The organism is Paenibacillus sp. P32E (assembly GCF_001909085.1).
Taxonomy (GTDB): Bacteria; Bacillota; Bacilli; order Paenibacillales; family Paenibacillaceae; genus Paenibacillus_AQ; species Paenibacillus_AQ helianthi.
Window position 1 is genome coordinate 1 of the sequence record NZ_LVYY01000008.1, and the last position, 115343, is coordinate 115343.

At 51.5% G+C, this 115343-nt stretch carries 96 protein-coding genes and 2 riboswitches (1 of these 98 running past the window's edge); of the genes, 20 read left to right on the plus strand and 76 right to left on the minus strand.

The window, feature by feature from the left end:
- Window positions 1-651: 651 nt before the first annotated feature.
- The 6 genes from A3848_RS08815 to A3848_RS08840 form a co-directional block, all read right to left on the minus strand.
- Window positions 652-2316 carry a PAS domain-containing sensor histidine kinase gene (locus A3848_RS08815; RefSeq protein WP_074084594.1) on the minus strand — a complete coding sequence of 555 codons (1665 nt, stop codon included), beginning with the start codon at window positions 2314-2316 and terminating at the stop codon, window positions 652-654.
- Between the two features lie 327 nt (window positions 2317-2643).
- On the minus strand, window positions 2644-3336 hold the full coding sequence (locus A3848_RS08820) for an ABC transporter permease (protein WP_074084595.1): 693 nt from the start codon (window positions 3334-3336) through the stop codon (window positions 2644-2646).
- Complete coding sequence (locus tag A3848_RS08825) at window positions 3329-4246, minus strand: ABC transporter ATP-binding protein (RefSeq protein ID WP_074084596.1); 918 nt, start codon at window positions 4244-4246, stop codon at window positions 3329-3331. The genes A3848_RS08820 and A3848_RS08825 overlap by 8 nt, the downstream gene beginning before the upstream one ends.
- Before the next feature lie 138 nt (window positions 4247-4384).
- Window positions 4385-5320 (minus strand): sensor histidine kinase, encoded by a 936-nt coding sequence (locus A3848_RS08830; RefSeq protein WP_074084597.1) that lies wholly within the window; start codon window positions 5318-5320, stop codon window positions 4385-4387.
- Window positions 5317-6045 (minus strand): response regulator transcription factor, encoded by a 729-nt coding sequence (locus A3848_RS08835; protein ID WP_074084598.1) that lies wholly within the window; start codon window positions 6043-6045, stop codon window positions 5317-5319. The genes A3848_RS08830 and A3848_RS08835 overlap by 4 nt, the downstream gene beginning before the upstream one ends.
- A 115-nt stretch (window positions 6046-6160) precedes the next feature.
- Window positions 6161-7075 carry a DUF4362 domain-containing protein gene (locus A3848_RS08840; protein ID WP_074084599.1) on the minus strand — a complete coding sequence of 305 codons (915 nt, stop codon included), beginning with the start codon at window positions 7073-7075 and terminating at the stop codon, window positions 6161-6163.
- A 623-nt stretch (window positions 7076-7698) separates the two neighbouring features.
- On the opposite strand from A3848_RS08840, the gene A3848_RS08845 reads away from it, so the two are divergent.
- Both A3848_RS08845 and A3848_RS08850 read left to right on the plus strand, forming a co-directional pair.
- Window positions 7699-9843, plus strand: a complete 2145-nt coding sequence (locus A3848_RS08845; protein ID WP_074084600.1) for an alpha-amylase family glycosyl hydrolase — start codon at window positions 7699-7701, stop codon at window positions 9841-9843.
- Window positions 9844-10229: 386 nt separating this feature from the next.
- A complete protein-coding gene (locus A3848_RS08850; protein WP_074084601.1) occupies window positions 10230-11624 on the plus strand; it encodes a SpoVR family protein in 1395 nt (464 codons plus the stop codon).
- A 143-nt stretch (window positions 11625-11767) separates the two neighbouring features.
- Here the strand turns inward: A3848_RS08850 and A3848_RS08855 are convergent, their stop codons facing one another.
- On the minus strand, window positions 11768-13270 hold the full coding sequence (locus tag A3848_RS08855; RefSeq protein ID WP_074084602.1) for an alpha/beta hydrolase family protein: 1503 nt from the start codon (window positions 13268-13270) through the stop codon (window positions 11768-11770).
- Window positions 13271-13564: 294 nt separating this feature from the next.
- Between A3848_RS08855 and A3848_RS08860 the strand changes: the two genes are divergently transcribed.
- The 4 genes from A3848_RS08860 (at window position 13565) to A3848_RS08875 (ending at window position 18123) form a co-directional block, all read left to right on the plus strand.
- Window positions 13565-14266: a response regulator transcription factor gene (locus A3848_RS08860; protein WP_074084603.1), complete on the plus strand. Its 702-nt coding sequence runs from the start codon at window positions 13565-13567 to the stop codon at window positions 14264-14266.
- A complete protein-coding gene (locus A3848_RS08865; protein WP_074084604.1) occupies window positions 14263-15258 on the plus strand; it encodes a sensor histidine kinase in 996 nt (331 codons plus the stop codon). The genes A3848_RS08860 and A3848_RS08865 overlap by 4 nt, the downstream gene beginning before the upstream one ends.
- 140 nt (window positions 15259-15398) lie before the next feature.
- Window positions 15399-16172 (plus strand): ABC transporter ATP-binding protein, encoded by a 774-nt coding sequence (locus tag A3848_RS08870; protein ID WP_074084729.1) that lies wholly within the window; start codon window positions 15399-15401, stop codon window positions 16170-16172.
- A 64-nt stretch (window positions 16173-16236) separates the two neighbouring features.
- Window positions 16237-18123, plus strand: coding sequence for an FtsX-like permease family protein (locus A3848_RS08875; protein ID WP_074084605.1), 1887 nt, complete (start codon window positions 16237-16239; stop codon window positions 18121-18123).
- Between the two features lie 314 nt (window positions 18124-18437).
- Here the strand turns inward: A3848_RS08875 and A3848_RS08880 are convergent, their stop codons facing one another.
- A complete protein-coding gene (locus tag A3848_RS08880) occupies window positions 18438-19367 on the minus strand; it encodes an AraC family transcriptional regulator (RefSeq protein WP_256702242.1) in 930 nt (309 codons plus the stop codon).
- A gap of 157 nt (window positions 19368-19524) precedes the next feature.
- On the opposite strand from A3848_RS08880, the gene A3848_RS08885 reads away from it, so the two are divergent.
- Window positions 19525-20010, plus strand: a complete 486-nt coding sequence (locus tag A3848_RS08885) for a DinB family protein (protein WP_083606734.1) — start codon at window positions 19525-19527, stop codon at window positions 20008-20010.
- Here the strand turns inward: A3848_RS08885 and A3848_RS08890 are convergent.
- From A3848_RS08890 to A3848_RS08900, 3 genes are read right to left on the minus strand one after another with little or no spacing between them, the layout of a single operon-like run.
- Window positions 20005-21120, minus strand: a complete 1116-nt coding sequence (locus A3848_RS08890) for a glycoside hydrolase family 88/105 protein (protein ID WP_074084606.1) — start codon at window positions 21118-21120, stop codon at window positions 20005-20007. The two genes, A3848_RS08885 and A3848_RS08890, sit on opposite strands and share 6 nt — an antisense overlap.
- Before the next feature lie 42 nt (window positions 21121-21162).
- Window positions 21163-22191, minus strand: coding sequence for an alpha/beta hydrolase family protein (locus A3848_RS08895; protein WP_074084607.1), 1029 nt, complete (start codon window positions 22189-22191; stop codon window positions 21163-21165).
- Between the two features lie 44 nt (window positions 22192-22235).
- Window positions 22236-23126 carry a pectinesterase family protein gene (locus tag A3848_RS08900; RefSeq protein ID WP_074084608.1) on the minus strand — a complete coding sequence of 297 codons (891 nt, stop codon included), beginning with the start codon at window positions 23124-23126 and terminating at the stop codon, window positions 22236-22238.
- 72 nt (window positions 23127-23198) lie between these two features.
- On the opposite strand from A3848_RS08900, the gene A3848_RS08905 reads away from it, so the two are divergent.
- Window positions 23199-24062 (plus strand): helix-turn-helix transcriptional regulator, encoded by an 864-nt coding sequence (locus tag A3848_RS08905; protein WP_074084609.1) that lies wholly within the window; start codon window positions 23199-23201, stop codon window positions 24060-24062.
- A gap of 32 nt (window positions 24063-24094) precedes the next feature.
- Here the strand turns inward: A3848_RS08905 and A3848_RS08910 are convergent, their stop codons facing one another.
- A complete protein-coding gene (locus A3848_RS08910; protein ID WP_074084610.1) occupies window positions 24095-25549 on the minus strand; it encodes a glycoside hydrolase family 28 protein in 1455 nt (484 codons plus the stop codon).
- 17 nt (window positions 25550-25566) lie between these two features.
- On the minus strand, window positions 25567-27132 hold the full coding sequence (locus tag A3848_RS08915) for a glycoside hydrolase family 43 protein (protein WP_074084611.1): 1566 nt from the start codon (window positions 27130-27132) through the stop codon (window positions 25567-25569).
- 211 nt (window positions 27133-27343) lie between these two features.
- Between A3848_RS08915 and A3848_RS08920 the strand changes: the two genes are divergently transcribed.
- The 4 genes from A3848_RS08920 (at window position 27344) to A3848_RS08935 (ending at window position 33427) form a co-directional block, all read left to right on the plus strand.
- Window positions 27344-29572 carry an AraC family transcriptional regulator gene (locus A3848_RS08920; protein WP_074084612.1) on the plus strand — a complete coding sequence of 743 codons (2229 nt, stop codon included), beginning with the start codon at window positions 27344-27346 and terminating at the stop codon, window positions 29570-29572.
- Window positions 29573-29865: 293 nt separating this feature from the next.
- On the plus strand, window positions 29866-30852 hold the full coding sequence (locus A3848_RS08925) for an ABC transporter permease (protein ID WP_083606735.1): 987 nt from the start codon (window positions 29866-29868) through the stop codon (window positions 30850-30852).
- Window positions 30853-30864: 12 nt separating this feature from the next.
- Window positions 30865-31749, plus strand: a complete 885-nt coding sequence (locus tag A3848_RS08930) for a carbohydrate ABC transporter permease (RefSeq protein WP_074084613.1) — start codon at window positions 30865-30867, stop codon at window positions 31747-31749.
- A 136-nt stretch (window positions 31750-31885) separates the two neighbouring features.
- Window positions 31886-33427 carry a DUF3502 domain-containing protein gene (locus A3848_RS08935; protein ID WP_074084614.1) on the plus strand — a complete coding sequence of 514 codons (1542 nt, stop codon included), beginning with the start codon at window positions 31886-31888 and terminating at the stop codon, window positions 33425-33427.
- 472 nt (window positions 33428-33899) lie between these two features.
- Here the strand turns inward: A3848_RS08935 and A3848_RS08940 are convergent, their stop codons facing one another.
- The gene (locus A3848_RS08940) at window positions 33900-34892 is read right to left on the minus strand and encodes a phosphotransferase enzyme family protein (RefSeq protein ID WP_074084615.1); all 993 of its coding nucleotides are present in this window, start codon (window positions 34890-34892) and stop codon (window positions 33900-33902) included.
- A gap of 34 nt (window positions 34893-34926) precedes the next feature.
- The gene (locus A3848_RS08945; protein WP_074084616.1) at window positions 34927-35628 is read right to left on the minus strand and encodes a Type 1 glutamine amidotransferase-like domain-containing protein; all 702 of its coding nucleotides are present in this window, start codon (window positions 35626-35628) and stop codon (window positions 34927-34929) included.
- Between the two features lie 539 nt (window positions 35629-36167).
- On the opposite strand from A3848_RS08945, the gene A3848_RS08950 reads away from it, so the two are divergent.
- A complete protein-coding gene (locus tag A3848_RS08950) occupies window positions 36168-36902 on the plus strand; it encodes a hypothetical protein (protein WP_074084617.1) in 735 nt (244 codons plus the stop codon).
- 257 nt (window positions 36903-37159) lie between these two features.
- Here the strand turns inward: A3848_RS08950 and A3848_RS08955 are convergent, their stop codons facing one another.
- Window positions 37160-39055, minus strand: a complete 1896-nt coding sequence (locus A3848_RS08955) for a PrkA family serine protein kinase (RefSeq protein ID WP_074084618.1) — start codon at window positions 39053-39055, stop codon at window positions 37160-37162.
- Between the two features lie 174 nt (window positions 39056-39229).
- On the opposite strand from A3848_RS08955, the gene A3848_RS08960 reads away from it, so the two are divergent.
- The gene (locus A3848_RS08960) at window positions 39230-40054 is read left to right on the plus strand and encodes a DUF2161 family putative PD-(D/E)XK-type phosphodiesterase (RefSeq protein ID WP_074084619.1); all 825 of its coding nucleotides are present in this window, start codon (window positions 39230-39232) and stop codon (window positions 40052-40054) included.
- Window positions 40055-40350: 296 nt separating this feature from the next.
- Here A3848_RS08960 and A3848_RS08965 read toward each other — a convergent pair whose 3' ends face one another.
- Entirely contained in the window at window positions 40351-41568 is a 1218-nt protein-coding gene (locus A3848_RS08965) for an aminotransferase-like domain-containing protein (RefSeq protein WP_074084620.1), read from the minus strand.
- A 68-nt stretch (window positions 41569-41636) separates the two neighbouring features.
- Window positions 41637-42293: a response regulator transcription factor gene (locus tag A3848_RS08970; protein WP_074084621.1), complete on the minus strand. Its 657-nt coding sequence runs from the start codon at window positions 42291-42293 to the stop codon at window positions 41637-41639.
- A 281-nt stretch (window positions 42294-42574) separates the two neighbouring features.
- Here A3848_RS08970 and A3848_RS08975 point away from each other — a divergent pair, with 281 nt between their 5' ends.
- Both A3848_RS08975 and A3848_RS08980 read left to right on the plus strand, forming a co-directional pair.
- Window positions 42575-42982, plus strand: coding sequence for a hypothetical protein (locus tag A3848_RS08975; protein ID WP_074084622.1), 408 nt, complete (start codon window positions 42575-42577; stop codon window positions 42980-42982).
- Window positions 42979-44046, plus strand: coding sequence for a phosphodiester glycosidase family protein (locus tag A3848_RS08980; RefSeq protein ID WP_074084623.1), 1068 nt, complete (start codon window positions 42979-42981; stop codon window positions 44044-44046). Before A3848_RS08975 ends, A3848_RS08980 begins: the two co-directional genes overlap by 4 nt.
- A 429-nt stretch (window positions 44047-44475) precedes the next feature.
- On the opposite strand, the gene A3848_RS08985 is transcribed toward A3848_RS08980, so the two are convergent.
- From A3848_RS08985 to A3848_RS09070, 20 genes are all read right to left on the minus strand, one after another.
- Window positions 44476-44730, minus strand: coding sequence for an AbrB/MazE/SpoVT family DNA-binding domain-containing protein (locus tag A3848_RS08985; RefSeq protein ID WP_025706451.1), 255 nt, complete (start codon window positions 44728-44730; stop codon window positions 44476-44478).
- A 123-nt stretch (window positions 44731-44853) separates the two neighbouring features.
- Window positions 44854-45318 (minus strand): tRNA (uridine(34)/cytosine(34)/5-carboxymethylaminomethyluridine(34)-2'-O)-methyltransferase TrmL, encoded by a 465-nt coding sequence (gene trmL, locus A3848_RS08990; RefSeq protein WP_074084624.1) that lies wholly within the window; start codon window positions 45316-45318, stop codon window positions 44854-44856.
- Between the two features lie 133 nt (window positions 45319-45451).
- A complete protein-coding gene (gene serC, locus A3848_RS08995) occupies window positions 45452-46543 on the minus strand; it encodes a 3-phosphoserine/phosphohydroxythreonine transaminase (protein WP_074084733.1) in 1092 nt (363 codons plus the stop codon).
- 105 nt (window positions 46544-46648) lie between these two features.
- Complete coding sequence (locus A3848_RS09000; RefSeq protein WP_074084625.1) at window positions 46649-47533, minus strand: hypothetical protein; 885 nt, start codon at window positions 47531-47533, stop codon at window positions 46649-46651.
- Between the two features lie 277 nt (window positions 47534-47810).
- Window positions 47811-50546: a GH36-type glycosyl hydrolase domain-containing protein gene (locus tag A3848_RS09005; RefSeq protein WP_074084626.1), complete on the minus strand. Its 2736-nt coding sequence runs from the start codon at window positions 50544-50546 to the stop codon at window positions 47811-47813.
- A 704-nt stretch (window positions 50547-51250) separates the two neighbouring features.
- Window positions 51251-51421: a hypothetical protein gene (locus A3848_RS32210; RefSeq protein WP_178381947.1), complete on the minus strand. Its 171-nt coding sequence runs from the start codon at window positions 51419-51421 to the stop codon at window positions 51251-51253.
- A 96-nt stretch (window positions 51422-51517) separates the two neighbouring features.
- Window positions 51518-52942: a type I glutamate--ammonia ligase gene (gene glnA, locus A3848_RS09010; protein ID WP_074084627.1), complete on the minus strand. Its 1425-nt coding sequence runs from the start codon at window positions 52940-52942 to the stop codon at window positions 51518-51520.
- Window positions 52943-53223: 281 nt separating this feature from the next.
- The gene (aroF, locus tag A3848_RS09015) at window positions 53224-54270 is read right to left on the minus strand and encodes a 3-deoxy-7-phosphoheptulonate synthase (protein ID WP_074084628.1); all 1047 of its coding nucleotides are present in this window, start codon (window positions 54268-54270) and stop codon (window positions 53224-53226) included.
- A 304-nt stretch (window positions 54271-54574) separates the two neighbouring features.
- Window positions 54575-55531, minus strand: coding sequence for a 4-hydroxy-3-methylbut-2-enyl diphosphate reductase (locus A3848_RS09020; protein ID WP_074084629.1), 957 nt, complete (start codon window positions 55529-55531; stop codon window positions 54575-54577).
- Window positions 55532-55590: 59 nt separating this feature from the next.
- Window positions 55591-57042: a sensor histidine kinase gene (locus tag A3848_RS09025; RefSeq protein WP_074084630.1), complete on the minus strand. Its 1452-nt coding sequence runs from the start codon at window positions 57040-57042 to the stop codon at window positions 55591-55593.
- A 1-nt stretch (window position 57043) separates the two neighbouring features.
- Window positions 57044-57730, minus strand: a complete 687-nt coding sequence (locus A3848_RS09030; protein ID WP_074084631.1) for a response regulator transcription factor — start codon at window positions 57728-57730, stop codon at window positions 57044-57046.
- 125 nt (window positions 57731-57855) lie between these two features.
- A complete protein-coding gene (locus tag A3848_RS09035; RefSeq protein WP_083612021.1) occupies window positions 57856-59553 on the minus strand; it encodes a S1C family serine protease in 1698 nt (565 codons plus the stop codon).
- A 440-nt stretch (window positions 59554-59993) separates the two neighbouring features.
- Complete coding sequence (locus A3848_RS09040) at window positions 59994-60647, minus strand: response regulator (protein ID WP_074084632.1); 654 nt, start codon at window positions 60645-60647, stop codon at window positions 59994-59996.
- 78 nt (window positions 60648-60725) lie between these two features.
- Complete coding sequence (locus tag A3848_RS09045; protein WP_074084633.1) at window positions 60726-61781, minus strand: HAMP domain-containing sensor histidine kinase; 1056 nt, start codon at window positions 61779-61781, stop codon at window positions 60726-60728.
- A gap of 2 nt (window positions 61782-61783) precedes the next feature.
- Window positions 61784-62863, minus strand: coding sequence for a cell wall-active antibiotics response protein LiaF (gene liaF / locus A3848_RS09050; RefSeq protein WP_074084634.1), 1080 nt, complete (start codon window positions 62861-62863; stop codon window positions 61784-61786).
- Window positions 62864-63121: 258 nt separating this feature from the next.
- Window positions 63122-63259, minus strand: coding sequence for a hypothetical protein (locus A3848_RS32215; protein ID WP_167374642.1), 138 nt, complete (start codon window positions 63257-63259; stop codon window positions 63122-63124).
- A gap of 166 nt (window positions 63260-63425) precedes the next feature.
- A complete protein-coding gene (locus tag A3848_RS31265; RefSeq protein ID WP_371916087.1) occupies window positions 63426-64001 on the minus strand; it encodes a 3D domain-containing protein in 576 nt (191 codons plus the stop codon).
- Between the two features lie 428 nt (window positions 64002-64429).
- On the minus strand, window positions 64430-66367 hold the full coding sequence (thrS, locus tag A3848_RS09060) for a threonine--tRNA ligase (protein WP_074084635.1): 1938 nt from the start codon (window positions 66365-66367) through the stop codon (window positions 64430-64432).
- A 530-nt stretch (window positions 66368-66897) separates the two neighbouring features.
- Window positions 66898-67068 carry a type II toxin-antitoxin system antitoxin gene (locus A3848_RS09065; protein ID WP_074084636.1) on the minus strand — a complete coding sequence of 57 codons (171 nt, stop codon included), beginning with the start codon at window positions 67066-67068 and terminating at the stop codon, window positions 66898-66900.
- Between the two features lie 12 nt (window positions 67069-67080).
- Complete coding sequence (locus tag A3848_RS09070) at window positions 67081-67923, minus strand: SPFH domain-containing protein (RefSeq protein WP_074084637.1); 843 nt, start codon at window positions 67921-67923, stop codon at window positions 67081-67083.
- A gap of 163 nt (window positions 67924-68086) precedes the next feature.
- Here A3848_RS09070 and A3848_RS09075 point away from each other — a divergent pair, with 163 nt between their 5' ends.
- Entirely contained in the window at window positions 68087-68269 is a 183-nt protein-coding gene (locus A3848_RS09075) for a transcriptional regulator (protein ID WP_074084638.1), read from the plus strand.
- Window positions 68270-68425: 156 nt separating this feature from the next.
- Here the strand turns inward: A3848_RS09075 and A3848_RS09080 are convergent, their stop codons facing one another.
- From A3848_RS09080 to metA, 4 genes are all read right to left on the minus strand, one after another.
- A complete protein-coding gene (locus tag A3848_RS09080) occupies window positions 68426-72754 on the minus strand; it encodes a bifunctional 2',3'-cyclic-nucleotide 2'-phosphodiesterase/3'-nucleotidase (RefSeq protein WP_074084639.1) in 4329 nt (1442 codons plus the stop codon).
- Between the two features lie 284 nt (window positions 72755-73038).
- Complete coding sequence (gene mqnC / locus A3848_RS09085; RefSeq protein WP_074084640.1) at window positions 73039-74175, minus strand: cyclic dehypoxanthinyl futalosine synthase; 1137 nt, start codon at window positions 74173-74175, stop codon at window positions 73039-73041.
- Between the two features lie 249 nt (window positions 74176-74424).
- Window positions 74425-75591 (minus strand): aminotransferase class I/II-fold pyridoxal phosphate-dependent enzyme, encoded by a 1167-nt coding sequence (locus tag A3848_RS09090; RefSeq protein ID WP_074084641.1) that lies wholly within the window; start codon window positions 75589-75591, stop codon window positions 74425-74427.
- A gap of 146 nt (window positions 75592-75737) precedes the next feature.
- Window positions 75738-76667 (minus strand): homoserine O-acetyltransferase MetA, encoded by a 930-nt coding sequence (gene metA, locus A3848_RS09095; protein WP_074084642.1) that lies wholly within the window; start codon window positions 76665-76667, stop codon window positions 75738-75740.
- A gap of 87 nt (window positions 76668-76754) precedes the next feature.
- A riboswitch (SAM riboswitch) is annotated at window positions 76755-76893 on the minus strand.
- A 427-nt stretch (window positions 76894-77320) separates the two neighbouring features.
- Here metA and corA point away from each other — a divergent pair.
- Window positions 77321-78256, plus strand: a complete 936-nt coding sequence (gene corA, locus A3848_RS09100) for a magnesium/cobalt transporter CorA (protein WP_074084643.1) — start codon at window positions 77321-77323, stop codon at window positions 78254-78256.
- A gap of 71 nt (window positions 78257-78327) precedes the next feature.
- Here corA and A3848_RS09105 read toward each other — a convergent pair whose 3' ends face one another.
- The 16 genes from A3848_RS09105 to A3848_RS09195 form a co-directional block, all read right to left on the minus strand.
- Window positions 78328-79272 carry a 1-phosphofructokinase family hexose kinase gene (locus A3848_RS09105; protein WP_074084644.1) on the minus strand — a complete coding sequence of 315 codons (945 nt, stop codon included), beginning with the start codon at window positions 79270-79272 and terminating at the stop codon, window positions 78328-78330.
- A 136-nt stretch (window positions 79273-79408) separates the two neighbouring features.
- A complete protein-coding gene (locus A3848_RS09110) occupies window positions 79409-80428 on the minus strand; it encodes an HRDC domain-containing protein (protein WP_074084735.1) in 1020 nt (339 codons plus the stop codon).
- A gap of 280 nt (window positions 80429-80708) precedes the next feature.
- A complete protein-coding gene (locus A3848_RS09115) occupies window positions 80709-81590 on the minus strand; it encodes an ROK family protein (RefSeq protein WP_305953394.1) in 882 nt (293 codons plus the stop codon).
- Between the two features lie 620 nt (window positions 81591-82210).
- Window positions 82211-83704, minus strand: a complete 1494-nt coding sequence (locus tag A3848_RS09120) for a cobyrinic acid a,c-diamide synthase CobB (RefSeq protein ID WP_074084645.1) — start codon at window positions 83702-83704, stop codon at window positions 82211-82213.
- Window positions 83697-84812, minus strand: a complete 1116-nt coding sequence (locus A3848_RS09125; RefSeq protein ID WP_074084646.1) for a cobalt-precorrin 5A hydrolase — start codon at window positions 84810-84812, stop codon at window positions 83697-83699. The genes A3848_RS09120 and A3848_RS09125 overlap by 8 nt, the downstream gene beginning before the upstream one ends.
- The gene (gene cobM, locus A3848_RS09130) at window positions 84805-85608 is read right to left on the minus strand and encodes a precorrin-4 C(11)-methyltransferase (protein WP_074084647.1); all 804 of its coding nucleotides are present in this window, start codon (window positions 85606-85608) and stop codon (window positions 84805-84807) included. The genes A3848_RS09125 and cobM overlap by 8 nt, the downstream gene beginning before the upstream one ends.
- Window positions 85605-86333 (minus strand): precorrin-2 C(20)-methyltransferase, encoded by a 729-nt coding sequence (gene cobI, locus A3848_RS09135; RefSeq protein WP_244169714.1) that lies wholly within the window; start codon window positions 86331-86333, stop codon window positions 85605-85607. The genes cobM and cobI overlap by 4 nt, the downstream gene beginning before the upstream one ends.
- A 41-nt stretch (window positions 86334-86374) precedes the next feature.
- Window positions 86375-87619, minus strand: coding sequence for a bifunctional cobalt-precorrin-7 (C(5))-methyltransferase/cobalt-precorrin-6B (C(15))-methyltransferase (locus A3848_RS09140; RefSeq protein WP_074084648.1), 1245 nt, complete (start codon window positions 87617-87619; stop codon window positions 86375-86377).
- Window positions 87612-88763, minus strand: coding sequence for a cobalt-precorrin-5B (C(1))-methyltransferase (locus A3848_RS09145; protein WP_083612023.1), 1152 nt, complete (start codon window positions 88761-88763; stop codon window positions 87612-87614). Before A3848_RS09145 ends, A3848_RS09140 begins: the two co-directional genes overlap by 8 nt.
- Before the next feature lie 54 nt (window positions 88764-88817).
- On the minus strand, window positions 88818-89489 hold the full coding sequence (locus A3848_RS09150; protein ID WP_074084649.1) for a precorrin-8X methylmutase: 672 nt from the start codon (window positions 89487-89489) through the stop codon (window positions 88818-88820).
- 9 nt (window positions 89490-89498) lie between these two features.
- A complete protein-coding gene (cobK, locus tag A3848_RS09155; protein WP_074084650.1) occupies window positions 89499-90278 on the minus strand; it encodes a precorrin-6A reductase in 780 nt (259 codons plus the stop codon).
- Window positions 90279-90283: 5 nt separating this feature from the next.
- Window positions 90284-92884, minus strand: a complete 2601-nt coding sequence (gene cobJ, locus A3848_RS31270; RefSeq protein WP_083612025.1) for a precorrin-3B C(17)-methyltransferase — start codon at window positions 92882-92884, stop codon at window positions 90284-90286.
- A gap of 105 nt (window positions 92885-92989) precedes the next feature.
- Window positions 92990-93847 carry an energy-coupling factor ABC transporter ATP-binding protein gene (locus A3848_RS09180; protein ID WP_074084651.1) on the minus strand — a complete coding sequence of 286 codons (858 nt, stop codon included), beginning with the start codon at window positions 93845-93847 and terminating at the stop codon, window positions 92990-92992.
- A gap of 51 nt (window positions 93848-93898) precedes the next feature.
- Complete coding sequence (gene cbiQ, locus A3848_RS09185) at window positions 93899-94687, minus strand: cobalt ECF transporter T component CbiQ (protein ID WP_074084652.1); 789 nt, start codon at window positions 94685-94687, stop codon at window positions 93899-93901.
- On the minus strand, window positions 94680-94985 hold the full coding sequence (locus A3848_RS09190) for an energy-coupling factor ABC transporter substrate-binding protein (protein ID WP_074084653.1): 306 nt from the start codon (window positions 94983-94985) through the stop codon (window positions 94680-94682). Before A3848_RS09190 ends, cbiQ begins: the two co-directional genes overlap by 8 nt.
- Window positions 94982-95749, minus strand: coding sequence for an energy-coupling factor ABC transporter permease (locus A3848_RS09195; RefSeq protein WP_074084654.1), 768 nt, complete (start codon window positions 95747-95749; stop codon window positions 94982-94984). Before A3848_RS09195 ends, A3848_RS09190 begins: the two co-directional genes overlap by 4 nt.
- 198 nt (window positions 95750-95947) lie before the next feature.
- Window positions 95948-96139: riboswitch (cobalamin riboswitch) on the minus strand.
- Between the two features lie 125 nt (window positions 96140-96264).
- Between A3848_RS09195 and A3848_RS09200 the strand changes: the two genes are divergently transcribed.
- The gene (locus A3848_RS09200) at window positions 96265-97203 is read left to right on the plus strand and encodes an ArsR/SmtB family transcription factor (protein WP_074084655.1); all 939 of its coding nucleotides are present in this window, start codon (window positions 96265-96267) and stop codon (window positions 97201-97203) included.
- A gap of 144 nt (window positions 97204-97347) precedes the next feature.
- On the opposite strand, the gene A3848_RS09205 is transcribed toward A3848_RS09200, so the two are convergent.
- The 11 genes from A3848_RS09205 to A3848_RS09255 all read right to left on the minus strand — a co-directional run bounded on the left by A3848_RS09205 (window position 97348) and on the right by A3848_RS09255 (window position 105728).
- Window positions 97348-97623: a DUF6171 family protein gene (locus tag A3848_RS09205; RefSeq protein ID WP_074084656.1), complete on the minus strand. Its 276-nt coding sequence runs from the start codon at window positions 97621-97623 to the stop codon at window positions 97348-97350.
- A gap of 13 nt (window positions 97624-97636) precedes the next feature.
- A complete protein-coding gene (locus tag A3848_RS09210; RefSeq protein WP_074084657.1) occupies window positions 97637-99133 on the minus strand; it encodes an alpha-N-arabinofuranosidase in 1497 nt (498 codons plus the stop codon).
- 191 nt (window positions 99134-99324) lie between these two features.
- A complete protein-coding gene (locus A3848_RS09215) occupies window positions 99325-100251 on the minus strand; it encodes a 5'-3' exonuclease (RefSeq protein ID WP_074084658.1) in 927 nt (308 codons plus the stop codon).
- A 45-nt stretch (window positions 100252-100296) separates the two neighbouring features.
- Window positions 100297-100662, minus strand: coding sequence for an arsenate reductase family protein (locus A3848_RS09220; RefSeq protein ID WP_074084659.1), 366 nt, complete (start codon window positions 100660-100662; stop codon window positions 100297-100299).
- 108 nt (window positions 100663-100770) lie between these two features.
- Window positions 100771-101823, minus strand: a complete 1053-nt coding sequence (locus tag A3848_RS09225; protein ID WP_074084660.1) for an RluA family pseudouridine synthase — start codon at window positions 101821-101823, stop codon at window positions 100771-100773.
- Window position 101824: 1 nt separating this feature from the next.
- Complete coding sequence (locus A3848_RS09230) at window positions 101825-102388, minus strand: cob(I)yrinic acid a,c-diamide adenosyltransferase (RefSeq protein WP_074084661.1); 564 nt, start codon at window positions 102386-102388, stop codon at window positions 101825-101827.
- A 370-nt stretch (window positions 102389-102758) separates the two neighbouring features.
- Window positions 102759-103016, minus strand: a complete 258-nt coding sequence (locus tag A3848_RS09235) for an aspartyl-phosphate phosphatase Spo0E family protein (RefSeq protein WP_083606739.1) — start codon at window positions 103014-103016, stop codon at window positions 102759-102761.
- A 135-nt stretch (window positions 103017-103151) separates the two neighbouring features.
- A complete protein-coding gene (locus A3848_RS09240; protein WP_074084662.1) occupies window positions 103152-104369 on the minus strand; it encodes an aminotransferase class I/II-fold pyridoxal phosphate-dependent enzyme in 1218 nt (405 codons plus the stop codon).
- A gap of 15 nt (window positions 104370-104384) precedes the next feature.
- Window positions 104385-104885: an Lrp/AsnC family transcriptional regulator gene (locus A3848_RS09245; RefSeq protein WP_074084663.1), complete on the minus strand. Its 501-nt coding sequence runs from the start codon at window positions 104883-104885 to the stop codon at window positions 104385-104387.
- A gap of 173 nt (window positions 104886-105058) precedes the next feature.
- Window positions 105059-105445 (minus strand): spore coat protein, encoded by a 387-nt coding sequence (locus A3848_RS09250; protein ID WP_074084664.1) that lies wholly within the window; start codon window positions 105443-105445, stop codon window positions 105059-105061.
- A 46-nt stretch (window positions 105446-105491) separates the two neighbouring features.
- On the minus strand, window positions 105492-105728 hold the full coding sequence (locus A3848_RS09255; protein ID WP_054939665.1) for a hypothetical protein: 237 nt from the start codon (window positions 105726-105728) through the stop codon (window positions 105492-105494).
- Window positions 105729-105904: 176 nt separating this feature from the next.
- On the opposite strand from A3848_RS09255, the gene A3848_RS09260 reads away from it, so the two are divergent.
- The gene (locus A3848_RS09260; RefSeq protein WP_074084665.1) at window positions 105905-107131 is read left to right on the plus strand and encodes an NAD(P)/FAD-dependent oxidoreductase; all 1227 of its coding nucleotides are present in this window, start codon (window positions 105905-105907) and stop codon (window positions 107129-107131) included.
- 120 nt (window positions 107132-107251) lie between these two features.
- Here the strand turns inward: A3848_RS09260 and A3848_RS09265 are convergent, their stop codons facing one another.
- From A3848_RS09265 to A3848_RS09295, 7 genes are all read right to left on the minus strand, one after another.
- Window positions 107252-108781: a flavocytochrome c gene (locus A3848_RS09265; RefSeq protein WP_074084666.1), complete on the minus strand. Its 1530-nt coding sequence runs from the start codon at window positions 108779-108781 to the stop codon at window positions 107252-107254.
- 426 nt (window positions 108782-109207) lie between these two features.
- Complete coding sequence (locus tag A3848_RS09270; RefSeq protein WP_074084667.1) at window positions 109208-109924, minus strand: response regulator; 717 nt, start codon at window positions 109922-109924, stop codon at window positions 109208-109210.
- Entirely contained in the window at window positions 109921-111525 is a 1605-nt protein-coding gene (gene dcuS / locus A3848_RS09275) for a DcuS/MalK family sensor histidine kinase (RefSeq protein WP_074084668.1), read from the minus strand. The genes A3848_RS09270 and dcuS overlap by 4 nt, the downstream gene beginning before the upstream one ends.
- A gap of 33 nt (window positions 111526-111558) precedes the next feature.
- Complete coding sequence (locus A3848_RS09280; RefSeq protein WP_074084669.1) at window positions 111559-112770, minus strand: MFS transporter; 1212 nt, start codon at window positions 112768-112770, stop codon at window positions 111559-111561.
- Window positions 112771-112839: 69 nt separating this feature from the next.
- Window positions 112840-113385: a hypothetical protein gene (locus A3848_RS09285; protein WP_074084670.1), complete on the minus strand. Its 546-nt coding sequence runs from the start codon at window positions 113383-113385 to the stop codon at window positions 112840-112842.
- 129 nt (window positions 113386-113514) lie between these two features.
- Window positions 113515-113934 carry a DUF350 domain-containing protein gene (locus A3848_RS09290; protein ID WP_074084671.1) on the minus strand — a complete coding sequence of 140 codons (420 nt, stop codon included), beginning with the start codon at window positions 113932-113934 and terminating at the stop codon, window positions 113515-113517.
- A gap of 31 nt (window positions 113935-113965) precedes the next feature.
- Window positions 113966-115343 carry the 3' portion of an endonuclease MutS2 gene (locus tag A3848_RS09295; protein ID WP_074084672.1) on the minus strand. Its footprint extends 989 nt past the window's final position, so the window shows 1378 of its 2367 coding nt (coding positions 990-2367); its start codon lies off the right edge, out of view; its stop codon occupies window positions 113966-113968.

Sequence of the window (115343 nt, forward strand, 5' to 3'; positions counted from 1 at the left end):
GGGTTCGGGGTTCGGGTTCGGGAGCTCACGATTCTAACTAAGTGGATTTTCTCCACCTATTTTTTTGTCTTTTGTTCTTTTTCAGAATGTAAGTGGAATGTATCCACTTACATTCTGAGGAAATAACCAAAATGACCCCATTTAGCCGCTCCCGATTTATTTAGATTTACTTTTTCCACTTAACTTAAGGTTTACCTGATATTTCAATGAATTAGGTTTACTTTTTCCACTAAGCAACAGCGAACTCGCATTGAGCCGATAGGTTCACACATAAACGCACTGAGCCACTAGGTTCACACATAACCGCATTGATCTGGTAGTTCACACATAAACGCACTGAGCCACTTAGTTCACACATAACCACATTGAGCCGATAGGTTCACACATAAACGCACTGAGTCACTAGGTTCATACATAAACGCATTGATCTGGTATTCACACATAAACGCACTGAGCCACTTAGTTCACACATAAACGCATTGAGCTACTAAATTCACACATAACCGGGCTGCTGCACAAAAAAACAGCAAGCCCCCGGTCATAGCGTTTACCGGAGACTGCTGTTTCCTACTATAAAAGCCTCCAGCTGCTCGGCCGGAGTTAATTAGTAGGGGATTCCCGCCTCCTGATGCTTGGCACGAAGAGGCTAACTCAGAACGTGATATCCGACTCTATCTCTTCTTTGACGAAAGGAAGCATGAAGCGGAAGGTCGAGCCCCGGTCTTCTTCACTCTCCACAAAGATGGTTCCGCCCATCAGCTCTACCAGCTGCTTACAGATGGCCAGTCCAAGACCCGTGCCCCCGTATTTGCGATTAATGAACGGATGCAGCTGGGAGAAGGACTGGAACAGCAGATTCAGCTTACTGTCCGCAATCCCGACCCCTGTATCCCTTACCGAAAATTCCAGCAGATACTCCGGAGAAGCCGGCAGCTCGATATTCTTCACAGACAAGGTTACGCTTCCATGGTCAGTGAATTTAAGTGCATTGCCTACCAGGTTCACAATGATCTGCCGCAAACGGCTGGGGTCCGTGGTCACAATAGCTGGTACACTGGTATCTGCCCACCACCGCAGCGCGAGTTTTTTCTCCTCCGCTTTGGGGGTAAATAGATCAATGATGCTCTCAATCATTTCACGCAGATCGAATCTTTCCGATAGCAGCGGCATTTTGCCGGCTTCCATCTTACTGAAATCGAGGATATCATTCAGAATTTTGAGCAGGCTGTAGCTGCTGCTACGCAGAATCTCGGCATAGGTGCGCTGCTCTTCCGCGAGCTCTGTTTCCAGCAGCAGATCGGCCATCCCGATCATCCCGTTCATCGGAGTACGGATCTCATGGCTCATCATCGCGAGAAAATCGGACTTGGCTTGAGCTGCCTGCTCCGCCGTTTCTTTGGCCCGGAGAACCTCACGTTCATTGGAAGTATCACTGAAGGAACCTACCACACCGCATATGATCCCTTTGTGCAGAAGCGGTGCAATCCGGTAGCTGACAAAAAAACTGGTTCCGTCTTTTCTCCAGAAAATTTCATCCGTCTTGCTGCGGGTAATGCCATCCTGCAGGGTCTGCAAGATCGGACATTCACTCTGCTGGTACCTGGACCCGTCTCCACGGATGTGATGAATCTGATCGGCAAGGCTCCGGCCGATCAATTCGGAAGGCGTATAGCCCAGCATATCAGACCCTTCGCGGTTAATGAAGAATGTCCTGCCCTGTGTATCCAATCCAAAGATTCCCGCTGCAACAGAGTTGAGGATCAGAGCGAGATGCTTGTCCTCGGACATTTCCAGCACCAGTTCCGCCTTCTGCTGTTCCTGCGCTGCAGCGTTTTCAACCCGCTCCTCTTCAAATTCTGGTATCCGGTCATCTGTCCAAACCACGGGAGGACGATCTTCCCCAGTCAGGAGCCGGTGGAACCATTCCTGAAGCGAAAAAGTCAATCTGCAGCTCTGGTCATACCGGATAATGGCGAATATACCTGCGATTCCTTCTTCTGTTTTTACCGGCACATAGGTAATAGTGGTCAGGCTGCTTCCAGTGCTCTCTTCAGCTTCCAACTCAAAACTGGAACCGATACCGCCGAGTGCTGCGGCAAAATGTTCTTCTCCAGGAAGCTTCGGTACCACACGAAAGGATTGCTTATGGAGCTCTGCACCTGTTCCAGCGGCATCTTCTAATGGACGGTTACTGTCCACATACTGCCCCTGCCTGTCCAGCACAATAATCAGATCAGGATGATGATCGTATAACACTTTATAGGCACTTTCCTCCGAAAGCACCCGGTTCAGAATGGATAACCATTCTTTAGGCATAACCCACCTCCTCCGAGCTTCAATCTTGCGTTCGTCTGTTCAGAAGCTGCGGATAAACTATATATGTAATCTCAATCTCGACTGCCCTCAGGCAGCAGTTGCAATCAGCCATTATTGGGTATGATCAAAAATTGCTGAAATATATACTATTATAGCAAAAAACCGCAGCAGACCGCCATCAAAACATTGACACCATGCGGTTTTCCAGCAAAAAAAGTCCCTCCGGCAGATGAGCAAGGATATATGGAAATCCTTACTATCTACGGAGGAACCTTTGATCTGTGAATGCCAATAATTGAGGTGAATCTAGCGTGATTCCAAAAACATTCAGGCAATATCCTTTTGTTCAATATTCCGGATGGACAGGTAGGCGATACCTATACCAACGAGGGCCAGCGCCAGAGAAACCCCCACCTGGTTCCCCATCTGAAAATCATTGGTGCCGGAGGAAATCAGGCTGACAAGCAGCACCGCAGTAACGATGGTGGCCGGTACGGATTTTTTGCGCATCCCGATGAATAATGGAATTAAGCCAATACCCGCTGCATATACCGCATCGGTACTGATTCTGATCAGCTCTGACGGAATAATGTTGAGATCAAGAGAACCCGGTATCACATGGGTAAAGGAGTTAATCCCCACCAGAACGGCGTTAAGCAGAATATCTGAGACAAAAATACTAACAACGGTAAACAAGAACACGATGATGATTTTGGCAGCCATGAGCTTTTTGCGGGAGATAGGGTACATGAAGAGTAACGTAATGGTATTGTTCTTATACTCCTCAATCACCAGCTTGCTCAGCACGACTGAAGCAAAAACCAGAAATGTCGCTTTGACAAAGAGATAAATGACCGCAAACATCTCAGCATAGGTATTAAATTCACCGCCGCCTTCTCCAGTGTCAACGTAAGTGATCAGAATCATGAAGGCAAGAATGGCCAGATTGGCAATGACGACACCCTTGAGCATGCCGAGGAGCTTGTTTTTACGAATTTCCAGTTGAATTAGCTTAAGCAATACCTTCACCCCCCATCAGTTCCACAAAATGATCTTCAAGCGAATGATGCTTTTTACTCAGACTTTCCAGCTCCACATCCGCTTCGGCCAGCGCTTTGTTCAGTTCCCTCTGCTGCACGGCATCATAAATGCGGATGGTCCGGGGATCCAGCACCTTGAAGTTGGTGAGGCCCAGCTTATGCTCCAGAACATACACCGCTTTGCTGCTCTCTCCGGTAATCATTTCAATGTACTGCGTATCCCGGCTGCGGATCGTATCCATCGCCACTTCCTCCAGCAGGATTCCCTCACGGATGACACCGATCGTATCGGCTACCTGTTCAATCTCCCCCAGAATGTGGCTGGAGATCAGCAGCGTCATTCCGTATTCCCGGCTCAGCATGCGGAACACCTCGCGCAGCTCCTTGATGCCCATAGGGTCCAGCCCGTTGATCGGCTCATCCAGAATGAGCAGCTCCGGCTTCGTCATCACCGCCCGGGCGATGCCCAGCCGCTGCTTCATCCCGAGAGAGAACTGCTTGACCGGCTTTTTGTCCACACCCTTCAGCTTCACCAGCTCCAGCGCCTCTTCCATGGCCTTGGCATCGTAGTAGCCCATATACTCTCCATGCAGTTGAAGATTTTCTCTGGCGGTCAGCTTATCGTAAAATACCGGATATTCTATAATACAGCCCATGCGCTTCAGCATTTCATACGAGTGGTCATTCATACTTTCACCGAAAAATTCAATGTTCCCCGCCGTCGGCTTTACCAGATTGGTGATCATTTTCATCACAGTGGTTTTGCCCGCGCCGTTGGGTCCCAGGAACCCGTAGATTTCGCCTTGCTTGATGCTCATATTCACGCCGTTAACAGCCTCTTTGCCTTGATACTCCTTGGTTAAATCCCAGGTCCGTAATATGGTAGTCATTTCCGTTATCCCCTTTGGCTCTTCGTTTGTCTTCCTGGTTCTTATTGTACACAGCGGAATTTTCTTTTTTATTACCTGAATCTTACGAAAATCTTAAGCTGCCGTAACCCAGGTAAACCGCCAGACCAGGAGGGCTTGTTAGAAGGTCAGCCTGCGAAAAGAAAGCGTAAATACGGTTTTGACGAAAGGCTTACTGCGCAGAGTAATGGTGCCGTTCATTTGTTCGGTTAACCTTTTGGTGATGGTCAGCCCGAGTCCGCTCCCCTGATAATCCCGGTTACGGGAATCCTCCAGCGTGTAGAGCCGCTCAAAAACTTTATCCAGGTGGCCTTCGGTGATGCCCTTCCCCCGGTCCCATACCTCGATGCACACCTGATCCCCATCGCTGTATAACCGGAGTCCAAGTACTCCGCCGGCATCCCCGTATTTGATTGCATTAGACAGCAGATTGGAGAGCACCCGGTCCAGCGCCTCTCCGTTGCCCATGATGTACATCGCCTCATCCGGAATCTCGATCTCCACCTCACTGCCCTTGGCACTGAGAATATCGTAAAAGGAAAGTATGTTCCGCCGGCAGATCTCCCCCAGTTCCACCCGCGATAGAGCGATCTCCTTATCCCCCGACTCCAGCTTGGCCAGATCAAAAAAGCTGTTCATCAGCCGGATCACTTCTTCTGCCTTGCCGTGAATCGTCCGTAGAATATGCTCCTGCTCCTCTTGCGTCATCGCCTGATCATGAAGAATCGTTTCAATATAACCAAGCACCACCGTCAGCGGAGTCTTCAGATCATGAGAAATGTTCGCCAGCATGCTGCGCATGGACTTCTCCAGCTTGGCCAGTTCCACTGCACCCTTGTGGTTGACGTCCAGCAGCCGGTTCAGATCGGTTAGCAGCTTTTGCAGATGAGGATCGCTGTTGAACAGCAGCAGCCTTTCGTGGGAGCCCCGGTCCACAATTCCCTCAAGCTTGCTATGGATATATTCGAGCTGGCGGGAATGCTCCCGCAGACGCAGGTACTGCCAGAGGATCACAATTAGCAGCAGTAGGATAGCCACACTGAGCAAAGCCATCATTCCAGCACATCCCCCAGCTTGTAGCCGATGCCCCATAATGTTTTGATGTATTCCGGCTTGGATGGATCATCTTCAATTTTTTCACGCAATCTGCGCATATGTACATTAATGACATTCTCGTCCCCGTAATAATCGTCTTCCCAGACACTGCTGTAAATCTGTGCTTTGGTGTACACCCGGCCGGGGCTGCTCACGAACAGCTTCAGAATCTGGAATTCCTTGGCGGTCAGCTTGACCTCCTCACCGTTCTTCAGTGCCGAGAAATTATCAAAATCCACAGTGAGTCCGCGCAGCGATATCCTGTTCGATTTCGCCTCTACCGGAGCTGTTTCCTGGCTGGCACTGCCTGCAGCGGCATATCCGGCCCTGCGGATCGCTGCCTTCACCCGTGCCGCCAGCTCGATCATCGAGAACGGCTTCGTAATATAGTCATCTGCGCCGAAGCCCAGGCCCAGCGCCTTGTCAACATCACTGTCCTTTGCGGACATGATCAGTACAGGCACCAGACTGTCCCGGCGGATCGTCTGCAGCACATCATTGCCGCTTCGTTTGGGAAGCATCAGATCCAGCAGAACCAGATCATAGGCGCCGCTGCGGTGAAACAGCCTCTCCGCTGCCTCACCGTCAAATGCCGTTTCCACCTCATACCCCTCTTTTACCAAATACGAGCGCACCATTTCGCTTATCGCCTCGTCGTCTTCTATCAGCAGCACACGCTGTGGCATGTCTGAACCTCCCTGTAATTAAAAATATTTCGCACGTACAGCTCATCGCCGATTTATAGCTTGATTCCTTAAAATTATATCAGGCTTTGCTGTGCAGATTCATCCGATTATTGTCTTATTCGTACCCGCCCTCAGCTTCCGGCAGCTGCTTAAAGGCTTCATTGGCTTCAACCGTGTCTATGATGAACTGTGCCACCCCGGTCATGCTCAGGCCGTCCGTGCTAGTGTCGCATTCACTCCAGACATAATGACGCTCAGCGCCGTTGATTTGGACCGTCAGCTCATAGCTTATATAAGGCTTCCTGTTACATTCTGTGGACAGCTGCTTCTCTTCCTCCAGGTCACTACTGAGCACCAGCTCGCGATAAATACTCTGGCGGTCCTTATCCGGCAATGTATAATCATTAACTTCGGCCACTGAACCATTCCGCAAGTCCTTGACCAGCTTCTGCTCCCCAGTGTTGATCTCATTCTTGCGGTCCACTCCATATTTCAACACAAACTCGAACCGGTCCTGCTTCGCCACATCATATTCGATCGATAATAGCTGCCGCTCCGCTTGCTCGCCATCGCACCCTGTCAGCGTATATGTCAGCAGGGTATTGGTCTCCACCCGCTCCAGCTCTGCGCAGGAAACCGTACGCACCTCAGGTGTGCCAAAGGCATCCTCCGTTGTGTCGACGGTGTATTGCAGTCTTCCTCCCTTGTACTCCAGCACCCTAAATATCGGATCACCCTCAATGGTATGCTGCACCACCCGCTGAACTCCGCTCCCCCGTTCGATAAAAGCATCCAGTTTGTCCAGATTCTCCGTGCCTAAGCTGTTGCGGTTGATCACATCCTCCTGCTCGTTCAGCTTGTGGCTGATCTTCGGATGGTTTGCCGAATCTTTATTCCAAGGCAGCAGGGAGCAGCCTGTAAATATAAACAGGGTCAGCAAGACGGTTAGAAGCATAAGAAATCCTCTCATGGCACGTCTGATGACCACCTTAGGCAGACGCTGCCATTTTGAAGAAAGGTGTGGACTCATCACATGAAGCCTCCTTTTCAGGGCTGATGGAAGTTGAACATTTGCTAAAGTATACCATTAATGAAAATCATCCGGTCCATTTCTATTTCAGTTTCACTAGAGGTAACCCAGGTAAGATGTCACCCAACTGGTGACCCTAACCCCCACAGAACCCGGCGTGCGGATTTCCCACACCAGGCTCTTCAGAATTGGTTTTACAGTACAGCGTATGTCTTCAACCGCTGGTACGGAATGAAGATTTTCCTTCTGGAATAGATTGTACTCACAGTTCTCCAACATATAAAAATGTATTTTTTATAAATAATCCCATTTTAGTCATTGACTTGATCCTGATAGAGTGGTATTTTGGTGTGGAAACCGGTTTCCTGTCATTTGTACAAATTTTTTGTCACTAGATTCAACGTAAGATGCAGAGATAACCCTCTGTTTGCGTCTGCTAAGCGCAACGATTTTTTTTCATCATTGCATACGGTTCACCGTGAAACAGGCAGATGCTGAAGAAGAATAAAGTAAGTGTCTTATTGGCCCTGCCGGCTCCCAGGCGGTTGCGCACCGCTTTTCTGGAGGCAAAGCAGGACCGATCCGATGATTAAAGACGGAACATTTAAAAGGAGACTCGAATCATGAAAACGTACTCAAAGCTTTTGACAACCCTATCGCTTTCGATGAGCATGGTACTGGGTGCCGCATTGCCCGCATGGGCTTCCCCAGATACAAGCGTTAATAACAAACTGGATTACAGTACGGACGTTGTTTATCAAATTGTGACCGACCGGTTCGCAGACGGCAATTCGTCTAACAATCCGACAGGTTCTGCATTCAGCAGCGATCATTCCAATTTAAAACTGTATTTTGGAGGAGACTGGCAGGGAATCATCAATAAAATCAATGACGGCTACCTGACCGGTATGGGAGTTACGGCACTTTGGATTTCTCAGCCTGTGGAGAACATCACCTCTGTCATCAACTATTCCGGCGTTAACAACACAGCTTATCACGGATATTGGCCCCGGGATTTCAAAAAAACCAACGCTGCCTTCGGGAGCTTTACCGATTTTCAAAACCTGATCTCTACAGCGCATGCGAATAACATCAAGGTCATTATCGACTTTGCTCCAAACCATACCAGCCCGGCTTCGTCCACGAACGCAAGCTTTGCCGAGAATGGCAAGCTGTATAATAACGGCACGTTGCTCGGAGCTTATGGAAGCGACTCCGCTGGTTTGTTCCATCACAACGGCGGCACGGATTTTTCCACCATTGAAGATGGCATTTACAGAAACCTCTTTGATCTGGCGGACATCAATCAAAATAACAGCACGATTGACAGCTATTTCAAGGAAGCTATAGACCTCTGGCTTGGCCTCGGTATAGACGGAATCAGATTTGATGCAGTGAAACATATGCCATTTGGCTGGCAAAAAAGCTACGTCTCCTCCATCTATAGCGGCAGTCATCCGGTTTTCACCTTCGGTGAATGGTTCCTTGGCCCTGACGAGACCAGTACGGACAATGTCAATTTTGCCAACAACAGTGGTATGAACCTGCTAGACTTCGCATACGCCCAGGAAGTTCGGGAAGTATTCAAGGACAAATCGGAAACTATGAACGATCTCAACTCAGTGTTAGCGTCTACCGCATCCAGCTATGATTATATTAATAATATGGTAACCTTTATCGACAATCATGATATGGACCGCTTCAGTGTAGCGGGTTCCAGCACGCGGCCAACCGAACAAGCACTGGCGCTTACACTAACATCCCGCGGAGTACCGGCCATCTACTATGGTACCGAGCAGTACATGACCGGCGTTGGTGATCCGAATAACCGGGCTATGATGACAGGGTTTAACACCAACACAACAGCTTACAAACTGATTAAAGCCTTGGCCCCGCTGCGCAAGTCTAATCCCGCTATTGCCTACGGAACGACAAAACAGTGCTGGGTCAATGACGACGTCTTCATTTATGAACGGAAATTCGGCAAAAGCGTCGCCCTCGTTGCTATCAACCGCAACACGTCCACGCCTTATCCGATTTCGAACCTGTTGACGTCCCTGCCTGCGGGCACCTATTCGGATGTGCTGGGCGGCCTGTTAAACGGCAATTCAATTACCGTTGGCAGCACCGGCTCTGTGACCAATTTCACGCTTTCAGCCGGCGGAACAGCGGTTTGGCAATATGGGGCGGCAGAGACTTCGCCGACCATCGCCAATGTCGGACCGACAATGGGCAAACCGGGCAATACCGTGACGATTGACGGCCGCGGCTTTGGCAGCACGGCGGGCACGGTGTATTTCGGCACTACGGCTGTCACCGGTTCAAACATTGTGAGCTGGGAAGACTCCCAGATTAAAGTGAAAATCCCAAGTGTCTCTGCCGGCAAGACGAATGTATCGGTAGCCACTGCTTCCAGTACGAAGAGCAATGCTTTCAGCAATTTCAATGTACTGACGGCCGATCAGGTCACCGTACGCTTTAAAGTCAACAACGCCACCACAGCCCTTGGAACAAAGGTATACCTGGCCGGCAATGTAGCTGAGCTTGGTGCCTGGAACGTCTCTGGTGCGATTGGCCCAATGTACAATGTAGTTGAAGCATCCTATCCAACATGGTATTTCGACGTCAGCGTACCCGCAGGGACAGCGCTGCAATTCAAGTTCGTCAAGTCGAACGGCACCACCGTCAACTGGGAAGGCGGCAGCAACCATACGTATACAACACCAACCAGCGGCGTAGGCACAGTGACGGTCGACTGGCAAAATTAAACGGGAGCTGCCGGTATAAGGAATTTGGCAGAGCTTGTTATGTATCCAACCAAAGAAAAAGATTAGGTGTGAGATGCCTAATCTTTTTTTTGCTTTGCTTGTATTCTGTCCTGTAGTCAATTTCCAAAGATGAAATGCTGCGTCAACTTCATCGGCTGCTGCTTCATCATTTACGTTTTGAATTCCCTCATCCTTTTCACGACAGCTCTATACTTTCAGGCATTCTCAGCAAAACCCTGCTGCCCCAGAGACTATTCAGAACGTCATACACCTCTCTCCCCTCCCATATACATAAGTAGAGCAATTCCGGACGTTGCCGTAGAACCTTGGCGGCCTTGTCAGAATAGGTTACAGTGTAAGCCCAAGCTGGAGGGAGAGATGGATTCATGCCCGGAGATGAGATTAGGGCGCTGGAACGGGCGATTGCCGAGATTACGGAGATTGCTTCCGGATTTGGGCTGGATTTTTACCCGATGCGTTATGAGATATGCCCGGCTGACATTATCTACACGTTCGGTGCCTACGGGATGCCTACCCGATTCGGGCACTGGAGTTTTGGAAAAACGTTTCATAAGATGAAATCGCAATATGATTTTGGTCTAAGCAAAATCTATGAGCTTGTCATTAACTCCAACCCCTGCTACGCGTTCCTGCTGGACGGCAACTCGCTGGTCCAGAACAAGCTGATCGTAGCGCATGTGCTGGCCCACTGCGATTTCTTCAAAAACAACATGCGTTTCTCCATGTCGAACCGCGATATGGTGGAGAGTATGTCGGCCACGGCAGACCGGATCGCCGATTATTCGGTCACCTATGGTATGGATGCCGTAGAGGGCTTCATTGATTCTGTGCTGGCGGTTCAGGAGCATATCGACCCCAGTCTGATCCAGCCCCGCAAGCTGGGCAAGACCCACCTGCTTGAAGCCAAGATGAAGGAACGTAAAGATACGCCTCCCGGAAGTCCTGGCCCGGCCAATCCCTATGATGAGCTGTGGGATCTGGAAAATGGCAAGGCTGCCGGCCCGGAACCGGAAACCGCCGGGAAGCGTAAGTTCCCGCCCGAGCCGGAGAAGGATATCGTCTGGTTCATCCAGCAATATTCGACGGCGCTGGAGGACTGGCAGCGTGACATCATGACGATGCTTCATGACGAGATGCTCTATTTCTGGCCGCAGATGGAAACCAAGATCATGAACGAAGGCTGGGCTTCCTACTGGCATCAGCGGATCATGCGCGAGCTGGACCTGACACCTGAGGAGACGATCGAATACGCGAAGCTGAATTCCTCGGTCGTGCAGCCCTCCCGGCAGAGCCTCAATCCCTACTACCTGGGGCTGAAGATCTTTGAGGACATCGAGCGCCGCTGGGACCGTGACAAAATGTTCGAGGTCCGGGAGCTGGACTCCGACATCTCTTTTATCCGCAGCTATCTGTCGAAGCAATTGGTCAATGATCTGGACCTGTACGTCTTCGAGAAAAAGGGCCCGGAATGGAAAATCACTGACAAGGCCTGGGAAAATGTCCGTGACCAGCTGGTGCTGGCCCGTGTCAATGGCGGCTCGCCTTACCTTGTCGTTGAGGATGCGGATTATGAGCGCAACGGGGAACTGCTGATCGCCCACCGCTATGAGAGCATCGAGCTGGATCTGAAGTACCTGGAGCGCACTCTGCCGCACATCTATGCCCTCTGGGGGCGTACCGTCCACCTGCAAACCGTGGTCGAAGACAAAAAAGCCCTTTTTACCTATGACGGTAAAAGGGTGCAGCGGAAATTTATGTAGAAGCAAATGGGCACTATCAGCGCGTTTCCCTAGCGGAAATGCGCTGGTTCGTGCCCTTTTCTTTTAGACAAGCAAGCATCCGACTCTCCACAGCTTCAACCAATCGGAGAGTTATGCTCGGCTGGGATAGCCTGTTCCGTTATTTATGAAAGCGAATTTACGAACTTCACCTCCGGAAAGCGGCTATCCGGTCCTTTCATTAAGCTTCCGCCTTGCTTTTTCAGATACCTATCGAAGAAATCCAGCATATAGGCATTGATCACGGAGTCCGCTCGTTTGGGCTCAATCTTTCCTGTAATGCCCAACATTTTGAAAATCGGAGAAATAAACTGTACGTCGGTAAAATTTAAATGCTCCGTATTTTTGATATATAGGACTCGTCCCCCTACTCCGACCGTTTCTCGCATCCGCTCAAGCTCCAACTTTTTATCTTCCGTGACTTGATCCTCCCACTCTCTAGTCGAGCCCATACGGCTAAGCTCTGCATCCGTGTAAACCCGGTTATCCATCACCATTTTTAATTTTTCGAAATAGCTTTCCGAGTTGATGAACAAAAACGGCTTACGCAGACCCTCTCTGTCCCGCAGACGATAAAGCCCTCCATCAAGGTCTATGCCAACCGCGATCCGCGGATCGTAAGCAGCATCATAGGCCGTTGCTCCGCCGATGGAATGACCGAACACCCCGACATGACCGAGATCAATCTTTCCTTTGATCTGACTTGGAATCTGCCCCGATTGGATGAGCTCGAATTGGTCCAGCGCAAACGCCACATCCCCGGTTAAGACTTTTCCCAGCTTGTCGCGAATTTCTATTCCTGTCCGGTAATCATTGTTGAGTGAGAATAAGTCGTTGGTTGTGCTGGTTGTGATTCGCCCGTCTGGAAACTCTGTGGCAAATGTATTGTAGGTGTGGTCGATCACAGCCACGATATATCCGTGACTCGCGAGATATTCAGCTTGCGACGTGTGGAGGAACCTGGAAGAGCCATTGCCGGGATTTGCAAGGATCAGCGGGTATGATTTCTGTGCCGGAGAGACTTCAGCCCCCGAATAAGTATGACTGGATACGTACCTCAGGTGCCCAAAAGTAAACCCGGGAAGTCCATAGTCCGCGGCCATATAACTTAAAATCCGGGGTTCAGGAATAAAGGGAGCATACTTGCCGGTGCCCGCTTGAGCCGGATACCATACCTGAACCATTAATTCTCTATGACCCTCTCTGCCTTCGCCGTAAATCTCTTTCCTATGGGTATCCACGAAATGAAAGGTTTGCGTGCCTACCTTAAATTCGCCTGTGGGTTCAGGTAGTTTAAATACAGGAAAAGCATACATAAGAATCGCTGTTACAGCCAGCATCACCGCTATAGCGGTATAAGCCGTACCCCATATGAATCGCGGAATTTTTTTGAGGCCGATTTTTTTAAAATAGCTAAAACCTGAAACAACCAAAAAAAGGATCGTTAGGCCATAGGGGAACAATAGCTGAACTCTGTATCCTTCCACCGTCCAATGTATGACCAGTAAAAGTGTAGCGATCCCGCTTGCAACGAATACTGGAGTTTTACGCCGGCCTTTTTTTAATAGGAATGTACATGCAAACAAGCCGATGTTTGATAAAAAAAGCAACAGTTCAAACAGTCTCATCCCGATTCTCCTTTTTAAAATTTTCTATTTTTGTTTGTTCCAATCTTATCCTCACAGACCAGACTGAGCTATCGATTTACCTTACATTAATCTTACAAGTATGAAATTCGCTTGTGGGAGTGGAGGACCCGTATAACGGTTTCTCATCCGCTTGAAAGAGTACCGCTTGAGGTTATAATAGTTTACAGCTGAACCTAATCCAGCCTATTCAAGCCATAGAAACACAGTAAGTTCCCATCGCTCCTCGGAGACGGCATGCTGGTGTTTTTTCAAATCAGAAAAGGAGCCAAATCTATGTTTAGTATCCTGATTGTAGAAGACGATCTTAAGCTGGCGCAGCTGCTTCAATCCTATGTGGAGAATTACGGGTATCGGGCTAAAGCGGTCCAGGAGTTCGACCGGGTTATGGAGGTGTTCCAGGACATTCGTCCGGATCTGGTGCTGCTAGATGTCAATCTGCCCCGTTACGACGGCTATTACTGGTGCAGACAAATCCGGACGGTCTCCACCTGCCCGATTCTGTTCATCTCCGCCCGCGACGGCAAGATGGAGCTGGTCATGGCGCTGGAGAACGGGGCTGACGATTATATCGCCAAGCCCTTCGATTATGAAGTGGTCATGGCCAAGATCAAGAGCCAGCTTCGCCGCGCTTACGGCTCATACGCCCTGAGCAAGAGGGAACGGACCGTAGAATGCACAGGACTCGTGTTGTATCCCGAAAGGCTTGAGCTGACCTTATCCGGCAAAACCGTAGATCTCAGTCATAAAGAATCCTTGCTGATCGAAACACTGATGGAAAACAGCTCCAAGGTGGTCAGCCGCGACTATCTTCTGGACAAGCTGTGGAACAGTCAACAGGTAGTTGATGACAACACGCTTAATGTCAATATCACGCGTATCCGTAAAAAGTTATCCGAGCTTGGCGTTGAAGAAGCGCTGGAAACCGTAAGGGGAGCCGGATATAAACTGCGGCCTTTCTGGAGGGAGGAGCCATGAGGCTGTTTTGGAGAGAGCAGGCTCCGTTAATCTTTATGTATGCCGGACAGCTTCTGCTGACTGTATATATGTGCCGCTTATCCGGTTTCCGGAATACCTTCGATCTTGTGTACATCTGCATCGTAAATACGGCCTTATTCGCGTTTTACCTGATATACCGTTATATCCGCCATTACCGGTTTTACCGGAGGCTGACCCGTCCGCTTCTGTCCATCGACGAATCGGCCGAATTTATCGGGAACGCACCGCTCGCGGGTGCACTTCGGCATCTGCTCCAGGGGAACTATCGTCTGTATCAGAACGATATCCAACAATACCGGAAAAAGCTAAACGATCACATCACCTTTATCAATCAGTGGGTGCACCAGATGAAAACCCCGCTCTCCGTTATGCATCTTGCGGTTCAGAATGAAACCGACCCCTTCTTTGACAGCCTTCGAGAGGAAATAGACAAGCTGAAGAAGGGGCTTGACACGGTGCTGTATACTTCACGCTTGGATGCATTCGAGCAGGATTTCGTAGCGGAGCCGGTGCAGCTTCATCAGCTGGTCGGGAAAGTGGTGGCTGAACACAAAAATTTATTTATCCGCAATAAGGTCTTCCCGGAAATCCAGGTGGATGACCGGCTGATGGTCATGTCTGATGACAAGTGGCTTGCATTCGCACTTAGCCAATTAATCACCAATGCGGTACGGTATTCGGCAGGCGCAAGCAGCCGTGTCCTGATTCGCTCGGATGTACGCGGACAGCGAGCCGCTCTTGAGATTCGGGACAACGGCGCGGGAATCCCGAAACAGGATATCAAGCGGGTGTTCGATGCCTATTTTACAGGGGAAAACGGAAGACGGTTCGGCGAATCCACCGGCATGGGTCTCTACCTGGTTCGGGAAATCGCCTCACGGCTTGATCATCAAGTCGAGATTGAATCCGAGCAGGGCCAAGGAACCGCAGTACGTATATGGATGGGAATCACGCATGTTCAAGCTCCATGAACATGCTTTGTTTTTTATTACAGCATTGTAAGATTGGTTTAAGGATAATCGATGGGATAGCGATTGTGGAGCGGTTATGATTATGCGGGAGAGCCTTGGATAGTCGAAATTCCGGCCCCATGAAAGGAAGAATGCTTGATATGGATATGTTAATCGTGCGCAATCTGGCAAAAGTATATGATGGCAGCATGGGGTATAAAGCGATGAGTGATATGAACCTGGTTGTTGGGAAAGGCGAATTTGTCGGCATTATGGGTCCTTCCGGCAGTGGCAAAACAACGCTGCTGAACGTAGTATCCACAATCGACACGCCTACCTCCGGGGAAGTGTTGATTCATGGCGAAAACCCTCATTTGTTATCCAAACACGATCTGGCCCTGTTCCGCAGACGGAAGCTGGGCTTTGTCTTTCAGGATTTCAATCTGCTGGATACGCTGACCCTCGGGGAAAATATCATTCTCCCTCTTACGCTGGACGGGAAAAGTGTGAAAGAGATGGACGCCAAGCTTCATCCGGTGGCCGAAAAACTGGGCATCACCGAAATTCTGAATAAACGAACCTATGAAGTGTCGGGAGGTCAACGGCAGAGGGCCGCCATTGCAAGGGCCATCATTCATTCCCCTTCGCTGCTGTTGGCCGATGAACCGACGGGAAATCTCGATTCCAAATCCTCACGCGATGTCATGGAAATGATGGAGACCATCAACCATACCGATCATACGACCATGCTGCTGGTCACCCATGATGCTCTCGCGGCCAGCTACTGCCACCGGGTCGTATTCATCAAGGACGGCCGGCTCTATAATGAATTTTACAGGGGGAACAACCGGCAGGCCTTCTTCCAGCAGATTATCGACATGCTTTCGCTAATGGGAGGGAATGCACATGAGCTTTCACCGCTTCGTGTTCATTAAGAGGAGCTCCCGGCGTATCCTGTCCATGATGACCATTCCGGTAACAAGCCTGGAGGGTCAATAAATGACGTTGCGACAATTTGCCTTCCGTAATGTTAGCCGGAACAAACGGACATATGCCGCTTTTTTTCTGAGCAGCACGTTTTCGGTGATGATCTTTTTCATGTATGCTGTTTTTATTTTTCACCCTGCCATTAAAAATTCCGGTTTCAACGGATCGGCGGCTCAGGCAATGACTGTTGCGGAATATATCGTATATGTGTTCTCCATCTTCTTCGTACTCTATTCCGGCAGTGCCTTCCTGAAATCCCGCAAACGGGAATTCGGTGTGCTCATCATGCACGGTATGACCTACCATCAGCTGCGACAGATCGTCTTTATCGAAAATATGGTGATCGGTTTCGCTTCCATCGTGGCAGGTCTTGCCGCCGGCATGCTGTTCGCCAAGCTATTCATGATGATCGGAGCCGATGTGATGCACATGAGCCCGCTGCCATACTACATGCCTGGCACAGCCATTCTGCTCACTCTGTCCGCATTCGTGCTGTTGTTTCTCGTCATTTCCGCGTTCACAGCCGTATTCGTACGGGCCAGCAAGCCGATCGATCTGCTGAAAAGCAGCGCCAAACCGAAGCCTGAGCCTAAAGCATCCGTTTTTCTTTCCATTATAGCGTTCTGCCTTCTGCTTGCCGGATACATCATCTCGTTCCAGGTGAAAGGTGCCACGGTCGTTTTCGCTCTATTGCCGGTCACGGTCATAGTGATCATCGGCACTTACTTTTTGTACACCCAATTAAGCGTGTTTGTGATTCGCGCTTTAAGAAGCAACCGCGCTGTCTTTTTGCGCAAAACAAATGTGCTCGTTTTATCTGACATGGCTTACCGCATGAAGGACAACGCCCGCATGTTCTTTCTGGTGACGATCGTTTCGACAGTCGCCATTTGCGCTATGGGCGGCTTGATGGGATTTCTGGAAACCATCCACAAACAAGTCTCGGCTGCTTACCCGTTCGCCTATAATTACATCCAAACTACCGGCGATGCCGGGCAGGCAGCCTATCACACGAAAATAATTGAACAAGTGCTCAAAGAACGGGGAATTCGTTATGATAAATGGTCTGTTCATGTAGCGAGCTTCGATTCGATAAATGGACAATCTCTGAACTTCATCCGCCTGTCCGAATATACCAAGCTAGCCAAAGCCTTGGATTACCCGGAACTGTCACTGCAGGGAAATGAAGCTGCGACCCTTTGGACCATGACAAACCGGCCGTTTCCGGAACACGAGTGGTCCATAAAGGGAACATCCATCACATTCAACATGAAACAAACGGTCGGAAAGGCGGTCACGCCTCCCATGATCGATGAACCGCTGTTGATCGTTTCGGATCGGATGTTTGACTCCTTGGGCAATCCGAAAAAAGAACAGCTTTTAACCAGTTACAATACGGACAGCGCCGATTCAACGGCGGAGACCGGGAAGGCCATCGCCGGGCAGCTCGGACATGCACCAACCTCCGGTTATTGGTTCGCATCTTCTGCCTATTTGGAGGAGCAGATGAAGCGGACCTATAATCTGATGCTTTTCGTCGGGTTGTTCATCAGCTCAATATTTTTTGTTGCATCGGGAAGCTTTCTATATTTCCGGCTGTTTACCGACCTGAATGATGACAAGCAGAAGTACCGTTCCGTAACGAAGATCGGATTGACCGGCAAGGAGCTTGAGAAGGTGACAACTCTACAGCTGGCGCTGTTGTTTTTCGTACCGCTCACGGTCTCACTCATCCATAGCTCAGTTGCGCTCTACGCTCTGCATAATCTATTCCATTCCCCGGTGACTCAATCGGCCATTACGGTCTACATCGTTTTCCTTGCCGCGCAAATCCTGTACTTTCTGCTGATCCGTGCCCGTTATTTACAGCATTTGAAACATTCAGCGGGCTTTAACTGATTGTCCTTATCTCTAAAGGGCCACCGGACCGGCATGTTGCAAAAGGCCCGCCAGCACATATTTTTGTGCGAGCGGGCCTTTTGCACGGTCGCTACCCACAGCGACCGTGCAAATAGGAATAATAGGTAAAGGTTGTGAAGGTGAGAGTAACGGAGGGAATTTTGGAACTGGAGGAGCGCCAGCGTCCGCCTTTAAGGTTGGATTTCCACCGCTGCACAGCGGCTCAAATCAAGAAATCCAACCTTAACAGCGGCCGGAAGTCCAAACATTCCCGCAGTTGCGGCTATTCACCGAACAGCCTTTGGCACACATGACTATTTTCCCGCTCGCCCCCTCACCGGAACATAAATCTCCATCACTGTATCCACCCGGGAATGACAGCGCTCGTCGTAGAACTCAAAATCCAGCTTACCGTCATCATAATCGTACCCGCTCCCCGGAAACCATTCCTCAAAAATATACTTCCAGGTGCTCTTAATCACCTGCACGAACGCCTCTTGATCCTTCCCCTCCGAAGTATCCACAGGCGGTGTAGTGAATACGGCATATTGGGCCTCCGGCACTTCAGCTGTCAGCATATCCGGTGTGACCTTGGAGAAATCGTCCACAATCACACCAAGCAGATATGAAGCATTGCCGCTGTCCAATGCCGGAGCACATAACCCAACTTCTCCATGTTTAGGTGGAGCGAGGATTTCGTACATTTTAGACTCCAGATTTTCACCTTCATAGTGGCTCCAGAAGGAAGCAATATCCTTTGTATAGCTGCCTTCCGCTACATTTGTTGCTATGCCGTAGCCTGCGACCCTAAAAGCCGGTTTCTGTACAATCACTGGATTCATTAGATATCCTCCGATTTCAAAAATAGGACCGTCCTGAAGATAACCATTCATCCGCGCCGCATATTGCGAGGGACTGTAGCCAAAAGCCTTGCGGAACGCCTTCGTGAACCCGCTCTGCGTCTCAAAGCCGTACTCCAGCGCGATATCAATGATCCGCTTGCCGCTGAACAGCTCCACCGCTGCCAAAGACAGCTTGCGGCTGCGCACATACTCCATCACAGACATCTGCTTGCACAGGCTGAACACCCGGCTGAAATGATACAGCGAATATCCCGTCTCCGCGGCAATTTCCTCGGCGGTCAAATTTTCTTTTATATTTTGTTCAATATATTCAATGCATCTCTCCATATCCTTGCTGTAATTCAAGCAGCCACCCAGCCTTTCCCCGATCGGTGATTTCATTATAACAACTGCCTGCCAGGTGGGCTGTTCCTGTTTTGCTATACTTGAGATCTTTCACGCAGCAATTATTCTAACCTGACGGACTGTAGTCAAGTTCATAGGATATAGTGAAGATATAGAAGAAGCTGAATATATATTTGAACTGGAGGTCTTTGTTATGGCAGCGGCTACGAACGAGCAACTGGTGTTTGAATTCCGGTCTTTGATCCCTTACATCCAATCGCTGAATACCCTCGATGAGATGCATTGGGAAACTCCGGTCGCGGCAGGCAAATGGACATTAAAAGAAATGCTCTGCCACCTTACGCAGTGGGACAAGTACTTTTATGAAGAAGCTTTCGCCAAAATAATAAAGGGTCAGCCGCTGACCCTCCGGCAGCCAAACTTTGATGAGTTCAACGCCCGCGCTATTGAATATGCCAAGTCACTGACGAAGCAGGCGGCTATCGGACAATTCGTGCTCTACCGGACCAAAATCCTGGATGCCGCCACAGCTTTAAGCGATGAAGAATTGGTGAAGGAGTATATTGACGGGGACGGCCAGAAATTCAGCATCCGGGGTTATCTGGAAGACTTTATTCCCCATGACAAACACCATAAGCAGCAAATGGAGCAGTACATACGGCCGGGTGCGACATCATAATTTCTCTACTTCAAGTGAAGCCAGCAGCCAAGGAGCAACGCCCATCGGTACATCGGACAATACGGCTTCAGAAATGTAATAGTCATAGGAGCCGTTGCGGTCTTTGCTCAGCCCGGCACCATGGCAGATTCGATGCAGGTGAGCGCCTTGATCATCTTCACCGGCCAGATGCGTCAGAATCCCCTCATAGCCGCTCCGCATGGCTTCATGAAATGAAGGTTCGAGATAGCCTAGTCTTAGCCCCTTGGCCATTGCATAGACGAACATACATGAGCCGGAGGCTTCCAGGTAATTCCCCTTGCGGTCCGCCTGATCCAGCACCTGATACCAGAGTCCGGTCTCTTTGTCCTGTACCTCCACAAGTGCTCCGCACATCCGCTGGAATATTCCGATGATTGTTCCCCGCTTAGGATGAGTAACCGGGAAATGTTCCAGGCAATCCACCACCGCCATCGCATACCAGCCCATCGCCCGGCTCCAGAAATGGGAGGACAGGCCTGTAACCGGATTGGCCCATTCCTGCTCCTTCGATTCATCCCAGCCGTGATAGAGCAGCCCGGTCCGTGTATCGCGGGTTCTGCGTTCAATCAGCAGAAGCTGATGAGCGGCCTCGTCGATCAGTTCAGGACGCTGAAAGACTGCGCCATACTCCGCAAGAAACGGCGATGCCATATACAGCCCATCCAGCCACATCTGGAACGGATATACCTTCTTATGCCAGAATCCGCCCTCAGAGGTTCGGGGGTGTCCGATTAGCTGGGCAGCCAGCATATGAGCGGCTTCGGCATAACGCTGCTCTCCGGTTTGCTGATACAGCAGGAACAGATTTTTGCCCTGGTTGATCTGGTCAAGATTATACTCCTCCAGCCGGTACGTACGGATTGATCCGTCCTCTCCGATGAAACTGTCCATATGCCTCTGCATATAGCCCACGTATTCAGGCTCACCAAGCTGGACACCAGCACGTGCCACCGCCATCTGCAGCATGCCAGGGACATAAGCCCAGCGTTCCAGCACAAAGGCATGCTCACCCTGTTCGTTGCACTGGCTGAGAATCGTATCCGCAATTTTGCGGGACCAGCTTGTTGTGCTTGCTTCTGATATAGACATCCCAATTCCTCCAGTCGCTTGCCTTGCAAGCTAAGTTTGGCCTTAATTACCGGCAAGCTGCCTGCGCAGCCAGGCAAACGCCGGTTCTCCATGAATTTCATGACCGCCTGTGAAAAAATCCGCCTCAACCTGCCCGTTCTGTCCGGCGGCACTGTAAATAAGCTGCAGTCTGGCTAAAGCCTTCCTCGTCCCTTCCGGGCCGAATAGAGGGTCTGCATCCCCCGACTCCAGGAACAGTCCGCGCGGTGCAATCAGACCCAGCAGATCAGGCATCTCTGCTTCGAGCAGAATCCCGGGGATATAATTATCCAGGCAATGGTTCCGCGTCAGAATACTGTCTGCAAAAGTATTCGCATATCCGCTCACCACGGCGCAACGTATCCGCTCGTCAAGTGCTGCTGTGAAGCCGGCCACCAATCCGCCGCCGGAAATGCCCATGATCCCTATCCGTTCACCTATAACTTCATCCCGGGTCTGCAAATAATCCAGTATCCGCATCGTTTCATAGATGCGGTAGCCAGCCATGGTCTGCCCGGTCATTAAGAGCGCCGAGGACAGACGGAAGCAGGAATTCCGTCCCGGCTCACCGCTGGCAAGGTCTTCTGCCAGGCGTCTGTCACCGAATCCCAGCACTTCCGGGGCAGCGACCACATACCCTTGCTTCACTAGAGAGACAGCAAAATCCTTATGCAGTCCCGCTTCTCCCTCACGGTCTGACCCGTCCGGATTCAGGCCGGTAATCTCCCGGCTGCCGTAGCCGTGTCCGTGAACGGCAATCACGGCAGGCACCGGGGAAGGAACCGCCTGTTCCGGGATGAGGAGGTATAGAGGCATCCTCAATCCGTCATAGGTAGTGATCTCTATACGCTCCCGGGTATATCCGGAGCAGGCGACCCGCTCCAGCAATACCGGCTGAAGCTCAGCCGGAGTCTCCGGGAACCCGCCCAGCCGCCCGGTGAAGCCGGCAGCGAGCATAGAACGCCATTCCCCGTAAGGAATGTCAGCACGGAACGCAGCACTGCGTGGTGCTGAACCCGTCAACTTATTCATGTATTGCTGTAGTACATCCATCCATGGTTCGCCTCCTAAATGCAGTTCGCGCTGTAAGCGGACGCTTAATACCCCTCCGGATGCCAGCCGTCCAATACAGTGAGTACCCTGTATTCCGAAGCTTCCTGCGGGTTTAGCTGCCGGGACCATGCTACCCTGGCTTCCGGATGGGCTCCGGGTCCGCTGCTCCCGAATTCTTCATAGCGGCTGGTTGCCTCCCGTTCAGGCTGCCCCCAATTATGCCAGCCTTCGCCGATGACTGAACCGTCCATATTGGTGCGGATGAAGGCAACATGCGCGTGGGGACGCCAAGGGCGACCAAGGTACACCTCGCTTACGCCCTCCCCTCCGGTAATCCGGCAATCCAGGAACACATAGCCGAAAGCTGCCCCTTCAGGGGTGGAAGCGGCTGTGATGTAGCCTCTGGAACGCTTGTTGTGCAGGTGGCAGCGGTCGAATAAAGTTGTAGCGGCTCCAAAAATATAGTCCACATCGCCTTCGATATAGCAGTTATCGTAGTACTGCTTGCCTTGTCCGGTATACAGCGTGTCCTGATCTCCAAGCAGACGTACGCGGCGGAAGACCGCCTGTCCGGCATCGATGAAGGCCGCCACCGCCTGCCCGGTGCCCGGACCGGAGGCATTGCAGATCGTCAGATTCTCCGCCGTGAAATGTTCGGCAAACACGTTCAGCGTTCCTGACCGGAATGTGCCCAGCGGCTCACCGTCAGCTCCAAGCGTATGGGCATTATCTGACCAGGTGAGAACGGTCGACTGCGGGTCCTCGCCAAGCAGCAGGATCGGAGGCGCCTCTGGCCCTACCGTGATTTTCTCTTCGTAAATTCCGGGCTTAATGCGGATCGTTACCTCTGAGGTATGCTCCGGCGGGATAGAATCCAGCGCCGCCTGCAGACTGGCAAATCCTTCAGTGCTTTTTTGGGAGACTGTAATTAGCATGTGCGGCTCCTTTCATATCAACCTGTATTTATTCTATAATAACCGTAACGGTTAGGAGAGAAGAGGAGATTCATGACCAGCGTAAGCAGTCCAAATCCCAAATATCATATTGAAGACGGCCGGTACAGCATCCAGCATATGAAGCGTAAGGGCATTACCGCCATGCCGCGTCCCCACAGCCACGAATGGACCGAGCTCTACTACCTGCTAGAGGGGGAGCGCGTATATTTTGTGGACGACCGGGTGGTTACTGTACATAAAGGCGAGCTGATCCTGATTCCCGGCAGCGAGCTTCATGCCACCGCCAGCTCCGAGATAGCCGAGTTCGAGCGGATTCTGATCAATTATGATCCTAGCCTGCTGCCGCCGGCGCTGCGGAATAGAGCTCAGTGGTTTCACAGCCGGGGCTACCGCTTGTTCAGGCTGACACTGCGCGAACAGGACGAGGCGGAGAGCCTGCTGACCCGGATGCTGGAGGAATGCCGCCTGCAGCGCCCGTATTATGAGACCTGCGTAATCACCTTATTGACCGAGCTGATGATCCTGCTGCAGCGTTCAGAGACCACCTCACAGGCTGGAGGCACGAAGCATCCGCTGCATCAGCTGGTCACGGAAGTCGCAACCTATATCCGAGATCATTACCGGGAGTCACTGACCCTTGAAGAGACAGCCGGACATTTTTTCATCAGCCCCTCTTATTTAAGCCGGGTATTCCACCGGTTGACGGGCTTCCATTTCCGTGAATACATCGTCCACATCAGGGTCAGGGAAGCCGAGCGGCTGCTCGCCGGGTCAGGCGGCAAAATTCAGGAAATCGCCTCTGCCGTCGGGTTCGAGCATCTCTCCCACTTCAATAAGACATTTAAAAAATCAACGGGTCTGACCCCGCTCCAATACCGGAAGGAAGCAAGGTCGCGCCCTTCATCCAGGGCATAGTGTGAATTCCGGTTCAGGCCCGCAGGCATTCGTTAACTCTCTGTAAGGACCAAGTCTCCCGAGTTCGTTAACGTGACACCGCTGCTACTATGCATCTGCAGTGCCGGCAATGCCGGGGTTTGCAGGCTGATGCGGTCCAGCAGCACTCCTTCGGCATGGCGCAGAATGATCCCGCGCTCACTTACCGCATGAAAGTTCTCGACAGCAAGACCGGCCAGCGGCATTTCCGGCAGCCCGTTTACGAGCAGTGCGGTGGCCGCTCCATGGCAGATGATGTTCCGTAAGGAAATATCCCGGAACTCCGGGGTGGCCTCGGTTACCGGGAACAGCTGTCCGTTATACCCTTCCGAGCCCTCAACTCCTGCATAGAACATATGAAATGACACCGCCTCGTGGAGAATGCCGCTCATTGTGATATTCTCCATAACAATATCCTCAACTATACCGCCTCTGCCTCTGGCGCTTTTGAACCGCAGGCCGATATCCGTGCCGATGAACAGGCAGTCATTAACTCTGACCGCATGTACTCCGCCGGACATCTCGCTGCCGATGACCACCCCGCCATGCCCGTGATACACGGTACAATGCCGGATCGTAATATACCGGCAGGGCATGCCCATCCTGCGGCCTTCTTCGTCTTTGCCCGACTTCAGGCAGATCGCATCATCCCCTACATCGAAGCTGCAGTGCTCGACAAGTGCATGTGTGCAGGATTCCAGATCAAGACCGTCCCCGTTCTGCGAATACCACGGATTGCGCACCTGGATACTCCGCACGGTAACCTGCTCACAGCCCATGGGGTGAAGGCACCAGGCAGGGGAATTCTGGAACGTCGGTCCCTCAAGCAGTATTCTGCAGCATTTCCGCAAGCTGAGCAAGGCCGGACGGAGATATGGCCGAACCGGCAAATAAGCCTCCATCCCGGTTTCTCCGTTCTCCAGCCGTTTCCGGACGTAGGCCTCCCCTTCCATCGCTTCACGGCAAGGCCACCAAATTTCATTCTCCGCATCAAGCACACCACCGGAGCTGGTTAGCTTCTTCCACTGCTGCTCCGTCATTTTGAACCGTTTTACCGGCCGCCAGCCATCACCGCTGCCGTCGAAGATTCCTTCTCCCGTAATCGCAACATCACTTAATGCCTCTCCGTCCAGAGGCGCCTGGCAGCGCCAGCCGGACGTTCCCTCATAATGCGAAGGAAGGAGCGGGTACAGCTCCGGGTCAGCAGCAAACAATACAAGTGCCCCCCGATCCGCAGACAGATTAATCCGGCTATGCAGAGTAAGCGGACCTGTACGCCAGATTCCGGACGGAATAACTACCTTTCCTCCTCCGGCAGCAGCACAGTCGTCCAGCGCAGCCTGAATAGCAGAGGTGCAGAGTGAAATTCCGTCGCCCTGCGCCCCATAATTGGTTATGTTAAACGTCCGATCAGGAATCTGCGGAAGCTCAGGCAGCGGATAAGAATTAGAACTCTGCTTGCCGTTCATCGTCCTGTCCCTCCCCTTTACTCAAGTCCTTCATAGCTGAACCAGTCAAAATCGGCGTAATTACCGCTCTCCGTCCCCTGTGAGCTTGCATACATCCCCATGTAAGCCCCTGTAAACCCTCCGGCCAGATCGGTGCTGAGTACTCTTCCGTCAGCCCCTTCGTGCAGAGCAATCCACTTGTCAGCTTCCGACGATCTGTAAAAGAAGCAGTATTCCTGCCCTTTGGCCTCTACCTTAAACTGCACCTTATCCTGCGGATACGGATCTGCAGCAAGCAGCTGTTCACTGCCGCCCCGGCGTTCGATCAGGCGCAGCACCTGCTCCCCGGCATCCAGTCCCAATTCAAACCTGAAATGATAATCCGCATTCTGCAGCAGGACAAAACCTGCGGTTTCATTCTCTGTACCCGGTCTAAATGTCATGTCCGCAGCCGCTCTGAAACTCAGATGCTGCTGGCGTCTTCCGACAAAGGACGGGTTGCTGATCTCGGAGAGCCGCTCCGGCTTCAATTGCAGCCGCAGTACCCCCGGTTGTTCCGTAAGACTCCAGAATCCGCCGCGCGGTGTCCGCAGGAAGTTCCATACCGGTGCAAGCACACGATCTTCAAAATCATCACGCACCGGCAGCTCCGGCCATTTCGTCTCCGGCAAATCCGGAGCCGCCGCTTCAAATTCCAGGACCCCTTTGCCCGGATTCACTACAGGCCATTCATTCTCCCATGCAACCGGCGTAAGGAAGGTTTCCCGTCCCAGATTGCGGTAATAACCGCCGTTTGTCCGTGAAGCCAGGCAGAACATCCACCAGTCCCCGTGCTGGGTCTCTACGAGTTCCCCATGGCCGACATTGACAATAGGATATTGTCTGCCGAGATGCCTGTGGGTCAGAATCGGATTGGCCTTATGGCCTTCATAAGGGCCGGTCACATTCCTGCTTCTGGCGATAGTAATCGCATGGGTATGGCCAGTTCCGCCTTCGGCAATCAGGACGTAATACCAGCCGCCGATTTTGTAGACATGCGGACCTTCCTGTGCATGAGCTACCTTGAGTGCCCCCTGCCAAATGCTGATCTTGGGTCCGGTCAGCTTACCCGCTGCAAGGTCGATTTCCTGCAGCCAAATATCCATATGCTTCGGGTAATCCTGGCCTTCCGGCGGAACCCGGTTACCGGTATAATACACTTTGCCGTCGTTATCAAAGAATAATGAGGAGTCGATACCCGGCGCATCCTCCAGCCATACCGGGTCGGACCAGTCCCCGGCGGGGTCGGTCGCCGTAACATAGAAATTGTGCTGATTTTTGTCATTATCGATATAGGTAGTAATCATATAAAAGATGCCTTCATGATAGCGGATGGTCGGCGCCCAGATGCCCATAGACGGAATCGTATGATCCAGATTCAGCTGAGACGGACGGTCCAGCACATGCCCAAGCTGCCGCCAGTTCACCAGATCCTTGCTGTGAAAGACCGGAACACCGGGGAAGAACTCAAAGCTGGAAGTCACAAGGTAGTAATCCTCACCTACGCGGATGGCCGAAGGATCAGGGTAGAAACCCGGCAGTATCGGGTTGCGGAATGTTCTCAATATAGGAAGCCTCCTCAAAGCATTTAAAATGTAAGCACAACCAATTATAGTTCGTATAAGTTTAACTTTCTTGCATTTTCTATGCTCTGTTTCTCCAATTTTATACTTCTATGCTCTATTTATTATTTTTCCCATCTTATCCTACCTTGTCAGGGAATAACTTGTCCCTCTAGAATGAGTGTAGTAGGATTTACACAAAGGGGCGATCAGCATGGGGAAAAAAAAGAAATTATACACCCGGTTTTTCATCAGTCTGACCACGATATCTGTCTGCTGCATCCTTGTGCTGGCAGTTGTAATCTTTTACTGGTACCGGAATATTTCGATAGCAAGTGTCAATAAAGCGAACCAGAATGTTCTGCTGAATACCGAAACCGTATTTATAAACTATAAAGAGATCGTCCAGAACTATACGATGGACTTCTATGCCAATCCGAATATCAATGCGCTGATGATGAGCGGGGATACAGACTGGAGCGACCAGCTCTACAGTGCCCTAAGCCAGATCCGCGGCGCACTGGTAGTCAACCAGTATCTTGAGAACGCATACATCTTTGGTGTAAAAGAGCCCGTCGCCATGTTCGAAAATATGCCGCTGAGCCCGTCGTCCAAGCTGGAGTTATCACAGCTGATGCGGAACAGCCGCATTATTGAATCCCCTTTCCTGTGGAAAGCTACCTTGAACAATGGCGCTCCCGTGACACTGCTGACCGTTTTCTATAATGACCGGGCCTTCGCGGACAGTACGTATTACGGGGCAGTGGCGTTAACGGTCAATTTGTCCAAGCTGCAGAATAATCTGTTCACACAGACAGAAGGTGAAGCGACACGTTATGCCGTGCTTGATGCGAACGCTACAGTTCTTATGCACAGCGCACTTTCCGGAAATCCCCTGGATTCCGGCATGCTGGAGAAGATCGTTGCCTCCTCCGCTGAAAGAGGTTCTTTCGTCTATAAAGGTGCCGGCGAACCCCAACTGATTACCTTCGTGTACTCACCGGGGGATAAGCTGTGGTTTGTCTCGGAGACTTCCTATAAGGACAGCATCCGGGATATCTCCAGCGCCCGTAATCTGATGATTGGCCTATGTCTTGCCCTTATTCTGGCCGCATCCGTGATCTCAGGCCTAATCTCCCGGCAAATCTACAAGCCTATCGGCCGGCTGTTCGGCAATATCATCCATCTGTCCGGCAATGAAGAGGCACTGAAGACAGGTGGGGATTTCGATGCAGCCAGTCAGGAATTAGAGATAATCGGGGTCAAGCTGGACCAGTTGAAGAAGGAGAATCATGACAGTGCCTTGATGCGCTGGCTGCTCTCGCCCCGCGGAGCTCCGGATAACCGCGATAATCCCAATATGAGCTTAGGCTCGTCTGGAGGAGCCTATTGCGTATGCGTGCTGGAGGTACTAGCCGAAGGACCATCCGGGGATGCCTGGAATATATGCAATGAAGTGATTCAGCAGATCCGCACAGAATTCTCCGCGCTGGCTGAGGTGCAATCCTTCCTGCCGCATGAAGGGTCTGCTGTTCTCATTCTCAGTGAGCTGAATAGCGGAAGCTTCGGGGATTATACCTTATACCGCAGTAAATGGGAGGAGACCGCTACCCTGTTCCCCCCGTCCGGTATCCGCTGCGCCTTTGGCATTAGCGGATTGTCGGTTGATCTAAGCAACCTAAAACCCAAATATAATGAAGCTGCCGAATGCCTGCAATATATTAAATTTCACAATAAGCAGAATATTATCTTTGCGGATGATACCATCCACCTGAACAGCAGTCCGGTACCTGAAAGTACACTTGAACCTGTACTGCAGGCAGTCAGGTTGCCGGAGCAGGGGGTACACATTCCGCAGGCGGTAGAACGGCTGCTGGCGGTTGTGACCAGTTACCGGGCAGAGCCTGCCACCATCGCCTTGTCGAGGCTTGCTTTTGAGCTGAGCCGCACCGCCGAGCTTAACAGCGAGGCGCAGCACTCCGGCTTTCTGGATGATTACCAGCGGATCTGGCAGATCCGCAGCTATGACGAACTGCGCAGCTGGATGGAAGCCGGCTGTTACGCCGCCCTCGCGCGGATCTCCGCCATGAGCGCTGTACAGACCCGGAGTATTGCAGCCGAAGCGATCTGTTATATCCGGGAGCATTATGATGATCCCAGGCTGTCGCTGAACGCCCTTGCCGAGAAAATGTCGCTTAGTCCCGCCTATCTCAGCAGGCTGATCGCCGATGAAGTGGACAGCAGCTTTCCCGATTTCGTCAATCTCCTGCGCCTGGAGCAGGCACAGCTACTGCTGGTAACGGAGCTCGGGATGGATATTCAGGAAATTGCCGGAAAGGTCGGGTATAACAGCAGCACCTATTTTACAACCCAATTCAAGAAGCGATACGGGGTAACGCCCTCCAAATGGAGAATGAATCATATTCTGCAGCATCAGGATTAGCCTCACCAATCCGCTTGCTTAAGCAGTCCAAGTAAAAATCCAGGGATGTCCAGCGGCCGTTTAAATGGCCCGGACATCCTTTTTTGGGGCCAAAAAAGCCCATGATGCACTCAAAAAGCAGAAATGTGATGCCTTTTTCGTTTTTTTAAGGCCGCTGATTCCGTTTTTTTAACCTTTTCCCGTTTATTATGATAGCGTTTACATTTGCGGCGGATTTATGATTTGCCTTGTAAAGCATGCCCCTGAAATACGGGGAGATGTGATAACGCTAGTCATAAAGGAGTGAATGGTCAATGATTCAAGAGGCTGCACCGGAGAAGCCGGGACGGCAAAGCCTGAGCCTGAAGCTTAAGGCCGCCAGAACCGGAAGCCTCCGCAAATCCCTGAGAAAGGACAGCTCCCTGTACCTGCTCGCGCTTCCAGGTATCATCATCTTAATTCTTTTTGCGTACCTGCCGATGAGCGGACTGATTCTCGTCTTCAAAAATTACAACTATAACGACGGAATCTTCGGCAGCCCCTGGGCGGGCTTCTCCAACTTCGAGTTCTTCTTCTCCAGTATGGAGGATGCCCTGAGAGCTACACGCAACACCGTAATGTTGAATGCGCTTTATATGCTGACCGGCACATTCTTTTCAGTAGCTATCGCCGTGATTCTGAATGAGCTGCGCAGCAAGTGGTTCATTAAAGTAACGCAGAGCGTGATGTTCTTCCCGTATTTTATCTCTTGGATTATTATCGGGGCGATTCTCTTCTCCCTGCTTGACTACGACAAAGGGATTCTGAACCAGCTGTTTCAGTCACTTGGCCTGGCCCAAATGGACTGGTATTCCAGCCCCTGGTTGTTCGTAATCATTCTGGTGCTAGCGAATATCTGGAAAAGTGCAGGCTATGGCGCGATTATTTACTACGCTGTACTGCAGGGAATCGATACCTCCTACTATGAGGCCGCACGGATCGACGGGGCTTCCAGGTGGCAGATTATTACCAAAATCACCATACCAATGCTGATTCCATCCATCATTCTGATGACTCTGCTCGGTATTGGCGGAATGCTCAAAGGCGATCTCAGCATGATTATGGGTGTAACCTTCCTCAATCCGCTGCTTCTGCCGACTACTGACATCATCGATGTGTATGTCTACCGCACCGCCATCCGGTCCGGCGAGTTCGGCTTTGCTTCAGCCATTACGCTATACCAATCCGTCTTTGGCTTCATTCTGGTGCTGCTGGCGAACAAGCTGGCGGGCTGGTATGACAAAGACAGCAAACTATTTTAGGAGACCAAACGTATGCAAACTACCGAAAGCAAAGGACTGCTCATCCTCTTTTATGCCTGTATAGCCGTTTTTTCAGCCATTTGTCTCGTGCCGTTTGTGCTGGCGGTATCCGGTTCACTCTCCACCGAATCGCGGATCGCCGCTGAGGGATACTCGTTCTGGCCCAGAGGCTTCACCTTTGAAACCTACGAATTCCTGTTTGGCTCCAAAGCAGAGCAGATTCTGAGGGCGTATTCCATGTCGGTGGTTGTAACCGTGCTGGGTACCCTCACCGCCGTGCTCGTAACTACCGCCTATGCTTACGTCATTTCGGTCAAAGGCTTCAAACTCAAAAATTTCTTCGCCTTCTTCGCTTATTTCACGATGCTGTTCAGCGGCGGAACGCTGCCCTGGTATCTGCTCAGCACCAAATATTATCACTTAGGCGATACCCTGCTCGGGCTGTTCATTCCTTATGTACTGAGCGTGTTTCTGATGTTCCTGATGGCGAACTATTTCCGCAGCATACCGCATGAAATTGTAGAATCGGCGCAAATCGACGGGGCTGGCCACCTGCGGATCTTTTTCAGCATTATGATTCCGCTCGGCCGGGTCGGGCTTATCACCATCTCCTTATTCTATGCGCTGCAGTTCTGGAATGACTTCTACCTGCCGCTGATGCTGGTATCCGACCAGGATCTCTACACGATTCAGTATTTAATGTACAACATGATGGCGAACATCCAGTTCCTCGCTTCCGGCAACGCCGCACAGGTTGGAGGCGCCATTATCGCTCCACCGCTCGAGACGGCCAAGATGGCCATGACCTGTCTGACCGTTCTGCCGATCGCCATTCTTTATCCTTTTCTACAGCGCTTCTTCGTCAAGGGCATTGTCGTCGGGTCAGTCAAAGGCTGATTTCCGGTACACTGCCGCAATATGGATTGCTCCAGGCCCCTGCTCCCCGCCGCCGACTTGTTGTACAATGGGTTAAGGGAGCACAGCCTATGCAATATATGCCTCATAAGTACATTCTATTTCAGGAGGGTTCATCATGAAAAAGAAAAAAGGTTGGTTAAGTCTGCTCCTCTCTGCTGTGTTCCTGTTAAGCGCCTGCTCTCAGGGTAATAATGAAAGCGCTAACTCCGGTGATTCCGGCAATAGCGGCAGCGGAGGTACAGCCCCTGCAGCTACGGCGGACAGTGGAACTGGAGGTACCACCCTGGCGCCGGCCAAGCTGAAAATTGTCCTCTACGGGGATGAGTCGAACCGGATGAAGGAGCTGGCGAAGACTGATTTCTATGATGTAATCAAAAAAGAAATCAATGCCGAGGTGGAATTTCAGTTCCTGCCCTGGACCGAATACGGCGGAGGCAAAACCGATCTGATGCTCTCAACGGGTGAGGATTTCGCCACCTATACCGATGCCAATTACATGGTGAAATCTGTAGCCAAAGGACTCTATGCCGATCTTACCCCCTATGTCGGGGCTGCGGCTGATCTGAGCAAAACGGTGGATGAAGCCTCCTTTACCGCTTTTCAGCTCGACAGCAAGCAATATGCCATCCCGGTTGGCAACAAGCCGAATTCCGCAGAATTCTACAGCGTGCTCGTCCGCCAGGATTTACTGGAAGAAGCCGGCATGAAGCAGGTAACTTCACTGGCTGAGCTGGAACAATTCTATGATAAAGTGCATGCCCTTCATCCCGAGCTGATCGGTTACGCCAGTACCGATGCCCGCAGAATGCTGCAATATGACTTCACCGATAAAAATCTGTACTGGCAGAATGATTTCATTGCGCTCGATGAATCGGCACAGAACGATCAGATCATTAACTGGTTTGAATCCGATGAGTTCAAAGCTTATGCCAAGCTGATGCGCGGCTGGTATGAAAAAGGCATCATCCCGAAATATGCCGCTACCAATGTTCCACAGCTGCAGTCCGACTGGAATTCCGGCAAAGCGATGTTCTGGGCAGGCACGGCGGCCCGTCCGTTCGAGGGTGCAGCAACCATCTCCCAGGCAGTACCTGACGCCAAGCTGGTTAACTATTTCCTCGGCACCGGCCGCCCAAAAATCAGCCGCGGCACGTACAGCACCGCCTTCTTCGTCTCTGCTGCCGCCAAGGACCCTGAACGCTACGTTATGTTCTTCAATCTCCTGCAAAAAAATCAGGAGCTGTACGACCTGTTCGCCTACGGGATCAAGGGAACCGATTATACCCTGGATGATAACGGCCGTCTGACCAAAATCAGCACCGATTCACTGATTCCCGACTGGCTGCTGATGAATAAAAACTTCATCCGCTTCGACAACACCGTGCCGGATGATTTCATTGCCAAGTACAAAGCCTGGGATGACGGAGCCATTATCTCCAAAGGCGCCGGCTTCAATTTCGACAATACGCCGGTCAAGAATGAAGAAACGAAACTGAACGGCGTATTCACTGAATACCTCGCCCCAATCGGCAGCGGCTTCAGCGACTATGATACGGCCTTCCCGAAAGCGCTCGAAAGACTGAAGGCGGCGGGAATTGATAAGTATATCGCGGAGTACCAGAAGCAGTTTTCGGAGTGGTACGCGAAATCAAAATAAGCTGATATACACAGCACCACTGTTCGTTGAAAACTCGGAATCGCCAGCTTTTGAATCATTAGTTTTTGACTGATCAATTAAAAGAAGCAGCGGCAGAATAAGACTAAATAAAGTCTTAGACTGCCGCTGTTGTCGTTTTAACTAACGTTCTTCGTTAGCATTCAATAGAAAATATTTATACTATAATTTCTTCTTTAAGAAAAATTGTTTTATATCTTCTGGGTATTCATCGTCGAAGGTTTTCTGCTTCTTCCTCAAATTTTGAAACCCAGAGAGGATTATGGGGCAGAACTTCTACTCTCCTCATTTTTGTGTTCTCACCATCCATTCAGTCGTGGTATAAATCAGTGCCCAAACGAAGTTGCGCAGTGAAGATGAGGTATTCACATCCACCATGCTACCTTCTTGCCCCTATGGTCAATCCGGCCGTTCGGTGCGGCTCCGGCTATTCGGTGAAAACAGTTTAGGAGTTCTAGAACTCATCGATCAACGAAATCCCTTTTGTAATGCGCATTCTACTATCTTGCAAGAAATCGCGGGTCCAATCATCGGGTTGAGTTAAATCCCAACTCCGGTACATACCGCCGACTACGATAATTTCACGTAGTTTAAGAAAAAGCTTCATCTGATTTTCCCAGCCGTCAGGCATTTGTCGGCCATCCTCAGTGTAGCCTAGCTCGAAATGTTTAATGAAAAGTTCGTATTGCGCCTTACGTTCAGACTTCGAATCTTCCCCGAATACATACAGCAAGTAATAGAGCTGGATAGCAATATCCTCGACATACCAACTGTACTGACACTCGTCGAAGTCGAAGAGCGTTATTTGCCCTGATTCATTGACCGTGAAATTACCTACGTTGATATCTCCGTGAATTAAACCAAAATGATCAGATGTCACAGGCAGACCAGCCAGATTTGCTGTAAGTTCATCAATAGCATGAATAATAATGGGTTGTAGCTCTGCCGGTAAATAATCTTTCGCTCGTAAGAGGTAATCATTAAATTCCCAAGTGTGTCTTGTGGATACAGGTTTATACAGCTTGGTCAGTTCATGAAGACGGCCTGTTATGCGACCACATTGTTCATAAAGTATTGAATTGCCCAGGCATTCTGGATATCCGATTTTTCTGCCAGGTGCATAGTTGAAAGAGGTTGCGTAAAAATCCATCGTATTCCCTTCGATATGTTCAAAATCCTTTCCATTAACCGATACAACCGGGTCTGATACCGACATACCATTGTCCGAAAGATAACGAATCCATTCTATTTCAGCTGCAAGTCCTTCCGACGTGCGAAGTGTGCCCGGAGTAAAACGGAGAATATATTTTGATTCATCGCGATTATAGGAATAAATAAAGTTTTGAAAGCCTCCGATGAAAGTCAGATCTTTTGGACTGATCCCGAAGCGCTCAGCACCTTCAGCAGCATGTTCATCCAGGAACATCAGTTTTATTTTGGGGTCCATGATTTCTCCTTGGTAATTGAATTTAGATCGAATACTATAATTCTAACCCATTACTGTTACATCGCTTTAACAGCGTCTCAACCAATTTCTGAATCTTGGAGTGGGAAATTAAATATACAGGACCCATTATTTCTATTTTGCCGTCCTTTACACGCATTGCACTCTCCTGTTCTGCTGCATAAACATCGATCTCTTCAGACAAGGGGAACAGGTAGCCTTCAACAAACGTAGCGTAGTCGCGCTTAGCATGAGATTCATAGGCAAAATGATCAAAGCCAATACCATCATAAATAGTACTAGTTTCCACTTCATTGCCAGTGTTTTTCAAGCATAACCATTCTGCAGCCATGTTTAACGCACCAGCGCTGGCACCCATTATAACGGCATTGCTGTTCTTAATCACATCCGATAATTCATAATCTGCCAAAAAATCATTTTGCAAAACAGGATCTCCACCGCATAAAAAAATGACAGAAGCGCCCTGAATGAATCGCTGGGCATCTTCCTTCTGCATGCGGTAATCAATGAAATGATATTCATCAAAAATAATGTTAGCCTGATTTAACCATGTACATTCAGAGACATCATCAATGTTAATTGGCTCACCTGTATAACCTGATGGATCAGCGCTAATCATAACAAGCGATTTTCTGTCTTGTATATCCTCATGCAAACAATGAACCAGCTTCTCTGGAAAAAAATGATTAAACCAACTGAAATAGTAGTGAGTACTCAACCTTAATTACCTCCATATGTATTATTTACATTCATCCAATCTTAACGAAAATTATACACGCTAGAAAGATGAACGGTTCTTCAGCCATTTCGCTTGCATCTCTTGTATACTTTTCATAAATTTAACTCCACATTACCATAACATGGAATTTAAACATGTGAAATATATTTCCACGTCAAACTGCCCGTTAGCTTAAAAGGCTACCAATCTGCCAGCAGCCTTTATTTTCACGCTATAGATCTGATTGTTGAGCTATCGTTTCCCGTTAAGTAGTTTAAACCGACTTTTGTACCGTACACTTTGGCGCATTGAAAGTGTAATAGAGTTGTTATACGTTTATTGAAAACTGCGCAGATCCTGACAAAGGCATTAAAAAAAGTGTGCCCCGATTACCGGCGGGCACACTTTTATTCTTTTCATACAGCCGGCCTCCCGGCACCGCGTCATGTATCATCCCCAAATGCCCACCAAAGTCAGTATCATTTCCACGGTACCCTGAATAGGCTGTTGTAATTAATTGAATAATGGAGGTATCCCACATGACCTTTGGGAATGAATATCCAAACAGCCAGGCTTATCCATCCGCATATCCTTATTCCTCCCGTTCCACCCCCTACCCTTACTCTCATTACTATCATCTGGTCCGCTCAGACAGCAGCCCGGCAGCACAGCCGTCAGACAGCCAATCCGCAACACAAGAACTGATGAGCGGGCATTTGAACGCAGGCGTGAGCAGCGGGCCAGGGATTCATGCAGATACCGGAGGAGAAGTAGGCGGCAAACACGGCATTGGCTTAAATGCTGGCGGGAATGTTGACTATGGCAGCGCGGGTATGCATGCAGGCGGCCACATCGGCGCTCCATCGTATGGAATCCAGGCGCAAGGCAATACCCATCTGAACAGCAGCCAGGGTCTGGGGCTGAGTGCAGAAGCTCAGGCCCTAGGGAAGTACGGAGTCGCCGCTCAGGCCAAAACCCAGCTGGGTGGGGGTCAAGGCGCAGGTTTTCACACGGGGGCGCAAGCCGGTGGAGCCTACGGTCTGAGTGCGGATGCCGAAGGACATCTGGGCTTCAGTCAAGGCGCAGGGCTTCAAACCCATTTGCAGCTCGGTGGTGATCATGGTCTCGGCGCCCATGCCAAGGCACAACTCGGCGGCGGTCAAGGTGCAGGCTTAGGGGTTGCCGGTCAGGTAGGCAAATATAATGGACAGTTAGGCTTTAAGATTGGCGGCAAAGACGCTGGCACCAAGGAGTCTACGGAGTCCCAGGAATAAGTCAGCATAGTAAAACTCCTCGTTAGGTTGCAGGAGGGGGCGGTCAGCCCCCCCTCTGACACCGCCGAACATGCAAGTATACCTGTTATGGGACAAGCAGTACATTAGATTTAACTTCAATGGTCCGGTGCAGGAAAAAATCATTTCACGGAAAAAAGGACCGCCAGCAGGCAGTCCTTGCATGTTTCACTTATGACCTAACCACCCGGCTGATAAGCAGATGCTCAGTCAGTTTTGAGTTGCAGGCTAATACTCTCTTAGCGGTTCAGCAGGCTTCCGACATATTTCAGCAGCTCGTTGGCGCAGATCGGGCAATAGGAATGTTCATCGATCAGGCGTCTGGAAACCTCGTTGATGCGCTTCAGCTGGCTTTCATCCGGCGTTTTGGAGGAGGTGGTGATTTTGACAATATCCTTCAGATCGGTGAACAGCTTCTTCTCGATGGCTTCCCGCAGCCGGTCATGGTTGTTGTATTCGAACTTTTTGCCTTTACGGGAGTAAGCGGAAATACGGATCAGAATCTCCTCGCGGAAGGCTTTTTTGGCATTTTCGGAAATGCCGATCTGCTCTTCTATGGAGCGCATCAGCCGCTCATCCGGCTCCATCTCCTCATCCGTGAGCGGATCGCGGATTTTGGTCCAGTTGCAGAAGGCTTCAATATTGTCGAGGTAATTCTCGAACAGCGTTTTGGCGGATTCCTCAAAGGAGTAGACAAAAGCCTTTTGAACTTCGCTTTTGGCCAGAATGTCATATTCCTTACGGGCAATGGAAATGAAGTTCAGATAACGCTCGCGCTCCTCCTTCGTAATCGAAGGATGCTGATCCAGGCCGTCCTTGATTGCCCGCAGCACATCCAGCGCGTTCATGCACTGTAAATCGCCTTTGATCAAAGCACTGGAAATCCGGTTGATGACATACCGCGGATCAATGCCGGACATGCCTTCGTCCAGATATTCGGTCTGCATTTCCTTGAGATCGGCTTCCTTGTAGCCTTCCACTTCTTCGCCGTCGTACATGCGCAGCTTTTTGATCAGGTCCATGCCCTGCTTCTTGCTCTCCTTGAGGCGGGTCAGAATCGAGAAAATCGCCGCCGCGCGCAGCGCATGAGGGGCAATATGCACATGCTTCATGTCGCTTTGGGCAATGAGCTTGGCGTAGATTTTTTCTTCTTCAGACACTCTCAGGTTATAAGGGACGGGCATAACAATCATGCGGGACTGAAGCGCCTCGTTCTTTTTATTCGAGATGAAGGATTTATATTCCGTTTCATTCGTGTGCGCGATGATCATCTCATCGGCAGAGATCAACGCGAAGCGGCCGGCTTTGAAGTTCCCTTCCTGAGTCAGTGACAGCAGGTTCCAGAGGAATTTCTCGTCGCACTTGAGCATTTCCTGGAACTCCATCAGCCCGCGGTTGGCCTTGTTCAGCTCCCCGTCGAAGCGGTAGGCGCGCGGGTCAGATTCCGAACCGTATTCGGTAATGGTCGAAAAGTCGATGCTGCCCGTCAAGTCGGCGATATCCTGCGATTTCGGATCGGAAGGACTGAAGGTCCCGATGCCGACACGCTCCTCTTCCGACAACAGCACACGCACTACCTTTACCTGTTCAATGTCGCCATGATATTCATTTTTGAGCCGCATCTGGCAGGACGGGCACAGGTTGCCTTCGATACGCACCCCCAGCTCCCGCTCGATCTCCGGACGAAGCTCCAGCGGAATCAAATGCAGCGGATCTTCGTGCATCGGGCAGCCTTCCACGGCATACACTGCGCCTTCATCCGTCCGCGAATACTGCTCCAGCCCGCGCTTCAGAAGAGTAACCAGTGTCGATTTGCCCCCGCTGACCGGTCCCATCAGCAGCAATATCCGTTTGCGCACATCCAGCCGCCGGGCGGCAGAATGGAAATACTCCTCCACGAGCTTCTCAACCGCACGATCGAGTCCAAAGATCTCCTGTTCAAAAAACTTATACCGTTTGCGTCCGTTGATATCCTCTACGCCGTGTGACTTGATCATGTCGTATACGCGGGAATGAGCCGTTTTCGCGGGAGAGGGATCTTTTTTCAGCAGTTCTATATACTCCTTGAAGGTGCCGCTCCACGCCAAACGGTCGTTCTCAGCCCGATACGAAGCTATACGCTCAAATATATCCATTGCTCGCTGCCTCCTCTTGCGCTCCTACTTGCTCCACCAGCTTAGAAAGTGTATTACATAACTATGCGGCGGGCCCGGAATAGTTGACCTCTTTTTTGCTGTGCTATAATAGAGAATCGTTAATAAACCAGGAAAATGCATATTCCTGTAAAATAGGGCGCAGGAGTGACAACTATGGCGGTTAAGCATGAAACGGAGCTGTATGCTCCGTTGAAGAGTTTTTTTGAGAAGCAGGGGTATGCCATCAAAGGCGAGGTGCGGACCTGCGATCTGGTGGGCCTGCGGGAGGATGAGGAGCTGCCACTGATTGTGGAGATGAAAAAATCATTCAACCTCGCCCTGCTGCTGCAGGGGGTTGAACGACTCCGGCTCAGTCCCAACGTCTACCTCGCGGTAGAACGCGTGCGGGACAAAAAAGGCGCGGTGAACCAGCGCTGGGGCGAGCTTACCGGGCTATGCCGCCGCCTCGGCCTCGGGCTGATCACCGTGGTCTTCTACAAGACCAAGGCTCCGCTGGTCGAGGTGCTCGCGGAGCCGGGCGACGCGCCGCCGCAGGTCCGCAGCGGCGCACGCCGGCGCGAGCGGCTGCTCTATGAGTTCCGCGAGCGCAGCGGGGACTACAACACCGGCGGCAGCACGCGCGTCAAGCTCGTGACAGCCTACCGCGAGAAGGCGCTGCGCGTGGCCCTCGCGCTGCAGGCGGCCGAGGCCGAAGCCGCTCATGCGGCCGGCCTCGCCGGGGCAAGGCGCGCTGCGCGGAGCGGCGTGCCAGGGGTAGACCCGGCGGCTGCGCACAGCCGGGCGGAGGCACCGCTCGGCGTGACCCCCGCCGAGCTGCGCAAGAGAAGCGGCGTGCCGGGCGCCGCCGCGTTCCTGCAGAAGAACTACTACGGGTGGTTCTTCCGGGTGGGGCGCGGCCGCTACACGCTCACGGCCGCCGGAACCGCGGCATTGATCGAATATGCCGCGATCGCAGAGATCAGCGCGGGCAAGCTGTAAGTCTGCCCACTTTTGTAGGAAAATGCGTGCCTCAGGCACGCCAAAACAAAAAGGCGTCTAATCAGGATCGCCTTTTTGTTTTGGGCAGCGGAAGCGCTCTCCCGCTTTATTCTTTTGTCCAGGCTTACTGAATTTCCAGCTGCAGCGCACCTACATTCCCAGCCTGTACGCCACTCCTTTACGCACAGGCAGCAGGGAATTCACCTCATCCCAGGTGCCTATGGCAGTTCCATATCCCTCGACCATCTGCAAAAGCCGGTACAAGCAATGGCATCCCTATTCCCAGCTTTCCCCAATCAGCTCCGGGCCGTAAACTCGGTCACTGCCTCGCTCATCAGGTTCATGCCCAGCAGCAGCTCATCCCGTCCGGGATGGCTGAAGTTGAGACGGATATATCCGTGCCCCCCACTGACACTGCACAGCGGGCCGGGCAGAAAGGCCACGCCTTTAGCCAGCGAAGCCTTCAGGAGTGCCATCGCATCCAAGCCCTCCGGCAGCGTCACCCACAGGAACATGCCGCCAGCAGGCAGATCATAGCTGCTGCTCTTCCATGCAGGACGCTTGAGCAGCTCCGCCATCAGCTTCAGACGAGTGTTGTATTCGCGGTTCAACAGTGTAATATGCTCGCGCAGGTCAAAAGCGGTCACATCCAGCAGATGATGCAGCAGCCGCTGGTTCAGCGAGCTGGACTGCCAATCGGCCATTTGCTTCGCGGCAGCCATCATTCCGATCAGCTCACGGCTGCCTGCCGCCCAGCCCGTCCGCAGGGCAGGTGCAACGGTCTTGCTGAAGGAGCCAATGTAGAGCACATGGCCACCCTCACTGACATTCTCAAGCGCGTACAGCGACGGATACTTCACTGAAGGATGTTCGCTATACCTCTGAAAATGAAGATCACCATAAGAATCATCCTCAACGATTAGCAGGTTATGAGAGGTACACAACTCCAGCACTTCCTTGCGTCTAGCCAGGCTCCATAACATTCCGCTCGGATTCGTAAAGCTCGGCGTAGCGAACAGCATCTTAGGCCGATGCAGGCGGATTTGTGTCCGCAGATGCTCCGGCAGCAGCCCGTCCCGGTCACCACGGACTGGAATAATCACCGCACCCTGCATCCGCAATACCTGCAGAATTCCCGGAGATGTCGGGTTCTCCACCAGTACGCGGTCTCCCGGATCAATATAGACCCTGGACAACAGATCAATCGCTTGTTGGCTTCCCGTTGTCAGAAGAACTCCGCCTTCGGCAACACTCACACCCTTGGCCTTCAGCCAGTCTCCGGTTAACCATTCACGAAGCGGTGCATACCCTTCAGGATCGCCATATTGCAGCGCTCCAGCATCATCCGAGATCACTGTGGAAGCTGCTTCGGCCAGCAGAGACAATGGAAACAATTCTTCGGCCGGCAGTTCTTCGGCCAGTGAAATCAACGTACCCCTGCGTGTCTCTGTACGAATGCTCAGCAGTGGTGATGAGTTCAATGTATGTGCGCGGGCAGAAAACTCATATTTCATATGCTCCCCCCTTCTCCCTGGTACCAAGAATATTCCTTCCGGGCCTGCAATATGTCGTCATGCTTGGGTTATGCGTACATTTGCTTGTTTTGTCTGGAGAAAAGAGCGAACTTCTCAATCGCCTGTGCTCTTGTAGAGACCTCCAGCTTCACATATATTTTCCTCAAATAATTATCAATCGAACGGCGGCTGACTTCAATTTCAAGAGCAATTTTATCGTATGTAATTCCCTGAACAATCCGTTCCATGATGAACGTCTCCGTCTGGGTCAGCTGTAGCAGCCCATCCAGACCCCGGGATGTTGTCATCGGCCGAAGCCCTTTCTCCACCCAGTTCAGCGGAATGGAGAGAAATCCTTCACGCAGCCCGCCTATCATTTGCAGCAGTTGCCTTGGAGAAGCCCCCTTGGATAACACGCCGCTGGCACCCAGCTCCATGAGCGGCTGGAACAGGTCGCTGTCCTCTTCCTCCGTCATGATAATGAAATGGGTGCCTTTCGAGCTCTGCTTCATCTCTACCAGCGCACCCTCGACCTTGCCCTCCGGCATTTCATAATCGGTCAGCACCAAATCCGGCTGCTGTTGTTGTACTGTGTAGACTGCCTCGTTCCATGTGGAGAACATGCCCACAACCTCAATCTCTTGTTCTTCCTCCAAAATTAATTTTGTTCCCAGCATACTTGTGGGATGACACCCCACGATGACCACCCGCCACACCTTCATCATTAATGCCCAGTCCTCCTGCTAACTATATATATTTACCCAGAAAGGGAAGCGCCATAGCGTTTCCTGTCGGTACGTAAGCAAGGCTACCTGATGTCTTATCAATATTCCCTTCTTTTCCCTTGAATACGCCCCTCATAACTTCCAATCTATAGAAATTGTATCGCAGTAGTTTAATAGAGTGCAATTACTTTTTCATGTTTTCATAAGCCTTTTCACTTTTGCGAAAATAGTAAAAGTCTGATAGAATGAGAACTTGAAAAAAATTTGCCTGAGGTGATCACATGCAACCGCTAGCGGAATCGACGCCGATACACTCGCGCTCTACTGCAGCGAGAAGCCGATCTTCCGTAAAATGGTTTTTACTGTTCTGGATTTTGATGATCGGACTGGGATTTTACGCCGTGTACAGCTACACCAACCATCTTAAGGAACAAGTGCTGAGCGAACTCGGCACCCAAAGCCAGCAACAGCTTACCGTTTTGAAGACCGATTACGAGTCGCGAATTGACGTTATATCCCAGCAAGTAAAGGATTTGCAGAACACTGTGCAGACCTTTAACGAACTTCTTACCTTCACCAAAGATAATGCCAACAACAAAACAGATAACAGCAACAAGCTGTACACCCAGTTGAACGAGGTGCGCAAACAGCTGGCTGCACTGCAAAAAGAAATGGATCTGTTGAAATGATGACACCGGTTAAACGAGTTAACCGTTTTTTCATGCTTCTGACCGCGCCATTTTTCGGCTTGCTCCTCTGTTTATGGTGGTATCAGCCACCTCTTGAACTGAACCTGGGTACAGGAAAGTTCACTGCGGAACCCGGACCCGTCAAGGAAACGGCCGCGCTGCTGACTGATTTAACCGCCGCTCAAGCATCGGCCTCAACTACCATACATTCCATCGGTGCCAGTGCGAAGCTGTATAATCAGACTACAAATGCCATGAATGCGCTGGTTCACATGGCCAAGTCCCAAACCCCGCGGCCGGAACAGATCTACAACCGCCGGATTACCTCCAGGCTGGGGATTCCTGCCGATGTCGTGCAAAGCAACCGGATTACGATTGAACTCTACCGGCTGAACCCCGGCAACTATACAGCCTACGCTTTAAAAGTAAAACTTAAAGACCCTACCGCCATGAAAATGAGTCTGGCCGGTGACGGCAAAGGTGCAGCAGAAACGACAATGCAGGCCGTGAACCGCTATGGTGCGACTGCCGGCATCAACGCCGGAGGCTTTGCTGACCAGGACGGCAAGCGCTACCCGCTCTCCACAACGGTCGTCGGCGGTCAGTACTTATACGGCTTCGAATCCAGCTATAAGGATCTCAGCTTTGTGGGTCTGAACGCATCCGGCCAGCTGATCGGCGGCCAATTCTATAGCAGGACCCAGCTGGACCAATTGCGTCCGGTCTTCGGCGCCACTTTTGTCCCGGTCCTGCTGAAGAACAGCAACAAGATGCCCATTCCATCCAAATGGCAGTTGTCTCCCAAACGTGCCCCCCGCACGGTTATTGGCAAGTATAAGGATGACCAGATGCTGATCATGGTAGCTGACGGCTATAATGAAAATGGCAACTCCGGAGCGACTCTGGCGGAGCTTCAGAACAAGCTATGGAGCATGGGCGTCATTGATGCCTACAATCTGGATGGCGGCGGATCCTCCTCGTTGATTTTCAATGGACGGGTCATTAACCGGCCGTCGGATGGAAACCTGCGCAAGGTTCCTACTAACTTCCTCTTCTTTAGATAAATATTATGTAATGTCAATGAGGCAGATCACATTTACGTTTATTTTTGGAAGACTGGGGGTTATAATTAGGAAAACGAATACAGTCACTCACGGAGGTGCACGCATGTCGTTTTCTCTGACTTTCTGGATTATCACCCTTGTGTTCCTGTTGTTTCTTGCCGGTATCCTTACTGCTTCGTACAACGATGACAAGACCAATGGCCTGTAAAAAAAAGCGCCGCACAAATGTGCGGCGCTTTTTTTGGGGGAACAATCCCTTCTATCCCTTAGGGACGGTCAGGGTCCTTGGTCAGTACAGCAGTCGCCGCTTGGCTGCAGCCCACTTTTGAAGCAACGTCTGGAGTGGGTGTTCCCGCAAGAGGCGCAATTTGATGCCTTTTCTATGTACATGTTGCCTCTTGCACATTCTACTGAAATGTCCGTTCTGATCTAGGCGTGTCTTGGCAATTGGGTCATTTCCGTCAGGCAATCAGCACAAATATAACGATCCTTATATTCGCTTACGCCTTCCATCGATCCGCAAAAGACACATTTGGGACGGTAACGCTCCAGAATGATATGGTCGCCTTGCACCAGGATTTCTACAGGATCACCTTCATTCATTTGATACCTTTTACGCAGGGACTTAGGCAGAACAATTCTACCCAGCTGATCTACTTTTCGAACTACGCCAGCAGGTTTCATATCTAACTTACACTCTCCTGTTCAACTAAAAATTAGTAGCTACTACTTATTTCGGCACTATTCAACTATTTCGTTATCAAAATGTCGAATCCTGCTGAAAAAATTAAAAAATCATGTTTTCTTTTAGAACAGTTGCGGAAAATCCATCTGCCGCAGTGCTTCATAGACAATAATTGCCGCTGAATTCGATAAGTTCAACGATCTTACCGCTTCACTCATCGGCATACGCATGACGGTTTCCTTGCCAGCTTCCAGAATCTCCGGAGACAAGCCTTTGGTTTCCTTGCCGAATACAAAAAAATCCCCATCCCGGAACGTGAAATCGCTGTAGCGCTTGTCCGCCTTCGTTGTGGCATAAAAGAAACGACCATCTGCATACTTTTCCAGCACTTCCGCAAAGGAGTCATGATATTCGATGTGCACCGCATGCCAATAATCCAGGCCGGCACGCTTTAACGTGGCATCGTCTGTACGGAAGCCGAGCGGACGCACCAGATGAAGGTGGGTGCCTGTAGCTGCACAGGTACGGGCGATATTGCCGGTGTTGGCCGGGATCTCCGGCTCCACCAGCACAATGTGTAATGCCATAAGGTATGAACTTCCTCTCTGCAGGCTCAACGGCCTATTGGTGTGTGTAGGAGGCATGGCGGCCGGGTAATGGGACTATTTCAAAGCAGAAAACCTTCCGCCTGTTGGCGGAAGGCCGCAAAATTTGCATTCATTAACCTTGAGTTTGCCGGAAATGCTTCATGAAATCGGATAGCGCCTTTACGCTCTCGTAAGGAACTGCGTTGTATATGGAAGCGCGTAAGCCCCCAACACTGCGGTGTCCCTTCAGCCCAACAAAACCTTCCTGCTCGGCTGCTTTGACAAATTGCTTCTCCAGCTCTTCTGACTGCATCCGGAAGGTAACGTTCATAATGGAACGGCTGCCTGCTTCTGCAACTCCACGGTAGAAACCGTCGCTGCCATCGATATGGTCATACAGCAGGCCTGCTTTATCGCGGTTCTTGACTTCAATGCCGGCCAGCCCGCCTTGCTCCTCAATCCATTTTAACACTTCGTTAACCATATATACAGAGAATGATGGTGGTGTATTGTACAAAGAGTTGTTCTTCGAGTGTGTATCATAACGCAGGATCGTTGGAATGTTCGAAGGAGACTTGGCAATCAGCTCTTCCTTAACAATCACTACGGTTACACCGGAAGGTCCAAGATTTTTCTGCGCACCGGCATAGATCAGCCCGAATTGATTCACGTCAAAGGAACGGCTGAGAATGTCACTGGACATATCCGCGATCAGTGGAATGGAACCGGCATCCGGATACTCCGCATACTGCGTACCTTCAATCGTCTCATTCGACGTAATGTGCAGATAAGCTGCATTGTCTGCTGCCTTGATGCTGCTCAGCTCTGGAATGGCCAGGAACTTCTTGTCTTCGGAAGAAGCGGCGACATGTGCGCCCCCAACAAGCTTCGCTTCCTTGAAAGCCTTCTCCGCCCAGCTTCCTGTCATAACATAGCTGCCTACCTGACCTTCAGAGATAAAGTTCATCGGGATCATGGCGAACTGTGTGCTTGCTCCACCTTGAATGAACAGAACCTTGTAGCCTTTAGGATTGCCGAGGAGCGAAAGCAGACGTTCCTGCGCTTCATTATGCACGGATTCGTATATTGCCCCGCGGTGCGACATCTCCATAATGGACATTCCGCTTTCCCGGAAATCAACAAACTCCGCTTGTGCGCGTTCAAGTACTGTAAGCGGCAGTGCCGCCGGACCTGCGTTAAAATTGTATGCTCTCTTGTTCAAAATTGCTCCCCACCCTTTCTCTCCTATGAATATGGATATCGCTATGATAGCAATAATCTCACACACCATCAAGTATAATTATTCACATAGGAGGGAAGATCGCATGCATTAGAAGTTGAAAAATTGGAAGCTGCGGCTCCAATGCTTGCTGTGACGCGGTAAAATACTGATGTCCGCAAAAACCTCGGGAGAAATTACATGTTTTTCACCCCACAGCGCCATCCGCTCAGCTGTGAAATCTCCACTCTCCTTCACAGCGACCCCACCCGGGGAATACCGCAGTTCCCAGAAGCAGTCGGCCTCCCCTTGCTCCTGGCCTGCCAGCTTGCAGTAGAATGAACGGTCAGGCTCTGCCCTCCAGCTGAGGGTATTGCCCGATACCGCCAGCAGCTCTGCCGTATACGACGATTCCGGATCTTCCACTCTCAGTCCGGCCGGGATTCTAAGCTCGTAGTCCGGTCCGACATTTGCACCGTTAATCCCCACAAAGTTATGGATATACTCTTCGGTATGCAGAGGTTTGTCTCCCTTGTTCTCCAGCGTGTAGTGAATGTTCAGCCGGTCTTGTTGCAGCAGAATAGTCTTGCTCAAAAGCATGCTGTACCCCCTGCACTCCATAGGCTGAACGGTATATGTAACAGACACCGCGCTCCGTTCCTCTTTGACCTCAAAAGGAATCAGAGGATAGCTCCCGAAAAAATCGTATGGCGCATCGCTTACCTTCTGCAGCAGCCCAACTCCGAGCTTCGGAAACCACTCGCCAACCGCTGCTTCCTCATAACCAATTGCCCGGGAAATGCCGAACTCATTACAGAAGCCCATACCGCCGCTTCCTTGACCTGGAACCAGGCTCTCCGGTACGCCAAAGGTATGCTGCCCCTGCAGTAAAGTCACTCCTGTAATAAATCCGGTCCAATCGAAGCGAGTACCGCTATACTCTCCGACATCGGCAATATCCACCTTTAGAATGCCATTTGTGAGGCTGTAAGCCATCTGTGAACCCTTCCTTTCCACAACTGCTATTCTCTTCTTAACACATTCTAATTAACCATAACTTTCATCAAGAATACAGCTTATTTTGGTTATGTATCTCGCCAAGGTCTGTGTATTCAAGTGGAAACGGCTACGCCGTCCGTATAAGGGAGGCATCCGTTTCAACGAGAAAGAGTAGGATAATTTATATCGTGAAACATATAATTACTTATCTTTCAGGAAAAAAGCGCCTGCCGCCGGATATCCGGGCAACCTGGCGCTTCTTCTATTTATCCTGCTAGACTAGTTCCACCCGCAGGAGGTGAATCTCTCCTTCCGGCAAGGCCGTCAGCAGGCTGCGGGGAATGACGACACCCTCTGACACGCGCTGAAGCGTCACCTCAGCGCCGTTGAGCATAACCGAATGTATTTGGTACTCTCCGTAATCTGCGCGGTTTGAGGACACATAGACGACCTCCAGCACACGTTCCGCGAATATTGTCTTGATCGACGCCTGGTCTTCCTTATCGAACTGCTCTTTCATCAGCTTGGGCTGAAGAAGCAGATCACCCAGTTTGCCTTTGACGCCGAACACCTCGGTCACCATAGTCAGCAGCATCCAGCTTGCGGAGCCGGTCAAATACGTGTACATCCCTCTGCCCTGTTCATTAATGTACTCGGGAATGCCGGGGTACATCCGGCTGAGTTCGAAATTAGCACTCAGGCTGTACAGTGAATCCAGCACCTTGCGTCCTTCTTTAACATAGCCGCGCTTATAAAGTGCGTTCCCGTACATCACTGTCATATGGCTGAACATAGCTCCGTTCTCTTTGTGCCCAAAAGCAAACCCGAATGCACGGCCCAAATTCTGCTGAATGCCGCCAAAGTTCGAATTCAGCCGGTACCCGATTTTCTCATCATACAGATTGCGCTCCACAGCTGCAATGATCTGCGGAATCTGCTCAGGTGAGGCCGCATGACCGAGGAGCGGGAACACCTGCCCCGTCAGTGTCATTCGGACATTGCTTTCGAATTCTCCCTCGACACGTTCGCTGTCATTATTATAATAACCATTGAACCAGCCGTCTCCTTGTCCGCTCTGTATCCACTCGCTCCGGCGCAGATGTTCGAATATCCACTCTGCTTTATGAGCCAGATCATCCGCCACCTTTTCCACAGCAAGCTCTGCACGTCTGCCGCTCACCTTGTTGGGTGCAGCAGCATAGTACCGGTCGAGGAGCGCAAGCTTGGCAGATACGGACTCATAATCCACCGCTTCATGCAATGAATCCAACAGCAGCGTTATTTCTTCTGCCAACTCCAGCATTTCAAGCCCTTTATACTCTTTCAGCGTGCGCAGCAAACGGGAGAGATCCAGCAGATTACTGGCGTAGAAGGAAGTGAAGGTGACACTCTCACCACGCTGTGCCGCCATATCAAGCCCGTCATTCCAGTCAGCGCCTTCCAACAGAATATTGTTGTGTTCGCCCACGTTGAAGAACGGAACCAGATTCTGTAGCAGAATATGCTCCAGGATCGTCCCCGAATATTGCTCTCCGTTCATGGTTTGAAGCGTACTGCCAGCGGACACATCCCAGGAAGCATCGCGCTCCCTGCAGCGGGCCATGAACGAATCACGGAAATAGCTCTGCTGCTCAAACAGGAAGTCCAGATCTCCGCTCTGATCCAGATACAGCATGGTTGTTAGGAACGGCCAAGCCCCGTGGTCCATCCACACGCGCGGAATATTGTTTCGGTCGGCAATGAACTCACCCGGCTGCTGGCCGATAATCGTTGCATTGCTGCCGTCAATTCTCACACCGGCATAGTTATTCAGCAGCAGACTGCGGACATCTGCCGGTTCCATGATCAGCAGCGCCAGACAATCTTGCCAGAGATCACGCCAACCACGTCCACCCCGCCCATAATCATGATACGGTAAAAAAGAATTGCCATAAAGTCTGCGCAGCACCGGCTGCAGTGTGACCCATTTCATCCACTGGTCCGCAGCCGGGTCGCTGGTATGGAACTCCACCGTATTCACCTTATCCGCCCAGAACGATTTATTTTCCTGAAGTCTATTATCAAAAGCATCGATGGAGCCGTATTTCTCCATCAACGCCGAAATATCGATTCTATCATTGCCAATGGCCAGCAAAACCACATAAGAAATACTCTGGCCTGGCTGTAAAGCTACCGTGGCAAACCGCAGCCCTCCAAGCGCTTCGTAGCCTTCCTTATGCACACCTCCACCTGCTCCGACTTGCGGTTCCAGATTCATTACCACCGCTTCCGGCCAATCCAAACTCCCGCCTTCACCGATGAATTCCTCCTGTACCGGGAAGAATCCAACGGGCTGCCCTCCGCCTTCTACGGCCCCAAACACCCCATAAGAGGTGTGATTGACCCGGTGCCCACGCTCATCGAAAGAAAGAGCCGGTTGTACTTCAACGCCATGCGCTGAGGTATAAATCCGGTTCAGCAGTGAAGTGACATGTCGATGGTCGCGCAGATCGTCCGCTGAACGCGCATACAATGGAACCGCCGCTGTCGGCGTTATCATGGTTTCCTCTGCCGAGGAATTAGTGAGCACAACCTTCATAAGCTCCACTTTATCGTTACCCGCCGGTACATAACTGGTGATTACTGCCCTGATCCCTAACTCCCGGCTCTCACGGGTCACGCGGTGCCACAGCAATCCGGCTTCCAATACGGCATTGTCAGCTTCATCACCATACATCTTGGCATTTTGCCGGGCGGAATTCCCTGCTGCTGACCAGGCGCCTTTACCTTCCACATAGACCCAGAAATTGCGGGAAGCTCGTGAGTTATGCAGGTCCTCCACCGACAAGGGGGGTGTCAGAAAGGTATTATGGCCCGAAGTGACCTGACCGTGAAGCTTAGGGCTGACGGAAGACATCATGCCCCCCTCATTCACCAGAGGAAAATATAAAAAGCTGCTGCGGTCTGGCTGCTTCAGACTGAAATCCCCATTATTCCCGTTAAAAATCCATCCCGTTCCCTTTTGATTCATTGAATTCATCCTTTCTACCGCTCATATTACAGAAACCGGTTTCGATTTTTATTATTACACCGTAGGATTTCTTTGTAAAGTTATTTCTACGGCATCAATTATTTCTATAAAGCCCCTTACAACACAGGTATACTCCATATCACGTGTGTAGTCCAGATAAGCGAAACCATTTTCGTAAATAGTCATCTACTGAATGAAAAAGGCTATTTCCCGAGTAAGTAATTAGTAAAATTTTCATTAATCACATGTAAACCGTTTCTATGTAAGCGTAACCCAAATTATTAGATGAAAGTTATGGACTTTCACGGGTGGATTTTACGAAAAATCCCGAAAACAGAAACTAATCTTCTGTTCCAGCGCCTTTGATCATGTAACTGCCCAAGCTAACTCCCCTCTTCTCTACAGAGAGATTGAAAACGTATCGGATTCACACATTCCTCGAAGCCCCCGGTGTGATTCCAGAAGCCGCTGACGCCCTCGCTACGGCCTCAAAGCCTTTGCTTCATAATTGCACCACTGCGCCGCTGTAAAGCCAATAGAGAGTCGCTCAGCGCCTTCATGTTCATACTGCAGCTCCAATTCCCCACATCTTTGGTTTGCCCACTACTGGCATCTCTTCTTATGAAGAACAAACTCACCCTAACGGGTGAATCCAGCATCTCATTGCCGCAGGTAAAGGCATTGCTCCTAAATCAAGTGTATTCCTAACTCACATTCTGCCCGCTAGCCCGCTGGCCGTTCACGGCGAGATCAGAGGTATTTCTACCTCTCATTCTGCCCGCTGGCCCGTTCACGGCGGGATCAGAGGTATTTCTACCTCTCATTCTGCCCGCTGGCCCGTTCACGGCGAGATCAGAGGTATTTCTACCTCCCATTCTGCCCGCTGGCCCGTTTATGGCGAGATTTTCCTGTACATCAAAAAGCCCCCGGTTTCCCGGAGGCTTCTTGATTTACTATATAGTTATGCGATCTTATACATCAAAGTACAGGGAGTATTCATGCGGATGAACACGGATAGCAACCTCTTGTGCTTCTCCACGTTTCAGAGCGATATAGTTGTCGATAAAGTCTTTAGTGAATACGCCGCCTTCAGTCAGGAATTCGTAGTCAGCTTCCAAAGCGTCAAGCGCTTCGTTCAGGCTGCCTGGAACGCTGCGGATCTTCTCTTTGTCGGCATCAGACAATTCGTAGATGTTCTTGTCCAGTGGACCGTAGCCCATTTCTTCAGGGTTGATCTTCTTCTTGATTCCGTCCAGACCCGCCATCAGCATAGCCGAGAAAGCCAGGTAAGGGTTAGCAGTGGAGTCAGGTGTACGGAATTCAATACGACAGCCCTTAGGTGTTACAGCAGCTACCGGGATACGGACAGCAGCGGAGCGGTTACCTTTGGAGTAAACCAGGTTAACCGGTGCTTCATAACCAGGAACCAGACGTTTGAACGAGTTGGTGCTTGGGTTAGTCAGTGCGATCAGTGCCGGAGCATGATACAGGATACCACCGATGTAGTGGAGCGCCATTTCACTCAGGTTCGCGTATGCGCCTTTTTCGTAGAACAAAGGCTCGCTGCCGTTGAAGATGGATTGATGAACGTGCATGCCGCTACCGTTGTCGCCGAACAGTGGTTTAGGCATGAAAGTTGCTACTTTGCCATATTGGCGTGCAGTGTTTTGAACAATATATTTGTAAGTCAGGAGATTGTCAGCTGTTTTCTTCAGGGTGTCAAAACGGAAGTTGATTTCCGCTTGGCCTGCAGTTGCCACTTCATGGTGATGGCGTTCGATTTCAAGGCCTGCTTCAGCGAGCAAACGGCACATTTCACTGCGGATATCCTGTTGGGAATCCACTGGAGCTACTGGCACGTAACCGCCTTTAACGCCTACTTTGAATGCCATGTTGCCGCCTTCGTCTTTGCGGTTGGTGTTCCATGCTGCTTCTTCAGAATCTACGAAGAAAGAAGCGCTGTTCATTCCGCTTTCGTAGCGTACATCGTCAAAGATAAAGAATTCGGATTCAGGTGCGAAGAAAGCCGCTGTACCCACACCGCATGTTTGCAGGAACTCTTCTGCTTTTACCGCGATACCGCGCGGGTCGCGTTCATAACGTTCGCCATCAGGTGTGAAAATGTCACACATAATATTCAGCGTTGGGTGAGCTGTAAAAGGATCGATATATATAGTACTTGGATCAGGCATCATAACCATGTCCGATTCTTCGATACCGCGGAACCCTTTGATGGAAGAACCGTCAAATGCTACACCATTTACAAATGTCTCTTCTTCCACAGCGGATGCAGGCAATGAGATATGGTGAGCACGTCCACCTAAATCTACAAACCGAAAATCCACCCACTCGATATTGTTTTCCTTGATCGTCTGCAACACTTTTTCAACCGACATGAATTAATTCCTCCCCAAGTTCCGAACATTAGGCCGCTCACAGTATCAAATGTTCTTGTTTTTATTTTTTTGCTGTCGTCATTATAAATCTCAAACCTAACATCGTCAATGCTTATGTCAGGTATTTCTGACGACAATGTAAGATATTCTGACGCTTTGGTGAAAAATGCATACCCAGTCGAATCACATGTTACATTCACTCCGCCATACGCAAAAACAGCCCTCTCACCCGCCCGGAAGCGGGATGGAGGACTGGTGAAAATCCTTAGAAGGCTCTGTTATTAAAGGACCGGAGCCGCCTCCAGCGAACTTGAGAACTTGCGTCCGACAAGCGGTGCCAGCTTCTCCAAGTCTCTCAGCAGCTTGTCGAACTGCTCAGGGAACAGAGACTGTACACCATCTCCTGTCATCGAGTTATCCGGATCGGTATGCATCTCAATAATCAGCCCGTTGGCTCCCGCAGCCACCGATGCCTTGGCCATTGGTTCAACCAGTTCACGCCGTCCTGTGCCATGACTCGGATCGGAAATAACCGGAAGATGACTCAGGTTCTGGAGTACAGGAATCGCTGACAGATCAAGAGTATTCCGTGTGTACGTTTCGAATGTACGGATACCGCGCTCGCAGAGCATGACATCGCGGTTGCCGCCAGCCAGAATGTATTCAGCCGCATTCAACAATTCATCGTAAGTCGCACTAAATCCGCGCTTTAGCAGCACAGGGCGTCCGCAGGTTCCCAGCTTGCGCAGCAAGTCAAAGTTCTGCATATTGCGTGTGCCTACCTGCAGAATATCCGCATGCTCCGCACAAATATCAACATACTCCGGTGTCATCACCTCAGTGATGGTCAGCAGGCCGTGGCGTTTGCCGGCTTCCGCCATCATCGTAAGACCTTCCACACCTACACCTTGGAAGCTGTAAGGACCCGTCCGTGGTTTAAAGGCTCCACCGCGCAGCACCTGACCGCCCGATGCCTTGACCAGACGGGCAATCTCGTCGATCTGTTCCGGGGATTCCACAGCGCAGGGTCCGCCCATGATCACCAGATTCTCACCGCCGATTTTTACACCGCGGATATCAATAATTGTATCCTCCGGATGGAAATCACGGCTGGCCAGTTTGTAGGATTTGGAGATCTTCACCACGTTCTCGACGCCTTTCATCTGACGCAGATGTTCTGCGAGCTTCGGTGTCACTCCGCCCACCAGGCCAATAACGGTATGATCCGCTCCGCGTGAGAGATGAACCTGAAGGCCTTCCTTTTCAATTACGGCGATAATCTCGTTGACCTGCTCCTGTGGTGTTTGATTCGATGTAATGACGATCATATTATAGCTCCCCTTTTGGATGAATATTCTTAAATCGGCTCGAAAGATAAATCACATACTATTTCGCTACGACGCGTGTACGCTTTTAAGCACTAAAGTAATATTAACTCATTCCGCTGTATTAGTCAATCTGTAATCAGCCATATCTACAGGACTGTGTCCATATTATGGCTGGTTTCCACTAATCCCCTAAAGTAAATTAAGGGTACACAGGAAAATCCATCCACAACAAAGAGCACACAGCTCCCGGAAACCGAAAGTTGCGTGCCCTCTAAAAAATGTATAAGTTCATTTGGCTACTGGATCAGGTCGTGCTTGCACTCTTATTCTTCACTGGCGGCAGGAGCTTTGCCATGTTCACAGTACGCTTAATTTCCCAGGTATCGGGAAGCGCTGGATCATACTGCTCCAGGTAACTGATCACTTCCTTAGTGATCGGCGTGGGTGTAGACGCACCTGAAGTAACACCTACCTTGGTGATCCCCTTTAGCCACTCGGTCTTCAGCTCAGACAAATCGGAAATCCGGTGCGCAGGCACCCCGGCAATCTCCTCCGACACTTGGGCCAGACGGTTGGAGTTGTTGCTGCGCGGATCGCCGACTACGATCACGAGCTCGCATTGTCCAGCCTGCTCCGCCACCGCTTCCTGGCGCACCTGAGTTGCCATGCAGATCTCATTATGCACCTCTGCCCCGGGGAAGGTCTCCAGCAGCTTTTTCATGATATGCTTGATATCCCATTGGCTCATGGTGGTCTGATTCGTAATCACGATACGCGAAGAAGGGATAGACAAGCTGGAAATCTCTTCTTCCTTCTCGATCAGATGGACATGTCCAGGCGCAATCCCGACAGCCCCCTCCGGTTCCGGGTGGCCTTTCTTGCCGATATAGATAATTTCATAACCCTCGTCTACCTTCTCCTTGATGAGATCATGGGTTTTCGTTACATCCGGGCACGTGGCGTCGACCGTGGTCAGTCCTTTGGCACGGGCCAGGCGGCGGACTTCCGGGGATACGCCATGAGCGGTGAAAATCACCGTCCCGCTGTCGACTTTATCCAAAATATCCAGCCGGTTATGTCCGTCCAGCGTGATAATTCCATCGTCCTCAAACGAATGGGTGACATGGCTGTTGTGCACAATCATGCCAAGTATATAAATCGGCCGGGGCAAATCAAGATTTTGCGCGGCCTGCCGTGCCATGACCATGGCATCGACGACGCCATAGCAATAGCCCCGGGGAGAAATTTTGATGACTTCCATGAATTCACCGGCTTTCTGCTGTCGTTGACTGCTTGTAATAGAACCGGTCTAATTATACCCTATTCCAGCGGCGGAGCAAAGAGAAGCGGCAGCCAGATAACAAAAGTCGTACCTTCTCCCTGGCGCGTAACCACCTCAACCGAACCCCCGTGCTCATCAATAATCCATTTGGCGATTGACAAGCCGAGTCCGATTCCTTCCGTGATTCCCCGCGATTCATCCGCGCGATAGAAACGGTCGAAGATATGGGGAACTTCATCCTTATCCATTCCGATCCCTGTATCGGCAATACGGATTCCCACCTGATTCTGATAAAAAACAGCGTCCAGTGTAACCTCTCCCTCAGGAGTGTATTTGAAGGCATTATCAATAAAAATAAACATCATTTGCTGCAAATAATCCTTGTTGCCTACGATATATTTGCCATTCAGCTGACTTAGATCCCCAACGGACCAGTCGGCTTGCCGCTGCAGGAATGAAGCCCTGCGGGCCACCTCAGTCATCATCGGCTCCAGCGCTACCGGCTCAATGTCGAAGGTCCGTCCGGTATCGGCCCGGGCCAGCGAGAGCATATCCGCCACGAGCCGGCTCATGCGTTTGGATTCGTCCGCGATATCTTTCACGGATTCAATGGACAGCTGGCGAATCTCGGCTTCCGTCATCCGGCTCTCCTCAGGGTTCATCTCCCATATCTTTTGCAGCAGATCGATATTCCCTCGTATCGTTGTCAGCGGTGTCCGCAGCTCATGCGAAGCATCAGACACAAAGCGGCGCTGAGTCGCATAAGAATCCTCCAGCTCTGTATAAAAGCCTTCCATCCGCCCTAGCATGCTGTTGACGGTCTGGATCAGCCGTCCAATCTCATCCTGTGGTCCATCGTAAACAATCCGCGAGCTGAGGTCAGTTCCCGTCTGAATCCCGTTGGCTGCTTCAATGACATTGCCGATCGGACTCATCGCTTTACGCGCGAGGAAGAGGCCAAACGTGAAGGCTGCAATCAGGGTGGCGAAGGAGCCGACAAGAAGGATATTCTGCAAATTCTGCATTAGATGGTCCTGTTCACCCGTGTATGCCGCCACCTGAAGCACAGCAGGAAGCGCCCCTCCGGTTGAGGTAGTAACATCAATCGACATCTGATAGATAAGAAAAGGGTTGCCCTCGTAATTTGCACGTATAAACCCCTGTTGATTCTTAACGACATCCTGCTCGGGAATTTTGAACTGAAGACCGAGGTTTTCCATATTGATACTTGGAATCAATGTCTTCTCACTATAGACGTAAATCTGGGCATACAAACTTTGTGCCTGAATTCCCACAAGGTTAAGTTTCACTGTACCATCAATGTTCCAAGACGGCTTCAATTGAACTTGATTCGACTGTTCTTTCAGCCGCTCCTTCAAATCACCATACGTATTAAAATAGACAAATCCGTAAATTGCGGCTGATAAGGCCAGCAGCATAACGGCCAGAATTCCTGAATACCAGGCAGTCAGCCGCAATCGTATCGACATATTAGTCACCTCTTAGGATGTAACCGGCTCCCCGGATCGTCTGAATCAGTCTTTTGCCGCCGTGCTCCTCGGTTTTCTGGCGAAGCATGGCAATATATACTTCAAGCACATTGGATTCCCCGCTGTAGTCGTAGCCCCAGATTTTATCCATGATCAGATCGCGGGACAGCACCCGCTTCGGATTCTGCATGAACAGATGCAGCAGCTCGAACTCCTTCGCTGTCAGTTCCAGACGTTTACCCCCGCGGGTTACCTCACGTGAATCTACATCCAGCGTAATGTCCTCGTAGGATACTGCCTGGTCTGTGTTTCCCCCCTGCTCGCTTTTACGGCGCAACAATGCGCGTACACGGGCAAGCAGCTCCTCCAGCGCAAACGGCTTCACCAGATAATCATCCGCTCCCAGATCCAACCCCTTTACCCTATGCTCAATTTCGTCTTTAGCTGTGAGCATGAGTACCGGAACCGTACTGCCACCCTCCCGCAAACGCCGGCAGACCTCGAAGCCATCCACCTGAGGCATCATAACATCCAGCACAACCACATCCGGATCACTGTTCAAAACAGCGCGCAAGCCATCGGCTCCGTTTGTGGCCGTCTTCACATCATACCCTTCAAAGGCAAGTCCCCGGCGCAGCATGGAAATAATCTTTTCATCGTCATCAATAATTAAAATGTTCGGTCGCATCCAAACAGCCCCCATTGTCCAAATCGTCTATCTCTATTGTAACATGATTGCACCAGTTCGCAGCCCGTGCAGCAAAAGCGGAAGGGTTTCCCCTTCCGCTGTGCACTGCACCGTCACGGTGTCTGTTACTGGCGCTGAGTTTGAGTAGTGTTGAAGTCGTTTTTATTGCCAATAGTTACAGAAAGATCCAGCGTTTTGCCGTCACGGACTACGTCGAGCGTGATTTTGTCACCTACTTTGAGCGTCTGGATGTAGGTAATCAGATCTTGGCTGGTTGCATATTTCTTGCCGTTAACACCTGTAATAATATCGTAAGGACGCAGATCAGCGGTATAGGCTGGCGATTTAAAGATAATGTCGGCTACGACAGAACCTTCTTTAATATTCGTACCCATCTGTTTGGCAACTTCATCGGTAATCGTCATTAGAGAAGCACCAATGAATGGAACCGGTTCTTTAGGGATTTCCTGGTTGGCTTCGAGTTTGTCTACAACATTTTTAATGGTATTCACCGCAATGGCGAATCCGATCCCTTGTGAGTCCGTGCTTACGGCTACGTTCATTCCGATAACCTGGCCATTCAGGTTAAGCAGCGGGCCGCCGGAGTTACCAGGGTTAATGGAAGCGTCCGTCTGCAGAAGGTTTTTATAATTACGGGTACCGCTTCCGTCTTCTTCATTGATATCAATGCTGCGGTTTTTGGCGCTGAGCACACCCGCTGTAACGGTATGGTCAAAACCCTGCGGGTTACCAATCGCTACCACTTCGGAGCCGACCTTAATGCTGTCCGAATCACCCAGCTGTACCGTCGGGAAGTTTTTCCCTTCAATTTTCAGAACAGCCAAATCCAGATCCTTGCTGGTCCCGAGCAATTTGGCTTCATAGGTCTTCGTAGTGCCGTCAACGGTAACCTGAATTACATCGGCCTTGTCAACAACATGCTGGTTGGTCAAAATATATCCTGAGGAATCATAGATAAAACCTGTTCCGATTCCATAAGGTGTAAGCTGGGAAGAAGAATTCGAACCTGAATTGGATTCTGAATTCGATCCTGAATTCGACCCGGAAGAGCCGTTGCTGCCAAATTGATCACCGAAGAAAAATTGTGAGAACGGATCACTCATATTCGGATTAGTAGAGTTTCTGCCAGAGTTTGCTTTCACCAAGGTCTCAATTTTGACAACGGCCGGGCCTACGGAATCAACCACTCTCGAAGCATCTGTTGTCCCGGTAAGCAGCGATGTCGTGGTGGTAGACGGTGTAACATTTACGCTTCCATTTGCCGTCTTGGCCGCAGTGTTGGATACAGCCGCAGTAGTGACAGGGTCCCCTGTGAACCAGTTGCCGCGGTCTGCTGCGAACATGGAGCCTGAGAGAACTATCATTCCGGCGAGAAAAGATACCAGTACCGCTTTTACAGGTTTCTTGGGCTTACGGTTGTACTGCCAGCCATTACCTCCATCTGCTCCATTACCACCCCGCCCGCCGTTGCCGTCCATTCCGGTTGTCCGCAGCGAAGTGCTGTATGGAACCGGTCTGACCGGCTGTGGAGGATTAACCTCTACACGTTCCGGTTCCCGGCGGTTGTAATGCTGCGGATCATCCGGGTTCATCTCATCTTTGTTCAGCGATTTGAAAGGTCCGTAAGAGTAATAGTAGGAAGATCCGGTTTCAGGAGATTCATTATTATTGCTATTGATATTACCGTTATCATTGCTGTTCACATTGTCGCTGCTATTGCTATCCCATTGCCGCTCCGGAGACGGTTCATTATCACGATTAAAGTTGTTTTCACGATCATAGTTATTTTTGTTATCGTCCATGTTTTTCTTTCCTCCCGCACCTTGCGTATCCGGCAAGGATTAATTTGTTTTCTTGTTCTTATTTTGTACTTTAAACCTTAAGGTCACATTAAAAACAATTTAAGCGGAGATAAAAAGTGGGGGAACCCTAGTATCAGGCAACACCACTATTAAACCCGTATTCTCTTGAATGGACCACTGAGGGTGGAACACGAGTTTAAAGGCGGCTGTATACTTTTCGCCCCGACAATAGGGTCCCTGGCCGGGAAGAGAAATCCGATATTCACTATGATAATAGCGAATAGAAGCGAAAAAAAGGCCCGAGCACACAAAACGCGCCGGGCCAGAAACAATACCGTTATATTATTAAGATAGCAAGATTAATATTAATAGGACAATATGAAGTGCAACCGGAGTGTGATAGACAGGTAGCCTAACTCAATTACTAGGATTAATACGGTTTAACCCTGAGCCCAGCCCTTGCGGTGAGCGTAAATCGCCAGCTGGGTACGGTCATCCAGCTCACATTTCATCAGCAGGTTGCTGACATGCGTCTTTACAGTTTTGATGCTGATATGAAGCTCCTCGCCGATGTCCTTATTGGTCTTGCCTTCGGCAATGAGCAGCAGCACTTCCTTCTCCCGCTCGGTGAGACCCGAAGAATCTCCTTGTACCGTCCGCTGGCGGATGCCGCGGGTAAGGGCTTGGGATACATCACCGGTCATCACCGGCATACCGCGGAAAGCGCCTTGAAGTGCGTAGATCAGCTCCTCCGCCGAGACCGTTTTGAGCACATAGCTGACGGCACCGGCTTCAATAGCATCCACGACAAGATCATCCTCCAGGAAGCTCGTGAGAATCACAATTTTGAGACCCGGGAATTCAGCCAATACCGCACGGGTGGTCTCCGCACCGTTCATCAACGGCATCATCAGGTCCATCAGAACCAGATCAGGAAGTGCATCCTTCCCCCAGCTCCGGAGTGTTTTTAAGGCATCCTGCCCATTTGCAGCCTCTCCAATCACTTCAAACATCGGGTCCAGCATCAGATATGTTTTAAGGCCCATCCGGACCATGTCATGATCATCTACAAGCAGAACTTTAATGACACTCATTTTTATCCTCCTCAGTGTTAATAGAGCTAAACCTCATGCATACAATCAAACCAGTATCATAAGTACTCTCTTGATCAATCAGCTCTCGGCCGCACCGGCATTATCCAGCTCCGGGTTGCCCTGGATAAATTTTGGTATATGTACACGGATCGTAGTTCCAGCTCCCTTGCGGCTAATGATCTCCACTTGCCCGCCGAGCTTCTCCGCGCGTTCACGCATCGTTGTAAGTCCATATGAGCCCTGCTTATGCTGTACATGCTCGAAGCCTTGCCCGTCATCGCTGATGCTCAGCACTACTTGTCTCGGCACTTCGCGCAGCGACAGGCTGACGAGCCGTGCTCCCGCATGCTTGACAATGTTGGCCATCGATTCCTGGATAATCAGGAACAGCTGATGTTCAATGGCTTCAGACAACTCTCCTTGCAGCTCGAGCTCTTTCACGCCTTTAAGTCCGTTCTGGCGGCAATAATCCGGGAACCATTTCTCCAGCGCCTCGAACAGATTCCGGCCCTCCAATTCTACCGGCCGGAGCTGGGCAATCAGGGCTCGCATCTGCTTCTGGGCCATTTGGGACATGGTAATCAGCTGATCCATAACGGTTCTGCCATGCTCCGCATTCCGCTCCAGCACTTTAGGCAGCGAAGAAGCGGACATATGAATCGCAAATAGCTGCTGGCTTACGGTATCATGCAGATCCCGTGCCATACGCCTCCGCTCTTCAAGCACCGCGCTCTCCGCCGCCTTTTCCTTCTCGATCACTTCCTGCTCGCCCAATCGCTGCAGCAGCTGCATCTTATTCTCCACAGTGTCCATCATCATGTTGAACTCGTGGTATACTCTGGCAAAAGACTGGTCATCACTCTCAGGCATCCGTACGGATAAGTTACCCTTGGCCACCTGAAGCATGTTCAGATCCAGAAGGTCAATCCGCCGCTGAATCCGCTGGCCGGCCATATACCCTACAACTACAGTGAACAACACGATCCCCACGCAAAGATACAGCCACATACGGTAATCCTGAACCTTGATATAGCCCAGGCATGTCCCGGCATACATAAGTCCGGCGGTTACACCGCCACTAAGCAGAAAATACACCAGCAGCATCCATTTGGTATTACTTAATAATTTCCCCATGCTTACCCCACCGTTTTAATTTTAATGTCGCCAATGAAGGCACTGACATTAATACGGACTTTTTTGCCGGCTTCCTTATAATAAGGTGTATTGCATTGCACGCTGCTCATGAACCCGCTACGCGACTGCTCCAGAACCTGCATATCTCCGATAAAAGAACTGCTGTTCACCTTGACTCCCAGGTCCATATCTTCCGGTATATACACCTTGATGTCGCCTACAAAAGCAGAAATATTGATCTTCGTCTCTCCGTAGGGAATCTGCGCATTGGTCAGATCCAGGACGGTGTCGCCAATGAACTGCGAAATATTTGTATTCTTCAGCTGAAAATGATCCTTGCCCACATGAACATCCCCAATAAAAGCGGAACGGTTCGTCGTTTCCTTACGATCTGCGGCACCATGGAACTCTTCATGCCATTCGCCATGCCGGCGTGCGTGGCGCTCCTGGCGCTCCTGCCGTCTGCGTTCGTGCCTCTCGTGCTTCTCCTGCCAGCGGGAATCTGCAGAAGAGTGGAATCTCCCGTTGTCGCTCTCGTCCTCCTCTTCATCCTTATGCAAGTACTCGTTCCAATCCCGTTGCCCTTCAGATTTGCCGAACTTCTGCTCGAACTGCTCATCCAGCGTGGATTCGAGAGGCTTTGGAGGCTCAACATCCAGAGGTCCTGCTCCAGGTCCTGGAGGATAGTAGGCCTTGGGTGCGGGCGGTGCGGGCGGTACAGGTGGAGTATGATCCCGCGGCTTGAAGATAACATATAATCCTCCACCGATCAGCATCACGGGAATCAGCAATTTGAAAAAGTCGCCGGCTGAAACATCAAACCAATCCAGGTTTCTCCCCAGGAAAAACACCCCAAGTGCCAAGTAGAGGAATCCCCAAAAAGCAGATGAACCCTTAGAACCGCGCTCATTCGTGGATAGAACTTTCTGGATCCCCATAATAATGAGAATAACCGGCCAATAATCAGCAAAAAGGGAACCTATATTGAAATCGGTATACCCCATCTGCCGCAGCAAAAACATCGCTCCCAGTCCAATCAGGAGCAGACCCCCGAGGATCTGGCTGGTGAATCGTCTTTTCATCCTTCATTTCCCCTTTATGTTGATATAACTCACTCATTCACTCTTATTGCCTTAGTCTACAGGAACAGGCAGCCGGAGAACAGCGCCGGGAGAAGGAAACTTGACTCAGTCTCTGGACCGAGGGGGATGTAGAATCGCAGTAAAGTTCTGCTCACAAAAAAAACTGCCCCGCCGCTCAGGAACTGAACGGAAACGGGACAGACGGTGATTGAACAGATGCAGTTAAAAGATGGTGCTACAAAAGTTTGAACTACAGCATTATTGCTGCGGTTTTTGAACCGGTTTTGCCATACTCTGCTTAGATGCGCCGTCATTTTCTACAGCAAACTCAGCATTGTATTTTTCATTTGGTGTTTTGTAGTTTTCTTGAACCTTTGGTTTTTTAGAATTGGCCACGGAAATCACCTCCCTTGTCTCTTATACAGTCTGATACCAGAGTGCATCCGAGAATCTAACGAAAGAGGCTGCTTATTCTGCCCCAGTCCGTATTATGGGAAAGGCGGGACCTTATTATGCATACTTATGTGAAATAAAATTCATACTGGCAGTGTGTAGGGTAACCCTAGATGACTTCCTCAAGAAGATCCTGCGGAATGGCATTATAGGTTTGAACAGCCCGGCCCAGACTCTTCAGCATGTTCTCGGTACATCTTCCGTTCCCCCGCTTAATGAGCTGCACCACTACCGTTTTTTTACCCCATTCCTTATAAACCTGCTTAGTGGTAGAAAAATAAAGATCAATCTTCCGGCCCTTGATAGCCGAACCGGTATCTGCCACAACTGCGTAGCCATAGCCGGGGATATACAAAACGCTGCCTAACGGAATCACTTTGGGATCAGCAGCGATGGTCGATACTGCATTTTTGTCCCGGCGGACTTTGACACCAGAATACGTGATGCCGTACTGCGGATGCTTTGAGGTTTTACCTGTAGATTCAAAACCTGCTGTGTAGCCTGTAGCAGTTACCTTGAAAGAAGTGATAATCTGCTCCGGCCCTGGTGCCGCTACCTGTACGGTTGCTGGCGGTTTGGAAGCAGTATTACCCGGTTGTGTGACTGCATGAGGTGCTGGTGTATGTTTTGGAGTCTTAGTGGCTGCCGGCTTGCCGGACTGTGCGAGCGCTTCGGAACGGGACACCCCTCTGGATGCGGATTCTCCTTGATCATACAGCGCGGCTTGACCAGCTGCCAGCACTTCCGGCCCGGTGTGGCCGCTGACACTGCTGAACTGCGCAGAACCTTTTATATGTTGCGGATCAAGTGACTTGTTTATACTATTGCTTAATTGACCTGCAGTGTCTCCCGTCCCGTTAGCTTCCACCGGCTTGCGTCCAAAATCAGGATAGACCCCGGCGGCAGTCAGCAAAAGCACAATCGTTACGAAAAGACACCAAAACCTCTGGTATAAGCCCATTTTGTTCATTTGTTAAACCTCCCCCTATTAGCGAAGGTTTCCCGTTTCACAAAATTTTATACCTGGAGCCGTTTAAAACCCGGCCGCAGGCGGCTTATAACAGAGGTGAATGAATGACATTAAAGATATATAAATGAGGTTATACCTGAAGCTTAGATTACACGCTCCGCAACTTCCTTAACTAAGGAAGCGATCACTTCCTGCAGCGGCTGGGCACCGATATCGCCTTCTCCGCGCTTGCGGATGGAGACACTTCCGGCGTTCATTTCATTCTCGCCCACCACGAACATATAAGGGATCTTCTCGAGCTGTGCTTCACGGATTTTATAGCCCATTTTCTCGTTGCGCAGATCTACTTCGGACCGGATTCCACTGGCAAGCAGTTTTGCTTCTACGTCCTTAGCGTAATCATCAAATGCGGAGGACACCGGAATGATCTTCACCTGCTGCGGGGACAGCCATAATGGAAGTGAGCCGGCAAAGTTCTCCAGCAAGAAGGCTACAAAACGTTCCATGGTACCAAGGATTCCGCGGTGCAGCACAACCGGACGGTGTTTTTGGCCATCGTCTCCGACATATTCCAGCTCAAAACGCTCAGGAAGCAGGAAGTCGATTTGCACTGTGGACAATGTTTCTTCTTTGCCAAGTACAGTCTTGATCTGAACGTCCAGCTTCGGACCGTAGAACGCTGCTTCGCCTTCCGCTTCAAAAAACGGCAGGCCCGCTTCTTCCACTACTTCTCGCAGCATGCGCTGTGCAGTTTCCCACATTTCATCGTTCGGATAGTATTTTTCAGTATCCTTCGGATCACGGTATGAGAGACGGAAACGGTAGTCGGCAATGCCGAAATCGCTGTATACCTGCTTGATCAGCTCAAGCACACGGGTAAATTCGCTTTTGATCTGATCCAGGCGGCAGAAAATATGTGAATCATTCAATGTCATCGAACGCACACGATGCAGCCCAGTCAGCGCGCCAGACATTTCATAGCGGTGCTGAATTCCAAGCTCGGCAATCCGGATAGGCAGATCACGATAGCTGTGCATCGAACTCTTGTAAATCATCATGTGATGCGGGCAGTTCATTGGACGAAGCACGAATTCCTCATTGTCGATTGTCATCTTGGGGAACATATCCTCTTGATAATGCTCCCAGTGTCCTGAAGTTTTGTACAGCTCTACATTGCCGAGCACCGGAGTATATACATGCTGGTAACCCAGGCTTGCTTCCAGATCGACGATATAGCGTTCCAGAATACTGCGCAGTTTCGCACCTTTTGGAAGCCAGATTGGCAGGCCTTGTCCTACCAGCTGGTTGAAGGTGAAGATCTCCAGCTCTTTACCCAGCTTACGGTGGTCGCGTTTCTTTGCTTCCTCCAGTAGGTGCAGATACTCATCGAGCTGAGCTTTTTTGATCCAGGCAGTACCGTATATACGTTGCAGCATTTTGTTCTTGCTGTCCCCACGCCAGTAGGCTCCGGCTACGTTCATAAGCTTGAAGACCTTGATCTTCGCAGTGGAGGGCACATGCGGGCCGCGGCAAAGGTCAAAGAATTCTCCCTGCTCATATATCGTGATCACGCTATCTTCAGGCAGCGCTTCAATCAACTCCAGCTTATAGGGATCTTCCAGTTCACCGAAACGCTCCAGTGCTTCCTTGCGGCTGACCTCAATACGCACGATCGGCAGATTCTCCGAGACGATACGCTCCATTTCCTTCTCGATCTTCAGCAGGTCCTCCGGATTGAGCGGGTGCTCCAGATCCATATCATAGTAAAAGCCATCTTCGATCACCGGGCCTACACCCAGCTTAACCTCCTTAGTCCCGAACAGGCGGCGTACTGCCTGCGCCATCAAGTGGGCTGTACTGTGGCGCATCACTTCCAGGCCTTCCGGCGAATCCAAAGTGACGATCTCAACCAATGCACCTTCCTGCAGCGGCGTAGACAGGTCTACAACGATACCGTTCAGCTTGCCTGCTGCTGCATTTTTGCGGAGACCACTGCTGATCGAAGCGGCTACATCATCAATGCTGCTGCCATCGGCATATTCCCGGACCGAGCCGTCCGGAAGCTTGATATTAACTGACATGATTTATTCCTCCTAATATTTTGGTAAGGCCGCATAAGTAACGGAACGGAAATGTCCCTGAACACAAAAAACACCCGTCCCGCAAAGGGACGAGTGATTGCACCCGTGGTTCCACCCAAATTCGATTCCCGGCTAGCAGGAATCCTTCGTCAGCATGGAGATAACGGCCATGAACCGGCGGTTCTTACTATCCCTGGCAGGTTGTCCGCTGCCCAACAGCACTTGGGAGTTCATAACCGCAGCTACAAAGGGGTAGATGGATTACCGGATACCGGAGGAAATCACAGCCTGAAGTTTCCTCTCTCTGAAGCGGCCCTAAAAAGTAATCATCCATATCTTTGTCAACGCTGATAACGTGAATCTTGTGTAATTATAATTCTCTCTCCAGCCTTCCGTCAAGTCAGTCCCTGTATTTATCATCCGCAACAACACCGCCAGGCAAGTAGAAGGATGATCTATAGCGCGAACATATAAATCCTTCTATTGTAAAATAGACTTGCAGGGCAGAAGCCATCTTCTGCCCTGCAAGTCTATTCTTCCAGGCGTTTCCGTTCAGGCAAGCGGCCTGCGCGTTTCAAAGCCTCACGCAGCAAATATTCGATATGTCCGTTTACGCTGCGAAACTCTTCTCCCGCCCAACGTTCCAGCGCTTCGTGCAGGTCAGGATCGATCCGCAGCGGAAAGCTTTTCTTGGCCGCCATGATGAACCGTCCTTAGTACAACGAGCCGGCGTTAATGACCGGACTCGCTCCACGCTCCGACACGATCGCTACCATCAGATTGTTAATCATCGCCGCCTTGCGCTCTTCATCCAGTTCGACTACTCCGCTCTCCTTCAGCTGGCGGATCGCCATATCTACCATTCCGACCGCCCCTTCGACGATAATCTGCCGCGCGGACAGAATCGCTGAGGCCTGCTGCCGCTGCAGCATAGTACTGGCGATTTCAGTAGAATAAGCCAGATGTGTCAGCCGCGCTTCAATCACTTCAACACCGGATAAGGAAAGGCGGTCCTGAAGCTCGGCTGCCAGTTCCTTGGCAATCTCATCCGAATTCGCACGAAGGGACATGCCCGATTCGTTAAAATTGTCGTAAGGATACCGGCTGGCCACATGCCGTAGTGCGGTCTCGCTCTGGATTTCCACAAACGCCATATATTTGTCGACATCGAACAACGCCTTTGCCGAGTTGATGACTTTAAATACAATAACTGCAGCAATCTCAACCGGATTCCCCTCGACATCATTGACCTTCAGCTTAACGCTGTTGAAATTGCGCACCCGCAGGGATACGGTCTTACGGATACTAAACGGAATGACTGCGAAGAGTCCGCTGCTAGCAATGGTACCGACATATTTGCCGAAAAAGGTTACCACGACCGACTTATTAGGCTGCACTACCGTAATACTCGTACATAGCACACCCGCAATGATGAACAGAATAACCGGAACCACAGCATAGTCATATGTTGCACCGTAAATCCCCCCTGCCAAGCAAATGGCAATAAGCGCAATAACCAGAAAACCACTAACTGGACGCAATGTTTTTTCTTTCATGAAAGGCACCTCCATAAGATATGTATTTGATATGATTATGATATCACTTATGGATATTGTTGTAAACTAAAAATATCACTGCGTTCCGTCCTATTATCTCTTATACTAAAGAACCTATCTGAAGTCATAGTCTTACAATTAAATGGAGAAGGACGTGGAACACATGAGTGTTAAGGAGCAAGTATTGGATATTATCAAGGCATCAGCAACGCCACTAAGCGCAGGCGAAGTTGAAAAGCTGTCTGGTCTGGAACGCAAAGCCATCGATAAAGCCTTCACTGAGTTGAAAAAAGAAAATGCAATTGTCTCCCCGGTCCGCTGTAAGTGGGAAGCTGCTACAAAGTAACCCCCAAAGAGACCCGTGTGCATTAAACATACACGGGTCTCGCCATATACTGGTCATCTCTAGCTATCACTGCATCAAAAAAAAGGAGCTCCGCTGTCATCCAAAGATGACACTGAGCTCCTTTTTGCATTTGTTATTTCATGCTGGGTTCAAAGCTTAGGAAGCCTTCTTTTCCAGCATACGGTAAATGATAACCGCCGCTTGAGCGCGGGTTGCATCGCTCTTCGGTGCGAATTTCTCTCCATCCACCCCATTGACAATACCAAGCTGTGTAAGCTGGGCTACTGCATCCTGGGCGTAAGAAGCAATCTTAGACTTGTCGTTAAAGTTTGCCAGCGCTGACTTGGTATCCATTGGTTTCAATTGATCTTTAAGTGCAGCGGCGATCATCATCGCCATTTCTTCGCGGGTCACTTCACGCCCCGGTTCAAACTTGCCGTTGCCGGAACCTTTCACAATACCCGCATTAACAGCAGCAGTGATGGCATCTGTGTACCATACTCCTTGCTTCACATCATTAAATGAGGCGTTTGCTCCTGAAGTACTGAGATTCAGGGCACGAACCAGCATCGTTATGAATTCAGCACGCGTTACGGTTTTGTTCGGTGCGAAGTTGCTTCCGTCCAGACCCTTCACAATACCTTTGGATGCCAAAGAGCTGATAGCCTCTTGTGCCCATGCCACTTTACCCAGGTCCTTAAAGTTCGGTGTAGGTGTTGCAGTTGGAGCTGTTGGTTTTACACTTGGTGCAGGTGTTGCTGATGCAGCCGGCGTAGCCGTAGGAGTAGGTGTTGGCGTTGGTGTTGCCACAGACCCTCCCGGGTTCGAGGTTGGAGCCGGAGCTACAGTATTATTTGTGATTCGGCCTTCAACTTTTGCTGTGATTTGACCGCCCTTGAAAGTATTCTTAACGTAATCGTAGAATACATCCAGGTCAATCGGACCGGCCAAGGATTCACTGGCTGCAGTCAGCACCTTATAGTTGTCGCCGCCTGCAGCCATGAAGTTATTAACTACCGCAGTATAGTTTTGAGTCATGCTGATTGGTGTTCCGTCTGTCTTGGTAAGATTAGCGATACGATCAGCAACCGGCAAATACATGTTGGCCGTATATTTCAGGCCGGAAATTTGCAGTGTCTTCGTATCTGCAGTTCCATCAGCTTTGGTTGCCCATTGCTGCTGCAGCAGTGTCTTGATCTGTGCACCGGTAAGGGTCAGCTTTACAAGCGTGTTGCCAAATGGCTGGATCTTGGCCAAGTCGCCAAAAGACACATTGCCTTTCGGAAGATCAGCGCGGATACCGCCCGGATTCATAAAGGCGAAATCAGCGAGACCTTTTCCATCGTGGAAATCAGCTTGACGCATAGCGTCTGCAATCAGGTTCCCTAGAGCAGCCTCATTATTGTAAGCATCAGTGCGGGTTACTGTTCCGTCTGTAGTACCTACAGGCAGAGTCAGTTCAGGGTGAAGTTTCAGATATTTGTCCACCAGGGCTGCAGTTTCCGCATCTGGTGTAACATTCTTTTGAAGAGTGCTGGTTACAGTCGCCGATTTGCTCTTCACATCACCAGTTACACTATCAATAACCAGCTTGATGTCTTCGAAAGCTGTACCATAGGAATAGGCTTGAACAATCAGCTTGCCGTTTACAACGCCATTAGCAAGTGCATGGTTGTCCCCTGCTACCACGACGTCAACAGGTGAGTTCGCCGGAAGTGCGTTAGCTAGGTCAGCCGCTTCTCCCGTAGTCACATCTGCTTTGGTTGTCGCCGGATCATGTGCAAGCACAACAATCGTCTGTACGCCTTGCTTCTGAAGTTCTGCGGCATATTTTTCAATCGCTGCAACTTCTTCTGTGGCGCTCAGGAATTTTACGCCTTTGGTTCCCTCAGGAGAGACTTTGCTTGGAGTGGCTTTGGTTACCACACCGATAAATCCGATCTTCACACCGCCTACTTCTTTAATTACGTAAGGGTTAATGATCGGATCTCCAGAAGAGCTGTCTACCGCGTTTGCATTGATGTAGTCAAAATCTGCGCCTTTATGAACGATAGTAGTGTTATTGACGGTCTTAGGATCTTTACCGCCAAAAATCTGTGTTTTCAGGGCTTCAACACCTTGGTCAAACTCATGGTTACCCAAGTTGCCCACATCGAATTTCATCAGGTTCATCCATTCCATCGTCGGCTCATCACGCTCAAGCGAGGATACTGGCGCAGATGCGCCAACTGAGTCACCGTTATGGAAGAGCAACGCATTCGCATATTTCGCACGGGTATCTTTCAAGTACGCTGCAAGAGTTGCTGCAGTTCCTACTGCATCGCTACCTACATAAGAAGTGGTGTCGAGTTGGCCGTGGAAGTCGTTGACCCCGAGCAGGTGAACTTCCACATCTCCGGTTGGAGCAACTGGAGTTTCTTTTAGATTAAGATTATAGATTTCAAATCCTTTGACATCTTTAGTGCCTGTGTCTGTAACATTGGCAGGCTTCACAGCCGCTGCCTTCGGTGAAGAAGTGAAGGTCACATTGACGTTCCCTTTGATTGGAGCGATCGACCAGTTGTTGTCTGCTGTCGGATCAACGGTGCCGGCTGCACTGATATAATCCATCAGTACCTGGCGGTTTTCCATTTGGGAGTCAATAATCATTTTCCCAGCTTTAACACCCGGGAAGTTACCGCCGCCGCTTGCGCGGTAGTTATTGGTAACCACGATGAACTGTTGGTCATCCTTCAAAGGTTCATTGCCGTACGTAATGGAAGTCACACGGCTGGAAGACGCATCATTAATCGTTCCATCCGGCTTGTACTTCGCATTTTTGGTTACATCAATTGTATATTTAATACCATCGATGACATCGAAGTTGTAAACAGCGAAAGCCGAGTTCAAAAGCGGCTGTGGAGTGGAGATCGCCGGTTTGATACGGTTGAATGCACCTGCACTCATCTCTACCCATTCCTTCACTGTAGAGCCTTTGACCACAATGGCTTTCAGCGTGTTGTCATAGAGATACAGGTCACTTGCGCTCGCAATCGTAAGATCGCCCTTTTGAATTTCAGTATACTCCTCAGGGCCATTGCGTCCGGCCTTGAAGGGTGCGCCTACACTTAGAATCGGCAGGTCCTTATACGGGGCAAGCTTAGCATCCGTATTGACCAGATTCGAAACATATTGCTGCTGGGCATAGGTTACGATCTGAACGGTCGGATCATCCTGCACCAGAGCAAAGTAGCTGTTCATCGGAGCATTGGTTTTCCCGAGCGGCTGATTCACATATTTGATCGTTGCTGCATGGGCAGCTCCAGCCACTGCATCAATAGCAGGATCAACGGCTACTCCGGTAATGGAGCGTGTAAAAGCCTTTGAAGATGCCTTGTCAACTTTCCAGCTGCTGCCATCCTTTACGATCTTCAGATCGATCAGACCCAGGTTGCCCCCGCCATAACCGGCTTGAACAGCTGGAACGCCGTTGATATGACCGTTGAGGTTATCGATCTTTGCTACATCGGAATCATATGGCTTTTTGGTTGCCGGATCCTTAAAGGAAGCATCCAGCTTAGTGTCATCCCCGTTCGTCGGGAACACCTTATGCGTATGGGAGAAGGTGATGGCGTCAATGCCATCAACCTTGCTCAGCAGGTTAATGGCATTCTCAGCTCCGGTTCCCGCAGCTGCAGTCGCATCAAACCCGGAGTGGGCCATGGCAATAATGACATCTGCGCCGGCACCCTTCATGATAGGAACAAATTTGGCTGCAGTTTCAGCAATATCCTTGGTGATTACCTTGCCTTCAAGATTCACCTTGTCCCAATCCATGATTTGCGGGGTCACCAACCCAAGGAGGCCGACATTAACCGTTACCTCATTACCGTTGCTGTCCTTAACTTTTTTAGGAATGATGACATACGGTACAAACGTATTTTTACCATCGGATACATTATAAATATTTGCATTGACATAAGGGAATATTGCTCCGGTATCTGCCGCACCGCTTCCTTTGATCGTACGGTCCAGATAGTCCAAGCCATAATTGAATTCATGATTGCCAAACGTTGCAGCATCATACCCCATAAGGTTCATGGCTGCAATAAGCGGATGAATCTGGTCTGGACTTGTCTTAAAATCTGATACCTGGGCCATATATGTACCCAGCGGTGTTCCCTGAATCAAATCACCGTTGTCAAGAAGGAGATTGTTCGGTTCTTGGGTCCGGGCTTCTTTTACCAGCGTTGATGTGCGGTCCAGACCTACTGTAGTAGAAGCCGCATTTTTGAAGTAGTCCCAACCGTATACATTGGTGTGAACATCCGTAGTACTCATCAAGCGAAGATTAATCGCTCCAGGAGCAACAGCCTCAGCGCCTGCAGCCTCCGCCTTGCTCGCCCCCAAAACCGGAACTGCAAAAACTCCGCCCAGCACTTGTGCTGCCAGAACGGTGGTCGCCAATAAAGCAGCTACTGGCTTGTTCCATCTTTTTTCTACCATAAGTCAGATATCCTCCCCATATGTTTCTTATTCCTACTTATGCTGACCGCAAGATTGTATCATATCCAAAATTATGAATCTAGCAAAAACCATTAAATCTAATTAATAGTTGTGTAAAATATCACATCATTAGGGCTTTTTTTGTTCTTAATGACGATAAAAGTTTACAAAAAACAAAAAAAACGCCTATTCTCGAGGTTTTCATTAACGAAATCACTCAAGGATAGACGCCGCAAAAAAATCTTACACACAACGTTATGAATCAATAGATTTTTATTGAAGAATTAGTTCTGCATTACAAAATCATTGTCAATCTTCACATTACCGTCCTCAAAGGTCCGCAGGATATCGTAGCGCGTGTTGCGCTGTGCCGGAATTTTGCCGGTCTCGCGGATCAGCTGCGTGATCGACTCAATGTTGACCTTGTAGGTCGCACCCGCCGAGGAAACCACATTCTCTTCTATCATCGTGCTGCCAAAGTCATTGCAGCCATATTGCAGCGACAGCTTGCCGACTTCAGGCCCCATGGTTACCCATGAGGACTGGAAGTTCTTGATGTTATCAAGCACCAGGCGGCTGATGGCTACCGTCTTCAGATATTCCTCGGGGGTCTGCCGGTCCAGCTTCAGGTTCGTATTATCCGGCTGGAAGGTCCAGGAGATAAATGCCAGGAACCCTTCGGAATCATATTTATTCGCAATACACTCATCCTGGGCTTCACGCACCCGCAGCAGATGAAGTGCCCGCTCCTCCATACTCTCGCCAAGGCCAATCACCATGGTCGCCGTAGTGTTCATGCCGATCTTGTGAGCGGTCTGCATCACATCCATCCATTCACGCCACGAGCCTTTGAGACGGCTGATTTTGCGGCGGGTCCGGTCATCCAGAATTTCTGCACCACCGCCGGGAAGGGAGTCCAGGCCTGCCGCATGAATCTCGCGGACCACCTGTTCCAGCGGCAGACCGGATACTTCGACCATTTTCATAATCTCCGCAGGAGAGAAGGAATGCATAGTGATCTCCGGGAACCGCTGCTTAATTCCGCGCAGTAAATCCGTATAGTAGCTGAATGGCAGGTTCGGGTTGGTTCCGCCCTGCATCAGGATTTCCGTTCCGTTGACGTCGATGGTTTCCTGGATTTTCTGAAAAATCGTCTCGTCCGGAAGCACATAACCTTCCTCCGAGCCCGGTTTCCGGTAAAAGGCGCAGAAACGGCAGTACACATCACATACATTCGTATAATTAATATTGCGGCCAATCACAAATGTAGCCAGCGGGTCTGAATGCCAGCGTTTCATGATGATATCAGCGGCAGCGCCCATTTTCTCAATTTCGTTGCTCTCGAACAGCCGAATCGTGTCCTCCAGGCCAAGACGTTCACCCTTCAGCGTTTTGTCCAGAATCAGATCTATCGCACTCATCGTTCGCAGCCTCCTTTTTATGCCCATACTATATAAGAATGGATAAATAAAATTTGTACAACTTTTAAATAAGCTCGTTACTCCATCGTATCACAATCCGAACGGCTTGAAAAACCTTTACCTCGCAGCGGGAACAATATTGTGACTCGATGGTGAAACACTTAAATCCATATATTCTAAAAAAAAGCAGCCTCCGCTTTGAGGCTGCTGCCAAGTTCATTATTCAGCTGCCATAGTCTGAACGGATGCTTACTCCAGCTCGGCCCGGGCAGCTTCCAGCGCCTGACCAAGATCTGCAATCAGGTCGTCCACATGCTCAATGCCTACAGAGAAGCGCAGCAGACGGTCATCCACGCCGACCGCATCGCGGATTTCCACCGGAATGTCGGCATGGGTCTGGACCGCCGGATAGGTCATCAGTGACTCCACGCCGCCCAGACTCTCGGCGAAGGCGATCAGACGGATATGACGCAGCAGCGGCTCGACATATCTGGCGTCTTTTACCTTGAAGGAGAAGATTCCGGTGTTGCCTGAGGACTGGCGGTTCTGAATCTCATAGCCGGGATGATCGGGCAGTCCGGGGTGGAACACCTCAGCGATGGCTGGATGCTCGAGTAAATAGCGGGCCATCGCCAGGGCATTGCTCTCATGCCGCTCCATGCGCAGAGCAAGTGTCTTCATCCCCTTCATTAGCTGATAGCTGTCGTTCGGCGCAAGCACTGCCCCCAGTGAATTATGAAGAATTGCCATTTCTGCAGAAAGCTCGGTGCCTTTGGTTACAATCAGTCCGGCGAGGACATCGTTATGCCCCCCCAAATATTTGGTTGCGCTATGAACGATGATATCCGCTCCCAGCTCCAGCGGCCGCTGGAAAAAGGGCGTCAACAGCGTATTATCGACAATGGTGAGCAGCCCATGACGGCGTGACCATGTACAGACCGCTTCGATATCCGTAATCATCATCAGCGGATTGGTAGGCGTTTCAATAAATACAGCCTTGGTATTCGGAAGCCGTGAAGCCTCCAGCCCGTCCAGATCATTCGTATCCACATAGGAAGCGCTGATGCCGTATTTGGAGAGAATCCGTTCAAGCAGACGGTAGGTTCCGCCATACAGGTCCAGCGAAACCACCAGATGGTCACCCTGTCCAAACAAGGCAAACACTGTCGTCAACGCCCCCATTCCAGAGCTGCAGGCAAAAGCCGCGTCGCCCGATTCCAGCTGTGCCGCAGCTTCTTCCAGCACCGAGCGGGTAGGATTCTTGGTACGGATATAATCAAACCCCGTGCTCTGCCCGAGTCTGGGGTGACGGAATGCCGTCGCGTTGTAAATCGGATAATTAACCGCTCCTGTAGCCGGGTCCTCCAGTGAACCTATCTGTGCCAATCTGCTCTCAATCCTCAGTTTCTCATCCATTGCTGCTGCCTCCTAAGTGTGATGTATGCGCAAATCTCTTCTATATATCAAGCAGAAATGGCTTCGCCGTCCTTCAAAGGATGGTACCATTTCAGTGAGAAATAGAAGGATAATCGATAAAGTGAAATATATAGAATCCTATATTTTTAGAATACTAAATAATCAGCCTGGTCTATATCGTAAGGGGTCTCCTGGTATACATAGTAATTGAGCCAATTAGCGAATAATAAGTTGGCATGGGCACGCCAGACAGCCGGCGGTGTGCGCTGCGGGTCATCCTGCGGATAGTAGTGCTTCGGAATGGCAATGTCCATCCCTTTGGCAATATCCCGGTCATACTCCCATTTTAACGAAAATGGATCATATTCAGAATGTCCGGTCACAAAAATTTGTTTTCCGTCAAGCGTTGAAACCAGATACACTCCAGCTTCCTCGGATTCGGCAAGAATCTGCAGCTCGGGATTCGCAAGAATATCTTCACGCGAGATATCCGTGTGCCGGGAATGCGGAACATGGAACACCTCATCAAAGCCGCGAAGCAGCTTCACGTTAGTATGGCTCACGGTGTGCGGAAAAACGCCAAAACATTTCTCGTCCAGATCAACCTTGCGTACGCCGAAGTGATGATACAGCCCGGCTTGTGCCGCCCAACAGATATGCATGGTCGAGGTCACATTGTGCTTGCTCCATTCAAATATAACCTTTAGCTCTTCCCAGTAGTTCACGTCTTCGAACTCCAGCTGCTCCACCGGAGCGCCGGTTACAATCAGCCCGTCAAAGCGGCGGTCACTGATCTCATCAAAGGTTTTGTAAAAACTCTTCAAATGTTCTGCCGAAGTGTTCTTCGAGGTATGGGAGCTCGGGTGCAGCAGCACAACATCTACCTGAAGCGGTGAATTCCCGACCAGACGCAGCAGCTGTGTCTCTGTGGTTTCCTTGGTAGGCATCAAATTCAGAATGGCGATTCGCAGCGGGCGGATGTCCTGGTGGAAGGCCTGGCTTTCATCCATTACAAAAATGTTTTCTCCGGACAAAACTTCTTTCGCCGGCAGACTGTCGGGAATTTTAATTGGCATATCAGTTTCCACTCCTTCATTGAGCTGAATATAAAAAAGACCTTTCTCGGGCGAGAAAGGTCATATATCTGTTAGTCATATGCGCCTCTCTCATCTGCCAGAGAACTTGTGCCAAGCAGCCTGAAAGGCTTACCTGCAAAAGCTTCCGCAAGAATTAGCACCGTGCGTTCACACGCCGGTTGCCGGGTTTCATCGGGCTAGTCCCTCCACCTGCTCTTGATAAGATTTAGCTGTATTCAATTGAGAAAAAGTCACATAACGTTAAATGCTTTTCTTAAAATTCACTTTAAATCATGAACCTCCTTTTCGTCAAGTCCATACAATGCTAATGGGTCCTTTACAGCCTCAAGAATTTAGCTTGAAAGACCTATACCCGGAGGTTATACTAGACAAGGGTTTCAAAGGCCCTACCTGACGAAAAGAAGAGGTGAGAGAAGAATGGAAGGCGACCCGAGTTCGCAGTTAAGCGTCCAGAAAGAGCAACCACACAGGATTAACATCAGCTTGCCGGCGGCGGGAGCATTTCTTCTTCATGCCCTCGAACTGTCATTTGGCCTCATGGATTGACCGTACCTCCGGCCAAGCTGATTTTTCCCTGTGCCTATATTAGCACAGACCCTGGAGAAGACTAGGGTCAAGAGGAGTGGAATCAGATGAAAATCCGGTTGGTAAACGCAGGAGTTTTTACCCCTGTGGATGACATTGAAGAAACATTGACTGTCCCCGCAGAGGGATTTTATTGGATTGATGCGGATGTTGAGGATCTGGAGCTGCTTCAGCCTTTGTATAATCTGCATGATTTAGCCGTGGAGGACTGCCTCAGTGAAGAGGATCAGCGCCCGAAGCTTGAAATTTACGAAAGCCATTATTTTATTGTAGTTAACAGCATCCGTTTTGATGATGAGGAGATTTTCCTCCGTGCACTCAACGTGTTTCTGGGCAGACATTTCATTATTACCGTGACCAAGCAAAAGATTCACGAGCTGCGCGTGCTGAAGCCCGTTCTGTGGGAGCAGGAAGTCAGCGAGCCGGACCGGTTCCTCTATCTGCTGATCGACCTTGTCGTAGACAACTTTTTCTCCGTCGGTGACCGGATTGAAGCGCGGATTGAGAAACTCGAAGAGGATATCCTGATGCACACCAAGAAATCGCATTTGAGCGAGATCATCGGTCTGCGGAGTGAAATTCTCTGGTTGAAGAAAATGCTGGGACCACAGAAGGAAGTTATCAACACACTTAACAAAAAAGACCTCCGCCTGATCGATGATCAGCTGCAGAAGTATTTTAGCGATATTTATGAAAATGCGGTCAAGATCTCTGAAACCTTTGAAACGTACCGCGATCTCATGGGGAACTTACGTGAAGCTTACCAATCCAGTATCGCCAACCGTGCCAATGAGATCATGAGAGTCTTCACCGCCATTACCACTATATTCATGCCGCTGACGGTCATCACCGGGATCTACGGGATGAACTTTGATAATATTCCTGAAATCCATACCCGGTACGGCTACTATGGAGTCATTGCCGTCATGGTTACACTTGGCTGCGGGATGCTGGTTATATTCCGTAAAAAGGAATGGCTATGAATCATACTGGACGAATAAGCAGGACGAAGGCCCCCTATACCGCATGGTAAGGAAGCCTTCGTCTTTTTGGTTTACTTTAGAGCTTCTGCATCTGCCGCCTCTATTTGCGCGAACAATCGTTCCGCATCTCCGCGTTTACACAGCTGACGCTCAGGGTTCATTACGGCCGCCGCTCCAGAGGCGATTCCGAATTGAACGGCCCGGCGCAGCGGCCAGCCCCGTTCCAGGCTGTAGACCAGCCCGCCTACCAGACTGTCACCGGCTCCCACCACACTCAGTACAGGAACTTCAGGAGCCTTGAGATGTTCACAGCCATCCCTTGTTATCAGCAAAGCGCCCTCGCCGCCAAGGGATACCAATACTACCTCTGTCCGTCCTTGCTCGATCAGCTCCAGCGCAGCTGCCCGAACCTCCGCATCACCTGTAATTGCGTGTCCAGCCAGCTCCTCAAGCTCACGTGCATTGGGTTTGAGCAGATATACTCCGGCATCCGCAGCCTTTTGCAGTGCTTCGCCCGAGGTATCCACAATAACCTTCGCCTGCCATGGCTTCACTGCCTCAATGACGCGGCCATAAAAATCTGCCGGACAGCCTGGAGGCAGGCTGCCGCTGGCCACAATATAGCTAGGCTTCCCGGTCAACGACTTCAATTGATCCAGGCACTGCTCCCAGTCGCCTTCAATAAAATGGGGGCCCGGCATGTCAAACCGGAACTGTTGCCCTGTTGATTCCTCCACGACAATCAGATTTTCCCGCGTCTGTCCGGAAATCGGGATCTCCTGGTGGCTGACACCCTCCATACCCAGCATCTCATGCAGCAGTTGCCCGTGAAGTCCGCCAGATGCATACAGAGCCAAGGACTCTCCGCCCAATCTGTGGATAGCCCGGGAGACATTGATCCCGCCACCTCCAGGTTTATAGGATGCCTCCTTGCAGCGCAGCTTGTGGTCCGGTACTACCTTGTCAATCCCTGTGCTGGCATCTACGCTGGGGTTAACCGTTAATGTTACGATCATCGGGTCTCTCTCCTTTTTACTCGGAATACATGTATTTTACTCCAAGATACAGTATTCTCCTAAAGGGAGGTCTCCATGAGGAGTGCTTCAATCAAGACACTTCCAATAATGATTCTGAAGAGGATGACCAGACTGCCTAGAAATTCGTTGCCACACCTAGTTGAACCGCCTGCCCCCGCCGGTAACGGATGCGGATTAGGCGCAGCCGCTCATAGTAGACATCCAACCCTTCTGCAGGAGAGAAGCCTTCCCCATAGGCTTTGTAAAGGACAGGCTTCAGGAAGGTATCTCCCATAAGCTCGTAGGCAGTCCATACCTCGGCTTGCTCGTTGGGGGATACATCCGCCATTTCAAGTGCAATGAGCTTCTCCACGGAGTATCCGTCTTTTTCCAGTTCTTCTACAGCTTCAAGCACCTCACGCCGGCTCACACCACCCTGTGCCTTCAACTGCTCCATCCCAAGACCTTCCTCGATTCCCTGCAGCAGAACCCTTCGCAGCCGCAGCCGCTCCAGCTGCTTCTTGTATTTCAGCTCCTTCTGCTTGTACTGCCAGGCCATAAACCGCTCCTCATCAACGGCCTGATGCACCCAGCCCAGTGGAAAACTATGCTCCCGCTCTATGGCAGAGGTGATGCTCAGCCAGTCTCCGCCGTATTGCGAGGCTTTGCCCTCGCCTACACCCGGAATTTGCAGCAGCTCCTCCGGTGTACGGGGAAGAAAGGCACTCAGCATCCGCAGCAGCCGGTTGCTGGCAAGAATGTAAGGCGCCTTCCGTTCACTGGAGGCCTTCCCCCGGCGCCAGGCGCACAACTCTTCATAGACGGATTCGTTGCCATGATGCTCGCTGAAATATTGCAGTTTCAGCTGTTCCTGATTGCGGGTGCCGGTGAGGCTGTCCTCATCGTGAAAGGAACCATCAATCAGTGGCCGATAACCGTCGCCCATCTTCACCGCGAGCTCATGCCGGTAAACGCAAAGCATCTCATTCCAGGAGCCGCCTTCATACCACAAGTTGTCACCCATTTCCTCTATACCGGAGAATTCACGCCAGCCAAGGCGCCAATGGCCTTCTTCTTCCCCGATCCAGAGCTGGGCGAATACCTCCTGATCGGCCCCGGATATTCTGGATAAACGGTTCATAAATACAATTTGCATCTGCATTCCCTACCTTCCTCGTCTTACAGTATGCATCATTCCCGTGCTGGCCGGATTCCGAGTTTTGCCGGACAAGCCAAAGCCCCAGGATAATAAAGGATGGCTGAAAATCTGAAGGCTACTCATCCTTAAATTTACACACAAAAAAGCACCTCTCTCACGAATTGCGTGAAAGAGGTGCTTCCTCTGGATGCTATACTGTTAATGCTTACAATACCTATTTATAGCGAAACAGTCAATCTCTTTTTATTCCGGGCAAAAATGGCTTAGCCGGCCTCCGCTACTCCCGGTCCAATGCCAGCTTAGCCAGTCCAAGCGCTCCGGAAAGACCCGCATTATCCCCGAGCTGCGGCGGAACAATATAGCTGCCGATGGCCTCATTCAGTGCAGGATGCTGAACATAGCCGCCCAGCAGCTCCTGAAGCTGTGTATGAATCAGCGGGAAAAGCTGGCTCTGCTTCATGACTCCGCCACCCATGACAATCTTCTGCGGCGAGAGAATAAGCACGTAATTCATCAGCGCATGCGCCAGATAGTGGGCTTCCATTGCCCAGGCCGGATGATCCGCCGGCAGCTCACCTGCCGGTTTGCCCCAGCGGGTGCCAATCGCCGGACCTGCCGCCAGTCCTTCCAGGCAATCGCCATGATAAGGACAAAAACCTTCAAAAGTATCTTCCGCATGGCGGCGCACAAGAATATGTCCCATTTCGGGATGAGACAGGCCATGAACAAGCTTACCTCCCACTACCGCACCAGCCCCAATTCCTGTGCCGACTGTGATATAGAGACAACTGTCCAGCCCTTGGGCCGCACCCCACTTGTATTCTCCCAGCGCCGCACCATTCACATCCGTATCGAAGCCGATAGGTACTGAAAAATGCCCGGCAACCGTTCCAACCAAATTATATTGTCCCCAATAGGGTTTAGGGGTGGTTGTGATGTAGCCGTAGGTCGGGCTGCCAATCACCGGATCAATAGGACCGAATGAGCCAATGCCGATGGCTTCTACATTTTTCCCGCTAAAATAATCCAGCACAAGCCCCATTGTTTCCTCAGGTGTGGTCGTCGGAAAGCTGACCCGGTCGATAATCGTACCGTCCTCGTTTCCAATCCCGCATACAAACTTTGTTCCCCCTGCTTCAATAGCTCCAAGTACTTTCACTGCAGCATTCTCCCTTCCCATAAACGTTCGGCCGTAGACAGGCCATCCGTGTAATAGAGCGTTCTCTTCTGAAATATAGCCTCGGATTGGACCCAGCCAAATCGAGGGTCTTCTCTGAAATTCCATCCTCTGATAGTGCCGCAGAAAGAGCGGCATGGGTGGTTTATGCCTTATTATACGTGGCCTGCTGATATATGACAAGCGGTTGACACATCAAAAAAGAAACTAGTTAGTAGACGGAAGTCCAGGCTTCTACCACACTCAGGATCAGAGCCGATTTAGTAAAATTAAAGTAGAATAAATTCACCTCACGTTACGCATCCGCCAGGCTGGAGCGAACCGATGTGGAAAAAGTAGACTTAATCTGTGCCGTATGGCTGACCCATCACCTGTAGTGGGAAAAAGTAGACTTAATCTGGTCCAATTGATCCTAAAATGGTAAATTCGCTTGAATTAAGTCTATTCCGTCCCACTAAACTCTTTTTCGGAGCGTATATCAGCGATTTAGTTTTACTTTTTCCACTAAGGTCATGGCTTGAAAGGCTTCACCGTCCCCCAAATGTGCGAACAATCCATTCTGGTCAGCCAAAATCACTTCTCCTTCTTAGGCATTAGCCTTATTACTGCGAGAAGCCTGTCTTTCTCCTGCGGTAGATACGGCAGGCTTCTACAAGCCGGGCTGCTGCCGGAAAATAGGAAGCCAGATGGATATGCGCATAGGCTGCCATGACATTCCCGGATACATACCCTTCCGGCTGGCTGCCGCTTCTGCCATGACTGTCATAGGCATACAACTGTGACTCTCCCTGTGCATAGTTCATCTGGGAATAGTGGAATTCGTGACCACGCAGGCGTTCTCCCTGCTTCAGTAACAGGCAGTCTGCCCGGGCGGTTACTTCGCGGTAGCCGAGTGCAGCGCGCTGCTTCTGCATGACCGTGTCAGCGGGGATAATCCCGGCCATTTGATGCATAGCCCCGCTCCGGTCGGTAAGACTCCGGGCCAGCACCATGTAGCCGCCGCATTCCGCGTACAGCGGCATCCCGGCTGCCGCAGCAGCCCTTAGGCCATCCATGAAGATACTATTTCCGGCGATCCCGGCAGCAAATTCTTCCGGGAAGCCGCCACCGATGTAGATTCCGTCTGCTTGTGGCGGTACACCCTCGCCGCTAAGCGGACTGAAGTAAGCCAGCCTTGCCCCGGCTTGGGCCAGCAGCTCCAGATTATCGGCATAATAAAAATTGAATGCCGCATCCCGTGCAACAGCGATGACCGGCGCAGGATCATATGCAGTGACCATCGCTTGGGGAGTATCCTCTGACGGTTTCCCGGCTGCTGAAACCTCGTCCGACCCAAGTCCCTTCGCTTTAGGATAGCGAAGGGCCGGCGCTGCCGCAGCAAGCTCCAGCAGCAGATCCAGATCGGTACCGGCCTCCAGCAGGTCTGCGGCGCGGTCGAATAACGGCTCCAGCTCACCGCGTTCGACAGCAGGCAGCAGTCCTAAATGCCGCTCCGGGATATCCAGTCCCCGGTCCCGTTCCAGCCATCCGATGACCGGAATATGGCAAGCCACTTCAATCGCCGCTTTGACTGTCCGGTAATGGCTGGCGCTGCCGCAGCAGTTCACGATCACTGCTGCGATATGCACCCCTGGCTCCAGCAACTGGAAGCCTAGGACAATCGCGGCCGCACTGCGGCCCATGCTGCGCACATCCACCACCAGCAGCACCGGACTATCCGTGAGCAGGGCAATTTCCGCCGTTGATCCGGTAAGCGCGGTCGCCTCTTTACCGTCATACAGCCCCATAACGCCTTCAATGACCGACAGATCGACGGCCTCCGAGGAACGCAAATAATACTCCAGCATATATTCGCTGGAGGTCATCCAGGCATCCAGATTCCGGGCCGGCCGTCCCGTCACAGCCGCGTGGTAGGCAGGATCGATATAATCCGGGCCGCATTTGAAGGCCTGTACGGTAAGACCGCGCCGGGCAAACGCCCGGAGCAGTCCCAGTGTCACCGTTGTTTTGCCTGATCCGCTGCCTGTGCCGGCCACCACAAAGCGCGGACGGAGCTGTGAAGGCCGCTCCCGCTCCGCTCTGCTCTCCTCATTCATGCAAGCTCTCCCCCGCTTCGTTAAACCTGACTCTCGCTACAGCAATGGTTACATTACCGCTTTTTTTCTTCTTGAGCACAAGATCGCGGGCACCTGAGGACAGCAGGGCTGCCGGCTCGCAGACGCCGTAAGCTCCAGTCGCCTTAAAGACCGTCTCCGAAGGCTGCTCCAGCACGACCGTATTCAGCTGCTCCGGCGAATATAAGGCCAACTTCCAGCCGTATTTTGCACATAAGGCTACCAGACCAGCTTCATCCCCTTTGATCCCTGCGGTGGCAACATTGCGGACACTAAGAAGCGAAAGCCCCAGCTCCACCAGTGTATCCTGCACCACCGTTTCAAGCTCCTCCTGCGAGGTGCCACGGTTGCAGCCGAGCCCAAGCACAAGGCTGCGCGAACGGTAGACTACGGCCCGCTCGCCCAGTGCCGCCGACTCCGGCCCGGTCAATAGCCGGTCCGTGACCACGATCGCCGCGCTGAACGGTGCTTCCTGCAGCTCTGCCATGCTTCCGCAGAGGCGGACATGGGCAGGCAGAACCGCTCCCGGCGGCAGCCAGCTGCGTTCGCCGCTCTCCTGCAGGAAGGCCACCGCCTCCCCGTTGACCAGGGCGGCACTGACCGTTTTCATCGGCGCGAAGTGGTCTGCGCGCCAGCCGAACTCTGCACCGAGCAGATCCACGGCGAAGATGCCCTGCACATCCGAGGCGGTAGTGATCACCGGATGGCTGTCCAGCAGCTGCGCGATCTGCAGCGTCAGCCTGTTGGCCCCGCCCAGATGCCCGGAGAGCATGCTGATGACATGCTCTCCGCTTTCGTCAATAACGATGACGGCGGGGTCGGTTCTTTTATCCGTCAGCAGAGGAGCTATCAGCCTGACCGCCGCCCCCAGCGAAAAGAATAGAATAATCCCTTCGTACTGCCGGAACAGCTTCGGAAGCAGCTCTCTGACCGGCTCCGCGAACACCTGGAGGGCGCTTGAAGTCTCCTGCAAGTCTCCGCTGTACTTGGCATAACCATACACCTCCGTATCCGCAAGCAGCGCTCCCAGCTTCAGCGCCAGACGGATGCCGTTTGTGGTAATAGCAACCGCCGCATACCGGCTAGCCATCGGATTCGGCTCCTTCCCGGCAGCCGTGGGTAAACGTCTTGTCGTACAGCTTGGAACGGTGCTGATCACGATCAGTAAGCGCCGGATCAAGCGCCCAGCCGGCGAGGATCATCGCATGCATGGTAATGCCCGCATCCCGCAGATCATCTGCAAGACGGGACACCGTTGTCCGCAGAATCTGCTGGTCCGGCCAGGTCGCCCGCTTCACAACAGCCACAGGCGTGTCCGGACTCCACCCGGCAGCGAGAAACTCTGCAGACACATGTCCCGCCAGTGAAGCGCTGAGGAACAGGGCTACGGTGCAGTGATGCGAAGCCAGCTGCCGCAGCTGCTCCCGCTCCGGCACCGGCGTCCGCCCTTCGGCACGGGTCAGAATCACCGTCTGCGTCAGGTCCGGTACCGTCAGCTCGGCGCCCAGCGCCGCCGCGGAAGCAAATACAGAGCTGACCCCCGGTACGATCTCATAGCTGACACCGCACAGCTTCAGCAGCGACATCTGCTCCAGAATCGCCCCGTACATGGAAGGGTCGCCAGTATGGACGCGGGCTACGCTCTTCCCCTTCTTTACCGCCGCTGCCATGATCTCTACCTGCTGCTCGAGATCCATTCCCGAGCTCTGCAGCACCTCGGCTCCCGGCTTGGCGCCGGCAATGAGCTCCCCGCTAACCAATGAATCTGCGTAGAGCACCACATCCGCGGAACGCAGGATCCGGCTGCCTTTTACCGTAATCAGTTCGGGATCACCCGGGCCGGCTCCTACAATATAAACCTTTGGCTCCAAGCTCGACTTCGTCATTTGCTCACCACCATAAGACTCAGATATTCCAGCTCATGACCACGCAGCTCGCGTGCATCCCGCCACACCGTTTCATACGGGGAGGTCACCTTGGTGACTACAGATGCTTTTCCTTCAAGGCCCAGCTCGTCCAGCACATCCAGCACCAGGTCCAGTACCTTCGCCACCTTTAAAAACACTACTGTATCATGATGCAGCAACGCCTCCTTGAGCGCCTCGCGGTCGTCCGTAGCCGGAATAATCCCCACCCGCTGATTGCCGTCGGCAAGCGGCTGTTCCAGCGCCGCAGCGGCCCCCAGCACCGACGAAATCCCCGGAATTGAAACAACCGGTACACCTGGATGCTGCTCCTGCATCAGCCGGGCCAGATGAATGAAGGTGCTGTACAGATTCGGATCGCCCTCCGTCACAAAAGCAACATCCCGGCCCAGCTTCAGCTCGTTCCAGCACAGCTCTGCCGTACGGTTCCAGCCGCCGGCCAGGAGATCCGGGTCTTTGGTCATCGGGAACACCAGGCCCAGCATAACCTTTTCGTCTGCATTGACATGCAGCTCTACAATCTCGTGGGCATAGGATTTCCCGCCCTTTTTGGTAGCCGGGTAGGCAATCACCGGACATTCCTTCAGCAAACGGCAGGCCTTCAGTGTAATCAGCTCAGGATCACCTGGACCCACGCCCACACCGTACAAGGTGCCGGTCCTGTTATCCATTTCTTGTGTTGTCATCTGCGCTTCCCTCCTATGTACTGCTAAGTAAGTGCTGCATCCTAATCTTTTGCGTTATTGCAGTCCTGCCTGTGGCCGCTTACCACGTAAACGGGGTTCATCCCCTCAAACCGGGTCATGCCGAGAATCGGCTTCCCCCGGGAAGCTTGAATCTGCGTCACTTCGACAGCCATTCCTTCAAGCTTCAGCGACTCCATACTGGAATAGAGCGTCTCAATCGTTATCGCTCCGATAACAAGCCGCCCTCCGGGCCGCAGCCGCTGAGCACAGAGGAAAATAATCTCCTTCAGGTTGCCTCCGCTGCCGCCGATAAACACCGCATCCGGGTCCGGCAGCCGGTTCAGGCCAAGGGGTGCTGTGTCATGGATGATCTCAAAATCAGCGCGGAATTTACGGCGGTTGGCTTCCATGTTGGGCAGGTTCTCCGCACTTTTTTCAAGGGCGTACACCTTGCCGAGGCGGGCAATCCGCGCGCACTCCGCCGCCACTGCCCCCGATCCGGAACCGATATCCCAGACCACTGCGTCCTCGGATAAATTCAGCTCTGACAGGACAAAGGCCCGCACCTCGCGCTTCGTGATCAGGCCTTTCTCCGGACGCCGCTGCTGGAAGGTTTCGTCGGGATAGGCAAATCCCCGCCGCACTTCACGGACGGCCTCCGTCTTGCGCCGCAGGATCACCACGTTCAGCGGAGCAAAGCTCCCTTTTCCCAGCTCATCCAGCTCCCAGAACCGGCAGACCTCCTCTTCCCCGCCCAGCCGCTCGCAGACAAATGCCTCATATTCCGTCATTCCAAACTCGCATAAATAGGCTCCTATGACTGCAGGGCTGTTGACCTCATCGGTCAGCAAAGCGATTTTGCGCTTACCGTCGATCCGCTGGGCCAGCCCCCGTATCGGACGGCCGTGCAGACTGACCAATTCCGCATCCTGCCAGCTGTCCCCGAGACGGGCAAACGCAAGCTGCACACTGCTGTAATGCGGAATCACCTCGACATGCTCCGGGCCGAATCTGCGGACCAGATACCCGGCAATGCCAAAAAACAGCGGGTCTCCCGAAGCCAGCACCACGGCACGGCGCTCTTTCCATACTTCCTCCAGTTTGTCTGCAAAGGCCTTCAGGCCGTTCTTCAGCACAATTTTTTCCCCTTGGTAGGTGTTAAAAAAAGATAACTGCCTCTCCCCTCCGAGCAGCACTTCGCTTCTATGCACCTTGCTCAGGCTATCCGGGGTCAAGCCTCCGGCTCCGTCCTCACCGATACCAATAATATATATAATGTCAGCCACGGATCTCCGTCCTTCCCAGCACCCGGCCCTTCATGGTGATCAGCACCATCTCCACCGTCATGCCGCCATGCACATGCTCCAGACAATGCCTGCAGGCATGCAGGCACAGCTGCTCAAAAAAAACGCCATTCCCGGCCTCCGTCATGTAGTCCACAACCTGTGAGGCTGTATTGGCTCCGGCAATCTCCGCTACCTGTCCGCAATCTGCCCCCGACTCCGCTGCTATCCTGGCCAGAAAACTGAAGTCGACCGGAGCATGTTTGGAATGAATCAGCATGGCGCCCTGCGCGACCTTCGAATACTTGCCTGCCATTCCTACCAGCGTAACTTTGCGGATTCCCAAGGCCTTGGCATGTTCCAGCGAGTAGCCGACATATTCCCCCATCTGGATAAAAGCTTCCTCCGGAAGCGCTTCGAACATCGCCATAGCATATTTCTCACTGCTGCCGCCGGTGGTCAAAATAATCTGTTGGTTTCCCATTGCCGCAGCGACTGAAATCGCCTGCACCACGCTCGCCTTATAGGCTTCGGTGGAGAACGGCGTTACCACGCCGCGCGTGCCCAGGATGGAAATGCCGCCGAGGATGCCAAGCCGGGGATTTAACGTTTTCAGTGCAATGGCTTCGCCTTCCGGCACACTGATGACCACCCGCAGCCCCCGGGCGGCGCCATGCTCCTCAAGCACCTCGGATACCTCCTCCAGGATCATGCGCCGGGGCACCGGATTAATCGCTGCTTCCCCAACCGGCACCGGCAATCCCGGCTTGGTCACTCTCCCCACACCTTTGCCGCCATCAATCTCTACGCCAGGTATATCGCTCCAGCTTACAGCTGCCTCAATCCTGGCCCGATGTGTCGCATCCGGGTCATCTCCGGCATCCTTTACGGTTGCACAGAATGCCGAGTCCATGCCGCTGCGACCGCCCCCCGTCAGCTCGAACGTATGCCGGAAACCGGCGGGCAAACCAATCTCCACACGCTGAGGAACTTCGCCCGTAATCAGCAGAAGTGCTGCGCCTTTGGCGGCTGCGGCAGCACAGGCACCCGTCGTGTAGCCCCGGCGCAGTGCCGCCGGGGGGTCACCATCCCCCAAATCCGCGCTGGGCTTACGGCCCTGCAAATCAAGTGACTCCTGTTGTCCCATGAGCTGAATGCCCCCCTTTCTCTGCTGTTTTAGCGTATTTTCCCCACCGCTCTACTATCCCTGTTTCTGTGATTCTGCCGCTTGACGGACGGCCAGCAGGCTGAGTGCGTTGACTGCTGCAACCACAACCGTACTTCCGCCCTTGCGTCCGATGTTAGTGATATAAGGAATATCCAGCTTGCGCAGCTCATCCTTCGACTCGGCAGCAGATACAAAACCGACCGGCATGCCGATCACGAGTCCCGGTTGTGCAGCACCTTCTTTGATCAGACGGATCAATTCCAGCAGCGCCGTTGGTGCATTGCCAATCACATAGATCCCGCCAGGCGCTTCGGCGCAGGCTTTGCGGGTTGCGAGGATGGCGCGGGTTGTCCCTTCCGCCTTGGCAGCCTCAATCACATCCGGATCAGAGATATGTACCCGGACCTCGCCGCCGTATTTGTGAATCCGCTCCTTGGCAATCCCGGCTTCCACCATACGCACATCTGCGATAATCGGCTTCCCTTCCAAAATAGCGGAAATTCCCGCCTCCATCGCCCGGGGATGAAACACCAGACTCCGTCCTAGTTCAAAATCGGCAGAAGCATGAATAATCCGCTGCACAACCGGGTACTGTAGAGGGCTAAATTCATGCTCCCCCAGCTCCCGGGTAATCATCTGAAAGCTCAGGCTTTCTATTTCCTGCGGCTGCACCGTAAGCGGCTTAAAATCCGTGCCAAACTCCATAGCTATCCCTCATTTCTTAATACAAGCTGTAACCGCGGAGACCATCTCTTCAAAAGACTGATACACCCGGCTGCTATCTCCAAAGACCGTTTCGGGGCGGGCAATCAAAATGACGCAGATTCCCATATCGAGCGCCGCATAAACCTTCTCATCGAGGGAACCTTCGGCGCCGCTCTCTTTTGTAACCATTACTTGTGTACCGTACTGTCTGTACAATGCTTCGTTCAGTTCCCGTGAAAAGGGTCCCTGCAGCGCAATGATGTTGCGCTGCTCTATCCCAAGGGAGAGGCATTTCTGTATATTTTCCAGACAGGGCAGCAGTCTTACTGTCAGCCGGATCGCAGAATCACCCAGCAGCTGTTCTGTAAAAATCTCTAAAGTTTTGCCGCCGGTAGTCAGCATAATAGAGCCTCCCAGCTGCTTGGCCCTGCGTGCAGCCTCTTCATAGGAATGCACAACAATCAATCGTGGATGCTTGTCATAACTGACGCTGCGCCGCTCATACCGCAGATAGGGCAGTCCTAGCGCAGCAGCAGCTCCCATCGCATGGGCATGCGCCTCCTGTGCAAAGGGATGGCTTGCATCGATGATGGCGCTGCAGCCGTTCTCCCGCAGACAGGCGATCATTCCTTGTTGATCCAGCCTTCCGACTCTGGCCGGAATGCCTGCTGCTTCAAGGCGTTCCGCACCGCTTGCCGTCACGACGGACGCCAGCAGCCTAAGCCCTTCACGAGTCAGGGTCAGCGCCAATTCACGGGCATCACTGGTTCCACACAGCATAAATATCATCGCGGTCAGCGCGCCTTTGGAGCCGTTGCCGGGTGCAGCACATCCCGTGAAACATCAGACGGGGTCAGGGTATCCGCCGCCTCTCCAGCCGCAGTTGCAGGTACACCTACTGTTGTCTCATGGTTGTGGACATGATGATCTTGTGCGTGATCTTGTGCGTGATCGTGATGTCCGCCATGATGCCCGTGACCGCATTCGTGCCCGTGACCACATCCATGACCTTCTCCCCCATGGGAGCCATGATTATGCCCCTCTTCACAGTGATGGTGGTGATGGTGGTGATGAATGGATGCTTCATCGCGGTATTTGCAATTGTCGCAGTTGGCTGCGGTCCGGCCTGCTATAGTCTCATCAATCCGATCCAGCAGCATAGCGGACAGCAGCGGGTGTGAGCCTAGATAGCTCCCTGCCTCTACTTCAATCTCCGGATGAGCTTCGGCAAAATCGTTCACCGTTTCGCTGAACTGCTTCATCAGCACCCCAGTGAACAATAAATACGGCAGCACGATGATTTTACGTGCGCCAAGTGCCAGGCACCGTTCCAACCCTGCGTTCAGCGAAGGCTTGGCCATGGCAATAAAGCAGGCCTCGACGCTTTTATAGGAAGTTCTTTCCCAGAGCATCCGTGTAAGTTTACAGAGGTCACTGTTCGCATCCGGGTCACTTCCTCCCCGGCCCATGATCAGCACAATGGTGTCTTCATCTGGTACATTGACCTCTTCCTCTGACAGTACAGCCGCCGTCTCCCGCCGTGCAGATGCCTGAATCGGCCGCGACAACGGCATAGCCCCGGCGATGCGGTCCATCAGAATGTCTACCGCTCTCTCCTGCACACCAATCGGTCGGCCATAGATAAATTCCACACCCGGATATATCAGCTTTGCCTGATCCAGAGCCATCGGAATATCCAGCTTGGAATGTCCCGCCGCGAACAAAATAATCGGCACCACATAGACCTTGCCGGCTCCTCCACGCACACATTGATCTATCCCTTCGGAAATGGATGGGGCCGACAACTCGATAAAGCAGGTTTCAATCGTAAGCTCCGGCCTCCGTGCAGCCAGCAAGCTGGTGAAACTCCGCAGCTCCTCATTCCCCTCTTCCACACGGCTGCCATGTCCTACTAACAGCACAGCCGTTCTCCGGCGGGCACTTTCCGGGTTCTGCAGATGCTTGTGTTCAGCATGCAGTATGCTCTTCGAACTTGTGAAGTTCACAGCAATTCCCCGGCCCATCCGTTCAAAAAAAGTATAAAACCGCTCATTCGGATAGCCTTGCGCACAGTATTGTTCCACAACCGCTGTTACAGCGGCTATCGCTTCCTCTTCGTTCATTCCCTCACGGACCCGTGTGCCCGCATGTGCGGCACGTCCGGATTTTTTGCCGCCAAGGTACAGTTCAAAGCTTCCTTTGGAATAGATAAGGCCGATATCCTCCAGCACCGCTGAGTTGCACGCCATCCCGCAGCCAGTTACGCTGATCTGCAGTTCTCTAGGCGTAGACCGGCCGTTCAGCTGTTGAAATAACCGTTCTGCCGCTGCCCGGGCACCTTCTTTTCTCAAGTCACAAAAGCCACAGGTTTTCACCTTCACGTAGTCGCCCGGAGGCGATTCGTTTAGCCCTACCGCTGCGGGCTCATTGACTTCCGGTGGATACCCGCCGTTCAGCACCGCTCCCGCGTTCACTGCATCCGTTTCACGTTCTGCTTGCACTTTCAGTACCGGACCAGCCAAGGTCTGCCCAGTAGTGGAAGCTTCACCGCCTGCCAGTGCCGCCGCCAGCGACCAAGGCTCCGCTGAGGTCCGCAGCCGTTCATGCGGCTTCAATACCTGCGTATCTGCGCCTAGGCTATACTTGCGCCCGTAGCCGCGCGGTGTAACCAGGAGGCCTTCATAGACTATTGTGGCGGAATTCCCAACGATCACCGTCGAGAGCATGCCGATCTCATGATTCAGCATATCCTGAAGCGTAGTGACGATGGTCTGCTGCCGGTCACGGTAGGCACTTTTTACGATCCCGACCGGAGTGGCAGGATCCCGGTAGCGGAGCAGAATCTGGCGGGCCTCTTCAATCTGGCGTGTACGCTTCCCGCTGCGCGGATTGTAAAAGGCAATTACGAAGTCCGCGGCTCCCGCCGCTTCTACACGTGCCGCAATGCTCTCCCAAGGCGTAAGATGGTCACTCAGGCTGATCGTGCAGGAATCGTGCATAATCGGTGCCCCTAGCAGTGAGGAGCAGGATTGAATGGCCGATATCCCTGGAATCACTTCGACCTTTACACCAGTGTCGGGGGTCCAGCCCCGTTCGATCAGCACTTCGTAGACCAGCCCCGCCATTCCATATACACCCGCGTCTCCGCTGGAGATGACCGCAATGGTCTGCCCGGCTTCGGCCCGGCGAACCGCTTCCTGGGCCCGGCTGACCTCCTCGGTCATGCCTGTACCGACAACTTCCTGATGGCGCAGCAGTGGCCGGATCAAGTCCACATAAGTGCTGTAGCCGATCACGGCCTCACTTTCTTCCAGCACCGTTAAAGCGCGGCCCGTAATATGCTCCATAGCACCAGGCCCAAAGCCGATAATCAGCAGCTTTCCTAGCTTGTTCATTCTTGTTCCCCCGTTCGTGTGTAATGCTGTTCAACTGCTTCCTCTATGGCCTGCATCAGCGCATTAACCCGCACCGTAGTTCCTAACCAACTGGCTAGTCTGACACTACCCGCCCATCCTTTCACCCAGCAGACTGCCAAGCAGCGCCTTGAAATCCCCGGCATTCCGGGGAGCCGTGACTCCTTGCGTTACGTGTAGGGGCAGACTGTGCCACAGCTCAGCCAGCAGCGGGAGCTCCAGGCCAATCGCCTGCAGCGTCTCCGGCCCCGCAAAAATATCATCCGGCGTTCCGGCGGCCCGGCAGGAGCCATGATCGAGCACGATGATCCAGTCCGCCCAGCGGTAAGCCAGATTCATATCATGCGTGGCCATAACCACAGTTGTGCCCTTACGGTGTATACTGTCCAGGCCATCTAGAAGCTGTGCCTCGGACAGCGGGTCCAGGTAAGACGTTGGCTCGTCGAGTAAGATCAGCTCCGGTTCCATCGCTATTACGCCTGCAAGCGCTGTGCGCTTTTTCTGGCCCAGGCTGAGCTGATGGATGGGTTTATCCTTTAGAGCAGTAAGGTTCAATTGCTCCAGAACGGCAGCACAACGTGATGCAATTTCCTTCTCATCCATACCGGTGCCCCGCAGCCCGAAGGAGATATCCTCCATTGGCGTGCTCAAGATCAGCTGCTGCTCAGGGTCCTGAAAGACCAGACCGACTCTGCGGCGCAGGGCGGCCAGTTCTTTTTTGGCGTAAGATACAGGCAGTCCCGCCTGCAGCAGCGTACCCTTTTGCGGCCGCAGCAGGCCTACCGCATGGAGAAATAACGTTGATTTACCGGAACCGTTATGTCCAAGCAAGGCTGTTTTACAGCCCTTTGGGACGGCCACGGTCAACCCGCGGAGTGCAGGCTCCATCGTGTCCGGATAATGAAATACAACATCTTCAAAGGCCAAACTGTAATCTATGTTCATGTGGCTCCTCTTCTCCAGGCGGCTTCACTTCATGGATCATCATCTTTCGCATCAAGCCCATAGCAGCCACAGTTGTGCAGCCACCAGGAGCGCGATTCCGGCATAGGCTTCAAAGGCAAACCTTCGCGGCACTGTGCGCTTCACATAGGGCGGTAAAAGAATCTCCCCGGTAAATCCCCGGGTTGCCAGCCCCTGCGACAGCCCATAGTACCGGTGCATGGTGTTTGCGAACAGTGAAGCTGCCATACTTGTAGCCTCCTGCAGCTTCGACCAGAAGCCCCTTTGACCGCCGCGCAGGCGCCTGGCCAGAAGCAGCCCATGGGCTGTGTCATCCAGCAGGAACAGGAAGCGGTACATAATCAGCATCAGTTCCAGCACAATCTGCGGCATCCGCAGCCGGCGGAGCACCTGCAGCAGCTCGCCAAACGGTGTCGTCAGTATAATGAACAGGCAGCAGGCCAGGCAGGCTGACACCCGGGCCAGCAGCAGCACAGCCCGCATTCCCCCTGCCGGGGTCATGTACAGAACCAGGGACATGCCTGGAATCTGCAGATGCCAAGAAGCCTCTCCGGCAGCCGGATGGCCGAACTCCACCAGCAATGCCGGCAGGCTGAGGCCGAAGAACAACAACGCTGTCCCGACAAGAAGGCCATAAGCGCGCGGGGGGATTTTGGCGTAGAGAAGACACCACCGCATCATCCAGAGTGCAATAAGCATCTGAAGCGCCGGATGCAGCACATAAGCGAGTATGAACATAACTGCCGCAAAAAGGCTCTTCCACATCGGGGACTGCTGCCTCAGGGCATTGTTGCAGGATAACGCATCCATTCTTCTAATCATTCAGCTTCTGCCGGTTCTGCTGGTTCTGCCGGTCCTGTCTTCCCCTCAAGAGACCCAGCGTATAGCCGATCACTCCTGCACCAAGGGCTGCCTGCAGCGCGAACAGCATGCTCTCCGTCTCACCCGGCAGCTCAGCCAGCGGTTTGAACCAGGGCTTGTATGTGGGATCAATCTCCGTGATTGCACTCTCGGCCGCGTCATCGGCTCCGCCGAAATCCCCGTTCACGAGCAGAAGCGGCAGGACCACCAGCAGAATCACTGCGAGCAGCATCAACAGGTTTCTCCATTTGTTCTTCACCGTTCGCCGCCTCCCCCGGCTGCACGTTTGAGCAGTGACAGCTCCTGCGGACTGTAAGCCTTCAGCCAGTTCCAGAGCAGCACGGTCAAGAGTCCTTCGCTGACTGCCAGCGGAATCTGGGTCACGGCAAATATACCGCCAAATTTAGCAAAGGAAGCCAGCACGCCGCCATCTGCCGACGGAAAAGCCACCGCAAGCTGAAAGGAAGTGACGACATAAGTCATCAGATCCGCTACCGCAGCCGCACAGAACACCGCCAGCTTTTCCCGGCCATTCAGTTTCATGATCAGCCTATAGGCCGCATAACCGGCAAAAGGTCCGGCCACCGCCATGGAGAAGGCGTTCGCGCCAAGTGTAGTAATTCCGCCGTGCGCCAGCAGCAGTGCCTGGAACAACAGCACAACCGATCCGATCACACTCATCGGCAGCGGCCCCAGCATCACAGCGCCAAGTCCCGTCCCTGTAGGATGGGAGCTGCTTCCGGTTACCGACGGCATTTTGAGGGCGGACAGCACAAATGTGAAGGCACCCGACAGACCCATCAGCAGCTTCAGCTCGGGATTGTCCCGGGTAATTCGGGTAAGCTTACGGACTCCAAGCAAAAAGAATGGCAGAAAGGCCACCCACCAGAACAACGCCCATTCTACCGGTAAAAATCCCTCCATAATGTGCATCGCTTCAGCTGTGCCCGGTTCATTCAGCAACAAATAAACGGCAAATACACAGACCAGCGCTGCAAAGCGCCAAAAACTGCGTTTATCCATTCTTAAACCTCCATCCTTAATTCTGATAAGCATGAGACATGTACATTCTTACCTTTCAAACCAAAAACTCCCGCCCTGAGGGGGTGGGAGTTATATGTACGTGTTCAGATCACAAAGAGAAGGCTGCTCCGCCGCCAAAACAAGCAGCGCACCCCCATCTGATCATCCGTTCGTACACCGCTCCTATCCGCGTAGAGTCGTGTGTGCGCAAACAAGGTAGGTCTCCTGGCTCGGGATCACAGCATGGCTTTCGTCTTCCCCGGAGCTATCACCGAGTGACCTTTTGAAAGCCGGCTCTTCCTTACAGTGGCGGGACCGCTCGGGAGTTGCACCCGATTCCCTGTTATCCCTTGATATACAATCAAAGGCACCTTGTTTCGTCGCTGATTCATCCTGTACATCATAGCGGACATCGCTCATACATGTCTGTGATAAAAGTGCAGCCGCAGGAAGCTTGTAAGAATGCCACTTGAGTAATATAATTATTAACTATAATCCTGAATCGGAGGCCTTTCATGAAACTTGATCTTACTGAAGAATCCCTGCCGGTGTACGAAGCATTATCCAGCTCTGTACGCCTGCATATGCTCCGTCTGCTCGCCGTTCAGCCCATGAATGTCAAGGAATTAGCCGGATCGGTCAAACTCAGCAGTGCGATCATGACTATGCATGTGCGTAAGCTGGAAGCCGCCGGGCTGATCCGCACCCATATGGCTCCCGGACGGAGCGGCCTGCAGAAGATCTGCACGATTGACGTGGACCATGCTGAGATTCTGTTCCCGGGCCAAGACAAAATAGAGCGTAAATGCCACCGGAAAGAGATTCCAGTCGGGCATTATTCCAATTTCCAGATCGAACCAACCTGCGGACTGGCTACCACTGAGCAAATCATCGGCAACTTTGACGATCCGCGTTATTTCTGGGATCTGGAGCGGATGAATGCCGGTATTCTCTGGTTTGGCAAGGGGTATGTCGAATATAAAATCCCCAACTTTCTACTGTCCAGCCAGCAGCCCGAGGAACTGGTTATAACGATGGAGATTGCCTCAGAAGCGCCGTCCATCAATAACAATTGGCCTTCGGACATCACCTTCACCCTGAACGGGCACAAACTTGGCTTTTGGACCAGTCCCGGCGATTACGGAGACAGACAGGGCAAATATACACCCTCCTGGTGGCCTGCACTCACCAATCAATATGGATTGCTCAAGCAGCTGAGGGTTACGCCCAAGGGCACTTTTATGGATGGTCATAAACTGTCTGAGGTTACGCTTGACCAGGTGGGCATTCGCAGCAAACAATGGACGTTCATGCTTTCAGTGGAAGAAGACGCCGAGCATATCGGGGGCCTTACCCTGTTCGGCAAAGGGTTTGGCAATTATAACGAAGACATGCTGGTTGATCTATACTATACAGATATGCCGGATAGCAGTGAGGCGGCTGGATCTGCTTAAGCCTGCTTATACGTGAGTGAACAAAAATAAGAACCCCCGAGTTCCACAGTTTACCAAACTGGTGGAATTCGGGGGTTTTGGGTTCAGTCATATTCATGCAATGCTGTATTCTAGACTGCCTGGCCTGACGACTTCTGTACGCGCCTATTCGTTAACAGGCTGCCATAGACCGCCGCCGGGAAGCGGACAACCGCGCGCTTTCAGCCGGGCCACAACCGGTATGATGCAGCCGCAGGCCGTGCAGGTTACGCCATCCTGCTGTTTGGGGCAGGTCCTGCAGATGGCGACCCGCTCCGTATATACCTGATCTGAAGCGGTGTTGCCTTCATTGAACATCGATGACGCCAGTATACGGGCGATCTGCGCTTCTGTTACTTTATAATCGTCCCGGCAGCCTTTGCAGGCAGAGGTTGTGGCCATAACAGTACTCCTTTTATGCGTTCGGTGTAATTTCCAGTACCGTTACCGACATCGCCGGCAGTTCCACAGTAAGCGTATCTCCTTCCAGCTTGAAGGCAGTGAACGGCTGCGGAGCAACCGCTTCCGGCTCACTGAACGAGTTATGGGCATCGATGGTTGCCCCGGCAAGCGTTGTACCGTTAATCTGCACCGCTTTACCGGCAAGTCCGCGCAGCTCCAGCGGAAGCACCGCTGCGGATGCATGATTCAGGTTGCACAGGCTGACATGAATGACACCTTCAGCTGTTACCGATGCCGAAGCGGATACTTCCGGAATCTCCTTACCGTCATAGCTGTAAGAACCGCTGTCCAGCGTCAGATCAAGCAGTTCGGCGTCCTGATGCACCTTGTACATATTAAATACATGATAAGTCGGAGTCAGCAGCATTTTCTCGCCTTCGGTAAGAATAACGGCCTGCAGCACGTTAATCGTCTGGGCAATATTCGCCATCCGCACACGGTCGCTGTGCTTGTGGAAAATATTCAGTGTCAATCCGGCAACCAGCGCATCGCGGATCGAGTTCTGCTGATACAGGAAGCCCGGGTTCGTGCCCGGCTCCACATCATACCAGGTACCCCATTCATCGACGATCAGGCCGACTCTTTTCTCAGGATCGTATTTGTCCATAATCACGCTGTGGCGGGATACCAATTCTTCCATGTGCAGCGCCTTTTCCAGTGTTGTGAAATATTCCGAAGTTTCAAAGCCGGTAGCCGCACCCTTATGCTCCCAAGTTGCGCCGGGAACGGTATAGTAATGCAGCGTGATGGAGTCCATAAACTTGGCAGCTTCGCGCATCAACACTTCCATCCAGTAATAATCGTCCGAATTCGGCCCGCAAGCAATCCGGTGAATCTTGTTGTCCCCGTAGTTGCGGACGTAGGTCTGGAACTGCCGGTACAGATCAGCATAAAACTCAGGACGCATATTGCCTCCGCAGCCCCAGTTTTCATTGCCTACACCAAAATACTTGACAGCCCACGCTTCCTCGCGGCCATTCTTCGTGCGCAGCTCAGCCATCGGAGATACGCCGTTAAAGGTCAGGTATTCTACCCATTCGGACATTTCCTGTACCGTTCCACTGCCTACATTACCGTTGATATAAGGCTCGCACTCCAGCATAGCGCACAGCTCCATAAACTCATGCGTTCCAAAATGGTTGTTCTCCACCGTACCGCCCCAGTGAGTGTTGATCATCCGTTTGCGGCCTTCGCGTTCCCCAATGCCATCCTTCCAGTGATATTCATCGGCAAAACATCCGCCCGGCCAGCGCAGCACCGGCACCTGGATCTCCTTAAGCGCTTTCACCACATCATTGCGGATACCCTTGGTATTCGGAATCGGTGAATCCTCTCCTACCCAGATCCCCTCATAAATACACCGTCCCAAATGCTCGGAAAAATGTCCATAAATGTTCCGGTTAATCGTTCCCTTGCGGATATCCGTGTTAAGCACTGCACGCTGAGCCATTCCAATGCCGCCTCTCTAAGATTAATGTATTTGTTAATTATTTAATAAGTATATTAAGATTATAATAGCTTTGCTTCACATTCGTCAATAACAAAAAGCGCCTCCCTGCCGCTGGCGGCACAAGAAGCGCTATGTCTACAAATTAACTATTTGGGCAGTGGTTCGTCCTGCTGAATAGATGGAATGGAGTCTTAACCCAGATCCCCCAGCTCGATCTGCACAATGCCCCGTCCATCCTGTACCGTGCCGACTAAATGCATCAGGCTGCCGAACTCCAGCTCCTGAAATTTGCGGGCCGCGTTCTCGCGCTGCAGCTCCCACAGGCATTCTGCAAGTGTACAGACTACCGGCACATCGCAGCGAATTTCGGCCAACTCGCGCGAGAGATGGAGCATATCGAGATCAGCTTCGATTTTGGCGCGCACTCCTTTGGGCAGCAGATGGAGATTCTCGATCACGCCTTCCACGGTACCGTATTCCGTCAGCAACTTCAGTGCTGTCTTCTCCCCGATGCCGCGTACGCCGGGATAATTGTCACTGGTATCGCCCATGAAGCCCTTCAGATCAATCACCTGGGCAGGCGTTAGCCCTCTTTCTTCCAGGAGCTCCGCAGGATCGTACACTTTGTAGTTGGAGCGGCCTTTTTTCATAATCACGACCTTAACGCTGTCACTGACCAGCTGCAGCATATCATGATCTCCTGTCAAAATATAGACCTCGGACTCTCCGCTGTAGCAGGACGCAAGCGTGCCGATGCAATCATCCGCTTCATAGCCCACCAGGCCGATATTCGGCACACCCAGCTCAGCTACCACCTCTTTGACCAGATCGAACTGCGGGATCAGCTCCAGCGGCGCATCAATCCGGTTCGACTTGTAGCCGTCATATTTCTCGGTGCGGAAGGTCCCTTTGCCCATATCCCAGCAGCAGACGACGTGGGAAGGCTCAAACGTGCTAACCGCATCGAAGAAATACTGCAAAAATCCGTACACCGCATTCGTCGGCATTCCAGCCTTAGTCTTGCGGATATATCCTCCATAAGCGGTCGCATAAAAAGCCCGGAACAGCAGAGCCATTCCGTCGACGATCATTACCCGGCCCTTCGTTTCTGAACTCATGTGTAACCTCTCCTTGTATCTTCTTATTTTCGGTTGTAGAAGGAATCAGGCCTTGTTCCATGCAGCAGCGTACTGCTCTTCCTTGTAGCCCACGGTAACGTTAGTGCCGTCAGTGACAATCGGACGTTTGATCAGCATGCCATTGCTGGACAGCAGTTCCAGCTGCTCCGCTTCGCCGAGACTGGGCAGCTTATCCTTCAGTCCAAGATTCTTATACACTTCTCCGCTTGTATTAAAAAACTTCTTCAGTTCCAGCCCGCTGCCCGCCACCAGCACGCGCAGTTCAGCCACAGTGGGCGGCTGCTCGGCTATATGCTGCAGCTCCAGTTCATGGCCGGCTTCCCTAAGCCATTTTACGGCACTGCGGCAGGTGCTGCATTTAGGATATTGATAGACTTTTAAGTGACTCATCAGCTGCTCCTTCGGTGTACATTGAAAATTTCAAACCTTTTCCCGTATAGCTCGCTTGAGGTGAAATCAAAGGCACTTTTACCTCTCATTTCCCCACAGAGCCGTTGGCTACTCCCCGGCCGCATCCCGCTGCAGCCTCTCCTGCAGCAGCGCCAGATCGGGTGGCAGCGGTGCTTCAAAAACCAGCTCCGTGCGCAGCACAGGATGCTGGAAGGACAGTCGAACCGCGTGCAACGCCTGGCGCAGAATGGAGGCGTCCAGCTCCATTATACGTTTCAATTGCGCGCGCTCTGCACCATCCAGCTCCACTACACGCTCCAGTTGCGCTTGCTCCTCCGCAATCTGCGCCTGAGGCACCCCGGCGGGCACTCCCGCCTTGGCGTATAGCGGGTGACGGTACATGCCGTCACCGATCAGCGGGCAGCCGATGGAGCCCATATGCACCCGGATCTGGTGGGTGCGGCCGCTCTCCAGCTTCAGCTCGACCTTGGCCGCGCCGGGGTACACCTCCTTGACCTCGTAGCGGGTCAAGGAGGGATAACCCTCCGGCGTTACGATCCGCCGGTGCGGCTCCGCCGGATCGCGGTCGATCGGGCCGTCGATATCGCCGCTTGGCGCAGCAGGAACACCATGCACCCAGGCGTTGTAGCGCTTGTCCACCGTTCCGGCAATCATCTGCTCGGAAATATGCTGGTGGCTGTATGGATTCTTGGCAATGACTAGCACACCCGACGTCTCCTGATCCAGCCGGTGAACGGGACGAAATCGGAATTGCTCGCTCTTTTGCGCCCAATAATAGACGACTCCATTCGCAAGCGTATCGGTATAATGCCCGTGGGTAGGATGCACAATGATTCCCGCCGCCTTGTTGACGATCAGCAGATGCTCATCCTCATACAGGATCTCAAAAGGAATCGGCTGCGGCAAAATATCCTCCGAAGTCTCCTGTTCCATGCGGATCTCCACAGTATCGCCAGCGGCTACCTTCACGCTGATATAGACCCGTTCCCCGTTCAGCATAATGCCCTGGTCCGTCATTTTGAGCCGGGACAGCAGCTTGCGGGAGACATCCATCCGATTCTGCAGAATGGTCTTAAGCAGCCAGCCGTCCTCAGACGGCGGCACTTGATATGAAATGGGTGAATAATAGCTCGTTGTCATGTTAATTGCGGAACACCTTTTTGCTGCGCACATACTCTACGTCTGCAATCCCGAGCCGTGTATTGGCCGTGCGGGCCAGCGCAAAAAAGTAATCCGACAGCCGGTTCAGATAGATCACTGCCTCCGGGTTGATATCCGCACTCCGTCCCAAGGTAACTGCGCGGCGCTCCGCGCGGCGGCATACCGTACGGCAGACATGCAGCACAGATGACAACTGGCTTCCTCCCGGCAGGATGAAGCGCTCCAGCACCGGATTTTCTGCCTGCAGTGCATCAATCCAGCCTTCAAGACGCTCAGCCATCTCACTTTTCACCTTATATTTGTTCTCACTAAGCTTCACAAAAGCCAAATCCGAGCCGCAGTCGAACAGCTCATGCTGAATCTCCAGCAGCTGCTCCCGCACATCTGTGAACTTCTCGTCCTCCATCAGACTGCGCGCCTGGCCGACAAAGCTGTTCAGCTCGTCAATCGTTCCGTAGGCCTCAACGCGTACATCGTCCTTGCCTACGCGGCCGCCAATGACTGATGTTTCCCCTTTGTCCCCCGTACGTGTATAGATCGCCATTCTTTGTCCCTCCTGCCTCTAAAGTCACATATTCTTAGTTTAAACGCTCCTATGTAGATAAGGCAAACAAAGTTCGGCATTTCTGACATGTAAATAACTCCCTGAACCAGGGTTATCCATTGAATGTTCTGCTACACTTACGGTTTTCTAAGCTTGCATCATGATCCTCATCCTCTTTCCTGTACAGCACAGTCAGTAGCGTGTGCACATTCGTATGAAATCATTGTATGCCTAAAGCCTGACCCCGACATCGGAATGACGCCCGCTCCTGCCCTCCGTCTACGGACGTAGAAGAATATCACCGTCTGTGCCAGTCTATCCTCAACAAAAAAGGGACCCGGAGGTCCCCAGTCAAAGAACATTCGCAGCTTCAGCGTCTGCGGAAATGTCCTCTCATGTATTCATTAATTTTCAGGTCCAGCAGGCTGCTGATTTCGATCACATTAGCCGAAGTGAACGAATTCTCCTGTGCAAAAAGCTGTTCCATTCTGCTGCGGAGAATACGGATTTCATCTTCCAAAGAGAGTCTGTGTGCGTTAACATCACCCTTGGGGGGCCTTTTCCCGCTTCCGGTCAAACATTCCCCGCCATAGGAAGGCAAGTAATAATCGGCGCTGAGCACAATCATCCCTCCTAAATGTATGATTCAGAAAAGAAAATCCATGTAAGTACTAACACAGGTGTTTCTTGTCCTCAGAGTAAAATAATACCATACAATAAAGAGATCCGCTATAGTCCGATTATCTTCATCTTTGTTGCCTCATTACAGATGTTCACGTTCCAGTTGTGAGACAAATGCCCCTATCCGTTCTACAGCCTCGTTCAGCTGGGAGACAGAAGTGGCGTAGGAGCAGCGGAGATACCCTTCGCCCCCAAGTCCAAAGACGCTGCCGGGAACCGCGGCTACCTTATACTCCAGCAGCAGCCGCTGGGCAAACTCGTCGGAAGTGAGTCCAGTGCGGCGTATGCTCGGAAATGCGTAAAATGCGCCTTGCGGCTCATGGCATTCCAGTCCGGCATCACGCAAGCCCTTGACAATCAGGCGGCGGCGCTGGTTATAGGAGTCGGTCATCCGGTCCTTCTCTTCCATACCGTTGGTTAATGCCTCCAGCGCAGCCACCTGACCCATCGAAGGCGCACACATGACGGTGTATTGATGGATTTTCAGCATCGCGGAGATTAAGTCCGGATGTCCGCAAGCATAGCCCATTCGCCAGCCGGTCATAGCAAATGCCTTGGAGAAGCCGCTAACCAAAATCGTCCGGTCAATCATCCCCGGCAGCGAAGCGAAGCTGACATGATTGCTGCCGTAAGTGAGTTCCGCATAGATTTCATCGGAGATCACGATGAGATCATGCTTTTCCACAACTTTGGCAATCGGCTCCCAGTCCTCACGGCTCATAATCGCACCCGTCGGGTTGCTGGGATAACAGAGAATCAGAATTTTGGAGCGCGGGGTAATCTTGGCTTCCAGCCCCTCTGCGGTAAGCTTGAAGTTGTTCTCCCCGAACGTTTCAATGCCGACAGGAATCCCGCCGCCAATCGCGGTAATCGGAGAATAGGAAATATAACAAGGCTCAGGAATAAGAATCTCATCTCCGGGCGAGATCAACGCGCGCAGGGCCAGATCAATGGCTTCACTGCCGCCCACTGTGGCGATAATCTGATTGGCCGGATTATAATCAACGTCAAAACGGTTGTGCAAATACTCGGCGATGCCTTCCCGAAGCTCCGGCATACCCGCGTTCGAGGTATAGCCCGTAAAACCTCTCTCCAGCGAATATACGCATGCTTCTCTAACATGCCATGGCGTCTTAAAGTCCGGCTCCCCGACCCCAAGTGAAATAATATCTTTGCTGCCTGCCGCCAGATCAAAAAACTTGCGGATGCCCGAAGGCTGAATCTGCTGGACCAGCGGCGCCAAATAGGAACTCATTGATTTGCCTGTATCTCCGGTATGCTGACTGTTATTCGTGATCATAGATGATTACTTCCTTTACGGAGATATCATGAGACGGTTGTCTTCCTCATGCTCTTCAAAGATGATACCGTCCTGTTTGTATTTTTTGAGCGTGAAATTCGTTTTGGTCGAGAGCACCGCATCAATTGGGGACAGCTTCTCAGATACGAAATTGGCGACCTCCCGCAGATTCCGGCCTTCCACTTCTACTAAGAGATCATAGGCTCCCGACATGAGGTAGACCGATTTCACCTGGGGATACAGATATATCCGTTCAGCAATTCCCTCGAAGCCCCGGCCCCGTTCCGGGGTGATCTGGACTTCAATCAGCGCTGTGACCCGTTCATCGTCCACCTTATCCCAATTCACAACAGTGGCATATTTAACAATGACATGGTCTTTCTCCATTTGCTCAATCACTTGTTTGACGTCGTCTTCTTCCGCTCCCAGCAGCGTTGCCATCAGTGCTGTAGAGCTCCGCGCGTCCTCCTTGAGCAGTTCCAGCACTTTCCTCTTCAGTTCATTCATTTCCTTCATGCCTTCCCTCCTGCGAAAAGAGTTTAATACTAATATGACATGAAAATGGCACTTCTGCAAACAAAATAACCCCGCAGGAGCGGGGTTAACGGATTGCATGATCTGGAAAAGCTTTTCCCCCCCGAGATGCAGGAAAGAGATAGCTTTGCTGCGTCGGGTAGGGGATAGCAGGGTTACATATAGTAGGAACTTTGCACGTTAGGCTGATGCTGCGATACATTAGGTGCCTGTCTGTAATCGCCAGTCCCATTTAATTTTTGCTGTACAAAATGCTGGCTTTTTTGCTGGATCTGCTGTGCGCTTTGGATCTGCTTGTCCACGGCTTGGCGAAGGGCTTTGTCCGGTGCTTGATAGAATCCCATCTGAGACATCTGGTTATACAAATCCCCTTGAATACGAAGCGTATCCATGGTCAGGTCATTGAAGACCCGGCGCACGGTTTGACAATTCGATTCTGTAGCCGCTGTCGTATATTCGCGTACGGTCCGTTTCAGGTCATCCAGAATCATAGTTAACAGATCTTCATCCGCCATAAATTGAGCTCCGTTTTGTGCGTACACTTAATAACCTCCTTGAAATAATTTTAGATTTCATGCTTAAAAGCACTTATTGCTGCGGTTGTGAGGGCGCATATTGCTGGTGCTGCTGCAGAAGCTGAATCAGCATTCCCATGTGATGGGTATGGCTCTGGATTTGCTGGTTGCAAATCTGGTTCACCGTCGAGTTCTGAGTACTGCCGGCGGTTGCGGCCAGCTGCTTAATCAGCAGATCCTCATTGGAGATGGAGTCCGCAATATATTCCAGTTCTTTTCCGCTAAGTGCCTGCATTTGCGTAGATTGCATGTTCTTGTATCCCTCCTTCTATATGGTTCAAGCCGTATTAGTATGCTGCGGATAGAAACTAAATATGTGCCAAAAAGCACAGCTCCCTACACGTAAAGAAGTCCTCAATGATGTATGAGAGCCTGAACAGCGACCAATAATACCTTATCGGAATCTCATAAAGGGGAGATCAACATATGGAATTACTCAGCGGGAAGACGCCCTGGGAGAGAACTTTGCCCCATTTTCCTGTATATCCTGTGCTGGATGGGAATATCACATGCGATTGTCTGATCGTAGGCGGGGGAATGGGAGGGGCAATGGCTTCATACCGTTTGTCCAGAAGCGGAGCGAGTACCGTATTGATTGATAAAAGGGCTGTAGGTCACGGCAGCACGCACGCCAATACAGGTTTGCTGCAGGTGGCAAATGACAAATCACTTACCTCCTGCATAAATACTTTTGGAGCAGAGGAAGGCTTATTATTCTACAAGTTATGCCGGGAAGCTGTCGGTAAAATCCTGGAACTCCCGGGCAAGCTGGATATTGATCCGCACATTATTCCCAGAAGCAGCCTGTTATATGCCAGCTTCCCGGAGGATGTTGCTCCATTAAGGCTGGAGTATGAAAATCTGGCGGCACATGGTTTCGACGCAGAATTCTGGGAGGAAGACAAGATTAAGGAACATTACTCTTTCTCCAAGCCTGCGGCACTCTACTCCAAAGGCGATGCGGATACCAATCCATTCCGTATGCTTCACAGCCTGATTCATAAGGCCCACGCAAGTGGTGTCCGGGTATACGAACATACGAAGGCCCGCCATTTGGAGTTCGGTACAGACGGGGTCACCTGCTACACAGAGCATGGCCGGATCTCCGCCAAAAAAGTTATTTTTGCGATGGGTTATGAAACTCAGGAGATGAAAAAAGACCGGGGAGCCGAGCTGATTAACACGTATGCGATCATGACCCGGCCCTTGAAGAAATTCCCCAAATGGCATGAGCAGAGCATGATCTGGGAAACGGCCCGGCCTTATTTGTATTTCCGCACGACTATTGATGGACGCATCATTGCAGGAGGCAAGGACGAACAGTTAACGGGTCCCTTGGAGAGGGAAACCAGAGTGCTGTCCCAGAGCCAGAGGCTGCTTGAAGAGCTTGAAGCACTTTTTCCGGAGATCAAAGGAGTAGAAGCGGAGTTCTCATGGGGTGGTGTATTCGGAACCTCACGTGACGGGCTGCCTTTTATTGGTCCTCATCCAGAGTATCCCCATTGTTACTTCATCGAAGGATACGGGGGGAATGGAACGGTCTATAGCATGATCGCTGCAGAACTGCTGTCCGACACCCTGGCAGGAACAGCCCGGCCGGAGCTTAAACTATTTTCTCTCACCCGGACAACCAAACCTTCTCCGGTATCCTAAGGGACTGTTCCTTGCGTTCCGTTCGCGGGGCGTCCAACCATAATCCAGCTCATCAAAAAGGCCGTCCCAGGCAGCCATTTCGCGGCTTCCGGGACGACCCTCAGGTAAAAAGCTGATCTGCTATTGTGCTTGTACGAATTCAGCCGACTTAATTCCTGCTTGACGTCCGAAAATAATAATTTCTGCTACAGAGTTGCCGCCGATCCGGTTTTGACCGTGCAGTCCGCCCACCACTTCACCAGCCGCGAACAGACCTGTGATTGGTTGACCTTCTTTATTAAGCACTTCTGTGTTCGTATTAATCTTCACACCGCCCATGGTGTAGTGGATCCCAGGGCCAATTTTGATTGCGTAGAATGGCGCACCGGACAGGTCGTGATCCATACCGGTAGTTCTGCCGAATTCGGCATCCTTTTTATTCTTCACCGCAGTGTTCCATGTGTCTACGGTTGTCTTCAGCTGATCTGCAGGAACACCCATTTCTTTAGCCAAGGCTTCGATGGAATCACCCTTAAGAACAAATCCCATTTTATCATACTGTTCAATCGCTTTGACACGGGATCTGACACCGGAATCAAAGACAAGGATCGCAGCCTTTTCAGGAAGCTTATTAATGGCTGCGGTGACATGATCCCGGGTATCCATTTCGTTAACAAACCGTTTGCCTTCACTGGAGACGAGCAGAGCGCCTTCCCCGCGAACAGCTTCCCCGATCAGATAGGATTTCTCCTGCTGTACTGTCGGGTGAACCTGGATTTGATCCATATCAACGGTTGTACCGCCGAGTTTCTCAATCATCTTAATGCCATCGCCGGTGCTGCCAATCTGGTTGGTGGTTACTAACCCTTCCAAATCAGGTCTAACCTCAGCAATCATTTCCTTATTGGCTCCAAAACCGCCGGTTGTCACAATGACAGCAGAACCTGTTATTGTTTTTTCATCGGCCTGGTTAAAGAGGACCTTGACTCCATTAACCTTGCCGTCTTTTTCGGTGATTTCCTTAACATCAGCATTCACGAATAGTGGAATGCCTTTTTCTTGTACGTTTTTCACTAAGCCTTTGACGAGGTATTGCCCAACTGCCGAACCGTCTTCAGGACGGTGTGTGCGCTTTTCCTTCATACCGCCGGTAATCGTGATGTTGTTCAAACGGATTCCAATGGAATCCAGCCAGTCGATCGCACTCGCGGAATTGTCAACGAAGAAACGAAGCATCTCTTTGTCATTGGTACCATGACCGCCCTTTAGGGTCTCTTCATAAAATAAATCATTGCTGTCTTCAATGCCTTGCTCTTTCTGGAACTTCGTCTGCGAAGCATTCATTCCGGAAGAGGATTTGGACGTATTGCCGCCAGCTACCGGCATCTTTTCAAGGATAACCGGATTCAGGCCTTTAGCCTTGGCCTCAAGCGCTGCCGACATGCCGGCACCACCCGCACCCACAATAATGATATCGTATTTATCTTTTAATTGATCGTACGGAGTATAACTTGCTTCAGATGCCCCTGAAACTGCTTCTGTTTCTTTTTTGGTCTCAGTGTTCTTACTCTTGCTCTCAGCGTTGTTGCTGTTGCCGTTGTTGCCGCATCCCGCGATCACCAGCATAACAGAAAGAATGAGAATAAGAGCAGCGGCTGCTTTCTTTTTCATGTTGAATCTTGCCCCCTTGTGCATATTTTCACAATTATCATAGCGGCAAAGGGGCAGTTGATGGAAGCTTACGTAATTAAAGAAATCGTTAAGTAACTAAAGTAAGTGGATTTTGTCGGATGAAGTTTAAACTTTCCTCAAGGCTAATAGAAAAAGTAATCTTTTTAAATTACATTACATTTCCATGAAGGATGTTTCTCATTGAATTTAATCAACAGGTCTTTCAATAATAGGAATCTGAAGCAAAGTGGAATAAGTATAACTAAATGGGCTGAATCTTTACAAACAGATGGTTTTAATGGGATTTTGTACGCCTAATCCTGCATAATCATCCCATAGGGTTGCTTTCAGCAGAATTAGTGGTACTTTTTCCCACATAAGACACCCCATAAGCCAAATGAGCTCAATTAGTGATACTTTTTCCACCTAAATATATTTAGCAATAATTCCCTGGCCTTCAGCCGCCACAGTATACATATATACCGGCCTGCCCACCGCTCCATAGCTGATCTCCATCTCCAGAACACCCGTCTCTGTGAGAAACGCCAGGTATTTCCGGACGGAGATCCGCGAAATCGGAGCCGCTGCTGTGATATCCTCGGTCGAAAACACCGGTTGCTCCAGCTTATGTATAATGCTCCAAATGCTCTCCAGCGTACCTTCGGTAAGACCCTTGGGCAGTGTGCCGCTCTTGTCCTCCTCGGTACCGAGAGAATGACGCAGAAGCTTATCCAGCTGCTCCTGACTGAGGTTCTCTTTATGCTTCATCAGAGCGTAATCCTCACGGTACGCGGACAGCGCCGCCTGAAAGCGGGAGAATTCAAATGGCTTGATCAAATAATCAACGGCCCCCAGCTGAAGGGCTTTGCGGATGCTCGAATTATCGCTGGCTGCAGAAATGACGATAATGTCGACCATACTCCCCTGCTCCCGCAAAGCGGATAACAGCTGCAGACCGCTGGTACGCGGCATGTGGAAATCCAGTAGAATGAGATCAACCGCAAGCTCCTCAAGCATCTGCACGGCCTCATCACCTGAAGCAGCCCAGCCCGCGAACTCAAAGCCCTGAATCTGCTCCAGGTAATGGCGGTTAAACTTGGCTACCATCGGATCATCTTCAACGATCAGCACTTGTATGGTCATCTGTTCTCATCCTCCTTCACCGTATATGGGATATCGGCTATAAATGTAGTTCCCGGCTCCAGGCCGGGTATGATCTGGAGCTGGCCATGCAGCTTCTCCACACTTTTACGGACCAGATAGAGTCCGATTCCCCTGTGTTCTCCCTTGGTGGAGAATCCTTGCACAAATATATGCTCCCGAAGCGCTTCAGGGATTCCCGGTCCGCTGTCACTCACTGTGGAGATCAGGCGCCCCCGGTCGTAATCAAAAGCAAGCTCAATTTCCTTAACGCTGTGGCCTTCGAGTACTTCCATGGCATTGTCGAGTAAATTACCGGTGATGGTAATCAGTTCATGCATCACTTGCGGATCTGCAGATTCTGGCAGATAGCTGTCCTCTGTCAGCAGCAGCTCAATCCCCGCTTCCCGGGCCCTGCTAAGTTTCCCCAGCAGAAAGCCGGCCATAACCGGGTCCTTGATCTGCCTCGTAATGGTACCAATCTCATTCTGGTAGTTGCTGACGGTCCCCGAAATATATTGCTGCAGTTCATCGTACAGGCCCATATGAGTCATTCCCATGATAACATGGAGCTTATTCATATATTCATGCGCCCCTGCCCGCAGAGCATCCGCATAGACGGAAATTCCGGACAGCCGTTCCGCCAGTACTGCAAGCTCGGTCTTGTCCCGGAACGTAGCAATGGCCCCCGCAATCTGACCATTCACAAGGATCGGAACACTATTGGCCAAGATGGAGATGCCATTCAGCTCCAAATTCTGATCTTGCCTTGCCTCACCGCTGACCAGCACCTGCTCCAGGCGCAGCTCCGGCCAATAATCGGTGATATGCCGGGTCATCGCGTTGCCTGTAATACCAGCCGTTCCCAGAAGCCGTTCCGCTTCTACATTGATCATGGTGATCCGGGCTTGATCGTCGACCGCAATAATACCCTCACGTGCAGATTGAAGCATGGCACTGCGCTCTTGCAGCAGCTTAGAGATATCGGATGGCTCCATGCCGAACATCATCTGTTTGATTTTCCGGGCCAATACCATTGCTCCTCCGGCTCCAAGCACGGCACCAGATAGCAGGATTGCAATAATTGTCCATTCATTTTGCCGGATCAGCTTGTGTACCCGTTCCATGGAAAGGCCTACTACGACCACTCCAACCTGGGAACCCCTGTTACTGTACACGGGGACGAAAGCCCGCAGCGATTTGCCTAGCAGTCCCTCTCCTTCAGAGATACTTTCTTCGCCGCGCAGCGCAAGCTCTTGCCCTCCCCCGACGAAGGCCTTACCAATCCTCGAAGCATCGGGATGTGAATACCGGATACTGTTCATATCGATGACTACGACAAACATAATATCATTGCGGCGGGTGATTTTGGAGGTGTAGGCCTGAATTTCCTTGCTGTTCCCTTCACTGAGTCCCTCTGACACCAGCGGCATCAAAGCAATGGTCCGGGCTATAGCGATTGCCTTATCCTCCAGCGCATGTCTGGTCTGCGGAATAATCTGATTTCTGAAAATAATGTATAGCACTACCATGACCAGCATCACTACGGCGGAGACCATGACCGTAACCTTTGTCCTCAGACCGTAATCCTTTTTCTTGGCCAATGCTGTATTCCCCCTGTTCCAACCTTCTATTGACTATAAGAGGGATTCCTCCGCTTTGCGCTTCAGCAGCCGGTGCAGTGTAAGCCAGCTTCCCAGCGGAGCAGCGCCCAGGAGAAGCATCAGCAAGGTAATCATTCGGGGCGATTCGTTAACCGATAGCATGGCTATGAATACAAAAACGCCCAAAATTTTGCCCGTCATCAAACAAAGCTCCCTCAGAACCACCAGTTCTACCCGTTTACCCACACTCTCCTTCGACTCGCCCATCAGGTCAAAGCTGCTGGAGGTCATGGGCAGCATATATAATGGAAGAAAGAGGGATGTTCCAATACCCATAATCAGTAAGGTGCCGTAGCTAACCCTCCAAAGGAGCGGAGTAATGACAGCAATCAGCAGAATGCCTCCGGCGAGCATCCCACCGGAACGGAGTCTTGGTTTGAACCATTTGCCGGCAGCATAGTAGCTGACCAGTGAAACCGCTGAAGTGATCAGTGCAAATTGTCCCAGCTTGCTTTCTTCTTTAGCGGCTATGTACACAAGAAGACCAATCAGAAAGGAAAATACGCCCTCCCGCAGTCCCTGAAATACCAAGGCTGCCGCTGTCGGTCTCCATGCACTGCCCTTGCGGTGCAGCTCCCTCCATGGTTCTTTCCACAAATAAGCCCCTTCACTCTTACGTTTCTTAAGAAAAAAGCTTAAGCCCACGGCTACTCCGTATATGGAGAGCGATAAAATAAACACTAGGCGATAACCGCGCTCTCCATGCAGAGCAGTGATAATCCAGCCTGATACCCAAGGCCCGACGATACCCGTGAATGAACCCAGTAATCCCATCCAGCCATTGAAAAAGTCCCGGTTACCTGCATCCGTTATCTCAAAATAAACAATGTTGAAGGCCAGCCAGAATAATCCGATCGCTATGCCCAAAATCAATCCAAGCGGCCATATATAATTAACCGCCCGATTACCCAGCCACAGTACGAGCAAATAAAAAAGGCCCGAAACGGCCAGGCCCAGCCGCAGGGCGTTCATCTTGTTATGTTCCTTAACCCATTTCCCGGCCAGCCAGAAGCTTAGACCCACGGCCAATTGCTGAGCTACTGTAAACCAGCCGACCATAGAAAAATCCTGCCTGCTCTTCCATAAGTAGACGTTCAAAAATGTACCTGCCAGCACAGTGGCCAAGGAACATAATCCGTTGACCGCGAGCAGCAGTACCTCTTGTTTTTGCGATGAATTCTTCATGCTCTTCCTCCTTGCCAACTGGACGTGTCTGCTTAACATGCCCAGCTCGCGGAGAAACCATAACGTGTATTACTTGGTGCCGGTGCTCAGATTGCGCACAAGCTGAATGCGGTCCTCCTGCGCCAGGCTGTGCTGTACATGAAAGCACGAGGGGCAGACAAAGAGATTCAGCGAGAACGGCGGTTTCAGGACAGGTCCACCCAAGGCTTCCGGTGAGGATGGCTCGAAGCCCTCAACGTTCTGGGTTCCGGAGAGCAGCATCAGCTCATGACACTGCGGACACTCAGGCGCTTCCAGCTGTGCCGCCAGAATGGCGGATACGCTTGACTCATAGCGCTTCAAATCATAATCGTCTCCGAATTGGACGAGTGTATTGAAGATCGGCACTACGCCATCCTTGTCGCTGTCATCCCACAGATCTTCGTCGCTTACATCTTCTGGCTCCGGTTCCACTACATCTTCCGGCTCGTCTTCATCCTCCAGGTCATCTACACCCAGGGTTACTGTACGGTAGCCGCTAAGTTCATTGTTACAATGGGGACAGGTATCCTCCGGTCCAAACTCCTCGTCCCACACAATTTCCGTATGACACCAAGGGCAAACTGTTGTTTCCATCTGAAATATCTCCTTCTTACCTCACATTTGAATTCAATTGATCATTAGATATATTATACCGGCCGCTATAAAAGCCAGGGCAGAAAAGAACAGAACCCGTACCAAAATCTTCATTTTCCACACCCCACTTTAAAAAATAGCGGCACCAATCACATAGGACAGGGACACGGAAATCAGCATGGCAGTTAGGCCAACAGCCCGGTTGTCTGCGGCGATCTCATCATCAATGGAAAAGACCGGAGTCAGGAACTCAAAGAGGAAATAGGCGAGCAGCAGCAGTAGAAATCCCACCACCGACCATTTCATCGTTTCGTAGATTGAGGCTCCCGCATCAATACTGAAGCGCAGAATGTTACAAATGCCGAAGATTTTGCCTCCAGTGGCCATGGCTACAGCCACATTCCCTTTGCGGATTTCTTCCCAGCAGTTATATTTGGTGACCATTTCGAAGAAGGACAGAAATACCACAAGGCCAAGTATGGCCACTGTGAAGTAGCCGAGCAGCGCACCCAGCGGATGATCCAGCAAAAGATCAATATTTTCTTGCATGCTTCTCCCTCTTTCTGCTGGACTCCAGCCGCTATTCCAGTTCAGCCACGGTTACACCCGCGCCGCCTTCGTTATAATTCCCCAGCCGGTAGCTCTTCACATGCTTATGTTTGCGCAGATATTCCTGAATGCCGGTGCGCAGTACGCCGGTGCCCTTGCCGTGAATAATGGAGATTTGCCCTAAATTGCCGAGAAAAGCCTCGTCAATGAAGCGGTCTGTCTCCATAATCGCCTCTTCCAGATTTGTGCCGCGCAGGTCTAGCTCACTGCGGATATTCTCATCACGGGTGCGCTTGACCGTAGTTGCACGGCGGAGTGCAGGAGATGGGGAATCCGGTGCGGAGGACAGGAATTCCAGATCCTCCAGGTTGACCTTCATCTTCATAATCCCAAACTGTACAATGGCTTCCTTAGGACCGCTAAGTTCAACAACATAGCCCTTCTGGTTCACATTCTGCACCTTAACTTCATCGCCTGGCTGAATTTTTCTTGGCGCCTTGACGTTGCTGCGGGCAACGGTCTTCTTACGGGGCGCAGGTTCCGCTTCATCCAGACGGCGGCGGGCTTCAATGAGCTTATGCTCCTTAACCGAAGCTCCTTCCTCCATAGCGAGCCGGCGCAGATCACCGATGATCTGTTCGGCTTCCTTGCGTGCCTTGTCGAGGATCGCGCTGGCGTCCTTCTCCGCCTTCTCCAGCCGCTTATCACGCTGGCTCTCAAGCTTCTCCAGCTCCTGTTGCTGCCGGTTGCGGAATTCCTCCGCTTCACGGCGGACCACTTCAGCACGTTCACGCTCGTTCTCTGCCCCAAGACGGTTCTCTTCCAGCGAAGCAATCATGTGCTCGACGCGCAGGTCCTCTTCCTTCACCTCACCGCGTGCATGCTCAAGTATGGCGTTTGGCATACCGAGACGCTCGGCAATCGCGAACGCATTGCTTCGTCCCGGTACACCGATTAGCAGCCGGTAGGTAGGACTAAGACTCTGTACATCAAACTCCATGCTGGCATTGATAAGACCTTTGCGTTCGTAAGCATAGGCTTTCAGCTCACTGTAATGCGTAGTGGCCACCATCCGGCATTCGGTCCGGTGAATATTCTCCAGAATGGCAATGGCCAGGGCAGAGCCTTCGGCAGGGTCGGTACCCGCACCCACTTCATCCAGAAGAATCAGACTTTTTGGAGTCATTCTGCGCAGAATGGAAATAATATTGGTCATATGGCTGGAGAAGGTACTAAGGCTCTGCTCAATACTCTGCTCATCGCCAATATCGGCATAGATCGCATCAAATACACACATTTGGCTGCCTTCCTCCGCCGGGATGAACAATCCCGACATCGACATCAGGCTGAGCAGGCCGATGGTCTTCAGCGTGACCGTCTTACCGCCTGTATTGGGGCCGGTCACGATG

What these genes read in the sequence shown, in the direction of transcription:
- glnA (WP_074084627.1), bottom strand. Translation starts at nt 52,942, where the DNA reads ATGTCGGTTGAAAAAGTGTTGCAGACGATCAAGGAAAACAATATCGAG.
- A3848_RS09030 (WP_074084631.1), bottom strand. Translation starts at nt 57,730, where the DNA reads ATGCGACCGAACATTTTAATTATTGATGACGATGAAAAGATTATTTCC.
- A3848_RS08985 (WP_025706451.1), bottom strand. Translation starts at nt 44,730, where the DNA reads ATGAAACCTGCTGGCGTAGTTCGAAAAGTAGATCAGCTGGGTAGAATT.
- cbiQ (WP_074084652.1), bottom strand. Translation starts at nt 94,687, where the DNA reads ATGATTAGAAGAATGGATGCGTTATCCTGCAACAATGCCCTGAGGCAG.
- A3848_RS08840 (WP_074084599.1), bottom strand. Translation starts at nt 7,075, where the DNA reads ATGAGTCCACACCTTTCTTCAAAATGGCAGCGTCTGCCTAAGGTGGTC.
- A3848_RS08955 (WP_074084618.1), bottom strand. Translation starts at nt 39,055, where the DNA reads ATGGATATATTTGAGCGTATAGCTTCGTATCGGGCTGAGAACGACCGT.
- A3848_RS09090 (WP_074084641.1), bottom strand. Translation starts at nt 75,591, where the DNA reads ATGGATGAGAAACTGAGGATTGAGAGCAGATTGGCACAGATAGGTTCA.
- A3848_RS09145 (WP_083612023.1), bottom strand. Translation starts at nt 88,763, where the DNA reads ATGGGACAACAGGAGTCACTTGATTTGCAGGGCCGTAAGCCCAGCGCG.
- A3848_RS09035 (WP_083612021.1), bottom strand. Translation starts at nt 59,553, where the DNA reads ATGGACGATAACAAAAATAACTATGATCGTGAAAACAACTTTAATCGT.
- A3848_RS08850 (WP_074084601.1), top strand. Translation starts at nt 10,230, where the DNA reads ATGCCCGGAGATGAGATTAGGGCGCTGGAACGGGCGATTGCCGAGATT.
- A3848_RS08880 (WP_256702242.1), bottom strand. Translation starts at nt 19,367, where the DNA reads ATGAAATCACCGATCGGGGAAAGGCTGGGTGGCTGCTTGAATTACAGC.
- A3848_RS08950 (WP_074084617.1), top strand. Translation starts at nt 36,168, where the DNA reads ATGACCTTTGGGAATGAATATCCAAACAGCCAGGCTTATCCATCCGCA.
- A3848_RS09000 (WP_074084625.1), bottom strand. Translation starts at nt 47,533, where the DNA reads ATGGCTTACAGCCTCACAAATGGCATTCTAAAGGTGGATATTGCCGAT.
- cobJ (WP_083612025.1), bottom strand. Translation starts at nt 92,884, where the DNA reads ATGAACAAGCTAGGAAAGCTGCTGATTATCGGCTTTGGGCCTGGTGCT.
- A3848_RS09270 (WP_074084667.1), bottom strand. Translation starts at nt 109,924, where the DNA reads ATGACCATACAAGTGCTGATCGTTGAAGATGATCCGATGGTAGCCAAG.
- A3848_RS09150 (WP_074084649.1), bottom strand. Translation starts at nt 89,489, where the DNA reads ATGGAGTTTGGCACGGATTTTAAGCCGCTTACGGTGCAGCCGCAGGAA.
- A3848_RS09210 (WP_074084657.1), bottom strand. Translation starts at nt 99,133, where the DNA reads ATGGCTCAGCGTGCAGTGCTTAACACGGATATCCGCAAGGGAACGATT.
- A3848_RS08835 (WP_074084598.1), bottom strand. Translation starts at nt 6,045, where the DNA reads ATGCCACAGCGTGTGCTGCTGATAGAAGACGACGAGGCGATAAGCGAA.
- A3848_RS09260 (WP_074084665.1), top strand. Translation starts at nt 105,905, where the DNA reads ATGGAATTACTCAGCGGGAAGACGCCCTGGGAGAGAACTTTGCCCCAT.
- A3848_RS09285 (WP_074084670.1), bottom strand. Translation starts at nt 113,385, where the DNA reads ATGGAAACAACAGTTTGCCCTTGGTGTCATACGGAAATTGTGTGGGAC.
- A3848_RS09020 (WP_074084629.1), bottom strand. Translation starts at nt 55,531, where the DNA reads ATGGAAGTCATCAAAATTTCTCCCCGGGGCTATTGCTATGGCGTCGTC.
- A3848_RS09200 (WP_074084655.1), top strand. Translation starts at nt 96,265, where the DNA reads ATGAAACTTGATCTTACTGAAGAATCCCTGCCGGTGTACGAAGCATTA.
- cobM (WP_074084647.1), bottom strand. Translation starts at nt 85,608, where the DNA reads ATGACGAAGTCGAGCTTGGAGCCAAAGGTTTATATTGTAGGAGCCGGC.
- A3848_RS08900 (WP_074084608.1), bottom strand. Translation starts at nt 23,126, where the DNA reads ATGCTAATTACAGTCTCCCAAAAAAGCACTGAAGGATTTGCCAGTCTG.
- A3848_RS08830 (WP_074084597.1), bottom strand. Translation starts at nt 5,320, where the DNA reads ATGATGGCTTTGCTCAGTGTGGCTATCCTACTGCTGCTAATTGTGATC.
- A3848_RS09195 (WP_074084654.1), bottom strand. Translation starts at nt 95,749, where the DNA reads ATGGATAAACGCAGTTTTTGGCGCTTTGCAGCGCTGGTCTGTGTATTT.
- metA (WP_074084642.1), bottom strand. Translation starts at nt 76,667, where the DNA reads ATGCCAATTAAAATTCCCGACAGTCTGCCGGCGAAAGAAGTTTTGTCC.
- cobI (WP_244169714.1), bottom strand. Translation starts at nt 86,333, where the DNA reads ATGACAACACAAGAAATGGATAACAGGACCGGCACCTTGTACGGTGTG.
- thrS (WP_074084635.1), bottom strand. Translation starts at nt 66,367, where the DNA reads ATGTCAGTTAATATCAAGCTTCCGGACGGCTCGGTCCGGGAATATGCC.
- A3848_RS08865 (WP_074084604.1), top strand. Translation starts at nt 14,263, where the DNA reads ATGAGGCTGTTTTGGAGAGAGCAGGCTCCGTTAATCTTTATGTATGCC.
- liaF (WP_074084634.1), bottom strand. Translation starts at nt 62,863, where the DNA reads ATGAAAAGACGATTCACCAGCCAGATCCTCGGGGGTCTGCTCCTGATT.
- A3848_RS09025 (WP_074084630.1), bottom strand. Translation starts at nt 57,042, where the DNA reads ATGTCGATACGATTGCGGCTGACTGCCTGGTATTCAGGAATTCTGGCC.
- A3848_RS08965 (WP_074084620.1), bottom strand. Translation starts at nt 41,568, where the DNA reads ATGAAATATGAGTTTTCTGCCCGCGCACATACATTGAACTCATCACCA.
- A3848_RS08920 (WP_074084612.1), top strand. Translation starts at nt 27,344, where the DNA reads ATGGGGAAAAAAAAGAAATTATACACCCGGTTTTTCATCAGTCTGACC.
- A3848_RS08860 (WP_074084603.1), top strand. Translation starts at nt 13,565, where the DNA reads ATGTTTAGTATCCTGATTGTAGAAGACGATCTTAAGCTGGCGCAGCTG.
- A3848_RS08845 (WP_074084600.1), top strand. Translation starts at nt 7,699, where the DNA reads ATGAAAACGTACTCAAAGCTTTTGACAACCCTATCGCTTTCGATGAGC.
- A3848_RS09255 (WP_054939665.1), bottom strand. Translation starts at nt 105,728, where the DNA reads ATGCAATCTACGCAAATGCAGGCACTTAGCGGAAAAGAACTGGAATAT.
- A3848_RS09205 (WP_074084656.1), bottom strand. Translation starts at nt 97,623, where the DNA reads ATGGCCACAACCTCTGCCTGCAAAGGCTGCCGGGACGATTATAAAGTA.
- A3848_RS08930 (WP_074084613.1), top strand. Translation starts at nt 30,865, where the DNA reads ATGCAAACTACCGAAAGCAAAGGACTGCTCATCCTCTTTTATGCCTGT.
- A3848_RS08925 (WP_083606735.1), top strand. Translation starts at nt 29,866, where the DNA reads ATGATTCAAGAGGCTGCACCGGAGAAGCCGGGACGGCAAAGCCTGAGC.
- A3848_RS08875 (WP_074084605.1), top strand. Translation starts at nt 16,237, where the DNA reads ATGACGTTGCGACAATTTGCCTTCCGTAATGTTAGCCGGAACAAACGG.
- A3848_RS09065 (WP_074084636.1), bottom strand. Translation starts at nt 67,068, where the DNA reads ATGGCGGCCAAGAAAAGCTTTCCGCTGCGGATCGATCCTGACCTGCAC.
- trmL (WP_074084624.1), bottom strand. Translation starts at nt 45,318, where the DNA reads ATGGCATTACACATTGTGCTGGTGGAGCCGGAGATCCCGGCCAACACC.
- cobK (WP_074084650.1), bottom strand. Translation starts at nt 90,278, where the DNA reads ATGATATTTATGCTGTGTGGAACCAGTGATGCCCGTGAATTGGCGCTG.
- A3848_RS08940 (WP_074084615.1), bottom strand. Translation starts at nt 34,892, where the DNA reads ATGGACCCCAAAATAAAACTGATGTTCCTGGATGAACATGCTGCTGAA.
- A3848_RS08870 (WP_074084729.1), top strand. Translation starts at nt 15,399, where the DNA reads ATGGATATGTTAATCGTGCGCAATCTGGCAAAAGTATATGATGGCAGC.
- A3848_RS09110 (WP_074084735.1), bottom strand. Translation starts at nt 80,428, where the DNA reads ATGCAAATTGTATTTATGAACCGTTTATCCAGAATATCCGGGGCCGAT.
- A3848_RS08935 (WP_074084614.1), top strand. Translation starts at nt 31,886, where the DNA reads ATGAAAAAGAAAAAAGGTTGGTTAAGTCTGCTCCTCTCTGCTGTGTTC.
- A3848_RS09180 (WP_074084651.1), bottom strand. Translation starts at nt 93,847, where the DNA reads ATGAACATAGATTACAGTTTGGCCTTTGAAGATGTTGTATTTCATTAT.
- mqnC (WP_074084640.1), bottom strand. Translation starts at nt 74,175, where the DNA reads ATGAGTGCGATAGATCTGATTCTGGACAAAACGCTGAAGGGTGAACGT.
- A3848_RS08885 (WP_083606734.1), top strand. Translation starts at nt 19,525, where the DNA reads ATGGCAGCGGCTACGAACGAGCAACTGGTGTTTGAATTCCGGTCTTTG.
- A3848_RS09120 (WP_074084645.1), bottom strand. Translation starts at nt 83,704, where the DNA reads ATGAATGAGGAGAGCAGAGCGGAGCGGGAGCGGCCTTCACAGCTCCGT.
- A3848_RS09105 (WP_074084644.1), bottom strand. Translation starts at nt 79,272, where the DNA reads ATGATCGTAACATTAACGGTTAACCCCAGCGTAGATGCCAGCACAGGG.
- A3848_RS09075 (WP_074084638.1), top strand. Translation starts at nt 68,087, where the DNA reads ATGAGTGTTAAGGAGCAAGTATTGGATATTATCAAGGCATCAGCAACG.
- A3848_RS08975 (WP_074084622.1), top strand. Translation starts at nt 42,575, where the DNA reads ATGCAACCGCTAGCGGAATCGACGCCGATACACTCGCGCTCTACTGCA.
- A3848_RS09245 (WP_074084663.1), bottom strand. Translation starts at nt 104,885, where the DNA reads ATGAAGGAAATGAATGAACTGAAGAGGAAAGTGCTGGAACTGCTCAAG.
- A3848_RS09005 (WP_074084626.1), bottom strand. Translation starts at nt 50,546, where the DNA reads ATGAATCAAAAGGGAACGGGATGGATTTTTAACGGGAATAATGGGGAT.
- A3848_RS08815 (WP_074084594.1), bottom strand. Translation starts at nt 2,316, where the DNA reads ATGCCTAAAGAATGGTTATCCATTCTGAACCGGGTGCTTTCGGAGGAA.
- A3848_RS08970 (WP_074084621.1), bottom strand. Translation starts at nt 42,293, where the DNA reads ATGATGAAGGTGTGGCGGGTGGTCATCGTGGGGTGTCATCCCACAAGT.
- A3848_RS09125 (WP_074084646.1), bottom strand. Translation starts at nt 84,812, where the DNA reads ATGGCTAGCCGGTATGCGGCGGTTGCTATTACCACAAACGGCATCCGT.
- A3848_RS08980 (WP_074084623.1), top strand. Translation starts at nt 42,979, where the DNA reads ATGATGACACCGGTTAAACGAGTTAACCGTTTTTTCATGCTTCTGACC.
- A3848_RS09080 (WP_074084639.1), bottom strand. Translation starts at nt 72,754, where the DNA reads ATGGTAGAAAAAAGATGGAACAAGCCAGTAGCTGCTTTATTGGCGACC.
- A3848_RS09225 (WP_074084660.1), bottom strand. Translation starts at nt 101,823, where the DNA reads ATGACAACGAGCTATTATTCACCCATTTCATATCAAGTGCCGCCGTCT.
- A3848_RS08960 (WP_074084619.1), top strand. Translation starts at nt 39,230, where the DNA reads ATGGCGGTTAAGCATGAAACGGAGCTGTATGCTCCGTTGAAGAGTTTT.
- corA (WP_074084643.1), top strand. Translation starts at nt 77,321, where the DNA reads ATGAAAATCCGGTTGGTAAACGCAGGAGTTTTTACCCCTGTGGATGAC.
- A3848_RS09230 (WP_074084661.1), bottom strand. Translation starts at nt 102,388, where the DNA reads ATGGCGATCTATACACGTACGGGGGACAAAGGGGAAACATCAGTCATT.
- A3848_RS09290 (WP_074084671.1), bottom strand. Translation starts at nt 113,934, where the DNA reads ATGCAAGAAAATATTGATCTTTTGCTGGATCATCCGCTGGGTGCGCTG.
- A3848_RS09040 (WP_074084632.1), bottom strand. Translation starts at nt 60,647, where the DNA reads ATGAGTGTCATTAAAGTTCTGCTTGTAGATGATCATGACATGGTCCGG.
- A3848_RS08895 (WP_074084607.1), bottom strand. Translation starts at nt 22,191, where the DNA reads ATGGATGTACTACAGCAATACATGAATAAGTTGACGGGTTCAGCACCA.
- A3848_RS09280 (WP_074084669.1), bottom strand. Translation starts at nt 112,770, where the DNA reads ATGAAGAATTCATCGCAAAAACAAGAGGTACTGCTGCTCGCGGTCAAC.
- A3848_RS08825 (WP_074084596.1), bottom strand. Translation starts at nt 4,246, where the DNA reads ATGACTACCATATTACGGACCTGGGATTTAACCAAGGAGTATCAAGGC.
- A3848_RS08890 (WP_074084606.1), bottom strand. Translation starts at nt 21,120, where the DNA reads ATGTCTATATCAGAAGCAAGCACAACAAGCTGGTCCCGCAAAATTGCG.
- A3848_RS09045 (WP_074084633.1), bottom strand. Translation starts at nt 61,781, where the DNA reads ATGGGGAAATTATTAAGTAATACCAAATGGATGCTGCTGGTGTATTTT.
- A3848_RS08910 (WP_074084610.1), bottom strand. Translation starts at nt 25,549, where the DNA reads ATGAACGGCAAGCAGAGTTCTAATTCTTATCCGCTGCCTGAGCTTCCG.
- A3848_RS09265 (WP_074084666.1), bottom strand. Translation starts at nt 108,781, where the DNA reads ATGAAAAAGAAAGCAGCCGCTGCTCTTATTCTCATTCTTTCTGTTATG.
- A3848_RS32210 (WP_178381947.1), bottom strand. Translation starts at nt 51,421, where the DNA reads ATGGGAGGTAGAAATACCTCTGATCTCGCCGTGAACGGGCCAGCGGGC.
- A3848_RS08855 (WP_074084602.1), bottom strand. Translation starts at nt 13,270, where the DNA reads ATGAGACTGTTTGAACTGTTGCTTTTTTTATCAAACATCGGCTTGTTT.
- A3848_RS09240 (WP_074084662.1), bottom strand. Translation starts at nt 104,369, where the DNA reads ATGATCACGAATAACAGTCAGCATACCGGAGATACAGGCAAATCAATG.
- A3848_RS08905 (WP_074084609.1), top strand. Translation starts at nt 23,199, where the DNA reads ATGACCAGCGTAAGCAGTCCAAATCCCAAATATCATATTGAAGACGGC.
- A3848_RS09215 (WP_074084658.1), bottom strand. Translation starts at nt 100,251, where the DNA reads ATGAGTTCAGAAACGAAGGGCCGGGTAATGATCGTCGACGGAATGGCT.
- aroF (WP_074084628.1), bottom strand. Translation starts at nt 54,270, where the DNA reads ATGATCGTCATTACATCGAATCAAACACCACAGGAGCAGGTCAACGAG.
- A3848_RS09070 (WP_074084637.1), bottom strand. Translation starts at nt 67,923, where the DNA reads ATGAAAGAAAAAACATTGCGTCCAGTTAGTGGTTTTCTGGTTATTGCG.
- A3848_RS09220 (WP_074084659.1), bottom strand. Translation starts at nt 100,662, where the DNA reads ATGAGTCACTTAAAAGTCTATCAATATCCTAAATGCAGCACCTGCCGC.
- A3848_RS09235 (WP_083606739.1), bottom strand. Translation starts at nt 103,016, where the DNA reads ATGATTGTGCTCAGCGCCGATTATTACTTGCCTTCCTATGGCGGGGAA.